Source organism: Streptomyces sp. NPDC051921 (assembly GCF_040680975.1).
Lineage (GTDB): Bacteria > Actinomycetota > Actinomycetes > Streptomycetales > Streptomycetaceae > Streptomyces.
Genome location: NZ_JBFAXU010000004.1, coordinates 248,017 through 363,359, shown reverse-complemented (window position 1 = coordinate 363,359; position 115,343 = coordinate 248,017). Strand labels below are relative to the sequence as shown.

The 115,343-nt window shown below is 72.4% G+C and carries 88 protein-coding genes and 2 tRNA genes (1 of these 90 running past the window's edge); 42 read left to right on the top strand and 48 right to left on the bottom strand.

Features of this window, described 5'->3' with window-relative positions:
- Nucleotides 1-67 carry the 5' end (the start) of a glucose-1-phosphate thymidylyltransferase RfbA gene (rfbA, locus tag AB0M16_RS08235; RefSeq protein WP_365340104.1) on the bottom strand. Its footprint begins 812 nt before the window's first position, so the window shows 67 of its 879 coding nt (coding positions 1-67); the start codon lies at nt 65-67; its stop codon lies off the left edge, out of view.
- A gap of 126 nt (nt 68-193) precedes the next feature.
- Here rfbA and rfbB point away from each other — a divergent pair, with 126 nt between their 5' ends.
- The 9 genes from rfbB (at nt 194) to AB0M16_RS08190 (ending at nt 13,093) form a co-directional block, all read left to right on the top strand.
- Nucleotides 194-1,180 carry a dTDP-glucose 4,6-dehydratase gene (rfbB, locus tag AB0M16_RS08230; protein ID WP_365340102.1) on the top strand — a complete coding sequence of 329 codons (987 nt, stop codon included), beginning with the start codon at nt 194-196 and terminating at the stop codon, nt 1,178-1,180.
- Nucleotides 1,180-2,076: a dTDP-4-dehydrorhamnose reductase gene (rfbD, locus tag AB0M16_RS08225; protein ID WP_365340100.1), complete on the top strand. Its 897-nt coding sequence runs from the start codon at nt 1,180-1,182 to the stop codon at nt 2,074-2,076. Before rfbB ends, rfbD begins: the two co-directional genes overlap by 1 nt.
- Entirely contained in the window at nt 2,073-3,341 is a 1,269-nt protein-coding gene (locus AB0M16_RS08220) for a hypothetical protein (RefSeq protein WP_365340098.1), read from the top strand. The genes rfbD and AB0M16_RS08220 overlap by 4 nt, the downstream gene beginning before the upstream one ends.
- 146 nt (nt 3,342-3,487) lie before the next feature.
- A complete protein-coding gene (locus AB0M16_RS08215; RefSeq protein ID WP_365340096.1) occupies nt 3,488-3,862 on the top strand; it encodes a DUF2304 domain-containing protein in 375 nt (124 codons plus the stop codon).
- Complete coding sequence (locus AB0M16_RS08210; protein ID WP_365340094.1) at nt 3,859-4,593, top strand: glycosyltransferase family 2 protein; 735 nt, start codon at nt 3,859-3,861, stop codon at nt 4,591-4,593. Before AB0M16_RS08215 ends, AB0M16_RS08210 begins: the two co-directional genes overlap by 4 nt.
- Entirely contained in the window at nt 4,590-5,513 is a 924-nt protein-coding gene (locus AB0M16_RS08205) for a glycosyltransferase (protein ID WP_365340092.1), read from the top strand. Before AB0M16_RS08210 ends, AB0M16_RS08205 begins: the two co-directional genes overlap by 4 nt.
- A 123-nt stretch (nt 5,514-5,636) precedes the next feature.
- On the top strand, nt 5,637-7,889 hold the full coding sequence (locus tag AB0M16_RS08200) for a bifunctional glycosyltransferase family 2 protein/CDP-glycerol:glycerophosphate glycerophosphotransferase (protein ID WP_365340090.1): 2,253 nt from the start codon (nt 5,637-5,639) through the stop codon (nt 7,887-7,889).
- Between the two features lie 69 nt (nt 7,890-7,958).
- Entirely contained in the window at nt 7,959-11,534 is a 3,576-nt protein-coding gene (locus AB0M16_RS08195; RefSeq protein ID WP_365340088.1) for a CDP-glycerol glycerophosphotransferase family protein, read from the top strand.
- On the top strand, nt 11,531-13,093 hold the full coding sequence (locus AB0M16_RS08190; RefSeq protein WP_365340086.1) for a DUF6020 family protein: 1,563 nt from the start codon (nt 11,531-11,533) through the stop codon (nt 13,091-13,093). The genes AB0M16_RS08195 and AB0M16_RS08190 overlap by 4 nt, the downstream gene beginning before the upstream one ends.
- A 219-nt stretch (nt 13,094-13,312) precedes the next feature.
- On the opposite strand, the gene obgE is transcribed toward AB0M16_RS08190, so the two are convergent.
- The 19 genes from obgE to AB0M16_RS08095 all read right to left on the bottom strand — a co-directional run bounded on the left by obgE (nt 13,313) and on the right by AB0M16_RS08095 (nt 39,577).
- Entirely contained in the window at nt 13,313-14,752 is a 1,440-nt protein-coding gene (gene obgE / locus AB0M16_RS08185; protein WP_365340084.1) for a GTPase ObgE, read from the bottom strand.
- A 114-nt stretch (nt 14,753-14,866) separates the two neighbouring features.
- Nucleotides 14,867-15,121 carry a 50S ribosomal protein L27 gene (gene rpmA / locus AB0M16_RS08180; RefSeq protein ID WP_030494090.1) on the bottom strand — a complete coding sequence of 85 codons (255 nt, stop codon included), beginning with the start codon at nt 15,119-15,121 and terminating at the stop codon, nt 14,867-14,869.
- Between the two features lie 14 nt (nt 15,122-15,135).
- Nucleotides 15,136-15,456 carry a 50S ribosomal protein L21 gene (gene rplU / locus AB0M16_RS08175; RefSeq protein WP_365340082.1) on the bottom strand — a complete coding sequence of 107 codons (321 nt, stop codon included), beginning with the start codon at nt 15,454-15,456 and terminating at the stop codon, nt 15,136-15,138.
- A gap of 188 nt (nt 15,457-15,644) precedes the next feature.
- Nucleotides 15,645-16,556 (bottom strand): UTP--glucose-1-phosphate uridylyltransferase GalU, encoded by a 912-nt coding sequence (gene galU / locus AB0M16_RS08170; RefSeq protein WP_365340080.1) that lies wholly within the window; start codon nt 16,554-16,556, stop codon nt 15,645-15,647.
- A 92-nt stretch (nt 16,557-16,648) separates the two neighbouring features.
- Complete coding sequence (locus AB0M16_RS08165) at nt 16,649-20,410, bottom strand: Rne/Rng family ribonuclease (RefSeq protein ID WP_365340078.1); 3,762 nt, start codon at nt 20,408-20,410, stop codon at nt 16,649-16,651.
- A gap of 229 nt (nt 20,411-20,639) precedes the next feature.
- On the bottom strand, nt 20,640-21,431 hold the full coding sequence (locus tag AB0M16_RS08160; protein ID WP_365340076.1) for a TIGR03936 family radical SAM-associated protein: 792 nt from the start codon (nt 21,429-21,431) through the stop codon (nt 20,640-20,642).
- A 125-nt stretch (nt 21,432-21,556) separates the two neighbouring features.
- Nucleotides 21,557-22,816 (bottom strand): hypothetical protein, encoded by a 1,260-nt coding sequence (locus AB0M16_RS08155; protein WP_365340074.1) that lies wholly within the window; start codon nt 22,814-22,816, stop codon nt 21,557-21,559.
- Nucleotides 22,817-22,886: 70 nt separating this feature from the next.
- Complete coding sequence (locus tag AB0M16_RS08150; RefSeq protein ID WP_365340072.1) at nt 22,887-24,815, bottom strand: TIGR03960 family B12-binding radical SAM protein; 1,929 nt, start codon at nt 24,813-24,815, stop codon at nt 22,887-22,889.
- A gap of 52 nt (nt 24,816-24,867) precedes the next feature.
- On the bottom strand, nt 24,868-26,385 hold the full coding sequence (locus AB0M16_RS08145) for a CYTH and CHAD domain-containing protein (protein ID WP_365340070.1): 1,518 nt from the start codon (nt 26,383-26,385) through the stop codon (nt 24,868-24,870).
- Nucleotides 26,386-26,426: 41 nt separating this feature from the next.
- The gene (gene rodA, locus AB0M16_RS08140) at nt 26,427-27,626 is read right to left on the bottom strand and encodes a rod shape-determining protein RodA (protein WP_365340068.1); all 1,200 of its coding nucleotides are present in this window, start codon (nt 27,624-27,626) and stop codon (nt 26,427-26,429) included.
- Nucleotides 27,627-27,629: 3 nt separating this feature from the next.
- Nucleotides 27,630-29,879, bottom strand: coding sequence for a penicillin-binding protein 2 (gene mrdA, locus AB0M16_RS08135; RefSeq protein ID WP_365340066.1), 2,250 nt, complete (start codon nt 29,877-29,879; stop codon nt 27,630-27,632).
- Nucleotides 29,880-29,898: 19 nt separating this feature from the next.
- The gene (mreD, locus tag AB0M16_RS08130; RefSeq protein WP_365340064.1) at nt 29,899-30,564 is read right to left on the bottom strand and encodes a rod shape-determining protein MreD; all 666 of its coding nucleotides are present in this window, start codon (nt 30,562-30,564) and stop codon (nt 29,899-29,901) included.
- On the bottom strand, nt 30,561-31,586 hold the full coding sequence (gene mreC / locus AB0M16_RS08125) for a rod shape-determining protein MreC (RefSeq protein ID WP_365340062.1): 1,026 nt from the start codon (nt 31,584-31,586) through the stop codon (nt 30,561-30,563). The genes mreD and mreC overlap by 4 nt, the downstream gene beginning before the upstream one ends.
- Before the next feature lie 124 nt (nt 31,587-31,710).
- Nucleotides 31,711-32,730 carry a rod shape-determining protein gene (locus AB0M16_RS08120; protein ID WP_046905593.1) on the bottom strand — a complete coding sequence of 340 codons (1,020 nt, stop codon included), beginning with the start codon at nt 32,728-32,730 and terminating at the stop codon, nt 31,711-31,713.
- A gap of 290 nt (nt 32,731-33,020) precedes the next feature.
- Nucleotides 33,021-33,434: a nucleoside-diphosphate kinase gene (gene ndk / locus AB0M16_RS08115; RefSeq protein ID WP_365340059.1), complete on the bottom strand. Its 414-nt coding sequence runs from the start codon at nt 33,432-33,434 to the stop codon at nt 33,021-33,023.
- A 65-nt stretch (nt 33,435-33,499) separates the two neighbouring features.
- Nucleotides 33,500-33,856, bottom strand: a complete 357-nt coding sequence (locus AB0M16_RS08110) for a DUF4233 domain-containing protein (protein ID WP_365340057.1) — start codon at nt 33,854-33,856, stop codon at nt 33,500-33,502.
- Between the two features lie 4 nt (nt 33,857-33,860).
- Nucleotides 33,861-35,426: a folylpolyglutamate synthase/dihydrofolate synthase family protein gene (locus tag AB0M16_RS08105; RefSeq protein ID WP_365340055.1), complete on the bottom strand. Its 1,566-nt coding sequence runs from the start codon at nt 35,424-35,426 to the stop codon at nt 33,861-33,863.
- A 215-nt stretch (nt 35,427-35,641) separates the two neighbouring features.
- Nucleotides 35,642-36,784 (bottom strand): ATP-binding protein, encoded by a 1,143-nt coding sequence (locus AB0M16_RS08100; RefSeq protein ID WP_365340053.1) that lies wholly within the window; start codon nt 36,782-36,784, stop codon nt 35,642-35,644.
- Nucleotides 36,785-36,955: 171 nt separating this feature from the next.
- Nucleotides 36,956-39,577, bottom strand: a complete 2,622-nt coding sequence (locus AB0M16_RS08095; RefSeq protein ID WP_365340051.1) for a valine--tRNA ligase — start codon at nt 39,575-39,577, stop codon at nt 36,956-36,958.
- A 138-nt stretch (nt 39,578-39,715) separates the two neighbouring features.
- Between AB0M16_RS08095 and AB0M16_RS08090 the strand changes: the two genes are divergently transcribed.
- Nucleotides 39,716-40,678 (top strand): DUF3824 domain-containing protein, encoded by a 963-nt coding sequence (locus tag AB0M16_RS08090; RefSeq protein ID WP_365340049.1) that lies wholly within the window; start codon nt 39,716-39,718, stop codon nt 40,676-40,678.
- Between the two features lie 75 nt (nt 40,679-40,753).
- Here the strand turns inward: AB0M16_RS08090 and clpX are convergent, their stop codons facing one another.
- The 5 genes from clpX to AB0M16_RS08065 form a co-directional block, all read right to left on the bottom strand.
- Nucleotides 40,754-42,037: an ATP-dependent Clp protease ATP-binding subunit ClpX gene (gene clpX / locus AB0M16_RS08085; protein WP_128980430.1), complete on the bottom strand. Its 1,284-nt coding sequence runs from the start codon at nt 42,035-42,037 to the stop codon at nt 40,754-40,756.
- 156 nt (nt 42,038-42,193) lie between these two features.
- Nucleotides 42,194-42,871 carry an ATP-dependent Clp protease proteolytic subunit gene (locus tag AB0M16_RS08080; RefSeq protein WP_365340047.1) on the bottom strand — a complete coding sequence of 226 codons (678 nt, stop codon included), beginning with the start codon at nt 42,869-42,871 and terminating at the stop codon, nt 42,194-42,196.
- A 48-nt stretch (nt 42,872-42,919) separates the two neighbouring features.
- Nucleotides 42,920-43,537, bottom strand: a complete 618-nt coding sequence (locus AB0M16_RS08075; RefSeq protein ID WP_365340045.1) for an ATP-dependent Clp protease proteolytic subunit — start codon at nt 43,535-43,537, stop codon at nt 42,920-42,922.
- A 274-nt stretch (nt 43,538-43,811) separates the two neighbouring features.
- Complete coding sequence (gene tig / locus AB0M16_RS08070; protein WP_365340043.1) at nt 43,812-45,191, bottom strand: trigger factor; 1,380 nt, start codon at nt 45,189-45,191, stop codon at nt 43,812-43,814.
- Between the two features lie 146 nt (nt 45,192-45,337).
- Nucleotides 45,338-45,414, bottom strand: a tRNA-Pro gene (locus AB0M16_RS08065).
- A gap of 133 nt (nt 45,415-45,547) precedes the next feature.
- Here AB0M16_RS08065 and AB0M16_RS08060 point away from each other — a divergent pair.
- Nucleotides 45,548-45,621, top strand: a tRNA-Gly gene (locus AB0M16_RS08060).
- Nucleotides 45,622-45,670: 49 nt separating this feature from the next.
- Here AB0M16_RS08060 and AB0M16_RS08055 read toward each other — a convergent pair.
- The 4 genes from AB0M16_RS08055 to AB0M16_RS08040 all read right to left on the bottom strand — a co-directional run bounded on the left by AB0M16_RS08055 (nt 45,671) and on the right by AB0M16_RS08040 (nt 48,110).
- Nucleotides 45,671-45,865, bottom strand: a complete 195-nt coding sequence (locus AB0M16_RS08055) for a hypothetical protein (protein WP_365340041.1) — start codon at nt 45,863-45,865, stop codon at nt 45,671-45,673.
- A gap of 160 nt (nt 45,866-46,025) precedes the next feature.
- Nucleotides 46,026-46,499, bottom strand: a complete 474-nt coding sequence (locus AB0M16_RS08050) for an HD domain-containing protein (RefSeq protein ID WP_365340039.1) — start codon at nt 46,497-46,499, stop codon at nt 46,026-46,028.
- A 40-nt stretch (nt 46,500-46,539) separates the two neighbouring features.
- On the bottom strand, nt 46,540-46,959 hold the full coding sequence (locus tag AB0M16_RS08045) for a DUF6086 family protein (protein ID WP_365340037.1): 420 nt from the start codon (nt 46,957-46,959) through the stop codon (nt 46,540-46,542).
- A 5-nt stretch (nt 46,960-46,964) separates the two neighbouring features.
- Entirely contained in the window at nt 46,965-48,110 is a 1,146-nt protein-coding gene (locus AB0M16_RS08040; protein WP_365340035.1) for a PP2C family protein-serine/threonine phosphatase, read from the bottom strand.
- A 107-nt stretch (nt 48,111-48,217) separates the two neighbouring features.
- Here AB0M16_RS08040 and AB0M16_RS08035 point away from each other — a divergent pair, with 107 nt between their 5' ends.
- A complete protein-coding gene (locus AB0M16_RS08035) occupies nt 48,218-49,447 on the top strand; it encodes a GNAT family N-acetyltransferase (protein ID WP_365340033.1) in 1,230 nt (409 codons plus the stop codon).
- A gap of 77 nt (nt 49,448-49,524) precedes the next feature.
- Here AB0M16_RS08035 and AB0M16_RS08030 read toward each other — a convergent pair whose 3' ends face one another.
- Nucleotides 49,525-50,334 (bottom strand): DNA-formamidopyrimidine glycosylase family protein, encoded by an 810-nt coding sequence (locus AB0M16_RS08030; protein WP_365340031.1) that lies wholly within the window; start codon nt 50,332-50,334, stop codon nt 49,525-49,527.
- Nucleotides 50,334-50,828: a ribose-5-phosphate isomerase gene (locus AB0M16_RS08025; protein WP_365340029.1), complete on the bottom strand. Its 495-nt coding sequence runs from the start codon at nt 50,826-50,828 to the stop codon at nt 50,334-50,336. The genes AB0M16_RS08030 and AB0M16_RS08025 overlap by 1 nt, the downstream gene beginning before the upstream one ends.
- Nucleotides 50,829-51,023: 195 nt before the next feature.
- Here AB0M16_RS08025 and AB0M16_RS08020 point away from each other — a divergent pair, with 195 nt between their 5' ends.
- Entirely contained in the window at nt 51,024-52,496 is a 1,473-nt protein-coding gene (locus AB0M16_RS08020) for an amino acid permease (RefSeq protein ID WP_365340027.1), read from the top strand.
- A gap of 174 nt (nt 52,497-52,670) precedes the next feature.
- On the opposite strand, the gene AB0M16_RS08015 is transcribed toward AB0M16_RS08020, so the two are convergent.
- Nucleotides 52,671-53,264, bottom strand: coding sequence for a biotin transporter BioY (locus tag AB0M16_RS08015; RefSeq protein WP_365340025.1), 594 nt, complete (start codon nt 53,262-53,264; stop codon nt 52,671-52,673).
- A gap of 264 nt (nt 53,265-53,528) precedes the next feature.
- Between AB0M16_RS08015 and AB0M16_RS08010 the strand changes: the two genes are divergently transcribed.
- The 3 genes from AB0M16_RS08010 (at nt 53,529) to AB0M16_RS08000 (ending at nt 57,478) form a co-directional block, all read left to right on the top strand.
- Nucleotides 53,529-55,046 (top strand): amino acid permease, encoded by a 1,518-nt coding sequence (locus AB0M16_RS08010; protein WP_365340024.1) that lies wholly within the window; start codon nt 53,529-53,531, stop codon nt 55,044-55,046.
- Nucleotides 55,047-55,163: 117 nt separating this feature from the next.
- Nucleotides 55,164-56,609, top strand: coding sequence for an amino acid permease (locus AB0M16_RS08005; RefSeq protein WP_365340022.1), 1,446 nt, complete (start codon nt 55,164-55,166; stop codon nt 56,607-56,609).
- 224 nt (nt 56,610-56,833) lie between these two features.
- Nucleotides 56,834-57,478 carry a superoxide dismutase gene (locus tag AB0M16_RS08000; protein WP_365340020.1) on the top strand — a complete coding sequence of 215 codons (645 nt, stop codon included), beginning with the start codon at nt 56,834-56,836 and terminating at the stop codon, nt 57,476-57,478.
- Nucleotides 57,479-57,599: 121 nt separating this feature from the next.
- Here the strand turns inward: AB0M16_RS08000 and AB0M16_RS07995 are convergent, their stop codons facing one another.
- Nucleotides 57,600-58,235: a DsbA family protein gene (locus AB0M16_RS07995; RefSeq protein WP_365340018.1), complete on the bottom strand. Its 636-nt coding sequence runs from the start codon at nt 58,233-58,235 to the stop codon at nt 57,600-57,602.
- A 134-nt stretch (nt 58,236-58,369) separates the two neighbouring features.
- Here AB0M16_RS07995 and pepN (AB0M16_RS07990) point away from each other — a divergent pair, with 134 nt between their 5' ends.
- Nucleotides 58,370-60,916 carry an aminopeptidase N gene (gene pepN / locus AB0M16_RS07990; RefSeq protein ID WP_365340016.1) on the top strand — a complete coding sequence of 849 codons (2,547 nt, stop codon included), beginning with the start codon at nt 58,370-58,372 and terminating at the stop codon, nt 60,914-60,916.
- 172 nt (nt 60,917-61,088) lie between these two features.
- Nucleotides 61,089-61,919 (top strand): hypothetical protein, encoded by an 831-nt coding sequence (locus tag AB0M16_RS07985; protein WP_365340014.1) that lies wholly within the window; start codon nt 61,089-61,091, stop codon nt 61,917-61,919.
- Nucleotides 61,920-61,922: 3 nt separating this feature from the next.
- Here the strand turns inward: AB0M16_RS07985 and AB0M16_RS07980 are convergent, their stop codons facing one another.
- From AB0M16_RS07980 to AB0M16_RS07960, 5 genes are all read right to left on the bottom strand, one after another.
- On the bottom strand, nt 61,923-63,071 hold the full coding sequence (locus AB0M16_RS07980; protein WP_365340012.1) for a serine hydrolase domain-containing protein: 1,149 nt from the start codon (nt 63,069-63,071) through the stop codon (nt 61,923-61,925).
- A 91-nt stretch (nt 63,072-63,162) separates the two neighbouring features.
- Nucleotides 63,163-63,630, bottom strand: coding sequence for an NUDIX hydrolase (locus AB0M16_RS07975; protein ID WP_365340010.1), 468 nt, complete (start codon nt 63,628-63,630; stop codon nt 63,163-63,165).
- Nucleotides 63,631-63,639: 9 nt separating this feature from the next.
- On the bottom strand, nt 63,640-64,158 hold the full coding sequence (locus tag AB0M16_RS07970; protein WP_365340008.1) for an HPP family protein: 519 nt from the start codon (nt 64,156-64,158) through the stop codon (nt 63,640-63,642).
- Nucleotides 64,155-65,060, bottom strand: a complete 906-nt coding sequence (locus tag AB0M16_RS07965; RefSeq protein WP_365340005.1) for a pyridoxamine 5'-phosphate oxidase family protein — start codon at nt 65,058-65,060, stop codon at nt 64,155-64,157. Before AB0M16_RS07965 ends, AB0M16_RS07970 begins: the two co-directional genes overlap by 4 nt.
- A gap of 128 nt (nt 65,061-65,188) precedes the next feature.
- Complete coding sequence (locus AB0M16_RS07960) at nt 65,189-65,644, bottom strand: VOC family protein (RefSeq protein ID WP_365340003.1); 456 nt, start codon at nt 65,642-65,644, stop codon at nt 65,189-65,191.
- Between the two features lie 146 nt (nt 65,645-65,790).
- Between AB0M16_RS07960 and AB0M16_RS07955 the strand changes: the two genes are divergently transcribed.
- From AB0M16_RS07955 to pepN (AB0M16_RS07940), 4 genes are all read left to right on the top strand, one after another.
- A complete protein-coding gene (locus tag AB0M16_RS07955; RefSeq protein ID WP_365340001.1) occupies nt 65,791-66,333 on the top strand; it encodes a CGNR zinc finger domain-containing protein in 543 nt (180 codons plus the stop codon).
- 187 nt (nt 66,334-66,520) lie between these two features.
- A complete protein-coding gene (locus AB0M16_RS07950; RefSeq protein ID WP_365339999.1) occupies nt 66,521-69,838 on the top strand; it encodes a S8 family serine peptidase in 3,318 nt (1,105 codons plus the stop codon).
- Nucleotides 69,839-70,032: 194 nt separating this feature from the next.
- Complete coding sequence (locus AB0M16_RS07945; RefSeq protein ID WP_365339997.1) at nt 70,033-71,049, top strand: aspartate-semialdehyde dehydrogenase; 1,017 nt, start codon at nt 70,033-70,035, stop codon at nt 71,047-71,049.
- Nucleotides 71,050-71,190: 141 nt separating this feature from the next.
- A complete protein-coding gene (gene pepN, locus AB0M16_RS07940; RefSeq protein WP_365339995.1) occupies nt 71,191-73,764 on the top strand; it encodes an aminopeptidase N in 2,574 nt (857 codons plus the stop codon).
- Between the two features lie 74 nt (nt 73,765-73,838).
- On the opposite strand, the gene AB0M16_RS07935 is transcribed toward pepN (AB0M16_RS07940), so the two are convergent.
- The 5 genes from AB0M16_RS07935 to AB0M16_RS07915 all read right to left on the bottom strand — a co-directional run bounded on the left by AB0M16_RS07935 (nt 73,839) and on the right by AB0M16_RS07915 (nt 79,783).
- Entirely contained in the window at nt 73,839-75,578 is a 1,740-nt protein-coding gene (locus AB0M16_RS07935; protein WP_365339993.1) for an FG-GAP-like repeat-containing protein, read from the bottom strand.
- 57 nt (nt 75,579-75,635) lie between these two features.
- Nucleotides 75,636-76,769: an allantoicase gene (alc, locus tag AB0M16_RS07930; RefSeq protein ID WP_365339991.1), complete on the bottom strand. Its 1,134-nt coding sequence runs from the start codon at nt 76,767-76,769 to the stop codon at nt 75,636-75,638.
- 65 nt (nt 76,770-76,834) lie between these two features.
- Nucleotides 76,835-77,770, bottom strand: a complete 936-nt coding sequence (locus AB0M16_RS07925; RefSeq protein ID WP_365339989.1) for a LysR family transcriptional regulator — start codon at nt 77,768-77,770, stop codon at nt 76,835-76,837.
- Nucleotides 77,771-77,780: 10 nt separating this feature from the next.
- Nucleotides 77,781-78,797, bottom strand: a complete 1,017-nt coding sequence (locus tag AB0M16_RS07920) for an EamA family transporter (RefSeq protein ID WP_365339987.1) — start codon at nt 78,795-78,797, stop codon at nt 77,781-77,783.
- 5 nt (nt 78,798-78,802) lie between these two features.
- Complete coding sequence (locus AB0M16_RS07915; protein ID WP_365339985.1) at nt 78,803-79,783, bottom strand: EamA family transporter; 981 nt, start codon at nt 79,781-79,783, stop codon at nt 78,803-78,805.
- A gap of 131 nt (nt 79,784-79,914) precedes the next feature.
- On the opposite strand from AB0M16_RS07915, the gene AB0M16_RS07910 reads away from it, so the two are divergent.
- Complete coding sequence (locus AB0M16_RS07910) at nt 79,915-80,412, top strand: MarR family transcriptional regulator (RefSeq protein ID WP_365339983.1); 498 nt, start codon at nt 79,915-79,917, stop codon at nt 80,410-80,412.
- 97 nt (nt 80,413-80,509) lie between these two features.
- Here AB0M16_RS07910 and AB0M16_RS07905 read toward each other — a convergent pair whose 3' ends face one another.
- Genes AB0M16_RS07905 through AB0M16_RS07895 form a run of 3 tightly spaced genes read right to left on the bottom strand, consistent with a single transcriptional unit; the run spans nt 80,510 to nt 83,077 of the window.
- On the bottom strand, nt 80,510-80,749 hold the full coding sequence (locus tag AB0M16_RS07905) for a hypothetical protein (protein ID WP_365339981.1): 240 nt from the start codon (nt 80,747-80,749) through the stop codon (nt 80,510-80,512).
- Between the two features lie 20 nt (nt 80,750-80,769).
- Nucleotides 80,770-82,887, bottom strand: coding sequence for a 4-alpha-glucanotransferase (gene malQ / locus AB0M16_RS07900; RefSeq protein ID WP_365339978.1), 2,118 nt, complete (start codon nt 82,885-82,887; stop codon nt 80,770-80,772).
- A 1-nt stretch (nt 82,888) separates the two neighbouring features.
- A complete protein-coding gene (locus tag AB0M16_RS07895) occupies nt 82,889-83,077 on the bottom strand; it encodes a hypothetical protein (protein WP_365339976.1) in 189 nt (62 codons plus the stop codon).
- 220 nt (nt 83,078-83,297) lie between these two features.
- Here AB0M16_RS07895 and AB0M16_RS07890 point away from each other — a divergent pair, with 220 nt between their 5' ends.
- Nucleotides 83,298-86,327: a beta-N-acetylglucosaminidase domain-containing protein gene (locus AB0M16_RS07890; protein WP_365339974.1), complete on the top strand. Its 3,030-nt coding sequence runs from the start codon at nt 83,298-83,300 to the stop codon at nt 86,325-86,327.
- A 43-nt stretch (nt 86,328-86,370) separates the two neighbouring features.
- On the opposite strand, the gene AB0M16_RS07885 is transcribed toward AB0M16_RS07890, so the two are convergent.
- A complete protein-coding gene (locus tag AB0M16_RS07885; protein ID WP_365339972.1) occupies nt 86,371-86,940 on the bottom strand; it encodes an HNH endonuclease in 570 nt (189 codons plus the stop codon).
- Nucleotides 86,941-87,283: 343 nt separating this feature from the next.
- Here AB0M16_RS07885 and AB0M16_RS07880 point away from each other — a divergent pair, with 343 nt between their 5' ends.
- The 14 genes from AB0M16_RS07880 to AB0M16_RS07815 all read left to right on the top strand — a co-directional run bounded on the left by AB0M16_RS07880 (nt 87,284) and on the right by AB0M16_RS07815 (nt 106,426).
- Nucleotides 87,284-88,351, top strand: a complete 1,068-nt coding sequence (locus AB0M16_RS07880) for a mechanosensitive ion channel family protein (protein WP_365340247.1) — start codon at nt 87,284-87,286, stop codon at nt 88,349-88,351.
- A gap of 187 nt (nt 88,352-88,538) precedes the next feature.
- The gene (locus AB0M16_RS07875) at nt 88,539-89,753 is read left to right on the top strand and encodes an ROK family transcriptional regulator (RefSeq protein WP_365339970.1); all 1,215 of its coding nucleotides are present in this window, start codon (nt 88,539-88,541) and stop codon (nt 89,751-89,753) included.
- 48 nt (nt 89,754-89,801) lie between these two features.
- Nucleotides 89,802-91,145: an ABC transporter substrate-binding protein gene (locus AB0M16_RS07870; RefSeq protein WP_365339968.1), complete on the top strand. Its 1,344-nt coding sequence runs from the start codon at nt 89,802-89,804 to the stop codon at nt 91,143-91,145.
- A 4-nt stretch (nt 91,146-91,149) separates the two neighbouring features.
- Nucleotides 91,150-92,091, top strand: coding sequence for a sugar ABC transporter permease (locus tag AB0M16_RS07865; RefSeq protein WP_365339966.1), 942 nt, complete (start codon nt 91,150-91,152; stop codon nt 92,089-92,091).
- A 22-nt stretch (nt 92,092-92,113) separates the two neighbouring features.
- A complete protein-coding gene (locus tag AB0M16_RS07860) occupies nt 92,114-93,010 on the top strand; it encodes a carbohydrate ABC transporter permease (protein ID WP_365340245.1) in 897 nt (298 codons plus the stop codon).
- Between the two features lie 6 nt (nt 93,011-93,016).
- Complete coding sequence (locus tag AB0M16_RS07855) at nt 93,017-94,282, top strand: 6-phospho-beta-glucosidase (protein ID WP_365339964.1); 1,266 nt, start codon at nt 93,017-93,019, stop codon at nt 94,280-94,282.
- On the top strand, nt 94,273-95,322 hold the full coding sequence (locus tag AB0M16_RS07850; RefSeq protein ID WP_365339962.1) for a BadF/BadG/BcrA/BcrD ATPase family protein: 1,050 nt from the start codon (nt 94,273-94,275) through the stop codon (nt 95,320-95,322). The genes AB0M16_RS07855 and AB0M16_RS07850 overlap by 10 nt, the downstream gene beginning before the upstream one ends.
- 419 nt (nt 95,323-95,741) lie before the next feature.
- A complete protein-coding gene (locus AB0M16_RS07845) occupies nt 95,742-97,064 on the top strand; it encodes a hypothetical protein (RefSeq protein WP_365340243.1) in 1,323 nt (440 codons plus the stop codon).
- Nucleotides 97,065-97,075: 11 nt separating this feature from the next.
- The gene (locus AB0M16_RS07840) at nt 97,076-98,239 is read left to right on the top strand and encodes a glutamate ABC transporter substrate-binding protein (protein WP_365339960.1); all 1,164 of its coding nucleotides are present in this window, start codon (nt 97,076-97,078) and stop codon (nt 98,237-98,239) included.
- A gap of 15 nt (nt 98,240-98,254) precedes the next feature.
- Nucleotides 98,255-99,532, top strand: a complete 1,278-nt coding sequence (locus tag AB0M16_RS07835) for a hypothetical protein (protein ID WP_365339958.1) — start codon at nt 98,255-98,257, stop codon at nt 99,530-99,532.
- 59 nt (nt 99,533-99,591) lie between these two features.
- The gene (locus AB0M16_RS07830) at nt 99,592-102,024 is read left to right on the top strand and encodes a tetratricopeptide repeat protein (protein WP_365340241.1); all 2,433 of its coding nucleotides are present in this window, start codon (nt 99,592-99,594) and stop codon (nt 102,022-102,024) included.
- Between the two features lie 2 nt (nt 102,025-102,026).
- Nucleotides 102,027-103,670: a PP2C family protein-serine/threonine phosphatase gene (locus AB0M16_RS07825; RefSeq protein WP_365339956.1), complete on the top strand. Its 1,644-nt coding sequence runs from the start codon at nt 102,027-102,029 to the stop codon at nt 103,668-103,670.
- A 97-nt stretch (nt 103,671-103,767) separates the two neighbouring features.
- The gene (locus AB0M16_RS07820) at nt 103,768-105,102 is read left to right on the top strand and encodes a VWA domain-containing protein (protein ID WP_365339954.1); all 1,335 of its coding nucleotides are present in this window, start codon (nt 103,768-103,770) and stop codon (nt 105,100-105,102) included.
- A gap of 46 nt (nt 105,103-105,148) precedes the next feature.
- A complete protein-coding gene (locus AB0M16_RS07815; RefSeq protein WP_365339952.1) occupies nt 105,149-106,426 on the top strand; it encodes an FHA domain-containing protein in 1,278 nt (425 codons plus the stop codon).
- A 42-nt stretch (nt 106,427-106,468) separates the two neighbouring features.
- Here AB0M16_RS07815 and AB0M16_RS07810 read toward each other — a convergent pair whose 3' ends face one another.
- Nucleotides 106,469-107,434: a methyltransferase domain-containing protein gene (locus tag AB0M16_RS07810; protein ID WP_365339950.1), complete on the bottom strand. Its 966-nt coding sequence runs from the start codon at nt 107,432-107,434 to the stop codon at nt 106,469-106,471.
- 165 nt (nt 107,435-107,599) lie between these two features.
- Here AB0M16_RS07810 and AB0M16_RS07805 point away from each other — a divergent pair, with 165 nt between their 5' ends.
- From AB0M16_RS07805 to AB0M16_RS07790, 4 genes are all read left to right on the top strand, one after another.
- Complete coding sequence (locus AB0M16_RS07805) at nt 107,600-108,004, top strand: globin (protein ID WP_365339948.1); 405 nt, start codon at nt 107,600-107,602, stop codon at nt 108,002-108,004.
- 162 nt (nt 108,005-108,166) lie between these two features.
- The gene (locus tag AB0M16_RS07800; RefSeq protein ID WP_365339946.1) at nt 108,167-111,469 is read left to right on the top strand and encodes an ABC transporter permease; all 3,303 of its coding nucleotides are present in this window, start codon (nt 108,167-108,169) and stop codon (nt 111,467-111,469) included.
- Nucleotides 111,470-111,531: 62 nt separating this feature from the next.
- Nucleotides 111,532-114,315, top strand: a complete 2,784-nt coding sequence (locus tag AB0M16_RS07795; protein ID WP_365340239.1) for an FtsX-like permease family protein — start codon at nt 111,532-111,534, stop codon at nt 114,313-114,315.
- The gene (locus tag AB0M16_RS07790) at nt 114,312-115,304 is read left to right on the top strand and encodes an ABC transporter ATP-binding protein (RefSeq protein WP_365339944.1); all 993 of its coding nucleotides are present in this window, start codon (nt 114,312-114,314) and stop codon (nt 115,302-115,304) included. Before AB0M16_RS07795 ends, AB0M16_RS07790 begins: the two co-directional genes overlap by 4 nt.
- Nucleotides 115,305-115,343: the final 39 nt, after the last annotated feature.

Here is a 115,343-nt window from a genome sequence, read left to right as displayed (position 1 = left end):
TCGACACGGCTCGGGTGATCGGCCACAGTCGGGAGCCGGTACCACCGGCGAGCAAAATTCCACGCATGGGCACGCAGCCTACGGCAGCGCCGCGGGGCCGCTCACCATCACGCGTGGGGGGCGACCGTGAGAACGGCCACGGAACGGCCGGCGAACTGGTGGCGGAAGCCGAGCCCATAGAATGGTGGCCCTTATGAGGATTCTCGTCACCGGCGGCGCCGGGTTCATCGGTTCACAGTTCGTACGGGCACTGCTCTCCGGAGAGCTGCCCTCCGGCGAGGGCGCCCAGGTCACCGTCCTGGACAACCTCACCTATTCGGGCAACGAGGCCAATCTCGCCCCGGTGGCGGACAAGCCCGGCTACACGTTCGTCCACGGCGACATCCGCGACTACGCGACGGTCGACGACGCGATGCGCGGCCAGGACGCGGTCGTGCACTTCGCCGCCGAGTCCCACGTGGACCGGTCGATCCTGGACTCCTCGCCGTTCGTCACCACGAACGTGCTGGGCACCCAGGTCCTGCTCGACGCCGCCAAGCGGCACGGCGTCGGCCGCTTCGTGCACGTCTCCACGGACGAGGTCTACGGCTCGATCTCCGAGGGCTCGTGGACCGAGGACTGGCCGCTCGCGCCGAACTCCCCGTACTCGGCCTCCAAGGCCGGCTCGGACCTGCTGGCCCTGTCGTACCACCGCACGCACGGCATGGACGTCGTCGTGACCCGCTGCTCCAACAACTACGGGCAGTACCACTTCCCCGAGAAGATGATCCCGCTGTTCACCACGAACCTGCTGGACGGGAAGAAGGTGCCGCTGTACGGCGAGGGCCTGAACATCCGCGACTGGCTGCACGTCTCGGACCACTGCCGGGGCATCGAGATGGTGCTGCGCGGCGGCCGCGCCGGTGAGGTCTACCACATCGGCGGCGGCACCGAGGTCACCAACAAGGAGCTCACCGGCATGCTCCTCGACGCCTGCGGCGCCGGCTGGGACATGGTCGAGCACGTCGAGGACCGCAAGGGCCACGACCTGCGTTACTCCCTGTCGATCGCCAAGATCCAGGACGAGCTCGGCTACACGCCGCAGGTCACCTTCGAGCAGGGCCTCGCCTCCACCGTCCAGTGGTACCGCGACAACCGCTCCTGGTGGGAGCCGCTGAAGGCGAAGGCGGCACTGGCCTGATGAGCGCCGACGCCCCCACCCGCTGGCTGATCACCGGTGCCGCCGGGATGCTCGGCCGTGACCTCGCCGAGGTCCTGGCCGAGGCCGGCGCGCACGTCACCGCGCTGACCCGCGCCGATCTGGACATCACCGACGCCGCGGCCGTGCGCGCCGCCGTGGCGGACCATGACGTGGTCGTCAACGCGGCCGCCTGGACCGACGTCGACGGCGCCGAGACCGAGGAGGCCGCGGCCACCCGGATCAACGGCGAGGGACCGCGGGTCCTCGCCGCGGCCTGCGCGGACAGCGGCGCCGTGCTGCTGCAGGTCTCCACGGACTACGTCTTCCCGGGCGACGCCACCGAGCCGTACCGGCACGACGCCCCGACCTCTCCGGTGAACGCCTACGGCCGCAGCAAGCTGGCCGGCGAGCGGGCGGTGGCCGAGCTGCTGCCCGAGCGCGGCTACGTCGTGCGCACGGCCTGGCTGTACGGCGCGCACGGCCGGAACTTCGTGTCGACGATGCTGGGCCTGGCCGAGCAGCGCGAGACCGTCGACGTGGTCGACGACCAGCGCGGCCAGCCGACCTGGACCCGCGCCCTGGCCCGCCAGCTGCGGGACCTGGGCGAGGCGGCCGTCGCGGGCAAGGCCCCGGCGGGTGTCTACCACGGCACCGCGTCGGAGACGGCGACCTGGTTCGACCTGGCGCGGGCGGCCTTCGAGCTGACCGGCCTGGACCCGGAGCGGGTGCGGCCGACCACGTCGGAGAAGTTCGTGCGCCCCGCGCGCCGGCCCTCCTACAGCGTGCTCGCGCACGAGCGCTGGGCGGAGGCGGGCGTGGCCCCGCAGCCGCACTGGCGCGACCAGCTCACCGAGGCGCTGCGGGCCATGACTCCGGGCGGACGGTCCGGCGCGTGACCCTGCTCGACCGCATCACCACGGCCCTGCCGCGCGGCACCGCCTTCGTCGGCATCGGCACCGCGCTGCTCGGCGGGGCCAACTACGTGCATCTCGCGGCGGCCGGCCATTCGCTGTCCGTCGACGACATGGCGAGCTTCTCCGTCCTGTGGACGGTCGTCGCCTCCATCGGGCTCGGCCTGTTCTTCCCTGTCGAGCAGGAGGTCACCCGTGTGGTGGCCGCCCGCGTGGTGGCCGGGGACGGCGCCCTGCCCGTGCTGCGGCGCGGGGCGGCGCTCTCCTTCGGACTGCTCACGGCGGTGCTGCTGCCGCTCGCGGTGTTCGCGGGGCCGATCGCCGACCTCTTCTTCCACGGCGACCGCAGCCTGGTCCTGGCGCTCGGCGGCGCCTTCGCGGCGCTGGCCTGCGCACACGTCACCCGCGGCATACTGGCCGGGCTCGGCCGCTTCGAGGCGTACGGGCTGCAGCTGGGCCTCGACGGCCTGCTGCGGATCGTGCTCTCGGTGGCCCTGGCGCTCGCCGGGGTGACGTCCGCGTTCGTGTTCGCGGCGATCATGACCGTGGCGCCGCTGATCTCGGTGCTCGTCACGCTTCCGCCGGTGCTGCGCGGGGCGCGGCCGGGTTCGACGGCGCAGTGGCGGGAGCTCATCGAGCACCTGGGCCTGCTCGTCGGTTCGACGCTGCTCGCGCAGGTGCTGGTGAACATCGCGGTGATCAGCACCAAGCTGATCGCGACGGACGACAGTGCCCTGGTGGCCGCGCTGCTCTCGGCGCTGGTCCTGGCCCGGGTGCCGCTGTTCGCGTTCGGCGCCTTCCAGGCCTCGCTGCTCGCGGGGCTGTCGACGGCGCAGGCCGAGGGCGACGGCCGTGGCTACCGACGGTTGCTGCTGCGGGCCAGTGGGATCACCGCGGGTCTGGGCGCGGCGTTCGGCGTCGGCGCGGTCGCGCTGGGTCCCCTGCTGCTGCCGGTGCTGTTCGGTTCGCCGGACGTGCTGGGGCCGGTGGACTTCATGTGGCTGGCGCTCGGCACGACCCTGTACATGCTGGCCATGGTGCTCGGCCAGGCACTTCTCACGAGTGGCGCCGCGCGGCAGCAGCTGCTGGCCTGGATCGTGGGAACGGGCGTTCTCCTGGCGGTCACGCTGAGTCCGCTGGAGCTGCGCACCAGGGTCGAGGTCGCCTATGCCGTGGGGTCGCTGGCGGTCGTCGTCGTGATGACTCTCGTTCTTCGCTCTCGTGTAGGCTACCGTTCGGTCCACTCATAGGAATGATCACCATTCCCTCACTCTCCGTGACCCCCCAGACGGACAGTGGGCTGCAGCCTTACGGCGCCTTTTCACCCCCACTTCGGAAGTAGACAGGCCCTTTCCATGAGTCGCCCGATAGACCGGAGCCGCGCGTGAAGTTGTGGATGCTGACTTCGGTCACCGGAGTCTTTCTCGTCGCGTGCATCATCGAGCTGCTGCGTCGCCGCAAGCTCAAGGAGAAGTACGCCTTCCTGTGGGTGCTCACCGGACTGGTGATCATCCCGCTCGGCTTCTTCCCCACCGGTCTCGACTCGGTCGCCCGCGCGGTGGGCGTGGCCTCGGGCGTCAGCCTGATCCTCTTCCTCAGCGTGGCGTTCCTCTTCATCGTCTGCCTCCAGCTCAGCTGGGAGGTGGGTCACCTGGAAGAGGAGGGGCGCACCCTTTCGGAGGAAGTGGCACTGCTCCGCATCGACGTACAGGAACTCCGCGGGCAGCTCGCGGAACAGAACGACGGGGCCGCGCAGGGGGGCCGCAAGTGATCGACGGCAAGCGCGTACTCATCATCATGCCCGCGTGGAACGAGGCCGAGGGCGTCGCCGACGTCATCAAGGAGGTCCACACCACGCTGCCGGGCGTCGACGTCCTCGTCGTGGACGACGGCTCGGCCGACGACACCAGCGCCGTGGCGCGCGGTGCGGGCGCGACCGTGATGACCCTCCCGTACAACCTCGGCGTGGGCGGCGCCATGCGCGCCGGCTACCGCTACGCGCACGACCGCGGCTACGACGTCGCCATCCAGGTCGACGCCGACGGCCAGCACGACCCGCGCAACGTGCCCGAGCTCCTGGAGCACCTCAACACCGGTGCCGACCTCGTCATGGGCGCGCGCTTCGCGGGCACCGGCGACTACGAGACCCGCGGCCCCCGCAAGTGGGCCATGAAGGTGCTCGCGTTCTGGCTGTCGCGGATGGCCAAGACCAAGCTGACCGACGTCACCTCCGGTTTCCGCGCCTCCAACCGCGACCTGATCGACGTGTTCGCGCACTGGTACCCGGTGGAGTACCTGGGCGACACCGTGGAATCCACGATCGCCGTCGTACGGGCCGGCTACCGCGTCGAGCAGGTGCCCGTCGCGATGCGCCCGCGTGCCACCGGCACGCCCAGCCAGTCCCCCTGGAAGGCCACGCTCTACCTGGGCCGGATCGGCATGATCCTGCTGCTCGCGCTCAGCCGCCGCTCCGCCCTCGGCCCCAAGGGGAAGGGCAAGTGACGGCGGTGCACGGCACGGAGGGCCTCGGCACGCTCGACATCATGCTGCCGCACTACGGCGACACCGCCCTGATGCAGGCCGCGGTGCGCAGTGTGCTCGACCAGACCGACAAGGACTGGCGCCTGACCGTCGTCGACGACGGCAGGGAGCCGGAGGTCCCCGGGTGGTTCGCCTCGCTGGGCGACGACCGGGTCCGGTACCAGCGCAACGAGCAGAACCTGGGCATCACCCGGAACTTCCGCAAGTGCGTCGACCTGGTGGAGTCCACCCACTTCACCATGCTCGGCAGCGACGACCTGCTGCTGCCGACCTACGTCGAGACGATGCGCGCCGCCGTCGCGGCCGTGCCCGACGCGGCGATCTACCAGCCGGGCGTCGAGGTCATCGACGAGCACGGCAACACCTCCACGACGCTGGGCGACGAGGTCAAGAAGCGCCTGTACGCCCCGAAGAACACCGGCCGACGGCTGGTGCTCTCGGGCGAGCCGCTCGCCGCGAACCTGCTCGGCGGCAACTGGCTCTACTTCCCGTCGATCGTGTGGCGCGCCGACGCCGTCAAGGCGGTCAGCTTCCGGGAGGACCTGTCGGTCATCCAGGACCTGGCGCTGATCATCGAGCTGATCCGGCGCGGCGAGAAGCTCGTGGTCGAGCCCGCCACCGCCTTCCGCTACCGGCGCCACTCGGGCAGCCTGTCCTCCTCCGAGGCCGTGTCCGGCGCCCGCTTCGGCGAGGCCGTCCGCTTCTTCAACGAGGTGGCCGACGAGCTCGACGGGCACGGCTGGCCGAAGGCCGCCCGCGCCGCCCGCCGTCATCTGTCGATGCGGCTGCACGCGCTGACGATGGTCCCGGGGGCCTTGCGCCATCGCCAGTCGGCCGCCGTGCGCAGTCTGCTGGGGTACGCCCTGACCAACGCGCGATGACCGTCCCCGCGGGGCGGCGGGAGCACTCCCGCCGCCCCGCGGAACTCTGTCCGAACGCCGCCCGCGGGACACCCCGTCCCGCCGCACCTCGTCCGCCCCTCGTCCGTCCGGAAGCCACGCCTCATGACTCCCACTCAAGCAGCAGAACGGCCGTCCGACGACGCGGCCGCTCCCCGGTTCAGCATCATCGTTCCGGCCTACGGCGTCGAGGCGTACCTGCGGGACTGCCTCGACTCCGTCCTGAGCCAGTCCTTCCGGGACTTCGAGGTCATCGCGGTCAACGACGCCTCGCCGGACGCCTGCGGCGTCATCATGGACGAGTACGCGGCGGCGGACCCGCGGGTCGTGGCGGTGCAGCTCGCCGAGAACGTCGGCCTGGGCCGCGCCCGGAACGTCGGCATGGCCCGGGCCAAGGGCACCTACCTGCTGTTCCTCGACAGTGACGACACCCTGCTGCCCGGCTCGCTGGCGGCCGTCGCGCAGCGGCTCGCCGAGACCGGCGACCCCGAGCTGCTGGTCTTCGACTACGCGCGGACCCACTGGGACGGCCGGATCGCCCCCAACGCCAAGGCGAAGGTGCTCGCCGACAGCCCGCGCGGCGCCGTCGGCCTCGCGGACAACCCGCAGCTGCTCGACCTGCTCCAGGTCGCCTGGAACAAGGCGTACCGCCGCGACTTCCTCGACCGCTGGGGCTTCGAGTACCCGGTCGGCTACTACGAGGACACCCCCTGGACCTACCCGGTGCTGGTCGCCGCCGAGTCGATCGCGGTGCTGCCCCGGATCTGCGTGCACTACCGCCAGCGCCGCCAGGGCAGCATCCTGCACAGCACCAGCCGCAAGCACTTCGACGTGTTCGACCAGTACGACAAGGTCTTCGCGTTCCTCGACGCGCACCCCGAGTTCGACCGCTGGCGCGCCCCGCTCTTCGACCGCATGATCACCCACTTCCGGGTGGTCGAGAACTCCCCCGGCCGCCTCCCCGACGAGGCCCGTGCGGAGTTCCACGCCACGTACCTCCGGTACGAGGCGCGGCTCCGTCCCGCCGGGCACACCAGCCCGCGGGCCGCCGGCGGCGCCTCCTCCCGCAAGGCCGTCAACAAGCTGCCCGCCCCGCTGCGCGGCGCCGCCCGGCGCGCCTACCGTGCGGCCCGGCGCGCCAAGGCGGCCCCGCGCAAGCTGCGCAAGCCGCTGCGCACCGCGGTCCTGGCCGGCTACTACCGGGCCCAGCGGATGCTGCCGGTGCAGAACGACACGGCGGTCTTCGCCGCGTACTGGAACACCGACTACGCCTGCAACCCGGCCGCGGTCCACCAGAAGCTGCTCGAACTGGCGCCGAAGGTGAAGACCACCTGGGTCCTCAAGCCCGGCTCGCGCAACACCCCGCCGCCCGGCACGAACGTCGTGCACCCCGGCTCCTTCGGGTTCTGGCGCGCGATGGCCCGCGGGAAGTACTTCGTCAACAACGTGAACTTCCCCACCCGGGTGGTCAAGCGCCCCGGCCAGATCCACGTGCAGACCCACCACGGCACCCCGCTGAAGCGGATGGGCGTCGACCTGACCGAGTTCCCCATCGCCCAGGGCGAGCTCGACATGAAGTCGCTGATGGAGCGCGTGGACCGCTGGGACTACAGCGTCTCCTCCAACAGCTTCACCACCGCCGTCTGGGACCGCGCCTACCCGGCCGAGTACCGCTCGCTCGACTACGGTTACCCGCGCAACGACGTGCTGGTGAAGGCGACCGAGGAGGACCGGCGCGCGGCCCGCGAGAAGCTGGGCCTGGCCGCCGACAGCACGGTCGTCCTGTACGCACCCACCCACCGCGACTACCAGAGCGTGCCGCAGCCGCTGCTCGACCTGGAGCACCTGGCGGCCGAGCTCGGCGAGGGCTTCACCGTCCTGTCCCGGGCCCACTACTTCCACCTGGAGAACCCGGGTGGCACCGGCCCGAAGGCGGGCTCCGGCATCGTCGACGTGAGCCGGCACCCCTCGGTCGAGGAGCTGTTCCTGGCGGCCGACTGCCTGCTCACCGACTACTCGTCGCTGATGTTCGACTACGCCCTGCTCGACCGGCCGGTGGTGATCTTCGCCAACGACTGGGAGGTCTACCGCGCGACCCGCGGCACCTACTTCGACATCCACGTCGAGTCCCCGGGCCACGTCGTGGAAACCGAGCCCGCGCTGCTGGACGTCTTCCTCTCCGGACGCTGGTCCGACGCCGACTCCGCGAAGCTGCGGACCGAGTTCCGGAGGCGTTTCTGTGAGTTCGACGACGGTTTCGCCGCCGAGCGCGTGGTACGACGGGTCTTCCTGAACGAGGAGAATGTACCGCCGGTGGCACTCCCCCCGGAGCGCCCGACCCCTCGCACCCGCGGCTAGAGCTACCGTGTCCGGCGAGCCGTACGTCGCCGTCACGAACGAACACCTTGAGGAAAGGCGCAGTACCCAATGCCTCCCCGCCTGTCAGTAGTCGTTCCCGTTTACAACGTGGAGCTCTTTCTCGACGAGTGCCTGCAGTCCATCGCCGACCAGACGTTCACCGACTGGGAGGCGGTCGTCGTCGACGACGGCTCCACGGACGGCAGCCTCGCGATCGCTCACGCGTGGGCCGAGAAGGACAAGCGGTTCCGCGTCGTCGCGCAGGAGAACCAGGGGCTGGGTCCCGCCCGTAACACCGGTGTCGCGCACCTCGCGGACGGCACCGAGTACCTCGCGTTCGTCGACAGCGACGACATCGTGCTGCCCGAGACGTACGAGCGGTTCGTCGCCAAGCTCGACGCGACCGGCTCCGACTTCGCCAGCGGCAACGTGAACCTGCTCAAGGCGGGCGAGATCCTGCCCTCGCCGCTGCACCAGAAGCGCCTCGGCAAGGACCGCGACAAGACCCACATCACCCGCGACAAGCAGCTCGTCTACGACCGCACCGCGTGGAACAAGGTCTTCCGGCGCTCCTTCTGGGACAAGCACGCCTTCGAGTTCCCCGGCATCCTCTACGAGGACGCCCCGGTGACCCTCCCGGCCCACTTCCAGGCCAAGAGCGTGGACGTGCTCGCCGAGCCCGTCTACCTGTGGCGGCAGCGGACCGGCGGCGCCCCCTCGATCACCCAGCGCCGGACCGAGCCGGTCAACGTCCGCGACCGCATAAGGTCGTGCGACTCCGTGAGCCGGTTCCTCGCCTCCCAGCCGGGCGAGGCGTACGCGGAGCACAAGCGCTGGTACGACCAGATCTTCATCAGCGACGAGCTGCCGCTCTTCATGGGCGTGCTCGACGAGGCCGGTGACGAATTCCGCCAACTGTTCCTGCAGGGTGCCGCCGACTTCCTCGGCCGGGTCGACCCCAAGGTCCTCGCCCGCGTCGACGTGTCGCTGCGGCTCAAGTGCCACCTGATCACCCAGGGCCGGCTCGACGAGCTCCTGGAGCTCATCGCGTACGAGCGCGAGACCGGCCGGGCGATCCCGGTCACCCGCCAGGGCCTGCGGCACTTCGCCGACTACCCGGTGCTCGACAAGGACAAGGGCGTGCCCCGTGACGTGCTGCGGGTCGGCTCCGAGTTCTCCGCCCGCGCCCGCGTCGAGGAGGTCGTCTGGCGCGGCGGCCGACTGCACCTCGACGGCCACGCCTACATCCGCAACCTGGCCGCCCCCAAGCCGAAGCCCTCGCTGCGCGTGCTCATGCTGCGGGAGAACGGCAGCCGGCGCACCGTCCTGGTCCGGCCCAGCCGCACCAAGGCGCCGAAGGCCACCCAGACCTCCGGCCAGTCCCTGCACAACTACGACTGGTCCGGTTTCTCGCTCGACCTCAACCCGGCCAAGCTGAAGGGCCGGGGCGGCTGGCGCGACGCCGTCTGGCGGCTGACCGTCGCCACCGTGCAGGAGGGCGTGGTGCGTCGCACCCGGCTGAAGGCCGGAGAGAGCGGCAGCGCCGAGAGCCCGGCCCAGCACTGGGTCGAGAAGGACGTGCGGGTCGTCCCGTTCGTCGCCGACGCCCACCTGTACGTGCGGGTCGACCGGGTCCGCGCCAAGCTGACCGGCCACCAGCTGGTCGACGGCGCCCTGGAGCTGTCCGGTGTCCTCGGTCACGAGGCCGCGGCGGCGGACGCCAAGCCGGTGATCCGCCTCACCCACGGCACCTCCGGCGCCAAGATGGACCTCCCCGTCACCCGACAGGGCGAGACGTTCACCGTCCGGGTGCCGCTCGCCGACCTGGACGTCGACGGCCGCGACTCGGAGGACCCGGAGGTCACCGACAAGTGGGCCGCCGAGCTGCTGCTCGGCAAGAAGAAGCACGCCGTGGCCGTGGACGACCGCGAGGGCGACCTGGGCCGCCAGTACCCGCTCGCCGGCGGGGACACCGCCGCGTGGGGCACCCGTACCGTCGCCGTCACCAACGACGGCGTGGGCCGGCTCGTGCTGCGCACCCAGCCGGTGCAGCCCATGGTCGCGGACGCCACCGTCAGCGCCGAGGGCCGGATCGTCCTCACCGGCGCCGTTCCGGTGACCTCCGACGAGGCCGCCGAGCCGCTGGAGCTCGTCCTGCGCCACAGCCGGCACGCCGAGGAGCACACCCACCCGGTCACCGTCGAGGACGGCGCCTTCCGCGCCGACTTCCTGCCGGTGCCCGGCGGCCTCACCAAGGTGCCGCTGCGCCAGGGCCGCTGGTACCTGTTCGTGCGGACCGTCGACAGCCGCGTCGAGGTGCCCGTCCGGGCCGTCCCCTCGGCCCTCGGCACCCTGCCGGTCGAGTTCACGGTGCGCGGCCGCGAGTACGCGCTGACCCACCGCTTCTACGACCGGCTGCTCGTCGACGCCGCGCCCGACCTGGACACCGAGGACGTCGGCTGGTTCCGCCAGCGCGAGATGCGCACCACCGTGTACCAGAAGGCCCGGACCTCGCCGCTGAAGGACACCGTCCTGTACGCGTCGTTCTCCGGCCGCCAGTACTCGGACTCGCCACGCGCCGTCTACGAGGAGCTGGTGCGGCAGGGCTCCGACCTGGAGCACGTCTGGGTCGTGGAGGACCGCCGCGCCGAGATCCCCGAGGGCGTCCGGGTCATCCGCCGCTGGAGCCGCGAGTGGTACGAGGCGCTGGGCAACAGCCGCTTCATCGTGAGCAACACGCACCTGCCGTTCTGGATCCGGCGCCGTGAGGGCCAGGTCATCGTGCAGACCTGGCACGGCACCCCGCTCAAGCGGATCGGCCACGACATCGACAGCGTGCAGTTCGCGGACCGCAAGTACCTGCAGAAGGTGGCCGAGGAGACCCCCAGCTGGAGCTTCCTCGTCTCCCCGAACCGCTTCTCGACCCCGATCATGAAGCGCGCGTTCCAGTACGACGGGGAGATCCTGGAGTCCGGCTACCCGCGCAACGACGTACTGCTGTCCGCCAAGACGGAGGACCTGGCGCGCACGGTCCGGGAGCGGATCGGGCTGCCCGAGGGCAAGAAGGTCGTGCTGTACGCGCCGACCTGGCGGGACGACCAGTTCTACCAGGCGGGCAACTACAAGTTCGATCTCCGCCTGGACATCCAGAAGGCGGCCGAGCGGCTCGGCGAGGACCACGTCCTCCTCGTCCGCAAGCACTCCAACATCGTGGACGCCGTGCCCGGCGCCGGTGACGGCTTCGTCTTCGACGTGTCCAGCTACCCGGACATCGCGGAGCTGTTCCTCATCACCGACGTGCTGGTCACCGACTACTCGTCGCTGATGTTCGACTTCGCGAACACCGGCCGCCCGATGCTCTTCTTCACGTACGACCTCGAGTACTACCGCGACCAGCTCCGCGGCTTCTACTTCGACTTCGAGAAGCGGGCCCCCGGTCCGCTGCTGCAGACGTCGGACGAACTCATCGAGGCGCTGAGCGACATCGACCGGATCAGCGCCGGATACACCGACGCGTACCGCGAGTTCCGCGACGTGTTCTGCGACCTCGACGACGGCCACGCCTCCGAGCGGGTGATCCGCCGGATGCTGGAGCTCGCCCACCCCGAACGCCCGTCCACCGAGCAGCCCGCGGAGCAGCGTTGACCACGTCTTCCATCCCCTTCGTGAACCGGATGAACCGGATAATGGAGCGGATCCCCGTCCGGCGGCGCCTGCCGCTGGCCGTGTACGCCGCGACACAGCTGATCTACCTGGTCTGGTGGGCGGCGTTCTACCCGGGCGGGATGAGCTACGACTCGATCTCGTACGTGTGGCACGTCACCACCGGCCACTGGATGTCGAACCACTCGGTGGCCTACGACGCCCTGGTCTGGCTGTCCATCCAGATCACCGGGGACCTGGCGGTGCTGACGTTCCTGCAGTCCGTGGCGATGGCGGCGGCGCTCGCGTACGTGGCCGTGACGCTGCGGATGTTCGGGATCAAGGGCAAGTGGCTGTTCGCCGCGGCCGTGGCGTGCGCGCTGCTGCCGTCGATCGGCACGTTCGTGATCTTCGTGTGGAAGGACGTGCCGTTCGCGATCGGCGCGGTCGTCGCCTTCGGCGCGGCGGGCCGGCTGGCCGCGCGCCGGCTGCGGGGCGAGTCCCAGGTCCGGGACAAGGCCTTCCGCAACGAGATCGCGATGCTGTTCCTCGGCTTCCTGTGCATGGGCATCTTCCGCAACAACGGCCTGCTGGTCGCGGTCATCGCCGTCCCGGTGCTGCTGCTCACGCTGCCGAAGATGCGTCGCTGGCTGCTGTTCGCGACGGTCGTGCCGGTGCTGATCGCGGCGGTCCTGAACACGGTGGTCTACCCGGGCCTCGGCGTGAAGACGCCGACCAAGGACCAGGTGTACGCGATGAACTACGCGGACATCGCGGTGGTGTACGGGCAGGCGCCGCAGACCTTCACCAAGAAGGACAAGGCGCTGATGGCGAAGATCGCGCCGCTGGACCACTGGAGCGGGCGGGCAGCCAACTGCTACAACGCCGACTGGGCGATGCAGAAGCCGATGAACCGCAAGAAGGCGGCCAAGTACAACGACCAGCTGCTCGACCTGTGGTTCCGGGTCCTGGACCGCACGCCGGACAAGATGATCGGGGCGCGGCTGTGCCGCTCCCACATCGCGTGGTCGCCGTTCCCGGGTCCGGTGGACCAGATGGGCCACACGCTCATCAGCCCGCCGGCCGTGCCGCACAACCTGTTCGGCTGGGCGGAGTGGAACGAGGAGGTCCGGGACAGCCCGTACCGCCCGATCATGAAGATCCGCCCGCTGTCCTACAAGCTGAACCACGCGGCGTACTTCGTGTGGCAGGCCAGCAAGACCCCGCAGCTGCAGTGGATCCTCTTCCGCGGCGCGATCTGGTGCTACGCGGCGTACGCGATCGTCCTGGCGTTCTCCCGGAAGCACCGCACGTGGGCGCCGGTGGCCCTGCTGTCGATCCCGCTGGCCCTCCAGCTGACGGTCGTCGCCGCGAACCCGGCCCCGCTGGCCCGGTACATGTTCGCCCCGATGTTCATCGGCATCATGTGTCTCCCGCTGATCGGCGCGAAGCCCCGCTTCACCAAGCGCCCCGAGCCGGCGGAGCCGAAGCCCGAGCCGAAGCAGTCCACGAAGCCCACGTCGGACCCGGATCCGGAACCCGAACCGGAACCGGTCGGCTGACCTTCTGACGCGCCACGAAAGGGGCCCGCCTCCTCGAACGAGGAGGCGGGCCCCTTTCCTGTTCCCGCTCGCCACCCGAACCGGTGGGCTGAAGCCCCCACCGCCACCCTCGCACCGCTCGGCCCACGGGGCCTCACAGGCTTCGGGCGCCGGAAAACCGAGCGGCCCCCGCCGGACTAACATCCGACAGGGGCCCCACGCTCAGGCGACGAACCGGGCCTAGAAGGCCTCGAACTCGTCGAACTCACGCTGCGCGTCGTCACGCTCCGCCTGACGGTCACGACGACGCTGCGTGGCCGGACGCGGCGCGTCGAACCGGTGGTCCTCGCCGCGGCGGCCGAGCATCTCGGCGCCGGACATCATCGAGGGCTCCCAGTCGAAGACGACGGAGTTCTCGTCCGAGCCGATGGCCACGCCGTCGCCGGCGCGGGCGCCGGCCTTCATCAGTTCGTCCTCGACGCCGAGGCGGTTGAGGCGGTCGGCCAGGTAGCCGACGGCCTCGTCGTTGTTGAAGTCGGTCTGGCGGACCCAGCGTTCGGGCTTCTCGCCGCGGACGCGGTACACGTCCTCGTGCTCGTCGTAGGTGACGGTGAAGCCGGCGTCGTCGACCGCCTTCGGGCGGATGACGATGCGGGTCGCCTCCTCCTTGGGCTTGGCGGCACGCGCCTTCGCGACGATGTCGGCGAGGGCGAAGGACAGCTCCTTCAGACCCGTGCGGGCGACCGCGGAGGCCTCGAAGACGCGGTAGCCGCGCTCCTCCAGGTCCGGGCGGATCATGTCCGCGAGGTCCTGGCCGTCCGGGATGTCGATCTTGTTGAGGACGACGATGCGCGGGCGGTCGTCGAGGCCGCCGTACTGCTTCAGCTCCTCCTCGATGACGTCGAGGTCGCTGACCGGGTCGCGGTCGGATTCCAGCGTCGCGGTGTCGAGGACGTGCACCAGGACCGAGCAGCGCTCGACGTGGCGCAGGAACTCCAGGCCCAGGCCGCGGCCCTGGCTGGCGCCGGGGATCAGGCCGGGGACGTCGGCGATGGTGTAGACGGTCGAGCCGGCCGTGACCACGCCGAGGTTCGGGACGAGCGTCGTGAAGGGGTAGTCCGCGATCTTCGGCTTGGCCGCCGAGAGGACGGAGATCAGCGAGGACTTGCCGGCGCTCGGGTAGCCGACGAGCGCCACGTCGGCGACGGTCTTGAGCTCCAGGACGATGTCCTGGAGGTCGCCGGGCTCACCGAGCAGCGCGAAGCCGGGCGCCTTGCGGCGGGCGGAGGACAGCGCCGCGTTGCCGAGGCCGCCGCGACCGCCCTCGGCGGCGACGTACGTCGTGCCGTGGCCGACGAGGTCCGCGAGGACGTTGCCCTGCTTGTCCAGGACGACGGTGCCGTCGGGCACGCTCAGGACCAGGTCCTGGCCGTCCTTGCCGGCGCGGTTCCCGCCCTCGCCGGGCTTGCCGTTGGTGGCCTTGCGGTGCGGGGAGTGGTGGTACTCGAGGAGGGTGGTGACCGACTGGTCGACGACCAGGATCACGTCACCGCCACGGCCGCCGTTGCCGCCGTCGGGGCCGCCCAGCGGCTTGAACTTCTCCCGGTGAACGGAGGCGCAGCCGTGGCCTCCGTTACCCGCGGCGACGTGCAGCTCGACGCGGTCCACGAAGGTGGTCATGGTTCTGTGCCTCCAGCAGTCAGCTTCGTACGGAATGTCTATCTAGTAACACGCGAAAGGCGGACCCGCTTCCCTGATCGGGAAGTGAGGTCCGCCTCCGCCAAGCTGTTCCGATCAGGCGACCGGAACGATGTTCACGACCTTGCGGCCACGGAAGGTGCCGAACTGCACCGAACCGGCCTGCAGGGCGAACAGCGTGTCGTCGCCACCGCGACCGACACCCGAGCCCGGGTGGAAGTGGGTGCCGCGCTGGCGGACCAGGATCTCACCCGCGTTGACGACCTGACCGCCGAAGCGCTTCACGCCGAGCCGCTGGGCGTTGGAGTCGCGACCGTTCCGGGTGGACGATGCGCCCTTCTTGTGTGCCATTGCTCAGTCCCTCTTTACTTCGCGGCCGTCGGGATGGACGTGACCTTGATCGCCGTGTACTGCTGACGGTGACCCTGGCGACGGCGGTAGCCGGTCTTGTTCTTGTAGCGCAGGATGTCGATCTTCGCGCCCTTGGTGTGGTCCACGACCTCGGCCAGCACCTTGATGCCCGCCAGGACCCACGGGTCGCTGGTCACGGCGTCGCCGTCGACGACGAGCAGGGTCGAGAGCTCGACCGTGTCGCCAGCCTTGGCGGTGGAAATCTTGTCAACCTCAACGATGTCGCCGACAGCAACCTTGTGCTGGCGACCACCGCTGCGCACGATGGCGTACACGCGGATCTCTCTCTCACTCGGTAATGGGGACCTCTGACGCCAGCCGCCCACACGCGGGCCCAGGGGGCCTGCGGCGATCCGGATCGGACGAGCGGCCTCTCCCGGCGGACCGGGAGGGAGGTGCTCAGAGGTGCGGCATGTCAGTCGACACGCCGACGGTCTAGGTTACGGGCGGCGCCCGTAAGGGGTCAAATCTCGGCGGTCTCGGCGACGAAGCCCTTGAGCCAGGCGCGGAAGTCCGGTCCGAGGTCCTCGCGCTCGCAGGCGAGGCGCACGATGGCCCGCAGGTAGTCGCCGCGGTCGCCCGTGTCGTAGCGGCGGCCCTTGAAGACGACACCGTGCACGGGGCCGCCGAGCCGGTCGTCCGCCGCCATCTTCTGGAGGGCGTCGGTGAGCTGGATCTCGCCGCCGCGACCCGGCTCGGTCTCGTTCAGGACGCCGAAGACGGCCGGGTCCAGGACGTAGCGGCCGATGATCGCGTAGTTGCTGGGCGCCTCGGACGGCTCCGGCTTCTCGACCAGGCCGGTGATCCGCACGACGTCGGCGTCGTCGGCCGGCTCGACGGCCGCGCAGCCGTACAGGTGGATCTGCGCGGGGTCGACCTCCATCAGCGCCACGACGCTGCCGCCGTGCTCGCCGAGGACCTCCAGCATGCGGGCGAGCAGCGGGTCGCGCGGGTCGATCAGGTCGTCGCCGAGCAGCACCGCGAAGGGCTCGTCGCCGACGTGCGGCTGCGCGCACAGCACGGCGTGGCCGAGGCCGCGCGGGTCGCCCTGGCGCACGTAGTGCATGGTCGCCAGCTCGCTGGACTCCTGCACCCGGGCGAGGCGCTCGTCGTCGCCCTTGCGGGTGAGCGCCTCCTCCAGCTCGTAGTTCCGGTCGAAGTGGTCCTCGAGCGGACGCTTGTTCCGGCCCGTGATCATCAGGACGTCCTCGAGCCCTGCCGAAACCGCCTCCTCCACGACGTACTGGATCGCCGGCTTGTCGACGACGGGCAGCATCTCCTTCGGCGTCGCCTTCGTGGCGGGAAGGAAGCGCGTGCCGAGACCGGCGGCGGGGATGACGGCCTTGCGCACGCGGGGAGCGGGGGTGTTGTTCATCGGGCTGGTTCCTGGTTCCGATCCGGGGTGAATGCCGTGTGGACCGTCCTCGGCGGAAGGACGGTCCACACGGGTCGCGTCAGGGGACTGGGTCAGTCCTGCGCGGGAGCGGCGGTCTTCTTGGCGGCCTTCTTCGCCGTCGTGGTCTTCTTCGCCGCGGTCTTCTTGACCGCCGCCGTCTTCTTGGTGGCGGCCTTCTTCGCCGTGGCCTTCTTGGCGGTCTTGCGAGCCGTCTTCTTGGCCGGGGCGGGGGCCTCGGCGGCCTCCTCCGCGGACTCCGCCGGCTCCGCGGACGCCACCGGCTCGGCCGGGGCGGCGGACGCCACCACGACCACGGCGGCCTCCTCGGCACCGGTCGGCGAACCGGCCGGGGCGGTGGCCTTGCGGACCACCCGGCGGCGGGCCTTCGGCGGGGCGGCCACGGGGGCCTCCTCGACGACGGGCTCGGCAGCCGGCTCGGCGACCGGGGACTCCACGACGGCGACCGACTCGACGACCGTCTCGGCGACGGCCTCGGCGGCCGGCTCCGAGGTGGCGGTCACCGGGGCCGTGGCCTTGCGGGTGGCACGGCGACGGGTACGCGGCGCGGGGGCGGCCTCCTCGGCCACCGGCGCCGGTGCCGGCTCCGCGACCGGCTCGGCCACGGGCTCCGCGACCGGGGCCGGCTCGGCCTTGGGCTTCGGCTCCGGGACGACGACCTCGAAGGTCTCCGTCTCGGTCACGACCGGCGAGGCGGCGGGCGCCGACACCCGGCGGGTGGCCCGGCGGCGGCCACGGCCACCGCGCGAGGCGGCGGCCTCGGCCTCGGCGACGCTGCCGTACAGCTCCTCGTCCGCGCCGATCGGCTCCGGCAGGGCCACGGGGGCGGCGAGCTCCGCCGCGACCTCGGCGGCGGTCTCGACCTCGGCCTCGGCCGGGGCCTCCGCCTCGGCCAGGGTCTCGACGGCCTCGTGCTCGTGCTCGTGGACGTGCTCGGCGCCGCCGCGGCCGCGCTTCTTCGAGCGCTTGCCGCCGCCACCGCCACCGTGGGTGGCGGGCTGCTCCATGTGGACGATGACGCCGCGGCCGTTGCAGTGGACGCAGGTCTCCGAGAAGGACTCCAGGAGGCCCTGGCCGACCCGCTTGCGGGTCATCTGGACCAGGCCGAGCGAGGTGACCTCGGCCACCTGGTGCTTGGTGCGGTCGCGGCCCAGGCACTCCAGGAGGCGGCGCAGCACCAGGTCGCGGTTGGACTCCAGGACCATGTCGATGAAGTCGATGACGACGATGCCGCCCAGGTCGCGCAGGCGCAGCTGCCGGACGATCTCCTCGGCCGCCTCCAGGTTGTTCCTGGTGACGGTCTCCTCCAGGTTGCCGCCCTGGCCGGTGAACTTGCCGGTGTTGACGTCGACGACGACCATCGCCTCGGTCTTGTCGATCACCAGCGAGCCGCCGGACGGCAGCCACACCTTGCGGTCCAGCGCCTTCATCAGCTGCTCGTCGATGCGGTACGTGGCGAAGACGTCGACCTCGCTGGTCCACTTCGACAGGCGGTCGGCCAGGTCGGGCGCCACGTGCGAGACGTAGCCGTGGATGGTCTCCCACGCGTCGTCGCCGCTGACGATGACCTTGGAGAAGTCCTCGTTGAAGATGTCGCGGACGACCCGGACGGTCATGTCCGGCTCACCGTAGAGGAGGGTCGGAGCGTTGCCGTTCTTCGCCTTCTTCTGGATCTCCTCCCACTGCGCCTGCAGTCGCTCGACGTCACGGCGCAGCTCGTCCTCGCTCGCGCCCTCGGCGGCGGTGCGCACGATGACGCCCGCGTCCTCGGGGACGATCTTCTTGAGGATGGTCTTCAGACGCGCACGCTCGGTGTCGGGGAGCTTGCGGCTGATGCCGGTCATCGAGCCCTCGGGCACGTACACGAGGTAGCGGCCCGGCAGGGAGACCTGGCTGGTGAGACGGGCGCCCTTGTGGCCGATCGGGTCCTTGGTGACCTGCACCAGGACCGACTGGCCGGACTTGAGGGCGGCCTCGATGCGGCGCGGGCCGTTGCCCATGCCGAGCGCCTCGAAGTTGACCTCGCCGGCGTACAGGACGGCGTTGCGGCCCTTGCCGATGTCGACGAAGGCGGCCTCCATGGACGGCAGCACGTTCTGGACCTTGCCCAGGTAGACGTTGCCGACGTAGGAGGTGGCCTGCTCCTTGTTGACGTAGTGCTCGACGAGCACGTTGTCTTCCAGGACGCCGATCTGGGTGCGCTCGCCGTTCTGGCGGACGACCATCACGCGCTCGACGGCCTCGCGGCGCGCGAGGAACTCGGCCTCGGTGATGATCGGGACGCGGCGGCGACCCTGCTCGCGGCCCTCGCGGCGGCGCTGCTTCTTGGCCTCCAGACGGGTCGAGCCCTTGATGGACTGCACCTCGTCGCTCGGCTCGGCCTTCTCGCGGGCCGGGCGGGGCTCGCGGACCTTGACGACCGTGCGGACGCCGTCCTCGTCGGTGCCCTCGGCCTCGGCGGCGCCCTCACCGCTGCGGCGGCGACGGCGACGGCGACGGCGGGAGCTGCTGGAGCCGCCGAAGCCCTCGGCCTCCTCGGACTCCTCCTCCTCGGACTCCTCGCCCTCCTCGGCGTGGAGCTCCTCGGCCTCGTCGGCCTCCTCACCCTCGGCCTCGGCGAGCTCTCCGCGGCGACGGCGACGGCCACCGCGGCGGCGGCGCCGGGACGGACGCTCCTCGTACTCCTCGGTCTCGTCGGTCTCGCCCTCGTCCTCGACCTCGGCCTCCGCCTCGGGGGTGGACTCGACCTCGGGCTCGTCGGCGACGGTGGCCGGGACGGGCTCGACGGCGACGGGCTCGCCGCGGCGGCGGCGGCGACGGCGGGCGCCGCTCTCGACGCGCTCGGCGACCTCGGCGACCTCGGCGACCTCGGCGGTCTCCTCCTCCTGCTCCTCCTCGACGGCCTCCGCGGCGGCGATGGCCGCGGCGGTCTCCGGGGTCTGGAACATGGGCTCGGTGAAGACCGGGGCCTGGAAGACGGCGACGGCCGGACGCGCGGCGCGGCGGGCGCGCGGGGCCTCCTCGGCCTCGGCGGCCGGCTCGGCGGTGAACTGCGGCGAGGCGGCACGGCGGCGGCCACGGCCGCGGGTGGCGGCCTGCTCGGCGGCGGCGACGTCCGCGGCGTGCGAGGCGATCGCCTCGACGGTGTCCTCGGGCAGCGACTCGCCGGAGGTCTCCGCGGCGATCTCGGCGGCGGCGTCCGCGGTCACCTCGGGCGCGCTGGCCCTACGGGTGGCACGGCGGCGGGTACGCGGGGCCGGGGCGGCCTCCTCCTCGGCCGGGGCCTCCACGGCCGGGGCCTCGGCCGCCGGGGCCTCGACGGGCTCCGGGGAGGTCACGGCGCGGGTGGCGCGGCGGCGGGTGCGGGGAGCGGGCGCCGCCTCCTCGGCGGCCTCGGCCACCGGGGCGGGCTCCGCGACGGGGGCGGCCTCGGCGGCCGGGGCCTCGGCCTCGGGGGCCGCGGCGGCGCGGGTCGCGCGGCGGCGGGTACGACGGGCCGGGGCGGCCTCCTCGGCGGCGGGCGCCTCCTCGGCGACCGGAGCGGCCTCGGGAGTCTCCACGGCCTCGGCGGGCGCGGCGGCGGGGGCGGTGGCCTTGCGGGTGGCACGGCGGCGCGGACGCGCGGGCGCCGGCTCCTCGGCGGGCGCGGCCTCGGCGGCGGGGGCCGCGACGGCCTCCACGACCTCGGCGGTGTCGGCACCTACCTCGGCGGTCACCGGCGGACCGGCGGGCCGGGAGGCGGCACGGCGACGACGACGCGGCGGCAGCTTGTCACCGGGCGCGTTGTTCTCGTTCTCTTCGTGCTGTTCGAGCATGCGGGCGGTTCTCCCGTCACGCTCCCGGGCGCCGCGTCCGGTCCGGCGGCACGGACGCGCGGGAAGCGCGGTGCCGCCGTCCGGGGCGCGGGCGCCACACGGGAGCTCTATGTCTGGCTCGCCGGTTCCGTACGCCCTGTGCGTACGGCCTGGCGAAAGTCTCCTGGTGGGTGCGCTGCCCGACCCAGGTGGCTCCCGAGTACCAGGGCGGCGCTACAACGACCGCTCCCTACGCGGTACCCGCACCCGGCGCCGTCGCTGAGGCGGTCGCGGCGGCCGTGGGTGGAGCGGCCTTGACTGCCTCGCGGTCGGGCGCGAGCGGGTCGGTCACCGTGCCGGACTCCTCGTCGAAGAGCCCCTGCGCCAGCCTGGTCACCGCAGCGGGGACCGGCGGCGCCAGGTCGGCCACAGCTCGGAGACCGGACAGGACGTCGTCGGGTCGCACGGCAGGTGTCACGTGCCGAACAACCAGCCGCAGTATCGCACAGGCGCTGTCGAGCGGCCTATCACCCTGGGGATCGCCCTGGGCGGGGGCCGCGGTCAGCTCCACTACGGCACCGCGGGTGTCGAAGGTGCGCAGACCGTTCTTGGTCTTGCGCTGTACTTCCACGGTCTCGGCCGCGAGAAACGCGTCGACGGCCTTCTGCGCCTCCTCGATGTCCACACCGTCGAGCCGCAGCTCCCACACGGAGGCGGTGAGCCGGTCGGCGAGGCCGGAGGTCCGGACCTCGACGGCGTCGACGATGTCGAGACCGCTCGGCATGGACTCGTCGAGCAGGCCCCGCAGGGTCTCGGGATCGCGGGTCTCGGTGAGGGCGATCTCCAGGTATTCGGCCTCGGAGCCCGTACCCGTCGGGGCGGCGTTGGCGTACGACACCTTGGGGTGCGGGGTGAACCCGGCCGAGTACGCCATGGGCACCTCGGCACGGCGCAGCGCGCGCTCGAAAGCGCGCTGGAAGTCACGGTGGCTGGTGAACCGGAGGCGGCCGCGCTTGGTGTAGCGCAGTCGGATGCGCTGCACCGCCGGTGCGGGCGGCGGGCCTTCGGGCTGTCGCTTGCCCAGTGGTTCTTCTCCTCGGTGCGGAGCGGGCGCGGGGGGCGCGCCGCCCTCGAAATGCGGTGGGTGTCCCGGGGGTCCCGCCCGGCTCACCCCCGCTGCTGCGGGGAGATCTCGGGTGCGGGCGCCGCGCCGGGGACGTTCGTTGTACTACCCAGAGTACGCGCCCGGGCCACCTGTGGTTCCCCGGGCCGTCCGCCGACCAGGGCCCGCCAGGCGTCCCGGCGGGCCTGCGTGACGGTGGCACGGGCGGAGGCGAGCGCGGCCCGCGCCGCCCTGCGGGCCTCGGCGGCGGACCGGCGCGCCGGGGCCCAGACGGAGTCGCGCATCCAGTGCCCGGCCGGGGTGCACACCTCGCGGTACACCCAGGCGGCGGGGCGCGCGACCAGGTTGCGCGCCAGCCAGGCGAAGGGGCGCGCGACGAGGTGGCGCGCCGCCCAGACCAGCGGGCGCGCCACGAGGTTCCGGGCCAGCAGGGCGAGACCGCGGCCGACGGCCACGGACACGAAGCCGGCGGCCCGCCAGCAGATCGCGAGGGCGTCGCGAATCTCACGTCCGAGGGGCGTGAGGATCCGCCGCCACAGCCAGGCCGCGGGCAGGGCGATCCCGTACGTGACCAGCGGCACGATCACGTACCGCCATGGCCACACCAGGAGCACGGTGCCGAGTCCCGTCACTCCGGCCGCGATCCCCCGCCCGAGTCCGGTGAGCACCCAGGCCAGGGCGCGCGCCGAACGGGTGAGCAGCCACACCGTGCCCCGGCCCGCCGGGGCGAGCACCCAGCGGTGGAGCCACCGGGCGGGGGCGACCGCCCCGTACCGCCACAGCACCGCGCCGAGCGGTGCGAGCACCCGCCCCAGCAGCCAGTCGGCCGGGACGGCGATCCCGTAGCGGGCGACGGGCACGACCACGTACCGCCAGAGCGCGACGAGCGGCCAGGCCACCCCCTTCGCGATCCACCCGACGAGCAGCGCGACCCCCCGGCCGAGCCACGCGACCCCGACGCCCACGCCCCGCAGGCCCCGTCCGAGCCCGCGCCACAGGACGCCGGACACCCGGGTGACGCCGCGCCACACCGTCGCGCCCGCCCAGGCGATCCCCCGGCCCGTCGGGGCCAGGACACGGCGCCACAGCCAGTGGGCGGGGCGGCGCACCGCGTGGTGGAGGAGCAGGACCAGGCCGCGGCCCGCGGGGCGGATGAGGGCGCGCTCGAGGAAGCGACCGGTGACCTTGAGGGCGTCCCAGGCCATGCGCACCGGGAGGATCAGGACCAGCACGACGATGCGCACGGGGATGCGGATCAGCGCGTGCGGGGGCGGCGGGACCGGGGCCGGCGTTTCCGTGCTCATGACCACAGGGACGCGGACGGCCCGGCGGAGGGTTCACCCTCCGCCGGGCCGTCGCCAGAGCGTTATGCGGCTACTTCTTGACCGTGAGCGGGAGCAGCTTCTTGCCGGTGGGGCCGATTTGAATGGCCGTGTCCATCTGCGGACACACGCCGCAGTCGAAGCACGGCGTCCAGCGGCAGTCCTCGACCTCGGTCTCGTCGAGCGCGTCCTGCCAGTCCTCCCAGAGCCAGTCCTTGTCGAGACCGGAGTCCAGGTGGTCCCAGGGCAGGACCTCCTCGTAGGTGCGCTCGCGGGTCGTGTACCAGGCCACGTCCACGCCGAACTCGGGGAGGGTCTTCTCCGCGCACGCCATCCAGCGGTCGTACGAGAAGTGCTCGCGCCAGCCGTCGAAGCGGCCGCCGTCCTCGTACACCGCGCGGATGACGGCGCCGATGCGGCGGTCGCCGCGGGAGAGCAGGCCCTCGACGATGCCGGGCTTGCCGTCGTGGTAGCGGAAGCCGATCGAGCGGCCGTACTTCTTGTCGCCGCGGATCTTGTCCCGGAGCTTCTCCAGGCGCGCGTCCGTCTCCTCGGCGGAGAGCTGCGGGGCCCACTGGAAGGGGGTGTGCGGCTTCGGGACGAAACCGCCGATGGAGACGGTGCAGCGGATGTCGTTCTGGCCGGAGACCTTGCGGCCCTCGGCGATCACGTTCATCGCCATGTCGGCGATCTGCAGGACGTCCTCGTCCGTCTCCGTCGGCAGGCCGCACATGAAGTACAGCTTCACCTGGCGCCAGCCGTTGCCGTACGCGGTGGAGACGGTCCGGATGAGGTCCTCTTCCGAGACCATCTTGTTGATGACCTTGCGCATGCGCTCGGAGCCGCCCTCGGGGGCGAAGGTGAGACCGGAGCGGCGCCCGTTGCGGGTCAGCTCGTTGGCGAGGTCGACGTTGAACGCGTCGACGCGGGTGGACGGGAGGGACAGGCCGATCTTGTCCTCCTCGTACCGGTCGGCCAGGCCCTTCGCGATGTCGCCGATCTCGGAGTGGTCCGCGGAGGAGAGCGAGAGGAGGCCGACCTCCTCGAAGCCCGTGGCCTTCAGACCGCGCTCCACCATCTCGCCGATGCCGGTGATGCTTCGCTCCCGCACGGGGCGCGTGATCATGCCGGCCTGGCAGAAGCGGCAGCCGCGGGTGCAGCCGCGGAAGATCTCGACGGACATGCGCTCGTGGACCGTCTCCGCGAGCGGGACGAGCGGCTGCTTGGGGTACGGCCACTCGTCGAGGTCCATGACGGTGTGCTTGGAGACGCGCCACGGCACACCGGACTTGTTGGGGACGACACGGCCGATGCGGCCGTCCGGCAGGTACTCGACGTCGTAGAACGCCGGGATGTACACGGAGCCGGTCTTGGCCAGGCGGAAGAGGACCTCCTCGCGGCCGCCCGGGCGCCCCTCGGCCTTCCACTGGCGGATGATCTCGGTCATGTCGAGCACGGCCTGCTCGCCGTCGCCGATGATCGCCGCGTCGATGAAGTCCGCGATCGGCTCGGGGTTGAAGGCGGCGTGGCCGCCGGCGAGCACGATCGGGTGGTCGACCGTCCGGTCCTTCGACTCCAGCGGGATGCCGGCGAGGTCGAGGGCCGTGAGCATGTTCGTGTAGCCGAGCTCGGTGGAGAAGCTCAGGCCGAAGACGTCGAACGCGCCGACGGGGCGGTGGCTGTCCACGGTGAACTGGGGCACGTCGTGCTCGCGCATCAGCTCTTCGAGGTCCGGCCACACGCTGTAGGTGCGCTCGGCGAGGACGCCCTCGCGCTCGTTCAGTACCTCGTAGAGGATCATGACGCCCTGGTTGGGCAGGCCGACCTCGTACGCGTCCGGGTACATCAGAGCCCAGCGGACGTCGGCGGACTCCCACGGCTTGACCGTGGAGTTCAGCTCTCCACCGACGTACTGAATCGGCTTCTGCACGTGCGGGAGCAGAGCTTCGAGCTGCGGGAAGACAGACTCGGCAGCAGACATCTCGAACCTTCGTGAGCTGGCAGGGGGGCGACTCTCAAGCGTACCCCGGTGCTCAGTGGCTCAGCGCCGCCCGGATTCTCGGGGCCGAGGCCCGCTTCCAGGCCGCGGGGAGCTCCCGCTCGCCGGCCAGGGCGGCGGCTTCCTCGCGTCCGTACAGAAGGCCCCAGGTGAAGGCGGTCTCACCGGCCTCGTGGGCCTGGACGGCGATCTCCCGCAGCGCGGTGCGGGCGACCACGCTGTCCTGGTGCTCGCCGAGGAGCGACTGGACGGCCTTCACGCGCTTGGCGAACCGCTTCGCGGGCTTGCCGAGCGTGGGGCGGGCGGCATCGGCGGCGTAGCGGGTGCGTTTGGCGGCCTTGCGGGCGGCGTGCAGGGCGAGGTCGCGTTCCTGGCCGGGGTCGAGCGCGAGGGCGTGCTCGACCCGTCGGGCGAGCCGGTCGAAGTCCTTGAGGACGGCGCGGGCGAGCACGTCGGGGGCGTCGCGTCCGGCCGCTTTGCGCAGCGGCGGATCGGCCAGGAGGGCGTCGAGGGTGTCGAGGAGCGTGAGGTGGCGAGGGGAGTCCAGCGCGGCGAGCGCGGTGCGCCGGGCGTCGTCGGCGCGGCGCGTGCTGCGGATGCGCAGCCGGGCGCGGACGGGGCCGAGGCGAAGGGTGTTCGGCAGTTCGTCGAGCCGGGCGTCGAGGCGCGCGGTGAGCACCTCCTCGTCGCGGGCGGCGCCGAGCTCGCCGGCGAGCCACTTCAGCTCGTCGCCGACGCGGTCGGTGACGCCGCGGTCGAGCACCTTGCGGTACGACTTGAAGGCGCTGCGCAGCCTGCGGCAGGCGACGCGCATCTGGTGCACCGCGTCGGGCAGGTCGCGTCGGACGGCGGGGTCGAGCGCGACGATGGCGTCGATCTGCTCCCGTACGTAGGCGAGGACGGCGTGTCCGGCGGTGCCGGGCTCCGTGGGCCCGTCCGGCCGCGGGGGTGTGCCCGCGCCCGTCTCCTCCAGGGCTCTGGCCAGCTTCGACGGTGATGCCGACGGGCGGATGCCGGCCTTCTTCAGCTGCTTCTCGACGGTGTCGAGGAGTGCCTCGTCGGCGCCGTCGGCGAGTTCGACCTCGATCTCGGTCCAGGTGGCTTCGCCCGTTCCGGTGAGGCGGTCGGCGTGGACGGTGTCGACGGACAGTTCGGCGAGGGGGCGGCCTTGGTCGTCGAGCAGTCGGCGGACGTCGCGGGAGGAGCGGAGGCGGACGACGGGGACGACGGGGGCGTGCCGGACGCGGGAGCGCAGGAGCCCCGCCAGGGAGGCCGGGAGGGTCTCCGAGAGCGGGGCCCTGATCTCGTCGCGGATGCCGGAGGCGACGGGGAACTTGAGGTGCCAGCCCTCGTCCGCGCCGCCGGTGCGGCGGCGGAGGGTGAGGGCGTCGGCGGCGAGCCGCAGGTCCCGCGTGTCGTAGTAGACGGCGTCGAGTTCCGTGACGCCCTCGTCCCACACGGCGGCCACGCCCCCGGTGCCGACGAGGTCCGGGACCGCCGTCTTCGCCGTGGCCTCGTACTTACGCTCGATCTCGCGTTTCGTCTCCGCCATGAGACGAATCTAGACGCGAACGGGACGGAACGGCAGTGCACCTAGGCCGTTATCGGTCGCTGCACCCTGATCGACTGGAGCAGTCCGATCGCCACCCAGACGGCGAACATCGACGAGCCGCCGTACGAGACGAAGGGCAGCGGCAGGCCGGCGACCGGCATGATGCCGAGCGTCATGCCGATGTTCTCGAAGGACTGGAAGGCGAACCAGGCGATGATGCCGGCCGCGACGACCGTGCCGTACAGCTCGGTGGTCTCGCGGGCGATGCGGCAGGCGCGCCAGAGGATGACGCCGAGCAGGACCAGGATGAGGCCCGCACCGACGAAGCCGAGCTCCTCCCCCGCGACGGTGAAGACGAAGTCGGTCTGCTGCTCGGGCACGAACTGGCCGGTGGTCTGCGAGCCCTTGAAGAGGCCCGAGCCGAGGAGCCCGCCGGAGCCGATGGCGATCCGGGCCTGGTTGGTGTTGTAGCCGACGCCGGCCGGGTCGAGGTCGGGGTTGGCGAAGGCGGCGAAGCGGTTGATCTGGTACTCGTCGAGCATGCCGAGCGTGGTGACGAGGACCGCGCCGAGGACGCCCGCGCCGATGAGGCCGAGGACCCAGCGGTTGGAGGCGCCGGAGGCGAGCAGCACGCCGAGCACGATGACGGCCATGACCATGACCGAGCCGAGGTCGGGCATCAGCATGACGATGCCCATGGGCAGGGCGGCGAGCCCGAGCGCCTTGGCGACGGTGCGGTGGTCGGGGTGCACCTGGTCGCCCGCGTCGACCTTCGCGGCCAGCAGCATCGCCATGATCAGGATGATCGTGATCTTGACGAACTCGCTGGGCTGGAGCGAGAAGCCGCCGCCGATGACGATCCAGGCGTGCGCGCCGTTGATGGTCGCGCCGAGCGGGGTGAGCACGGCGAGGATCAGCAGGATCGAGAGGCCGTAGAGGAACGGCACGGCCCCGCGCAGGGTGCGGTGGCCGAGCCAGATCGTGCCGATCATCAGGGCGAGGCCGATGCCGGTGTTGAGGACGTGCCGGAACAGGAAGTAGTACGGGTCGCCCTGGTTGAGCTCGGTGCGGCCGCGGGTGGCGGACCACACGAGGAGCGAGCCGAGGAACGACAGGGCGAGCGCGGACAGCAGGATCGGCCAGTCGAGCCGGCGCAGCACCGAGTCGCGGGCGGTGAGCTTGGCGAAGGTGCCGCGTTCGGGTGCGTAGCGGGAGACGGAGAAGCCGTGGGGTGCGGTCATCGGTCAGAGCCTCCCTCGGTGGGTGGCGGGCGGGCCCGCGAGTTCCTGTGGGTCGTCGTCCGGCTTCTTCGCCGGCTGCGTGGGGTCCTGCGTCGGCTTGGTGGCGTCGGCCTTCAGCGGGTCGTTCGGGTCGACCTTCTGCGCCTCGGGGTCGTACGGCGTGATCCGGGGCGCGTCGATGGAGCCGTCGGCCTCGATCTTCGGCAGGGTCTTCTGCGGCTGCGGCAGCAGGGCCCGCTTCAGGTCCTGGTTGCCGGCGTCGTCGAGTCCGTAGAGCGCGTCGTAGATGTTGCGCACGGCGGGGCCGGAGGCGCCGGAGCCCGTACCACCCTGGGCGATCGTCATGACGATCGCGTAGTCCTTGGTGTAGGTGGCGAACCAGGAGGTCGTCTGCTTGCCGTAGACCTCCGCGGTACCCGTCTTGGCGTGCATCGGGATCTTGTCCTGCGGCCAGCCGCCGAACCGCCAGGCGGCCGTACCGCGGGTGGCGACTCCCGCGAGGGCTTCGTCTATCAAGTCGCGGGTCTCCGGGTTGAACGGCAGCTTGCCGTGCGACCGGGGCGCGATCTCGGTGACCTTCTTGCCGTCGGCGCTGACGACGGCCTTGCCGACGGTGGGGTTCCACAGGGTGCCGCCGTTGGAGATGGCGGCGTAGATGGTGGCCATCTGGATGGGGGTGACGAGGGTGTCGCCCTGTCCGATGGAGTAGTTGACCGAGTCGCCGGCGCGCATCAGGTTGCCTTCGAGGCAGTTCTCGTACGACAGCTGCTGGACGTACGTGCCGCCCTTCTTGCCGTACTTGCACCACCAGTCCTTGTTGGCCTCCCAGAACTTCTGCTTCCACTGGCGGTCCGGGACGCGGCCGGTGACCTCGTTGGGGAGGTCGATGCCGGTCTCGGCGCCGAGGCCGAACTGATGGGCCGTCTTGTAGAACCAGTCGCCGGGGTTCTTCTTCGGCTTCATCCCGCCGTCCCTGATCCACTGCTGGTGGGCGAGGGCGTAGAAGACGGTGTCGCAGGAGACTTCGAGGGCGCGGCCGAGGCTGATGGGGCCGTGGTTCTGCGACTCGAAGTTCTTGAAGACCTGGCTGCCGATGGAGTACGAGCTCGTGCACGGGTAGCGCCCGTCGAAGTCGTAGCCCGCGTTGACGGCTGCGGTGGTCGAGATGACCTTGAAGATGGAGCCGGGGGCGGCCTGGCCCTGGATGGCCCGGTTCAGCAGCGGGAAGTTGGAGTCCTTGCCGGTGAGGGCGGCGTAGTCCTTGGCGGAGATGCCGCCTACCCAGGCGTTGGGGTCGTAGTCGGGCTGTGAGGCCATGGCGACGATCCGGCCGGTCTTCGTCTCCATGACGACGACGGCGCCGGCGTCGGCCTTGTAGTTCTCGTTGGTGTTCTTGTCGAAGGTCTTCCGGGCCTCGACCATCGCGTTGTGCAGCTCCCATTCGGCGACCGCCTGGACGCGGGCGTCGATGGAGGTGACGACGTTGGCGCCGGGCTCGGCGGGGTCGCTCTTGGCCTGGCCGATGACCCGGCCGAGGTTGTCGACCTCGTAGCGGGTGACGCCGGCCTTGCCGCGCAGCTGCTTGTCGTAGGTGCGCTCCAGGCCGGAGCGGCCGACCTGGTCGGAGCGCAGGTACGGCGAGTCGCTGTCCTTGGCCTTCTCGATCTCGTCGTCGGTGACGGGCGACAGGTAGCCGAGGACCTGCGAGGTGCGGGACTTGCCGGGGGCCGGGTAGCGGCGCACGGCGGCCGGTTCGGCGGTGATGCCGGGGAAGTCCTCGGCGCGCTCGCGGATCTGCAGGGCCTGCTGGGTGGTGGCCTCGTCGGTGACGGGGATCGGCTGGTAGGGCGAGCCGTTCCAGCAGGGCTTGGGGGTCTTGGAGTCGCAGAGCCGGATCTTGTTGATGACGTCGATCGGCTTCATGCCGAGCACGGCGGCGAGCCGGGTGAGGACGGCCTTGCCGTCGTCCTTCATCTTCATGAGCTCGGTGCGCGAGGCGGAGACGACGAGCCGGGTCTCGTTGTCGGCGAGCGGGACGCCGCGGGCGTCGAGGATGGAGCCGCGCACGGCGGGCTGGACGACCTGCTGGACGTGGTTGCTCTTCGCCTCGTCGGTGTACTCCTTGCCGTTGCGGATCTGGAGGTACCAGAGGCGTCCGCCGAGGGTGAAGAGCAGGGAGAAGACGAGGACCTGGATGACGACGAGCCGGATCTGGACCCGGGGGGTCCGTCCGGTCTCGGGGATGTTGCTCATGCTGCCGTTGCCCCCTCGGTCACAGTCGCTTGACTCCCTTGATGCGTCCGGCGCGTGAGGCGCGGGTCCGGGCGGCCTTGACGCGCAGGCCGCTGCGCTGGGTGCCGATCCTCAGGCCGGTGCCGGAGGAGAGCCAGCCGGAGGCGACGTCGGCTCCGTTCGTCCCGGCCTCGGCGAGCGGGTCGTTCTCCGCGCGCCGGGCGAGCGCCATGATCAGCGGCACGGTGAAGGGCGCGAGGAGCAGGTCGTAGAGGGCCGCGGTGAAGAGCAGGAAGCCGAGGCCGACATGGCGGGCGGCGGTGTCGCCGACGAGGGCGCCCACGCCCGCGTAGAGCAGGGTGGAGCCGAGCGCGGCGACGACGACCACGGCCATCGGACCGGAGGCGGACTTCAGCCGGCCGTTCTCGGGGCGGGCCAGTCCGCAGAGGTAGCCGACGACGCAGAGCACGAGGGCGTAGCGCCCGGCGGCGTGGTCGGCGGGCGGGGCGAGGTCGGCGAGGAGGCCGGCGGTGAAGCCGACGAGGGCGCCGGTGACGTGTCCGTACGCGAGGGCGAGGCCGACGACGGTGAGCAGGACGAGGTCGGGGACGGCGCCGGGGAGCTGGAGGCGGGCGAGGACGGAGACCTGGACGACGAGGGCGACGACGACCAGGACGGCCGAGAGGAGGATGCGGTTGAACTTCACGGTGTCTCCCCCTGGTCCTGCGGCTGCTGGGTCTCCTCGGGCTTCAGCGCGGGCTGGTCGCCCGACGGCTGGGCCTGGTCGGGCTTCTGGCCGTCGCTCTGGGCCTGCTGTCCGTCCGGGGGCGGCGGGGTGACCGTGACGGTGACGGTCGGCGCGGGCTTGGGCTTCTGCGGCAGGACCATGTCGCGCGGGTCGGTGCGCGGGGCCTGGACGACGACGCCGACGATGTCGAGCTTGGTGAAGCCCACGTACGGGCGGACGTAGATGTTGCGGGTCAGTCCGCCGCCCGAGGGGTCGACGCGGACGACCTCGCCGACGGGCACGCCGGGCACGAAGGGCTTGTCGGCCTGCGAGCCGAAGGTGACGAGCCGGTCGCCGGGCTTCACCTTCGCCTTGCCGTTGAGGAGCTGGACGAGCAGCGGGCCGTCGCCCTGCCCGGTGGCGAAACCGAGTTCGTCGGTCTTCTCCATGCGGGTGCCGACGGTGAAGTCGGGGTCGTTGGCGAGCAGCACGGTGGAGGTGGAAGGGCCGACGGTGGTGACGCGGCCGACCAGTCCGGCGCCGTTGAGCACGGTCATGTCGCGGCGGATGCCGTCGCGGGCGCCGACGTCGATGGTGACGGTCCATGAGAAGCCCTGGGCGGCTCCTATGGCGATGACCTCGGCGCCCTTGATGCCGTACTGGCCGGCGCCGGCGGTCTTCAGCATGGCGTCGAGCTCGCGCAGCCGGTTGCGGTTGCGGTCGTCGCTGCCGAGCTTGGCCTTGAGGGCGGCGTTCTCCTGTTCCAGTGCGGCGATGCGGTTGTGCCGCTCCCCGGAGTCGCGAACCGCCCCTATGGCGTTGCCGATCGGGTCGACCGCCGAGGCGACTCCGTTCTCGACGGGACCGAAGACCGCGGCCGCGGCCTGTCGGGCACCGTCGACCGGCGACTCCTGGCCTCCTCGGATGTCCACCGTGATCAGTGCGAACGCGATGGCGATCAGCAGCACCAGGAGCAGCCGGCTCTCTCGTGTGTCCCTCACGTGCGGCGGCCGTGCCCTTCCTCGAATCGACAGGGGGGTGACAGGGCCCCGGGCCGGGGGCCCGGGGGTGGATGGAGTTGTCCGTGCGGTGGTGCGGTCGTGCGGTGGTACGGGGCTCCGCCGGTCAGCGGCGCGGCTGGGCGTCGAGCACCTGCTGCAGCGCCTCGAACTCCTCGACGCACTTGCCGGAGCCGAGGGCCACGGAGTCCAGCGGGTCCTCGGCGATGTGGATCGGCATGCCGGTCTCACGGCGCAGGCGTTCGTCGAGGCCGCGCAGCAGGGCGCCGCCACCGGTGAGAACGATGCCGCGGTCCATGACGTCACCGGAGAGCTCGGGCGGGCACTTGTCGAGGGTGGTCTTCACCGCGTCGACGATGGCGTTGACCGGCTCCTCGATGGCCTTGCGGACCTCGGCGGCGGAGATGACGACCGTCTTGGGCAGGCCGGAGACCAGGTCGCGGCCGCGGATCTCGGTGTGTTCGTCCTGGTCGAGGTCGTAGGCGGAGCCGATGGTGATCTTGATCTGCTCGGCGGTGCGCTCACCGAGGAGGAGCGAGTACTCCTTCTTGATGTGCTGGATGATCGCGTTGTCGAGCTCGTCGCCGGCCACCCGGATGGACTGTGCCGTGACGATTCCGCCGAGGCTGATGACGGCCACCTCGGTGGTGCCGCCGCCGATGTCGACGACCATGTTGCCGGTGGCCTCGTGGACCGGGAGGCCCGAGCCGATCGCCGCGGCCATCGGCTCCTCGATGATGTGCACCTGACGGGCGCCGGCCTGGGTGGAGGCCTCGATGACGGCACGGCGCTCGACCCCGGTGATGCCCGAGGGCACGCAGACCACGACGCGCGGGCGGGCCAGGTAGCGGCGCTTGTGGATCTTGAGGATGAAGTAGCGGAGCATCCGCTCCGTGATCTCGAAGTCGGCGATCACGCCGTCCTTGAGCGGGCGGACGGCCACGATGTTCCCGGGCGTCCGGCCGATCATCTTCTTCGCCTCGGCACCGACCGCCAGGATGCCGCCGGTGTTGGTGTTGATGGCGACGACGGACGGCTCGTTCAGAACGATGCCTCGACCCCTGACGTACACCAGCGTGTTGGCGGTCCCGAGGTCGACAGCCATGTCACGGCCGATGAACGACATTGAGTTCCCCTTGTTTCCCATGAGGATGCGTCGGGCCTTCCCTATCGGAGCGTTGACGGCTTCTCAGGTCGGCGAGGTGACTGAAGGTGGTGCGGCGTGGAGTTTTCCATCGTAGTGCCGCCCGCACGGATACCGCGCGGCGGACCGCCCCAGTCCACCTCTGTATAGGTGACGGAATGACGCGGCGATCCGTTCCCGGGATCGGCGTTCATATGCCTGGGGGCGACCGAATTCCTTCGGTCGCCCCCAGGTCATGGCGCTGATCGGCTGACGCCCGGTCAGAGCAGGTGTCAGGAGAGACCCGGGAAGAAGATCTTCAGCTCACGTGTGGCGGACTCCTCGGAGTCCGAGGCGTGGATCAGGTTCTCGCGGACGATGGTGCCGAAGTCGCCGCGGATGGACCCCGGGGCGGCGGCGATCGGGTCGGTCGGGCCCGCGAGCGTGCGCAGACCCTCGATGACCCGCTCGCCCTCGACGACGAGCGCGACGACCGGACCGGACTGCATGAAGCCCATCAGCGGCTCGTAGAAGGGCTTGCCCTTGTGCTCGCCGTAGTGCTGCTCCAGCGTCTCCTGGTCCAGCTCGCGCATCTCCAGGGCCGTGATGGTCCAGCCCGCCTTGCGCTCGATACGGCCGATGATCTCGCCGATCAGACCACGGCGGACGGCGTCGGGCTTGAGCAGGACGAGCGATCGCTGGCTCACGGTGGAACTCCTTCAGACAACGGTGTGCGGGACTGACGAATCTACAGGGCCCGGACCGGCCCCGATCACGCAGCGTCAGGCCCTGCGGAGCCCTGGCGGGCGGCCCAGTCCGCCTTGATGGTGTCGATCCTGCGCCCGTAGTGCACGGAGGCCCACCACAGGGCGGCGAAGACCGCCCCGAGGAAGAACATGATCGGCACCACGAAGCCGCTGGCGATCAGCGCGATCTGCAGCGCCCAGCCCATCTGGACGCCGCCCGGACGGGTGGTCATCCCGCACAGCAGCACCGACAGGACCATGGCGATCCCGCAGACCCACCACACCGTCGACATCGCCAGCGTGTCGTCCTTCATGGCGACCAGGCCGGCGAAACCGATCACGAAGAACTCGCCGATCAGGGTCGAGGAACACAGCACCCGCATCGGCTCAGCCTCGCTTCAGGAGCAGCCGGGCATCGCCGACCGTGAAGATCGAACCGGTGACGAGGACGCCCGCGCCGGCGTACTCGTCCTCCTCCTCGGCGAGCGTGATCGCGGCCTCGATGGCGTCGTCGAGCCGCGGCTCGACGACCACGCGGTCCTCGCCGAAGACCTCGACCGCGATCGCGGCGAGCGCGTCGACGTCGGTGGCCCGCGGGCTGGAGTTCGCCGTGATCACGACCTCCGCGAAGATCGGCTCGAAGGCCTCCAGGAAGCCGCGGGCGTCCTTGTCGGCGCTGGTGGACACCACACCGATGAGCCGGGAGAAGCCGAAGGACTCGGTGATGCCGTCGGCGGTCGCGCGGGCGCCGTGCGGGTTGTGCGCGGCGTCCAGGATGACCGTGGGAGAGGAGCGCACGACCTCCAGACGGCCCGGCGAGGCCACCTGGGCGAAGGCCCGGCGGACCGTGTCGAGGTCGAGCGTCCGGGCGTGCTGCGAGCCGATGCCGAAGAAGGCCTCGACGGCGGCGAGCGCCACCGCCGCGTTGTGCGCCTGGTGCGCGCCGTACAGCGGCAGGAACACGTTGTCGTACTCGCCGCCGAGGCCGCGCAGGGTGAGGAGCTGGCCGCCGACGGCGACCTCGCGGGAGACGACGCCGAACTCCATGCCCTCACGGGCCACGGTGGCGTCGACGTCGACGGCCTTCTTCAGGAGCACCTGGGCCGCGTCCACCGGCTGCTGGGCGAGGATCACCGTCGCGCCCTGCTTGATGATCCCGGACTTCTCGCCGGCGATCGCGGCGGGCGTGTCGCCGAGGCGGTCGGTGTGGTCGAGGTCGATCGGGGTGACGACGGCGACGGAGGCGTCGATGACGTTGGTGGCGTCCCACGTGCCGCCCATGCCGACCTCGACCACCGCCGCGTCGACCGGGGCGTCGGCGAAGGCCGCGTACGCCATCCCGGTGAGGACCTCGAAGAACGAGAGCCGGTACTCCTCGCGGGCGTCGACCAGCTCCACGTAGGGCTTGATGTCCTGGTACGTCTCGATGAAGCGCTCGGCGTCGATCGGGGCGCCGTCCAGACTGATCCGCTCGGTGATGGTCTGCACGTGCGGCGAGGTGTAGCGCCCGGTGCGCAGGTCGAAGGCGCCGAGCAGGAGCTCGATCATGCGGGCCGTGGAGGTCTTGCCGTTCGTGCCCGTGATGTGGATCGACGGATACGCGCGCTGCGGCTCGCCGAGGACGTCCATCAGGGCCGCGATGCGGGTGACCGAGGGCTCCAGCTTGGTCTCGCCCCAGCGGGTCGACAGCTCGGTCTCGACCTCGCGCAGCGCCTTGTCGACCTCGGGGTCGGCGGGACGCGAGGGCACGGGGTCGCCCTGCGGCGGACCGGCCATGGTGCGCAGGGTGCGGCTGCCGGCCTCGATCACCGCCAGGTCGGGGGTGGGGGTGCCCCCTTCTCGAGCGGAGTCGAGAGATGGGGGGAGGTCGGTCTCGTCGTCGACGATGTCGTCGAACAGGTCGCCCTGGTCGCTGTCGTCGAACTGGTCGCGCGGGTCGCTCGGCTCACTCACGCCCCCAGTCTACGGAGCGGCACCGACAGGACATCGGACCCACCCCTTTCGGGACTTTCGACCCACCGGCCGCCGGAGCCCGCCCGGCGCGGGTACGGCCGGCGGGATACGGCCCGCGGCGTACGGGCCCGCGGGGCGGCCCGGGGCGGCGGGGCGGCAGGCCGGCAGGGGTCGGCCGGCGGGCGGGCAGCAGGCGCGATCCCGCCCGGCGGGCCCTAGCGGTCGGCCAGGCCCGACGGGAGGGTCGCCGTGACCACGTACGCGCCGTGCTCGCGGCGGGCGTCGAGCGTGCCGCCCATGCTGGTGACGCGCTCCTCCATGGAGAACAGGCCGGTGCCGGTCGACACCGGTGCACGGTCCGGCGGGGTCTGGGCCAGCGGATTGCGGACCTCGACGCGCAGCGCGGGACCCTCGACCGTGATCGACACGCTCACCGGCAGGCCCGGCGCGTGCTTGGCCGCGTTCGTCAGGCACTCCCGCACGACCCGGTGGACGGCCGCCTGCCGCAGCGGCGACAGCGCCTTCGCCTCCTCGGCCACCTGGACGTCGACGGGGCTGCCCAGGCGCTCGCTCTCCTCGGCGAGGGCCGCGAGCCCTTCGAGGCCCGGGGTGGCGGCGCCGCCGTCGGCACGCCGTACGAGGGTCTCGTTGAGCATGTGATGGGCGCGCCGGGCGGTGTCGGCAAGCTCCTCGAAGGCCTTCTGGTGCGCCTCTCCCCTGGCCCGTACGGCGAGCACCTCGGCCCGCACCGCGAGTACGGTCAGCTCCCGGCCCACCAGGTCGTGGACGTCCCGGCCGACCGAGATCCGCTCCTCCTGGACGGCCTGCCGGGCGGCGGCCTCGCGGCGCTGGACCTCCAGGGCCCGTACGAGGTCGTGGCGGTAGGCGGCGATGCCGACGCCGGCGGCGAGGACGCCGATGGGGACGACGAGGCTCAGGAAGTCGCTGAGGGTCGCGCCGTGCCGGGCTGGCCAGCCGGGGGTGTTGAAGTAGGCGTAGGCGGCGCCGACGTACAGCAGGGTGGCCAGGACGGCGGTCCGCCGCCCGCGGAAGCGGCCCAGCGAGTACAGCGCGAACTGGATCATCGTGAGCTCGTGCAGCCAGCCCATCAGGACGATCGCCACCACGAACGGCACCCACGGCGCCCGCCGGCGCAGCACGAGGGTGGCCGCGCCGGCCGCGAGGACCAGGGTGGCGGTGATCCCGGTGAGCGAGTTGTCCTCGCGGGCGAGCCCCGGCACGTCCAGGACCATGAGGCCGAAGGCGCTGAGCGCGGCGACGACGTCCATGGCGCGGGGCGACACGGCCCACCGGTCCACGCAGCGGCGCAGCGCGGACGGGGCGGGAAGGGGAAGCATGCGTTCCATCATCCCGGGTCCTTGGTCCCGTCACCGAGGACCTGAAGTCCCGTCTGATGTGAGATGGGGCACGAGGGCCAACTTTGTCCGAAATGCGAGACGGCGCCGCCGCAGGGAAACGCCGAAGGCCCCCGGAACCAGGTGCGGTTCCGGGGGCCTTCGGCGTACGGCTCACGCCTGCGGCAGACGCTCCAGCTGGGACTGGATGCGGGCGATGTCCTCCTCCGCCTTGGCCAGGCGGGTGCGGATCTTGTCGACCACGTTGTCCGGCGCCTTGGCCAGGAAGGCCTCGTTGCCGAGCTTGCCCTCGGCCTGCGCCTTCTCCTTCTCCGCGGCGGCGAGGTCCTTCGCGAGGCGCTTGCGCTCGGCGGCGACGTCGATCGTGCCCGAGAGGTCGAGCGCGACGGTGGCACCGGCGACCGGCAGGGAGGCGGTGGCGGAGAAGCCCTCGCCCTCCGGCTGGAGACGCAGCAGCTGGCGGATGGCCGCCTCGTGCGCGGCGAGCGGGGTGCCGTCCAGCTCCAGGCGGGCCGGGACCTTCTGGCCGGGCTGGAGGCCCTGGTCGGCGCGGAAGCGGCGCACCTCGGTGACGACCTGCTGCAGGTTCTCGATCTCGGCCTCGGCGGCCTCGTCACGGAAGCCGCTGTCCGTCGGCCACTCGGCGATGACCAGGGACTCGCGCCCGGTGAGGGTGGTCCACAGGGCGTCGGTGACGAACGGGACGATCGGGTGCAGCAGGCGCAGCATGACGTCCAGGACCTCGCCGAGGACCCGGCCGGAGACCTTGGCCTGCTCCCCGCCGGCGAAGAAGGTCGTCTTCGACAGCTCGACGTACCAGTCGAAGACCTCGTCCCACGCGAAGTGGTAGAGCGCGTCGCTGAGCTTCGCGAACTGGTAGTCCTCGTAGTAGGCGTCGACCTGGGCGACCGTCTTGTTGAGACGGGACAGGATCCAGCGGTCGGTCGCGGACAGCTGCTCGACCGGGGGCAGTTCGCCCTCGATCGTCGCGCCGTTCATGAGCGCGAAGCGGGTGGCGTTCCAGATCTTGTTGGCGAAGTTCCGGGAGGCCTTGACCCAGTCCTCGCCGATCGGGACGTCGACGCCCGGGTTGGCGCCGTTGGCCAGGGTGAAGCGGACGGCGTCGGAGCCGTACTGGTCCATCCAGTCCAGCGGGTTGACCACGTTGCCGAAGGACTTCGACATCTTCTTGCCGTTCTGGTCACGGACCATGCCGTGCAGCGCGATGGTGTGGAACGGCGGGACGCCGTCCATCGCGTAGAGGCCGAACATCATCATCCGGGCGACCCAGAAGAAGAGGATGTCGTAGCCGGTGACGAGGACGGAGTTCGGGTAGAACTTCGCGAGGCTCTCGGTCCGCTCGGGCCAGCCGAGCGTGGAGAACGGCCACAGGCCGGAGGAGAACCAGGTGTCGAGGACGTCGGTGTCCTGGTGCCAGCCCTCGCCCGCCGGCGGCTCCTCGTCAGGGCCGACGCAGACGACCTCGCCGTTGGGGCCGTACCAGACCGGGATGCGGTGCCCCCACCACAGCTGGCGCGAGATGCACCAGTCGTGCAGGTTGTCGACCCAGTCGAAGTACCGCTTCTCCATCTCCTGCGGGTGGATCTTGACCTTGCCGTCGCGGACCGCGTCACCGGCGGCCTTCGCGAGCGGGCCGACCTTGACCCACCACTGCATCGAGAGGCGCGGCTCGATGGTGGTCTTGCAGCGCGAGCAGTGCCCGACGGAGTGGGTGTACGGACGCTTCTCCGCGACGATCCGGCCCTCGGCGCGCAGTGCGGCGACGATGGCGGAACGGGCCTCCAGGCGGTCCAGGCCCAGGAAGGGGCCGTGGACGGTGATGACCGCGTGCTCGTCCATGACGGCGATCGACGGCAGGTTGTGGCGCTGGCCGATCTCGAAGTCGTTCGGGTCGTGAGCCGGCGTCACCTTGACGGCGCCGGTGCCGAACTCGGGGTCGACGTGCGTGTCGGCGACGACCGGGATGCGGCGGCCGGTGAGCGGCAGCTCGATCTCGGTGCCGACCAGGTGCTTGTAGCGCTCGTCGTCCGGGTGGACGGCGACGGCCGTGTCACCGAGCATCGTCTCGGCGCGGGTGGTGGCGACGACGATCTCCGTGTCGCCCTCGCCGTACCGGATGGAGACGAGCTCGCCGTCGTCGTCCTGGTACTCGACCTCGATGTCGGAGATCGCGGTGAGGCAGCGCGGGCACCAGTTGATGATGCGCTCGGCGCGGTAGATCAGCTCGTCGTCGTAGAGCTTCTTGAAGATGGTCTGGACGGCCTGCGAGAGGCCCTCGTCCATGGTGAAGCGCTCGCGCGACCAGGCGACGCCGTCGCCGAGGCGGCGCATCTGACCGGAGATCTGGCCACCGGACTCGGCCTTCCACTGCCAGACGCGCTCGACGAACGCCTCACGGCCCAGGTCGTGACGGGACTTGCCCTCCTTGGCGAGCTCACGCTCGACGACGTTCTGGGTGGCGATACCGGCGTGGTCCATGCCCGGCTGCCACAGCGTCTCGTAGCCCTGCATGCGCTTGCGGCGGGTGAGGGCGTCGATCAGCGTGTGCTCGAAGGCGTGGCCCAGGTGGAGCGAGCCGGTGACGTTCGGCGGCGGGATGACGATGGTGTACGGCGGCTTGTCGCTCTTCTCGTCCGCCTCGAAGTACCCGCGCTCTACCCAGCGCTCGTACAGCGGCCCCTCTACCTCGGCCGGCGTGTACTGGGTCGGCAATTCGGTGGTGGCTGCTGTCTGCTGCTGAGTGTTCTCGGTCACGGGGCCAGTTTAGGGGTGTCCGACGGTCCTCCTGAAACTCGATTGTTCGGTAACGGTGTGACCCCCACCGCCCCGGCGCGGCACGGCTTCCGACAGGATGTTCGCTACGCATAAACATCCTGTGAGGGGAACCTGTCCATGAGCTACAACCAGCCGGGCCCGTACGGCGGCCAGCCGCAGCAGCCCGGGCCGTACGGCCAGCCGGGCCCTTACGGCCAGCAGCCGCAGCAGCCCGGTCCGTACGGCGGCCAGCCGCAGCCCGGTTACGGCTACCCGCAGCAGGCCCCGCAGGGCGTCCCGCCGCAGCAGCCGTACGGCTACCCGCAGCAGCCGCAGCAGCCCGGGCCGTACGGCCAGCCGCCCCAGCAGCCCCCGTACGGCGCCCCGCAGGGCCCGGGCGGCTACATGCCCCCGCCGCCGGCCGCCAAGAAGAGCCCGGCCGGCTGGATCATCGGTGGCATCGCCGTGGTGGCGGCACTGGGCGTGGGCGCGTACTTCGTGCTCGGTGGCGGGGGCGGCTCCAACGTCGCGGACGACGGCCCGCACAAGCTGATCACCCCGGCGACGGTGCTCGTCGAGTACAAGAAGTCCCAGGAGGGGAAGAGCTCCGAGGAGGACAAGAAGTCGCTCAAGGAGGCCGAGAAGAACGGCGTCAAGAACGCCAAGGAGGTCGGCGCCTCCTACGAGGTGAAGAACGAGGCCAACCCGCTGGGCGCCAAGATGATCTCGTTCAACGGTCTCTACGGCGAGATCGACGACCCGGAGCAGGTCGTCGACACCATCTTCGCCACCATCAAGACGGAGGCCGAGAAGGACAAGGGCAAGGCCGACGAGCCGCAGCTCGAGGGCAGCCCGCAGGAGTACAAGCCGGCCGATCTGGACGGCGCGGTCCTGAAGTGCCAGCAGGCCAAGACCAAGGCCGACGCCACGGCCGGCACCCCGGCGATGACCATGACCTTCTGCGTGTGGGCCGACCACAGCACGGTCGGCATCGTCGTCCCGGTCGACATGGCCTCGCTGCTGTCCGGCAAGGGCGGCTCCGCCGAGGACGCCGCCGCCACGACGGCCAAGCTCCGCAAGGAAGTTCGCGTCAAGGCCTGATCGGGCCCATGACGAAAGGGGCGCCCCGCCGGTCTCACCGGCGGGGCGCCCCTTCTCGCTGTGTGCGTGGTGCCGCTACGCGCTCTTCTCGTGCCGGCCGTCGTTCTTCACGATCCGCGGGACCAGCGTCGGGTTGACGTTGTCGCGGACCACGTCGGCCGTGATGACCACGCGGGCCACGTCCTTGCGGGACGGGACCTCGTACATCACCGACTGGAGGACCTCCTCCATGATGGCGCGCAGGCCACGGGCGCCGGTGCCGCGGAGGATGGCCTGGTCGGCGATGGCCTCCAGGGCCGGGCGGTCGAAGTCCAGCTCCACGCCGTCGAGTTCGAAGAGGCGCTGGTACTGCTTCACCAGCGCGTTGCGGGGCTCGACCAGGATCTTCAGCAGGGCTTCGCGGTCCAGGTTGTGGACGGAGGTGATGACGGGAAGACGGCCGATGAACTCGGGGATCATCCCGAACTTCACGAGGTCCTCGGGCATGACCTCCTGGAACTGGTCGCTCGCCTCGATCTCGCGCTTGGAGCGGATGGTCGCCCCGAAGCCGATGCCCTTGGCGCCCGCCCGCGACTCGATGATCTTCTCCAGGCCGGCGAAGGCGCCGCCCACGATGAAGAGCACGTTCGTCGTGTCGATCTGGATGAACTCCTGGTGCGGGTGCTTCCGGCCGCCCTGCGGCGGGACGGAGGCCGTGGTGCCCTCCAGGATCTTGAGGAGTGCCTGCTGCACGCCCTCGCCGCTCACGTCGCGCGTGATCGACGGGTTTTCGCTCTTACGGGCGACCTTGTCGATCTCGTCGATGTAGATGATCCCGGTCTCGGCCTTCTTGACGTCGTAGTCGGCCGCCTGGATCAGCTTGAGCAGGATGTTCTCGACGTCCTCGCCGACATAGCCCGCCTCCGTCAGCGCCGTCGCGTCGGCGATGGCGAACGGCACGTTGAGCATGCGGGCGAGCGTCTGGGCCAGCAGCGTCTTGCCGGAGCCCGTGGGGCCCAGCAGCAGGATGTTGGACTTCGCCAGCTCGATGGCGTCGTCCCGGCCCTGCGCGCCGCCGTTCTCGCCGGCCTGGACGCGCTTGTAGTGGTTGTACACCGCGACCGAGAGGGCCTTCTTCGCGGGCTCCTGCCCGACGACGTACCCCTCGAGGAACTCGTAGATCTCGCGGGGCTTGGGGAGCTCCTCCCACCGCACCTCGCTCGTCTCGGCGAGTTCTTCCTCGATGATCTCGTTGCAGAGGTCGATGCACTCGTCGCAGATGTACACACCGGGGCCTGCGATGAGCTTCTTCACCTGCTTCTGGCTCTTTCCGCAGAACGAGCACTTGAGCAGGTCGCCGCCATCACCGATGCGTGCCACGAGGTGCTTCCCCTTCGCCTGGGAGTGCTTGGTTCAGCGACTCCTGGTGCCTCATATTCGACGGTACCTTGCCGGGCCCCCCGTTCGGGCCCCCCTTGGCACGGTTGGCATGGACGGGATTCGGCCACACCAACCGCGGCAAGGGAAGGTCGAGCGTCAGGCTGCCGCGGCGGCCGTGCTCTTGCGGGTCGAGACGATCTGGTCGATCAGGCCGTACGCCAGGGCGTCCTCGGCCGTCAGGATCTTGTCACGCTCGATGTCGTCGCGGATCTTCTCGATCGGCGTCGAGGAGTGCTTGGCCAGCATCTCCTCCAGCTGGCTGCGCATGCGCAGGATCTCGTTGGCCGCGATCTCCAGGTCGGAGAGCTGCTCACGGCCGGTGCCGCCGGACGGCTGGTGGATCAGCACGCGCGCGTTCGGCAGGGCCATCCGCTTGCCGGGGGTGCCGGCGGCGAGCAGCACGGCCGCGGCGGAGGCCGCCTGGCCCATGCAGACCGTCTGGATGTCCGGCTTCACGAACTGCATCGTGTCGTAGATGGCCGTGAGGGCGGTGAAGGAGCCGCCCGGGCTGTTGATGTAGATCGAGATGTCGCGGTCCGGGTCCATCGACTCCAGGCACAGCAGCTGCGCCATGACGTCGTTGGCGGAGGCGTCGTCGATCTGCACGCCGAGGAAGATCACGCGCTCCTCGAAGAGCTTCGCGTACGGGTCGTACTCGCGGATGCCCTGCGAGGTGCGCTCGACGAAGCGCGGGACGACGTAGCGGTTGTCCACCTGCGGGCCGCTGTAGAGGCCGCTCGCGGAGAAGTTCGGGGTCATGGGGCTGTTCACCATCCTGAGGGCGATCGGTGGGCTGGGGCTGTCGGAGCGGGCTGCCTGGGCTCAGGCGCCCGTGCCGCCGCCGCCCGGAACACCCGCGGCGTGCGTGATGATGTCGTCGATGAGGCCGTACTCCTTGGCCTCCTCCGAGGTGAACCAGCGGTCGCGGTCGCCGTCGCGGATGATCGCCTCGACGGTCTGACCGGAGTGGTGCGCGGTGATCTCGGCCATGCGCTTCTTCGTGCGGAGGAGGTACTCGGCCTGGATCTTGATGTCCGAGGCCGTGCCGCCGATGCCGGCGGAGCCCTGGTGCATCAGGATGTCGGTGTTCGGCAGCGCGAAGCGCTTGCCGGGGGTGCCGGCGGTGAGCAGGAACTGGCCCATCGAGGCCGCCATGCCCATACCGATGGTGACGACGTCGTTCGGGATGAACTGCATGGTGTCGTAGACCGCCATGCCGGCCGTCACCGAGCCGCCGGGGCTGTTGATGTACAGGTAAATGTCCTTCTCCGGCTCCGCGGCCAGGAGGAGCATCTGCGCGGTGATCTTGTTGGCGATCTCGTCGTCGACCTGCTGGCCGAGGAAGATGATCCGCTCGCCGAGCAGCCGGTTGTAGACATGGTCGCCGAGGCCGCCACCGATGGACGGCTCACCCGCGGCGTAAGGCTTCAGATTCGTCACGTATCCACCTGCTCGTCTCCGACGGCCCCGGGCCGTCTCGCGTCTCGTTCTGAGGGCAGTGCCCTCGTATTCATGGACCCTAACGCGCAGGTAGGACAACGCCATCCCGGTTCCCGAACTGTTCGCTGGGAGCGCAAGGTAGTTGGGCGCGCATAAACGGGTCACGAGGGGGTTCCCGGAGGGTTCCCGCTACGTCCACGGGCCCGGGCGCACAACTGTGCGTCCGGGCCCGTGGCGCGGGGTTCAGCGCGAGGCGCGGGCCTCCCGGTGAGCCTTACTTGTCCTCGGAGACCTCGGCCTCGCCGGTGACGGCCTCGACCGTCTCGGTGGCCTGCTCCTCGTCCTCGTCGGACAGGTCGACCACGTCGCCGTTGGTGTCGACGACCTTGGCGGCCTCGACGACGACCGCGAGGGCCTTGCCGCGGGCGACCTCGCCGACGAGCATCGGCACCTGGCCGCCCTGGACGACGGCCTGGGCGAACTGGTCGGGGGACATGCCGGAGGAGGCGGCGCGGCGCATGAGGTGCTCGGTGAGCTCCTCCTGGTCCACGTTCAGCTGCTCCTTGGAGACCAGCTCGTCGAGCAGGAACTGGGTCTTGATGCCCTTGACCGCCTGCTCCTTGGTCTCGGCGTCGAACTCCTCGACCGTCTTGCCCTGGAACTCCAGGTACTTCTCGAGGGTCAGGCCCATCTGACCGAGCTGGTGGTGCTCCAGGTTGTGCTTGCGGGTGTTGATCTCGTCCTCGAGCAGCTTCTCGGGAACGGGGATCTCCGCGAGCTCCAGGAACTTCTCCAGGACGCGCTCCTGGGCCTGGGTGGCCTGGTCGAACTGCTTCATGTTCTCGAGGCGCTTGCGGCTGTCGGCCTTGAGCTCGTCGAGGGTGTCGAACTCCGACGCCATCTGGGCGAACTCGTCGTCCAGCTCGGGGAGCTCGCGGGCGGCGACGGCGGTGACCTTGACGGTGACCTCGGCGTCCTTGCCCTCGGCGGAGCCGCCCTTCAGCTGCGAGGTGAAGGTGGCCTCGCCGCCGGCCTCCAGGCCGGTGACGGCCTCGTCGATGCCGTCGAGCAGCTCGCCGGAACCGATGGTGTACGAGACGCCGGAGGCGACACCGTCGGGCAGGACCTCGCCGTCGACCTTGGCCTCGAGGTCGATGGTGACGACGTCACCCTCGGTGGCGGCGCGCTCGACCGGGTTGGTGGAGGCGAAGCGCTCGCGCAGCTGCTCCACCGACTTCTCGATGTCCTCGTCGGTGACCTCGACGGCGTCGACCTCGACCTCGATGCCGGAGTAGTCCGGGATCTCGATGGCCGGGCGGATGTCGACCTCGGCGGTGAAGGCCAGCTTCTCGCCGTCCTTCAGCTCCGTGATGTCGACCTCGGGCTGGCCCAGCGGGTTGACCTCGGCCTCGTTGACCGCCTCGGTGTAGAGCTTCGGGAGCGCGTCGTTGACGGCCTCCTCCAGCACCGCACCACGGCCGAACCGCTGGTCGATCACGCGAGCCGGGATCTTGCCCTTGCGGAAGCCCTTGACCGTGACCTGCTGGTTGATCTTCTTGTACGCCGCGTCGAGGCTGTCCTTGAGCTCCTCGAAGGGCACCTCGACAGTGAGCCGAACCCGGGTCGGGTTCAGGGTCTCCACGGCGCTCTTCACGGTTCGGTCTCCTTGGTGGCTGATTCCTGGTTTCCGGCGGCGCCGCCCGTGGCGGCTCCGGCCGATCGGCCCGGTCAGAGAGACACACGGGCACGCAGCTTGCATAGTAACCGCAAGCGCCTCGCGCCCCACAACGTGATCTTTGCTGGTCGGGGTGGCGGGATTTGAACCCACGGCCTTCCGCTCCCAAAGCGGACGCGCTACCAAGCTGCGCCACACCCCGTCGGTGCGACACGTAGGGTACATGGACGGAGACGGTGCGACGCCCCCACTTTCCGAGGGGTGTGCGCGGACCTGCCCGGACCCGCTACGATGGCGTCCGTGCCGCCGCGGTGATCACTCACGGCGCGCTGCTCGCGGGCGTAGCTCAATGGTAGAGCCCTAGTCTTCCAAACTAGCTACGCGGGTTCGATTCCCGTCGCCCGCTCCATCGACGAAGGCCCGCCGGACACCGTCCGGCGGGCCTTCGTCGTCGGCGCTCAGAACTTGATGGACCCGACGGTCTGCGTTATCGAGTCGAGGAAGCGCTGGATGTCGTCGGCCATGCCCGTGGAGGCGAGGAAGAAGCCGAACAGCACCGCGACGACGGCCGGTCCGGCCTTCAGGTTCCCGCCACGGATCAGCACCACCATGATGATCGCCAACAGCAGCACCACGGACAGTGAAATGGCCACAACTGATCACACCCTCGGTCGGTTCCCGCCTTGCCGCCCGGGAGCGCACGTCACAGAACACCCCCGCCACATCTATCGTGCCACCAACTTCCTGCCCACTGCGGCCGGGTGACGAATCGTCGACGCAAGAATCAGGCCAAGGTGACCCATTCCTTTCGGGTCACCGCGTCGCGGCGGGCGGCTCCGCAAGTCCCAGCAGGGCCCGCACCTCGGCGTACTTGGCGGTGAGCCGGTCCCTGGTCGGGGCGTCGAGGACGGCGAGCCGGGCCGGGTCGGCGTTGTGCGCGAGATCGGACTCCTTGACCAGGAGGGCGCCGGGGGTGGCCAGAATCCGACGGGTGTAGCCCTCGATCCCCTCCCCCGGCCGCTTCGTGAGCGCGCGGACCATCGCCTTGGTCTCCGCCGGCAGGGCGGCCTGCGCCAGCCACGCCTCGGACAGGGCGTCGTCCTCGACGGAGTCGTGCAGCCAGGCCGCCGCGACCTGCGCGTCGCTGCCGCCCCGTGCCCGCACGCCGTCGGCGACGGCCCGCAGGTGCTCCGCGTAGGGGCGGCCCGCCTTGTCGGTCTGCCCCGCGTGGGCGGTGACGGCGAGGGCCTCGATCTCGGCGAGGCTGAGGTAGGGGGTGCCGGTCATGGGCGTCAGCGTAGTGCGGTGCCTCCGCCGTGCGGCGGGCTCAGCGGGGCATGGACCGGGCCATGCGCTCGCGCAGGGCCACCAGGCGGGCGTCCCCGGGCGGCGGGACGATGCCGGCGGAGGTGATCTGGACGGCCTCCCGCGCCTCCGGACGCTCTTCGGTGGCCGGCGGCAGGGGGATGCCGGCGCGGTCGGCGAGGGCCAGGACCGTCCCGGCGAAGCCCTCGGACAGGGCGAGGACCACCCCGTGGCCGGTGGCCCGCTGATGGGCGACGAGGGCGGCCACGAAGGCCGTGAACGGCTCACGCGCGACGTCGATCTCGTCGTTGGCCATCTCGCCGATGCCGGAGGGCAGGCCGAGCTCCTCCTCCCAGAGCCGCACGTGCCGCAGGAAGAGGTTCCCGGCCTTGTTCGCCGGGTTCCAGAGCGTTTCGCCGTCCATGTCGACGTACTGGGACATGCGTCCTACCCCTTGCGGTTGATCAGGAGGAGCGCGCGGTCGTCGTTGACGTCCTTCGCGCAGGCCTCGATGAGGTGCCAGGCCGCACCCTCGAAGCCGGCGGAGACGTAGCGGTCGGCCTCGCCGGTGAGGCGGTCGATGCCCTCGGCGATGTCGCGGTCGGCGCTCTCGACGAGGCCGTCGGTGAAGAGCATGAGGACGTCCCCGGGCCGCAGGGAGCCCTTGACCGGGTGGAACTCGGCGCCGTCGTAGACCCCGAGCAGCGGGCCCTCGGCGGCCTTCTCCTCCCAGCGGCCGCTGCCCGCGTGCAGCTGGAGCGCGGGCAGGTGGCCGGCGGAGAGGAGCTCGTAGTCGCCGGACTCCAGGTCGAGGACGAGGTGGATGGAGGTGGCGAAGCCCTCGTCCCAGTCCTGGCGGAGCAGGTAGCCGTTGGCGGCGGGCAGGAAGCCGTGCGGGGGCAGCGAGCCGAGGAGCCCGCCGAAGGCCCCGGAGAGCAGCAGGGCGCGGGAGCCCGCGTCCATGCCCTTGCCGGAGACGTCGGTGAGCAGGACCTCCAGGGTGCGCCCGCCGTGGGTGCGGGCCGCGACGACGAAGTCGCCGGAGAAGGACTGGCCGCCGGCCGGGCGCAGCGCCATCTCGCGGTGCCAGCCGGCCGGGAGGTGGGGCAGCGCGCTCTGGACGCGAATGCGTTCGCGCAGGTCGAAGAGCATGGTGCCGCCGCGCCGCCAGGGGACGCCGACGCGGGCCCGGAACTGCGCGATGAGCAGCCCGAACAGCCCGCAGGCCGCGACCACCAGGACCGTGCCGGGGGTGACCCGGGCGGGGCCCTGGGTGTACGGGCCGAGGACGACGGACTCGACGATGAGCGCGCCCGCGGCCGCCGCGTACAGCCCGAGGAGGCTGGCCGGGCGCAGGATCAGCCCGCCGGCGACGATCGGCAGCACGAGTGCCACGGGTGAGCACCACACGGGGTTCACGAGGGTGCCGCAGGCGATGGCCGGGACGGTGAGGAGGAGTCCGGCCAGGGCGACCCAGTCGGAGCCGTCGCCGCGGAAGTAGTCGACCCCGGACCGACGCAGCGCGACGCGGGCCCGGTGGGCGCTCCTGCGCATCCGGGCCGCGTACGAGTCCACTCCGCCGCGACGTCCCATTGGCCTGGACCCTATCCACCCGATCGGAGCTCGTGCAGGGGGACCCAGGTGACATTGCATTCGAAATCGGGTCGCGTCGGTCGACGGGGCGCTGATATCGATGGCATATGACGACTGAACTGCGGGTGCTCGACCCTGCCGAATGGGACAAGTGGTACGCCGTCCTGGAACTCGCGTTCGGCGGCGTCGCCGAGGCCGACGAGGAGCGCAAGCTCTGGCAGGAGCTGACCGAGCACGACCGTTTCCTCGGCGCGTGGGACGGGGCCCGCTGCGTCGGCACGGCGGGCGCGTTCACCTTCCGGCTGTCCGTGCCGGGCGGCGCCGTGGTGCCGGCGGCGGGCGTCACGATGGTCAGCGTGGCCGGGACGCACCGGCGGCGCGGCATCCTCACCTCGATGATGCGGCGCCAGCTGGAGGACGTCCGGTCCTGGGGCGAGCCGCTCGCCGTGCTCACGGCCTCGGAACCGGAGATCTACGGGCGCTTCGGGTACGGCGTGGGCGCGTACGCGGTGCGGGCGACGATCGACACGCACCGGGTGCGGCTCGCCGTGCCGGAGGGCACGGACGGGGTGTCGCTGCGGGTGACGTCGCCGACGGAGGCGCTCGACGCGACCGAGGCGGTGTACGCGCGGCTGGTCGGGGCCCGGCCCGGGATGCTGGAGCGGCGGCCCGGCTGGGAGCGGCTCGCGCTGCTCGACCCGCCGGCCGATCGCGAGGGCGCCTCGCCGCGGCAGTGCGTGCTCGCGGAGCGGGACGGCGAGGTCGTGGGGTACGCGCACTACGCCGTCAAGCCGGAGTGGTCCTTCGCGGGTGCCAACGGTTCGGTGTCGGTGCACCAGCTGGCGGGGCTCGACCCGGCGGCGGAGGCGGCGCTGTGGCGCTTCCTGTGCTCGGTGGACCTGACCTCGCAGGTACGGATCCACAGCCGGCCCGTGGACGACGCCTGGCAGCACCTGGTCACGGACGTCCGGCGCTGCGAGCCGACCGTCCGGGACGCGCTGCACGTGCGGCTCGTGGACGTGGGCGCGGCGCTCGCGGCGCGGACGTACCAGACGCCGGTGGACGTGGTGTTCGAGGTCGCGGACGCGTTCTGTCCGTGGAACGAGGGGCGGTGGCGGTTGACGGGGGGCGCGGAGGGGGCGGTGTGCGTGCGTACGGACGCGCCCGCCGATCTCGCGCTGTCCGTGCGGGAGTTGGGGGCGGCGTACCTGGGGGGCGTGTCGTTGGTGTCGCTTGCCGCGGCGGGGCGCGTGCGCGAGCTGCGGCAGGGGTCCCTGGTCGGGGCGTCGGTCGCCTTCGGGTCAGCCGTCGCGCCGTGGTTGCCGCACGGGTTCTAGGAGCCGGCGGAGGGAAACGGGCGGCGTCCACCCGGGACGCCGCGGGCCCGGCAGGGCCCGGGAGACCCGCCCTGGCGCTAGCCGGTCTGACAGCCCGGGCACCAGAAGAGGTTGCGGGCGGCCAGGTCCGCGGTGCGGATCTCCGTGTGGCAGACGTGGCAGGGCAGGTGGGCGCGGCGGTAGACGTAGACCTCGCCGCCGTGGTCGTCGACTCGGGGCGGGCGGCCCATCGCCTCGGGGGTGTGCTCGGCGCGGACCGTGTCGATGCGGTTCAGGCGGACGCCCTCCCGCATCAGCGCGACGAGGTCGTCCCAGATCGCCCGCCACTCCCGCTCGGTCAGGTCCTTGCCCGCGCGGTACGGGTCGATGCCGTGCCGGAAGAGGACCTCGGCGCGGTAGACGTTGCCGACGCCCGCGACGACCTTCTGGTCCATGAGCAGGGCGGCGATCGTCGTGCGGGACTTCGAGATCCGGTGCCAGGCCTTCTCGGGGCCGTCCGCGGCGCGCAGCGGGTCGGGGCCGAGCCGGTCGTGTATCGCCCGCTTCTCGGCGTCGGTGATCAGGGCGCAGGTCGTCGGGCCGCGCAGGTCGACGTACGCGTCGGGGTTCGCGAGGCGCAGCCGCACGGTGTCGGTGGGCGGCGGCGCGGGGGCGTCGCCGAAGGTCACCTTGCCGAAGAGGCCCAGGTGGATGTGGACCCACTCGTCTCCGGGGAAGCCGAGGAAGAGGTGCTTGCCGTGGGCCTCGGTGCCGTCGAGGACGGTGCCGTCGAGGAGGGCGGCGGAGTCGGCGAACTTGCCCTGGGGGCTGGAGACGCGCACAGGCCGGCCGCCGAACCGTTCCCGGTAGTCGGCGGCCAGCCGGTGGATGGTGTGCCCTTCGGGCATCAGGCGGTGGGCTCCTGCGGGTGGTGGGCCGGGATCGGCGGGAGCTCGCCGGTGGTCTCGTACGCCGCGAGCATGTCGATGCGGCGCGTGTGGCGCTCGTCACCCGAGTAGGGGGTCTTGAGGAAGACCTCGACGAAGGTGGTGGCCTCGTCCTGGGAGTGCATGCGGGCGCCCACGGCGACGACGTTGGCGTTGTTGTGCTCGCGGCCGAGGGCGGCGGTCTGCACGCTCCAGGCGAGGGCGGCGCGCACCCCCTTGACCTTGTTGGCGGCGATCTGCTCGCCGTTGCCGGAGCCGCCGATCACGATGCCGAGGCTGTCCGGGTCGGCGGCCGTCCTCTCCGCGGCGCGCAGGCAGAACGGCGGGTAGTCGTCCTGGGCGTCGTAGATGTGGGGGCCGCAGTCGACGGGCTCGTGGCCATGGGCCTTCAGCCACTCGACGAGGTGGTTCTTGAGTTCGTATCCGGCGTGGTCGGAGCCGAGGTAGACGCGCATGGTCACGAGTGTGGCACGCCAGGGGCGGGGTAGCGGTCAGCGGGGTCGGGACCTTGGTCCGGGACTTCCGTCCCATTGGTCCGGACCTCATGTCCTGAATCACGATCCGGAATCAGCTCTTCCGTACTCGCGGGTCTCCGGGTTACATGTCTCCGGCTCGCGACCCGAGCTGCCCCCCACCCGAAGGAAGCGTTCATGAACCCGCAGCCGACCCTGGCGAAGGAAGGCGGGAGCGCCGGAAACACCGGTGATTCCCAGTCTTCCCCCGGAACCAACGGCTCCGACGGCCTCAAGGCCGGACTCAAGAACCGCCACCTCTCGATGATCGCCATCGGCGGCGTCATCGGTGCCGGCCTCTTCGTCGGCTCCGGCTCCGGCATCGCCGCGGCCGGACCCGCCATCCTGCTGTCCTACGCGCTCGTCGGCGCCATGGTCGTCTTCGTGATGCGGATGCTCGGCGAGATGGCCGCCGCCCGCCCGTCCTCCGGCTCCTTCTCGGCCTACGCCGACCGGGCGCTCGGCCGCTGGGCCGGCTTCACCATCGGCTGGCTGTACTGGTTCTTCTGGGTCGTCGTGCTCGCCGTCGAGGCGACCGCCGGCGCCAAGATCCTCGAAGGCTGGATCCCGGCCGTGCCGCAGTGGGCCTGGGCGCTCATCGTGATGGTCGTGCTCACCGCGACCAACCTGGGCTCCGTCGCCTCGTACGGCGAGTTCGAGTTCTGGTTCGCCGGCATCAAGGTCGTCGCCATCGCCGCCTTCGTCGTCATCGGCTTCCTCGCGGTCTTCGGCGTGCTGCCGGGCTCGGACAACCCGGGCGCGGGCCTCGCGCACCTCACCGACGCCGGGGGCTTCTTCCCGATGGGCGCGGGCGCGATCCTCACCGGTGTCCTGATGGTCGTCTTCTCCTTCATGGGCAGCGAGATCGTCACCCTGGCCGCCGGCGAGTCCGAGGACCCGCAGCGAGCCGTCACCAAGGCCACCAACAGCGTCATCTGGCGGATCGGCGTCTTCTACCTGGGCTCGATCTTCGTCGTCCTCACCCTGCTGCCGTGGAACGACAAGTCGATCGTCGACAAGGGCTCGTACGTCGCCGCCCTCGACTCCATCGGCATCCCGGCCGCCGGCCAGATCATGAACGTGATCGTCCTGACCGCGGTGCTGTCCTGCCTGAACTCGGGCCTCTACACCGCCTCCCGCATGGCCTTCTCGCTCGGCCGGCGCGGTGACGCGCCCAAGGCCTTCGCCCGCGCCAACGAGCGCGGTGTGCCGGTGACCGCGATCCTCGCCTCGGTCGTCTTCGGCTTCGTCGCGGTCTTCTTCAACTACAAGTGGCCCGACACCGTCTTCGCCTTCCTGCTGAACTCCTCCGGCGCCGTCGCCCTCTTCGTGTGGCTGGTCATCTGCATCACCCAGCTGAAGATGCGCGGGATCATCCAGCGCGAGTCGCCCGAGAAGCTGGTCGTGAAGATGTGGCTCTTCCCGTACCTCACCTGGGCCACCGCCGCGATGATCGTCTTCGTCCTGGGCTACATGGTCTACGACGGCGGCAGCAACCGCGAGCAGGTCGTGCTCTCGCTGCTCGTGGCGGCGCTCGTGCTCGCCATCGGTCTCGTCAAGGACCGCCTCGTGAAGGCCAAGGGCCAGGCGGAACCCGCCGACACGATCTGAATCCGTACCTGACGGGGACCGTCAGGTATCGGCGAAAGGCTCTCCGTACACCGACCGCTCGGGAACGGGGAGCCTTTCCCTGTCCGACCCCACGACTCCGCAACGGCGAAGAGGTTCGCCGGGGTCGAGTCGGAACTCGACCCCGGCGAACCTCTTCGGGGGGGGAAGGGGGCGTCAGCCCTTGCGGCCGACGAGCTTCCAGGCGGCCGGCAGGGCGCCCATGGCGAGGGCGGCCTTGAGCGCGTCGCCGATCAGGAACGGGGTGAGGCCCGCGGCGACCGCCTGACCGAAGGTCATGCCGGTGGCCAGGGCCAGGTAGGGCACGCCCACCGCGTAGATGATCGCGGAGCCGAGCGCCATGGTGCCGGCGGTGCGCAGGACCGAGCGGTCGGCGCCGCGGCGGGCGAGGCCGCCGACGACCGTGGCGGCGAGCAGCATGCCGAGGATGTAGCCGAAGGACGGCATGGCCCAGCCGGAGGAGGCCTGGGCGAACCACGGCACACCCGCCATGCCGGCGACGGCGTACAGGCCGAGGGAGAGGAAGCCGCGGCGGGCGCCGAGCGCGGTGCCGACGAGCAGGGCGGCGAAGGTCTGGCCGGAGACCGGGACCGGGGAGCCCGGGACCGGGACGGAGATCTGGGCGGCGAGGCCGGTCAGCGCGGCGCCGCCGACGACGAGCGCGAGGTCGCGGACCCTGCTCGCCGGGATCAGGTCGGCCAGGACCGTGCCGGAACGGAGGGAGGAGACGGGGGCGGCGGCGGTGCTCATCGGTACTCCGCGGGGTGACGGGGACGGGGGAAAGGGCGGGACACGCTCGACCGTATGCCAGCAGTGACCGGCCGATCACCATCAGCCGCCCACAAAGCGGGGGTTGAGCCCTTCGTGGAGATCAAACAAAGGCCGGTTCCCCTACCGAATGCAGAGTGACCCTTGTCACTGGGAACTCCTGCGCAAGGGTCCCTTTTGCGCCATGGGCCTGTCACCGGAGAGACTGTGGGGTCTCCATAAACCGTCCGAGAGCGCGGATCCCTCATGCACGACCCTGTGGCCCCCGAACCGGAGCCTCTCTCCCCTGGACTGAAGCAGCGTCATCTGACGATGCTGGGCCTCGGCGGGGTGATCGGCGCGGGGCTCTTCGTGGGCTCGGGCGCGGGCATCGCCGTCGCCGGTCCCGGGATCGTCGTGTCGTACCTGCTCGCGGGCGCGCTCGCGATGCTGGTCATGCGCATGCTGGGCGAGATGTCGGCGGCGATGCCGGCCTCCGGCGCCTTCTCGGTGCACGCGGAGCGGGCGCTCGGGCGCTGGGCCGGCTTCTCGGTGGGCTGGTTGTACTGGTTCCTGCTCGTGGTGGTGCTCGCCGTCGAGGCGACGGGCGCGGCCCGGATCGCGCACGGCTGGGTGCCGGGGGTCCCGCAGTGGGCCTGGGTGCTGCTCTTCATGGTGGTGTTCACGGCCACGAACCTGGCGGCGGTGAAGAACTTCGGCGAGTTCGAGTTCTGGTTCGCCGCGCTCAAGGTCGGCGCGATCGTGCTGTTCCTCGTGCTCGGCGTGCTGGCGGTCGTGGGCTGGCTGCCCGACACCGACCCGGTCGGCCTGGCGAACCTCACCGGGCAGGGCGGCTTCCTGCCGCAGGGCTGGGCGGGCGTGGTGTCCGGTGTGCTCGCCGTCGTGTTCGCCTTCGGCGGTCTGGAGGTCGTGACGATCGCGGCTGCCGAGTCGGACGACCCGGCGCGCAACGTGGCCCGGGCGGTGCGCAGCGCGGTGTGGCGCATCCTCCTCTTCTACGTGGGCTCGATGCTGGTGATCGTGACCCTGCTTCCGTGGACCGCGATGGAGCCGGGCGAGTCGCCGTACGTGGCCGTCCTGGACGCGATCGGGGTGCCCGCGGCCGGGCAGATCATGAACGTGGTGGTCTTCGTGGCGCTGCTGTCGGCGCTCAACGCCAACCTGTACGGCTCCTCGCGGATGGTGTTCTCGCTCGCCGAGCGCGGAGAGGCACCGGAGGGACTGCTCCGGATCTCCGGCGGAGGGGTGCCGCGGCGGGCGGTGCTCGCGTCCGTGGCCTTCGGCTTCGTCTCCGTCCTGCTCAATCTGAAGTGGCCGGATTCGGTCTTCCTCTACATGCTCAACGCGGTCGGCGCGGTCCTGCTGTTCGTGTGGGCACTGATCGCCGTCTCCCAGCTGCGGCTGCGGCGCCGGATCGAGCGCGAGGCGCCGGAGACGCCTGCCCTGCGCATGTGGGGGTTCCCCTGGCTGACCTGGGCGGCGCTCGCCGCGATGGCGGCGGTGCTCGTGCTGATGCTGCTCGACGACGGGGCCAGGCCGCAGGTGCTGTGGTCGGCCGGGGCGACGGCGGCGGTGCTGGTGGTGGCGTGGGGACGCGAGCTGCGCGGCCGGCGCGCCCCGGCCGCGACCGCCGTCTCCGCCTCCGCCGCGGCCTCCGCCCCTCCCGGATCCCCCGGCTCCGGCACGTCCTCGGGCTCCCCTTCGCACTCTCCCTCGGCCTCCCCGTCGGGCTCCCCGCCGACCTCCCCCACGAAGCGAAACTGAATCTTCACCTTGTGTGAAGGTCGTGACCGTATAGCGGACATCCGTTCCCTGTGAGCGGTGCGGCCCCACAGACTGTGGCCCACCCTCCCCGTCTCAGCTACTGAACAGGGTTCGCCCATGTCTCGGACCACCGCGCCCGCGCCGGCCGACCGCAAGGACGGCGCGACCGCCCCCACCGGCCTGACGCACGGCCTCAAGCAGCGTCATCTGTCGATGATCGCCCTCGGCGGCGTCATCGGCGCCGGTCTCTTCGTCGGCTCCGGCGCCGGCATCGCGGCGGCCGGCCCGTCGATCGTCCTCGCGTACGCGATCTCCGGTGTGCTCGTCATGCTGGTCATGCGGATGCTGGGCGAGATGTCCGCGGCCAATCCGGCCTCCGGCTCCTTCTCCGTCCACGCCGAGCGCGCCTTCGGGCCGTGGGCCGGCTTCACCGCGGGCTGGGCCTTCTGGTTCCTGCTCTGCGTGGCCGTCGGCCTTGAGGGCATCGGCGCCGCGAACATCATGACCGGCTGGTTCCCCGGCACCCCGGCGTGGGCCTGGGTGGCCCTCTTCATGCTGGTGTTCTGCGCCACGAACCTGGCGGCGGTGAAGAACTTCGGCGAGTTCGAGTTCTGGTTCGCCGCGCTCAAGGTCGGCGCGATCGTCCTGTTCCTCGGCATCGGCGTGCTCGCCATCCTCGGCGTGCTGCCCGGCACCGACGCCCCCGGCACCGCCAATCTCACCGGCGACGGCGGCTTCTTCCCGCACGGCTCCGAGGGCCTGATCGTCGGCCTGCTCGCCTCGGTGTTCGCGTACGGCGGTCTGGAGACCGTCACCATCGCGGCGGCCGAGTCCGAGCACCCCGTGCAGGGCGTCGCCAAGGCCGTCCGTACGGCGATGTGGCGCATCGCGCTCTTCTACATCGGCTCCATGGCGGTCATCGTCACCCTCGTCCCGTGGGGCGACAAGGCGGTCGTCGAGAAGGGCCCGTACGTCGCCGCCCTCGACCACCTGGGCATCCCGGCCGCCGGCCAGATCATGAACGTGGTCGTCCTGGTCGCCCTGCTCTCCGCCATGAACGCCAACATCTACGGCGCCTCCCGCATGGCCTGCTCGCTGGTCGCCCGCGACCAGGGCCCGAAGGCGCTCGGCCGCACCTTCGGCGGCGTGCCGCGCCCGGCCGTCCTGGTCTCCTGCGTCGTCGGCTTCGGCTGTGTGCTGCTGAGCTACTGGTCGCCGGACAAGGCCTTCATCTGGCTGCTCAACACCATCGGCGCGATCATCCTCGTGGTCTGGTTCTTCATCGCGGCCTCGCAGCTGATGCTGCGCCGCCGCACGGAGCGCGAGGCGCCCGAGAAGCTGGTCGTGAAGATGTGGGGCTTCCCGGTGCTCACCTGGGTCGCACTGCTCGGCATGGCGGCGGTCTTCGTCCTGATGGCCCGCGAGGAGGGCACCCGCATCCAGCTCTACTCGACCGGTGCCCTGACGCTGGCGCTCGCGGTGATCGGCTTCGCGCTGCAGAAGGCGCGCGGGACCGCGTCGGAGCCGGCGACGCCGGCCGAGACGGTGGCCGACGAGACCTGACCGGCCCTCTTCCGCACGCGACCGCGCCCCGCCGGGCTTCCGGCGGGGCGCGGTCGTGCTTCCGGCCGCCGGGCGGGGCCCCCGACGCCGCACGCACCACAGCGGTGTTCGCGCCGTCTGGACCTAGGACCGAAGACTGATCAACTTGTGCCGCACCTACTGCTAGCCTGCACTTGCATATAAGTTGCAATAAGCAGTCGGTCGAAGGGCTAAGGGTTCGGCGCATGGCGATCTACACACTTCCGGAGCTGCCGTACGACTACGCGGCGCTGGAGCCGGTGATCAATCCGCAGATCATCGAGCTGCACCACGACAAGCACCACGCCGCCTACGTCAAGGGTGCGAACGACACGCTGGAGCAGCTGGAGGAGGCCCGCGACAAGGATCAGTGGGGATCGATCACCGGCCTGGAGAAGAACCTGGCCTTCCACCTGTCGGGCCACATCCTGCACTCCATCTACTGGAACAACATGAACAGCCCGAAGGACGGCGGCGGCGGCGAGCCCCTGGCCGTCGACGGGGTCGGCGAGCTGGCCGACGCGATCACCGAGTCCTTCGGCTCCTTCGCCAGGTTCAAGGCCCAGCTGACCAAGGCCGCCGCGACCACGCAGGGCTCCGGCTGGGGCGTCCTCGCGTACGAGCCGATCAGCGGCCGCCTGATCGTCGAGCAGGTCTACGACCACCAGGGCAACGTCGGCCAGGGCTCGGTGCCGGTCCTCGTCTTCGACGCCTGGGAGCACGCCTTCTACCTGCAGTACAAGAACCAGAAGGTCGACTTCATCGAGGCCATGTGGCAGGTCGTCAACTGGCAGGACGTGCAGAAGCGCTACACCGCCGCGAAGGCCAGCATCCCGCTGATCTCCTTCTGAGCCCCCGGGCTCTCCGGACTCCTGCTCGTGATCGTCTTCTCAACCTTCACCGGGCAGGTGGATGAAAAGGACGGCCCCCGCGGTGACGTGAACCGCGGGGGCCGTCTGCGCACGGGGGCGCCTACTCGAAGCTCGGCGACGCCGTCCGCGTGCGCTTGATCTCGAAGAAGCCCGGCGTCGACGCCACGAGCAGCGTGCCGTCCCACAGCCGTGCCGCCGCCTCGCCGCGCGGGGTCGGGGTGACGACCGGGCCGAAGAACGCGACCTCCTCGCCGTCCGCGCCGGGAACGGCGATGACCGGGGTGCCGACGTCCTGGCCCACCTTCTCGATGCCCTCCTTGTGGGAGGCTCGGAGCTCGGCGTCGTACGTGTCCTTGTCGGCGTAGGCGGCGAGGTCGGCCGGCAGGCCGACGTCGGCGAGCGCGGCCTCGATCGCCGCGCGGGTGGGGCCCTCGCCCTGGTTGTGGAAGCGGGTGCCGAGCGCCGTGTAGAGCTCGCCGACGACCTCGTCGCCGTGCAGCTGCTGGGCGGCGATCACCACGCGGACCGGGCCCCAGGCCTGGGTCTCCATCATCTCGCGGTAGTCGGCCGGCAGGTCGTCGAGGCGGTCCTCGTTCAGGACGGCGAGGCTCATCACCTTCCAGCGCACGTCGACGGGGCGCACCTTCTCCACCTCCAGCATCCAGCGAGAGGTCATCCAGGCCCACGGGCACAGCGGGTCGAAGTAGAACTCGGCGGTGGTCCTGGTCTCGGACATGACTCTCCTCTGAGGTGCTCTGAATGCGCCGAACGGGCAACGCGGGCGATCCGCTCCGGCATTCCCGTGGTGCCCTGCGACAGTGGCACATGGGAGGATCGGTGCTGTTTCGAACGAGCCACGAAGGAGTGACCGTGCCCGGTGAGAACCTGTCCCGCGACGAGGCCCACGAGCGGGCGGAGCTGTTGTCCGTCGACGGGTACGAGGTGTACCTCGACCTGCGCTCGGCCGTCGGCGAGTCCGGGGAGGGCGTGCGCACCTTCCGCTCGGTGACCACGCTCCGCTTCCGCCGCACGGGCGCGGGAGACAGCACCTTCGTCGACCTGATCGCCCCCTCGGTGAACGCGGTCACCCTCAACGGGCGCACGCTCGACCCGGCGGTCGTCTTCGACGGCGCCCGCATCGCCCTCGACGGCCTGGCCGACGAGAACGAGCTGGTCGTCGACGCCCAGTGCGCCTACAGCCGCACCGGCGAGGGCATGCACCGCTTCGTCGACCCGGAGGACGGCGAGGTCTACCTCTACACCCAGTACGAGCCGGCCGACGCCCGCCGGGTCTTCGCCAACTTCGAGCAGCCCGACCTCAAGGCCCCGTACCGCTTCGAGGTGGACGCGCCCGAGGGCTGGACGGTCTGGTCGAACGGCGTGGGCGAGCAGGACGCCGAGGGCAGGTGGCGGTTCGCCGAGACGGCGCCGATCTCCACGTACATCACCTGCGTGGTGGCGGGTCCGTACCACTACGTCACCGACACCTACCGGCGCGGCGACCTGGAGATCCCGCTCGGCGCGATGTGCCGCAAGGGCCTCGCGAAGCACTTCGACGCGGACGACGTCTTCCTGATCACCAAGCAGGGCTTCGACTTCTTCCACGACAACTTCGACTACCCGTACCCCTTCGGGAAGTACGACCAGGCCTTCGTCCCCGAGTACAACCTCGGCGCGATGGAGAACCCGGGCATGGTGACCTTCCGCGAGGAGTACATCTACCGCGGCAAGGTGACCCAGGCGGCGTACGAGCGCCGGGCCAACGTGATCCTGCACGAGATGGCCCACATGTGGTTCGGCGACCTGGTCACCATGGTGTGGTGGGACGACCTGTGGCTGAAGGAGTCCTTCGCCGACTTCATGGGCTCGTTCTCGCTGGCCGAGGCGACCCGCTTCACCAACAGCTGGGTGACCTTCGCCAACAACCGCAAGGCCTGGGCGTACCGCGCCGACCAGCTGCCCTCCACGCACCCGATCACGGCCGACATCCGTGACCTGGAGGACGCCAAGCTGAACTTCGACGGCATCACCTACGCCAAGGGTGCCTCCGTCCTGAAGCAGCTGGTGGCGTACGCGGGCCGGGACGCGTTCCTGGAGGGCGCGCGCCGCTACTTCAAGCGGCACGCCTACGGCAACACGCGCCTCGCGGACCTGCTGACCGTCCTGGAGGAGACCTCCGGCCGGGACATGAAGACGTGGGCGAAGTCCTGGCTGCAGACCTCCGGCGTCAACACCCTCACCCCCGTCGTCACCTACGACGCCGAGGGCCGGATCACCGAACTCGCCGTCCTGCAGGAGGGCGACGAGCTTCGCCCGCACCGCGCCGCCGTCGGCCTCTACCGGCTCTCCGGCGGGGACCTCGTGCGGTACGCGCGCGTGGAGGCCGACATCACCGGCGCCCGTACGGTGGTGGCCGAGCTCGCGGGCGCAGAGAAGCCGGACCTGGTCCTCGTCAACGACGACGACCTCACCTACTGCAAGGTCCGTTTCGACGAGGCCTCCCTGGACACCCTGCGCGGTCACCTCGGCGACATCACCGACCCGCTGGCCCGCGCCCTGTGCTGGTCGGCGCTGTGGAACCTGACCCGCGACGGCCTCATGCCCGCCCGCGACTTCGTGCGCGTGGTGCTCGACTTCGCCGGCCGCGAGACCGACATCGGCGTGCTGCAGATGGTGCACGCCTGGGCGCAGTCGGCCGTCACCCACTACGCGGCGCCGGACTGGCGGCCCGAGGGCGGGCGGCTGCTCGCCGAGGGCGGGCTGCGCGAGCTCCGTATCGCCGAGCCCGGCAGCGAGCACCAGCTGACCTGGGCGCGCTTCTTCGCCGCCGTGACCTCCTCGGACGCCGACCTCCAGCTCCTGGAGGGTCTGCTCGACGGCTCGGCCGCGATCGACGGGCTCGACGTCGACCAGGAACTGCGCTGGGCGTTCCTGGAGCCGCTGGCCACGCACGGCCGCGCCGACGAGGTCCGGATCGGCGAGGAACTGGCCCGCGACGACACGGCGACGGGCAAGCGGCACCAGGTGCGCTGCCTGGCCGCGCGGCCATCGGCGGCGGTCAAGGCGCAGGCCTGGGCGCAGGTCGTCGAGTCGGACGCGCTGTCCAACGCCCTGGTGGAGGCGACGATCGCGGGCTTCGTGCGGCCCTCGCAGCGCGAGCTGATCGCGCCGTACGCGGAGAAGTACTTCGCGGCGATCGAGCGGATCTGGGCGGAGCGCTCCATCCAGATCGGCATGGACGTGGTGCGCGGCCTGTTCCCGGGGCTGCAGGACCGCCCGGAGACGCTGGCGGCGACCGACGCGTGGCTCACGGACCACGCCTCCGCCGCCCCGGCGCTGCGCCGGCTCGTCCTGGAGGCGCGCGACGACCTGGCGCGGGCGCTGCGGGCGCAGGAGTGCGACGGGCACGCGAAGTAGTCGCGTAGTCGCACAAGCGGACAGTGGGGACGGCCCCCGGCGGTGAGCGCACCGCCGGGGGCCTCCGTACCTCGGCACTCGAACGCGCGTACTTTAGTGCGGAGTTGTCCGTATTGAGCGACGGCCTTGTAACAGCGGTTAATTGCGGTGCGGACGACGGAAGACCGTCGACATGAACCACAACACCCCCGACGCCCCCCTCTCCCCCCTCCCCCACACCGGCGTGGACCGGTTCCGGGAGGCCGTCCGGTACGCCCGCTCCGAGTCGATGCTCACCGGGCTCGCCGCCCTCTCCCTGCACCGCTTCGCCGCCGCTCCACCGCCCGGGATGATCGACCGGGTCGACGTCCTGGTGCCGCGCACCCGACGTCTGCGGTCCACCGGTCACGTCCGGGTGGTGCGCTGCACCGAGTGGCCGCAGCCCGTGGAGGTCGACGGGCTGCCGGTCGCCCCGGTCCCCCGGGCGCTCGCCGACGCCGTCGCGTCCCTCTCGGACGAGGGGGTCGTCCGCCGGCTGCTCACCGAGGCGGTCAGCGGCGGGCACTGCGAACCGGGCTCGGTGGTCCGGGAGTTGAACCGGGCCCGGCTGCTCACCCGGCCGCACGTGGTGGACGCGGTGGACTCGCTGCTCGCCGAGGGCCGGTCGATCGCCGAGGAGCGGCTGTACGAGATGGTGCGCGCGTTCGGGCTGCCGGACCCGCTGTGGAACGTGGACCTGCGGCTGCCGGGCGGCCCGCACCTGGGCGGCCTGGACGCCTACTGGCCGGACCAGGCGGTCGCCGTGGAGCTGGACACCCGGGCGCCGCGGCAGGACGACGACGCGCTGTGGTCGGAGTACACGCGCAAGCGGGAACACCTGGAGCGGCTGGGCATCACCGTCGTCCACATCACCCCGCGCAAGCTGCGCGAGGCGATGGACCAGCAGGCGACCGTGGTCCGCACGGCCCTGATGGCCGCGTCGGACCGGCAGCCGGCCGCCTACGTGGTCGTCCTGCCCCGCTGAGCGCTACGGCTTCTTCGGGGCCGTGCCGCAGAACTCCGCCTCGATCACCTTCTCGGTGTCCCCGGCCCAGTCGGCGTTGAAGTTCGCGGCGAGGGAGTGCTCGCCGTCCCGGGTGACCTGGGCCGCGGAAGTGGACCCGTGGATGCCGCCACCGTGCCCCCAGACCTCCTTGCCGCAGCTCAGCTTCTGCCGCATGAGACCGAGCCCGTAGCCGACGCCGGGCAGGTCGGGAGAGATCTGGACCGTGTCGGTCATCTCCTTCATCTCGGCCGCGGGAAGCAGCCGCCCCTTGAGCAGCGCACGGTAGAAGGTCTGCAGGTCGTTCGCGTCGGAGACCATCTCGCCCGCGGCGCCGGCGATGCTCGGGTTGAGCTCGGTCACGTCGTAGGTCGGCCCGCCGACCTCGCGGGAGAGCTTGGACCAGGCCCGCGAGTTCGGCTTGGGCATGCGGGAGTCGGTACCGGGAACGGAGGTGGCGCGCAGCTTGAGCGGCTTGATGATCCGGTTCTCGACGGCCTTGCCGTACGGACGCCCGGTCACGCTCTCGACGACCATCCCGGCCAGCACGAAGTTGGTGTTGGAGTAGTTCCATCCCTTCCCGGGGGCGAAGTCCGGCTCGTGCGCCATGGCGACGGCGACGAGTTGCTGCGGGGTCCAGGTGTCGTAGCGGTGCTGCAGGAAGCCGGTGCCGAAGACCCTCTCCTGGAAGGCCGGGTCCTCGGTGTAGCTGTAGATGCCGCTGGTGTGGTTGAGCAGCTGGCGGACGGTGATCTTCCGTCCGTCGTGCCCGTTGCCGCTCACCACGCCCGGGAGCCACTTCTCGACCGGGTCGTCGAGGTCGAGCCGGCCTTCGGCCTGGAGCTGGAGCAGGACGGTGGAGGTGAAGGTCTTGGTGATGGAACCGACCCGGAAACGATCGTTCCCCTTCCGCTCCCCCGCGGTGCCGACCCAGCGGGCCTTGCCGTCACGGGCCTGGGCCACGGCCCCGGGCACGCCCTCGGCGACGGCCGCGTCCAGGGCCTGCTGCGTGGCGGCGTGGGACGGCTCGGCCGGCGGCGCGGCGGCGACCGCGGGCGCGGCGAGCGCGGTGGCGGTGATCCCGGCGACGAGTCCGGCGGCGAGGAGGGTACGGACGGTACGTGCGGCAGACATGCGGGCTCCCGTGATCGTGAACTGCGGTCACGGGAGGGGACCGCGGGAGGCGTGCGGCGGGTTGAGGCCGGTCGTGACGGTTGAGCCGTTTTCAGCCGTTCGCCGGATCGGTGAGGTGGGAGCGGCCCGACGGGGGCCGGTCTCGCCAGAGTTGCAGCCCGATGTCGACGAGTTCGACGCGGTCGAGGGAGGGCACGGAGTCGAGCGGGTGCCAGGCGGCGAGGTCGGTGGACCCGCCGGTCTCGTTCCGCAGCGCCCCGCCCGCGATCCGGGCCTCGTACAGGATCCGCAGCCCCTGCCAGTCCCCGGGACCGCCGAGCCGGCGCAGCCAGTTGCGCCGGATGGAGTCGATCCCGAGCAGCACGGTGGGCTCGGCCAGGTACCCGGTCTCCTCCTCGACCTCACGTACCACGGTCGCGACCGGCTCCTCCCCGTGGTCCATGCCCCCACCGGGCAGGGTCCACCGCTTGCGCCCCTCGCGGTCGACCCACCGGGCGAGCAGTATCTCCCCGTCCCTGACACACACGGCGTAGGCCGCCACCCTCAACTCCGTCTTCATACAGGGAGGTTAGAACCAGTACGCGGGATAGCGGCGGCCGCCGAGGCGGGCGCCCGCCAGGCCGGTGGCGACGAGGAGGAGGGTGGCGAGGGCGAGGAGCGCGAGGAAGGGCCAGAACGGCGGGTTCTGGAGGGTCACGATCACGGCGGTGGCCGCGGCCGGGGAGTGCGGGGCCCGGGCGGCACCCATCACACCGAGGGCCAGGCCGCCGGCGAGGGCGGCGCCCCACAGGCCGGGGCCGGTGAGGGCAAGGACGGCGAACCCGGTGAGGGCGGAGAGGAGTTGGCCGCCGACGACCGAGCGGGGCTGCGCCAGCGGCAGGTCGGGCGCCCCCGCGACGAGCGCCATGCTCGCGGCGAGGGGCGGGATGAGCAGCGGCTCGTGGAGGACGGTGCCGACGGCGACCAGGAGCAGGAGCGCGGTGACGCTGACCGCGGTGGCGGCGAGCAGCACCCTGGGGCGCGGGCGGGCGGGGGCGGTGGGCCGGGCCGTGGTCGCCGCAGCGGGCGCGGGCGGCGCTGTCGTCATGGGCGGGGCTCCGCAACGGGGGGATTGGCCGGTGAGTACTCGGGTTCCGACCAGCGCAGGGGGCTCGCCGCCGGCGTCTCGACGACGTGGGCGATGCGGAAGCGGACGGTGCGGGTGCCGTCGGGGGCGTACGCCGTGCGGGCGGTTCCGGAGAGCTGGAGGGTGGTGCCGGTGCGCCAGTCCAGGAAGAGCAGGCCGGCGCGCCCGTCGGCCTCCAGGTTGCCGAGGGTGAGGAACATGGCGTTGCCGGCGTAGTCGGGCCAGCTCAGCTCCGTCGGTGAGAGCGGGGTGACGAAGCCGGGGTTGCCGCCGCGGTGGCTGGCGTCGACCCCGTCGGCGGCGGCGCTGGCGACGAAGAAGGTGTCGGCGGCGCGGACGAAGCGCTCCTGGTCGGGGGTGAGCCCGGTGCCGCGCCGCACGGCACCGTCCCGGGGGCCGGGGGCGGTGTCGGCGAAGCCGTGCAGCTCCCGCTTCTGCAGGTACTTGGGGCAGTTGGAGAAGACCTGCTCCGCGTCGACGGTCAGGCCTCGCGCGCTGGGGCGCGCGATGCCGTTGAGGCGCATGCGCCGGCGGGTCCGGGGATCGAGGGCAAGGGTGCCGACGGGGGTGCCGGCGGCGGTGACGGCCGTGGACAGCGGGTCGTGGGCCGGGACGCCGCCCGCGATCGAGATGCCGTGCGGGCCGGTGGCCCGGGCGAACCCGGGCTCACCGGTCAGCAGGCTCGCCCACACCCTGCCGTCCGCGTCCGCCGCGCCGAGGACCAGCATGGGCTGCGCCTCCAGGAAGGCGGCGGCGACGGGGCGGATGCCGTCCCCGATGGAGCGGCCCACGTGCTCGGCGAGTTGCCGGACGCCGACCTTCTCCTGGACGGCGAGGGAGCCGGGGTGGTACGCGGTGGTCACGTGGGCCTCCTGGGTCGAGTGCGGGTCGGTGGGGTCGGGGCGCGGCCCCTGACGCGGGCGCGGCCCCTGACGCGGGCGCGCCCTCCGGTCGCGCGGGCGCGCCGTTCCGGTGCCGTGCGCCCGTTCGGCTAGAAGAAGCCGCAGGTCGGGGCCTGGCCCGACGGGGCTTCGGCTTCCTCGGCACCCTTCGGGACCGAGATCTCCAGGCGGGTGCCGTCCGGGTCGTGGAAGAAGATGCCGCCGGAGGCCGCGCCCTCGGCGTGGGCGACGACGCCCTCGTACGCGAAGGTGGCGCCACGCTCCTTCAGCGCGGCCTCCGCGGCGCGCACGTGGTCGATGGACTCGGCCTGGAAGGCGAGGTGGTGCAGGCCCGCGCGCCCGGAGTCGTAGGCGCCCTCGGCCTGCTGCCAGAGGGTGAGGACGAGCGTGCCGCCCTGGCCGAGGAAGGCGTAGCGGCGCCCCTCCTCCTTGCCCTCGCCGAGGACCTCGAAGCCGAGCACGTCCCCGTAGAAGCCGAGCGACCGCTCCAGGTCGGTGACGTTCAGACCGACGTGGCCGAAGGCGAGCGTTCCGGTGAACGACATGGTGGATCCCCTCTCGATGACGGTCCCCCCGGACGTCCGGGGCTAACCCTTCAATTTGACTTTAGAGGTTAGAAGGGCCAAGCGCAACCGGTCACGTACTCTTGAGGGGTTAGCCCAGGTCCCGTCGCCGAGGAGGGCGCCCCGCCATGACCGTCACCGACCCTCGGCCGCTCACCGGCGAGCCCGTCTCCCTGGACCTGCTCAACACCCGGTGGATGGCGGACGGGATCCGGCAGGACCTGCTCGCCGACACGGACGGACTCGGCGTCTGGCTCGCGGCCAACGGGCTCGACGGGCGGTTCACCGCCGACGCGCCCACCCTCCGGCGCACCCTCGCCGCCCGGGACGCCCTCGCCGCCCTCGTCGACCGGCCCGGCGACCCTGCGGCCACCTCCGGGGTCGACGCGGTACTGGGGCACGGACGGATCCGGGCCACCCTGACCACCGAGGGGCCCGGCGAGGAGGCGGAGTTCGCCGATCCCGCCTGGGGGCCGGGCTGGACGGCCGCGCGGGACTACCTCGAACTGCTCCGCGCCCAACCGGAACGCATCCGCAAGTGCGCCCACGACGCGTGCATCCTGCACTTCTTCGACACCTCGCGGAACGGCACCCGCCGCTGGTGCTCCATGGCCGCCTGCGGCAACCGCGCCAAGGCCTCGCGCCACTACGCCCGCACGAAGGACGGCTGATCCCCTGCGCATCGCCCCCGTTGGGGGCGGTTCGTCCTACGTGGCGCATGTTCCGCAGTGGCGGATGTGCGCCACGTACGCATTCCGCCGCCCGGTAACTCTCCCCAAACCCCTGTTCCTTGCGAAAGGCTGAGCGGTCATCCGGTACCGAAATCCGGACCCTCTTCTTTCACAAACAGGGATGTAAATGACCACCCCCGAAACACAGAGCTCCATACCCGGGCGCTCGACCACCGGGACCAGACGCGCGGCCCGTATCGCCGCCGCCGCCGGACTTGTGACCGCGCTCGTCGCGGCCGGCGCCGCCCCGGTTCTGGCCGCCGACGATCCGGCCGCCACCTCCCCGGTCAAGACCGCCGACGCCGCCGACAAGCTGGGTGCCACCGACGCCCAGCGCCTGTCCGACGCCGAGGCCGCCGGCACGCCGAACGTCACCGTCCTCGTCGCCACCGCCCCCGGCGCCACGGAGCAGGTCGCGGGCCAGCTCGACGCCGTCCCCGGCGCCTCCGTCGGCAAGCAGGACGACAAGCTCGGCTACGTCCGTGCCACCCTGCCGACCGCGAAGGCCGACGCCGCCATCAAGGCGGCCACCAAGCTCTCCTCGGTCCAGTCGGTCGACCTCCAGGCGGAGATCGAGCTCGACGACCCGACCCCGGACGCGGGCACCACGGGCGCCGTCGACGGCACCACCGTCACGCAGACCTACCCGGCCCCGGGCAAGGACACCCCGGCGAAGAACCCCTACAACCCGTCCTTCGAGACCGGTGCGGTGGACTTCGTCAAGGAGCACCCCAAGGCCGACGGCCGCGGCGTGACCATCGGCGTCCTCGACTCCGGTGTCGACCTCGGCCACCCGGCCCTGCAGAAGACCACCACCGGCGAGCGCAAGATCGTCGACTGGGTCACCGCCACCGACCCGCTCACCGAGAGCGACGGCACCTGGCGCGCCCAGATCACCCCGGTCACCGGCCCCGTCTTCACCGCCGGCAGCCAGAGCTGGAAGGCCCCCGAGGGCTCGTACCAGTGGAGCCGCTTCAGCGAGTCGGTCACCGCGGGCGGCGACCCCAAGGGCGACATCAACCGGGACGGCGACACCACCGACCGCTTCGGCCTGCTGTACGACGCCGCCGCCGGCACGGTCCGCGTGGACACCGACCAGGACGGCGACTTCACGAACAACGAGCCGATGAAGCCGTACAAGGACGGCTTCCAGATCGGCTACTTCGGCACCGACAACCCGGCCACCGAGGTCGTCGAGCGCACCCCGTTCGTCGTGCAGATCCGCAAGGACGTGCCGATGGACCCGCTGGGCGGCACGTGGGTCGGCAAGAAGGCCGACTTCGTCAACGTCGGTCTGGTCGAGTCCTCGCACGGCACCCACGTCGCCGGCATCACCGCCGCCCACGGCCTCTTCGGCGGCCGGATGAACGGCGCCGCCCCCGGCGCGAAGATCGTCTCCGCCCGTGCCTGCACCTGGACCGGCGGCTGCACCAACACCGCCCTCACCGAGGGCATGATCGACCTCGTCGCCAACCGCGGCGTCGACATCGTCAACATGTCGATCGGCGGCCTCCCGCTGCAGAACGACGGCGACAACGTGCGCGCCCGCCTCTACACCCGTCTCATCGACGAGTACGGCGTGCAGCTGGTCATCTCGGCCGGCAACGAGGGCCCCGGCATCAACACGATCGGCGACCCCGGCCTGGCCGACAAGGTCCTCTCGGTCGGCGCCGGCGTCTCCCGCGCGACCTGGGCCGCCAACTACGGCTCGGCCGTGACCAAGTCGTACAACATGTTCCCCTTCTCCTCGCGCGGCCCGCGTGAGGACGGCGGCTTCACGCCGACCATCACCGCCCCCGGCTCGGCCGTGAACACCATCCCGACCTGGCAGCCCGGCGCGGGCGTCGCCGAGGCGGGCTACGCGCTCCCCGCCGGCTACGGCATGCTCAACGGCACCTCGATGTCCTCGCCGCAGGCGGCGGGCGCGAGCGCGCTGCTGATCTCCGCCGCGAAGCAGAAGCGGCTCAAGCTCTCCCCGCTCACCCTGCGCACCGCGCTCGTCTCGACCGCCCACCGCATCCCGGGCGTCGCGGCCCACGAGCAGGGCGCCGGTCTCATCGACATCGTGGACGCCTGGGAGTCGATCAAGGACGGGGCCACCGCCCACGACTACAAGGTCGAGGCCCCGGTCGACACCGTGATCTTCCCGGCCCCGCACACCGGCACCGGTGTGTACGACCGCGAGGGCGGCCTCAAGGTCGGCCAGAAGAAGGTCTACGACGTCACCATCACGCGCACGAGCGGCCCGGACCGGCCGATCGAGCACGAGCTGGACCTGAAGTACAACGACGGCACCTTCCGCATCCTCGGCGACGACGAGGTCGACCTGCCGCTGAACAAGCCGGTCACCGTCAAGCTCCAGGCCCGCCCGACCACCGCGGGTGTGCACAGCGTCATCCTGGAGGCCGACGACGAGCGCACCGAGGGCGTCGACAAGCAGATCCTCGCCACCTCGGTCGTCTCGAACGCCCTGGCCGCCCCGGGCTTCGGCTTCTCGGCCACCGGCTCGACGGAGCGCAACAGCCACAAGTCGTACTTCGTGACCGTGCCGAAGGGCGCCAAGACCCTGGAGGTCTCGCTCGGCGGGCTGAAGGAGAAGAGCCAGACCCGGTTCATCACCCAGCACCCGTACGGCGTGGCCCTGGAGGACAACGCGACCAACCAGTGCTACCCGCACTACAACCCGGCGAACACCTGCCGTCCGGACCTGCGCTCCTACGCGAACCCGGTCCCGGGCGTCTGGGAGATCATCGTCGAGTCCCGCCGCACCTCGCCGGACCTGGACAACCCGTACGCGCTGAACGTGTCCGTGCTCGGCGCCGACTTCGACCCGGCCGTCCAGACGGTCGCCGAGGCGAAGATCGGCACCCCGGCCGCCGTGCAGTGGAACGTCACCAACGGGTTCGCCGCGCTCGACGGGCACCTGAAGGGCGGCTCGCTCGGCTCGCAGAAGACCGAGAAGACGCTCATCAAGCACCACGAGCAGCAGATCAAGACCGTCACCATCGGTGAGGGCGTGGAGCGCCTGGACATCGCCATCGGCAACAGCTCCGACCTGGCCGCCGACCTCGACCTCACGGTCAAGCTCGGCGACACGCAGGTCGGCCAGTCCGCCGACGGCGACTCCGAGGAGTCCGTCACCCTGATCAAGCCCGCCGCGGGCACCTACACCGTCGTCATCGACGGCTACTCGGTGCCGTCGGCCGAGGGCACCAGCTACGACTACAAGGACGTGTACTTCTCGTCCGCGCTGGGCTCGGTGAAGGTCGACGAGTCGAAGCAGATCCAGCTGGCGAACGGCGCGTCCGCGCAGGTCGCCGCCGAGGTCGTGGTGAACGCCGCCGCGCCCGAGGGCCGGAGCTTCTTCGGCGAGGTCCAGCTGCTGAACGCGCGCGGCACCGCCGCGGGCACCGGCAGCGTCGTGATCGAGAAGGTCACGCCGTAACGGGGACCATGACGAGGGTCACACTCCGACATGCGGAGTAGTGGGGGCGGGCACCGGAACGGTGTCCGCCCCCTTTGGCGTCTTAGCGGCTGCCGGGTCCGTCCCGTCCTTCGGACAATGGATTGGACAAGGCGCCCCGGGCCGTACGCATGATGGTCGCGGCACCACCCTGCACACATATTCGGAGGAATCCCGTGAAGGTCGGAATCGTCGGAGCCACCGGTCAGGTCGGCACAGTCATGCGCAAGATTCTGGCCGAGCGGAACTTCCCGGTGGACGAGCTGCGCCTCTTCGCCTCCGCCCGGTCCGCCGGCACCGTCCTGGACGGGGTCACCGTCGAGGACGCCTCCACCGCGGACTACACGGGCCTGGACATCGTCCTCTTCTCGGCCGGTGGCACCACCTCCAAGGCCCTCGCCGAGAAGGTCGCCTCCCAGGGCGCCGTCGTCATCGACAACTCCTCCGCCTGGCGCCGCGACCCCGAGGTCCCGCTGGTGGTGTCCGAGGTCAACCCGCACGCGATCAAGGACCGCCCCAAGGGCATCATCGCCAACCCGAACTGCACCACGATGGCCGCCATGCCGGTCCTCAAGCCGCTCCACGAGGAGGCTGGCCTGACCGCGCTGGTCGCCACCACGTACCAGGCCGTCTCCGGCTCGGGCCTGGCCGGTGTCGCCGAGCTGGACGGCCAGGTCAAGGCCGTCGCCGAGCGCGCGGCCGAGCTCACCCACGACGGCGAGGCCGTCGCCTACCCGGAGCCCGGCGTCTACAAGCGCCCGATCGCCTTCAACGTGCTCCCCCTCGCCGGCTCGATCGTCGACGACGGCACCTTCGAGACCGACGAGGAGCAGAAGCTCCGCAACGAGTCCCGCAAGATCCTGGAGATCCCCGAGCTCAAGGTGTCCGGCACCTGCGTGCGCGTCCCGGTCTTCTCCGGCCACTCGCTGCAGGTCAACGCCCGCTTCGACCGTCCGATCAGCGTCGAGCGCGCCTACGAGCTGCTCAAGGACGCCGAGGGCGTCGAGCTCTCCGAGATCCCCACCCCGCTGCAGGCGGCCGGCAAGGACGCCTCCTACGTGGGCCGCATCCGGGTCGACGAGACCGTCGAGCACGGCCTGGCGCTGTTCCTCTCCAACGACAACCTGCGCAAGGGTGCGGCGCTGAACGCCGTGCAGATCGCGGAGCTCGTCGCGGCGGAGCTCAAGGGCTGACACCCGTTCGTACGCATGGAGGGCGGCCACCCGCGTGGGTGGCCGCCCTCTCCCGTGTTCGCCCTGGGAAATGCACCGTGCGCGGCCCGCACACCCCGTGGAAGGATGGGCCAAACGTCACGAAACCGAGGAGTTGACCGGGTGCCTGGCACAAACCTGACCCGTGAAGAGGCGCAGCAGCGGGCGAAGCTGCTGTCCGTGGACGCGTACGAGGTCGACCTCGACCTCACCGGTGCGCAGGAGGGCGGCACCTACCGGTCCGTCACCACCGTCCGCTTCGATTCCGCCGAGGCCGGTGCCGAGACCTTCATCGATCTCGTCGCCCCCGCCGTGCACGAGGTCGTGCTCAACGGGCACGCCCTCGACGTCGCCGCCGTCTTCCGGGACTCCCGGATCGCGCTGCCGCACCTCAAGGAGGGGCGCAACGAGCTGAAGGTGGTCGCGGACTGCGCGTACACCAACACCGGTGAGGGCCTGCACCGCTTCGTCGACCCGGTCGACGGCCAGGCCTACCTGTACACCCAGTTCGAGGTGCCGGACGCCCGCCGCGTCTTCGCGTCCTTCGAGCAGCCCGACCTCAAGGCGACCTTCCAGTTCACCGTGAAGGCCCCGAGCGGCTGGTCGGTCATCTCCAACTCGCCCACGCCGGAGCCCAAGGACGACGTCTGGGTCTTCGAGCCGACCCCGCGGATCTCCACGTACATCACCGCGCTGATCGTCGGCCCGTACCACTCGGTGCACTCGACGTACGAGAAGGACGGCCAGGTCGTCCCGCTCGGCATCTACTGCCGTCCCTCGCTGGCCGAGTTCCTCGACGCCGACCACATCTTCGACGTCACGCGCCAGGGCTTCGACTGGTTCCAGGAGAAGTTCGCGTACGACTACCCGTTCGCCAAGTACGACCAGCTCTTCGTGCCGGAGTTCAACGCGGGCGCGATGGAGAACGCGGGCGCGGTCACCATCCGCGACCAGTACGTGTTCCGGTCGAAGGTGACGGACGCGGCGTACGAGCGCCGCGCCGAGACCATCCTGCACGAGCTCGCCCACATGTGGTTCGGCGACCTCGTCACCATGGAGTGGTGGAACGACCTGTGGCTGAACGAGTCGTTCGCCACCTTCACCTCGGTCGCCTGCCAGGCCTCCGTCGAGGGCACCCGCTGGCCGCACGCCTGGACCACCTTCGCCAACGCGGAGAAGACCTGGGCCTACCGCCAGGACCAGCTGCCGTCGACGCACCCGATCATGGCGGAGATCAACGACCTGGAGGACGTGCTCGTCAACTTCGACGGCATCACCTACGCCAAGGGCGCCTCCGTCCTCAAGCAGCTGGTGGCGTACGTCGGCCAGGACGAGTTCTTCAAGGGCGTGCAGGCGTACTTCAAGCGCCACGCCTTCGGCAACACCCGCCTCCCCGACCTGCTCGGCGCCCTGGAGGAGACCTCCGGCCGTGACCTGAAGGCCTGGTCGAAGGCGTGGCTGGAGACCGCGGGCATCAACATCCTGCGCCCCGCGATCGAGACCGACGAGAACGGCGCCATCACCTCCTTCGGCGTCCGCCAGGAGGCCCCGGCGCTGCCGGCCGGCGCCAAGGGCGAGGCCGTGCTCCGCCCGCACCGGATCGCGATCGGCTTCTACGACCTGGACGCGGCCGGCAAGCTGGTCCGCACCGAGCGGGTCGAGCTCGACATCGACGCGGCCGAGCTGACGCCGGTCCCGCAGCTCGCGGGCAGGCAGCGCCCGGCGGTCGTGCTGCTCAACGACGACGACCTGTCGTACGCCAAGGTCCGCCTCGACGAGGTGTCCCTGAAGAACGTCACCGCGCACCTGGGCGACTTCGCCGAGTCGCTGCCGCGGGCGCTGTGCTGGGCCTCCGCCTGGGACATGACGCGGGACGGCGAGATGCCCACGCGCGCGTACCTGGACCTGGTGCTCTCCGGCATCGTCAAGGAGACCGACATCGGCGTGGTCCAGTCGCTGCAGGGCCAGGTCAAGGCGGCCCTCGACCTGTACGCGGCGCCGGAGTGGCGCGCCGAGGGCCTGGCGCGCTGGGGTGCGGCGGCCCAGGAGCAGCTGCGGGCCGCGGCCCCGGGCAGCGACCACCAGCTGGCGTGGGCACGGGCCTTCGCGGCGACCGCCCGCGAGGCGGCCGAGCTCGACCTGCTCGCCGCGCTGCTCGACGGCAGCGAGGTCGTCGACGGGCTGGCCGTGGACACCGAGCTGCGCTGGGCGTTCGTGCAGCGCCTCGCGGCGACCGGCCGTTTCGACGAGCCGGAGATCGCGGCGGAGCTGGAGCGCGACCGTACGGCGGCGGGCGAGCGGCACGCCGCCACGGCCCGCGCGGCCCGTCCGACCGAGGCCGCCAAGGCCGAGGCGTGGGCGTCGGTCGTCGAGTCCGACAAGCTGGCGAACGCGGTGCAGGAGGCGGTGATCGGCGGCTTCGTGCAGTCCGACCAGCGCGAGCTGCTCGCCCCGTACACGGCGAAGTACTTCGCGTCCATCAAGGGCGTCTCGGAGACCCGCAGCCACGAGATGGTCCAGCAGATCGTGGTCGGCCTCTACCCGACGCTCCAGGTCTCGCAGGAGACCCTGGACGCCACGGACGCGTGGATCGCGAAGCACGACCCGGTTCCGGCGCTCCGGCGTCTGGTGACGGAGTGCCGCGCGGGCGTCGAGCGCGCGCTGAGGGCGCGCGCGGCGGACGCGGCTGCCGCCTGACGGCTCGCCTGACATGAGTGGGGCCCCGGACCGGTTTCGGTCCGGGGCCCCACTCCGTTCATCGGGTCACCGGGTCAGCCGAGGGCCGTGACCCACTGCCAGCCGCCGGTGCCGATGGTCGTCGGGGTGCCGAGGCCGCCGACAGCGATGCCACCGGCCGTACCCGGGAGGAACTCCAGGTTCTCGGCAGTGTCCGCGGTGCGCGTGGTCCACAGGTCCGGGAGGCCGTCGCCGGTCACGTCGCCGGCGGAGACGGCGAGGCGGCGGTCGGCGGCGGTCCAGGGGCCGCCGGTGAGGTCGCGGGCTGTGCCCAGGTGCTGGGCACCCTGGCTCGCGTACTGCCGGATCTGCCCGGTGGCGCGGTCGCGGCCCCACACGTCGGCCTTGCCGTCGCCGGTCACGTCGCCGGGCAGGATCACGTCGTAGCCGGCCCACTCGGCGTCGCCGATCTGCAGGGCGGCCTTGGCGGCGAAGGTGGGCCTGCCGTCGACGGCAGGGCCGCCGCGGTGCAGCCAGAGGCCGGTGGTGCTGCGGGCGAGGACGTCGGGCAGGCCGTCGCCGTCCACGTCGCCGGCGGCCAGCGGGGTGGCGGCGGCGTTCGACCAGCCGGTGGGGCGGCCGCCCATGGCGATCCGGGCGCCGAGCTCGCCGCTGCCCTTGTTCGGGTAGACCCACAGCTCGTCGCCGATGCGGGCGAGGACGTCCTCGCGGCCGTCGCCGGTCCAGTCGCCGCGGTGGCTGACGGCGGCGCCGGTCCAGCCGCCGGTGCCTGTCTGGCGCGGGCCGGCGAGGGCGCCGCCGCCGGTGCCGGAGTACAGGCGCAGGTTGCCGTCGTCCTTGACCGCGAGGAAGTCGGCCCGGCCGTCGCCGGTCAGGTCGCCGCCGACGGAGGTGCCGGGCCGGGGCTCGGGGTAGGCGGCGGCGCGCAGCAGCTTGTGGTCGGAGAGCGGCTTCGCGTCGGCCGGCATCTCGGGTTCGAGGGCGTCGGCGCGGACGGTGTGGAAGTCGCGGGCGCTCAGGAAGACGTGGTCGAACTTCTTGCCGGAGGCCACGGTGGGCTCGCCCGAGTGGCACTCGGTGGCCGTGGCGTCGCAGCCGGCCTGTTCGAACCACTCGTGGTCGTTCTCGTCGGCCTCGGCGAACGGGCCGGTGCCGGGCAGGCCCCGGCGGACCGGGTCGAGCATCGGGTCGTAGCCCGGCTCCGTACCGGCGTTGAAGTCGCCGCCGAGGATCACGGGGAGCCCCGCGGCCCAGCCGTCGACGTACCGGAGCGCCTCGGCCGAGCCGTTGTCGGGCGTGATTTTCTGGTCGAGGTGGACGTTGCAGACGAGCGTCGTGCGCCCGTCGACCGGTCCCCGGGCGCACAGCACCGGGCGGGGCTCGGTGCCGGGGGTGGTCAGGTTGGCCGTGTAGCGGTCGACCGCTGAGGCCCTGACGAAGATGCCGAGGCCGAAGCCGTTGTCGGTGCCGCCCCAGTGCTCGCAGTTGGAGGTCTTCCTCGCGAAGCCCCAGACGGCGGTGTAGCCGGCGTCGACCAGCGCGGTGCGCACCGACGTCCACTGGGTGAAGCAGAGCTCCTGGAGCATCAGGACGTCGGCGTCCCAGGCCAGGGTCTGCTCCTTGACCTTGGCGGTCCAGGTGGGCAGGTCCAGGGTGCTCTGGCAGGTGGACGCGCCGCAGACGTTGTACGTGATGGTCCGCACCGTCGGCGCGGTGGCGGGATCGACGACGTCGGCGGCGGCCGGCGCCGCGGTCGAAAGGACCGCGGCGGCCAGCAGCGCGAGCACGGCGGCCGCTCTGTGGAGGAATCTCATGCCCGGGAGCCTAATGATCTTTTCGTACATGTGTCGGAGCGGCCGACCGGCGGGACGTCAGGCGGTCAACCGCGCGTACCGGGCGCGCAGTTCGGAAGCCCCCTGGTCGGTGAGGCTGCCGTGGAGGCGCATCCGGGCGACGCCGCCGTCGGGGAAGGCGTCGAGACGGACGTGGGTGACGACGGCCTGGGCGGGCAGGTGGAAGCGGTGCAGGGCGTCGGGCTGGAGCCGGGTCCGCGGGATGATCTCGAACCATTCGCCGTGCTCGCCGTTGCGGCCCTGGAGCGCGATCCACCCCGCGCTGTTGCCCTTGAGGTACGCGGTGTCGATCTCGACCGCGCGGACGGCGCCCTGGGCGGCGAGCCGGAAGCGGACCCAGTCGTTGGTGCCGCGCACGCGGCGGCGGCGGTTCTCCCAGCCGTCGTCCATCTTGCGGGAGGTGCCGGGCAGGATGATCTGCGTCGGCGAGGAGTAGAAGCGGTCCGAGGCGTCCTCGTACGTACCGCCGTTGAGGACGGCGATCAGGTCGAGGGTGCCCAGGACGTCCAGCCACTCGGGGTCGGGGACGACTTCGCCGTGCACACGGAGCCGGGCGATGCCGCCGTCGGGGTGCTGGCGGAGGCGTACGTGCGTGTAGCGGCGTTCGGCGTCGACGGTGAAGCCGTTGGCGGCGTGGCCGCGGACGGGGGTGGGCGGGACGAGCTCCTCCCACTTCGCGTCGAGGAGTTCCCCGGGGCTCGGGGTGCCCTCGACGGCGGCGGCCTGGACGCTCACGCGCTGCGGGTAGTTGCCGCGGAAGTGGGCGGTGTCGACGACGATGCCGCGGATGACGCCGGGGGCGCCGAGACGGACGATCGCCCAGTCGTGGTCCTCGGGGGCGGGGAACGGGTGGTCGGCGTCGGCGCCACGGCGCCGGCGGGTCTCCCAGCCGTCCATGACCTTGCCCTTGTGCCCGAAGCGCTCGGGGTCGAAGACGGCGCGCTCGCGGACGAGGAGGTTCTCGCGCTCGGCGAAGAACTCGTCGTCGGCAGCGACGACCCCGGCGCCGAGACGGCGGTCGGCGAGGTCGACGAGCTCGGTGAACGCGAAGTCTGCGGTGCGGTAGTCGGCGTACGGGTCGCCGCCGGTGTAGGGGGCGGCGTCGTTGGCGTGCGGGTCCGTGGTCTCGGCGTGGGCGTCGTGGAGGCTCATGTCCCGACTGTGCCGCCCCGACACCTCACAGGTCCATCGAATGTTTTCGACAGGTCTTTTCAGTCCTACTGAACATTCTGAAGGGTCTCGCGCTGGACGGCGGCCCGGCGCAGTGCCGCGAGGACCCGTGCCACGGCCGGCCCCTCCTCCGCTCCGCGCCGTACCGCCGCGACGACGTGACGGCGCGGCTGGTCGGCGGAGAGCACCCGCATGACGACGCCGGAGCCGGCGCCCGTACGGCGTTCGGCGGCGGCCATCCGGGGCACCAGGGCCACACCCATCCCGGCCTCGACCATGGCGAGGATCGCGGTCCAGCCGGCCGCGCTGTGGGCCTGCTCGGGCACGAAGCCGGCGGCCTCGCAGGCGGCCGTGGTGATCTCCGACCAGGGCCCGGAGCCCCCGAAGATCCACGGCTCGGCGGAGAGGTCGGCGAGCCGGAGGCCGGGCGCGTCGGCGAGCGGGTGCCCGGCGGGAAGGGCGACGTCGAGCGGGTCGGCGAGCAGCGGCACCCGGCTGAACTTGGGGTCGCGGGCGGTCGGCGCGTGGGCGGCCAGCGAGAGCGCCAGCTCGACCTCGCCGGAGCCGAGGAGTTCGTACGCCTCGGCCGCCTCGGCCTCCCTGACCCGGACGTCGAGCCCCGGATGGGCGGGGCGCAGCGCCTGTACGGCGGGGACGACGAGCGCGGGCACGGCGGTGGAGAACGCGGCGACCCGCACCCGCCCGGCCTCGCCCCGCAGATGGGCGTCGAGGTCGGCCTCGGCCCGCTCCAGCTGGGCGAACACCGCCTCGGCGTGCCGCAGCACGAGATGCGCGGCATCGGTGAGCCGGACCCGCCGGCCGTGCGCCTCCAGGAGCTGGACGCCCAGCTGCCTGGCCAGGTTGCTGAGCTGCTGGGAGACGGCCGAGGGGGTCATGAGCAGCGCCTCCGCGGTCGCGGTGACGGTGCCGCGGTCCCGGAGGGTGCGGAGGATCTGGAGCTTCTTGATGTCCCACTCGGTCATGGGGCGCAACCTACCGGGGCGCGCGCCCCGCGCCGGCACGCGCGCTCGTCGCACCGGCGAGCGCGACCCCGGCGAGGATCAGCGCCATGCACGACACGCCCAGGACTCCGAGGCGCTCGCCGAGGAGGGCGTAGGAGAGGAGGGCGACACAGACCGGCTGGAGGTAGTAGACGACTCCGGCGCGGGCGGCGCCGATGAGGCCGATGGCCCTGTTCCAGGCGAAGAAGGCGACGGCCGAGGACATCACGCCGACGTAGAGCAGCGGGCCGACGGTGCCGGGTGCGACCGGGAAGCCGCCCTGCACGGTGAGGGAGACCGCGTAGAGGGGGGCGAGCATCAGCGCTCCGAGGGCGAACGTCGTGAAGAGGAAGGCGAGTCCGTCGATCCCGGCGGGCTTGCGCTTGAGCATCGCGCTGTACGTGGCGAAGGACAGGGCCGCGGCGAACATCCACAGGTCGCCGGGCGCGAAGTCGACGGCGAGGGATCCCTTGCCGACGAGCAGGAGCACGCCGAGGCCGGCGGTCAGCATCCCGAGGAGGCGGCGGGCGCCGAGCCGTTCGCCGCCGAGCCGGGCGTAGCCGGCCATGAGCACCGGGGACGCGGCCATGAACATGCCCATGTTGGACGCGGAGGTGGTCAGGCCCGCCTGGTGGACCAGGGTGTTGTAGGCGGCGACGCCGAAGAGCGAGGCGAGCGCGACGAATCCGAGGTGACGGCGGATCACCGTGCGCCGCCTCCAGAACGGGCGGGCGGCGAACGGGGCGACGGCGACGAGGGCGATGATCCAGCGCCAGAAGACGGCCTGCACGGGCGGGACCGAGTCGGCCATGTCGCGGGTGGCGACGAAGCTGCCGGACCAGACGACGGTGGCGAGCAGCGCGAGGAGCACGCCGAGGCCGGCGCCCCGGGTCTTCCTCGTGGGCGCCGGCCTCTCGGTGGCGGTGGCGCTGTTGGCCGTGGCGCTGGTGGCGGTGTCGGGGGTGGCGGTGTCGGGGGTGGTCGGGTGGCGTGCGGCGATCAGCGTCATGCCGTCTACCGTCGCATCGCCGAACCCTCCAGGTCCATCGAAACTTCCTGACCGTTCTTTTCAGTTGAGCTGAACGATTCGCCCTCGGCGGCCCCGGAGACCCCGGCACCCTCGGCGACCGCCGTGGACTTCGGCGCAGGGTTCAGCTGGCCCACCAGCGTGGCACCGAAGGCGATCACCATGCCGGCCAGCTGGACCGGACCGAGCGCCTGACCGAGCGCGGCCCAGCCGATGACGGCGGCGGTGATCGGCGAGAGCGGGCCGAGGAGGGTGACCGAGGAGGCGCTCAGGCGCTCGATGCCGCGGAACCAGAGGAAGTAGGAGATCGCGGTGTTGCCGAAGGCGAGGTAGGCGTAGCCGGCCAGGTTGGTGCCGGTGAGGGCCGGCGGGGCGCCCTCGACCAGCAGGGCGACGGGGAGCAGGATCACGCCGCCCGAGGTGAGCTGCCAGCCGGTGAGGGCGAGGGCGCCGACACCCTCGGGGCGGCCCCAGCGCTTGGTCAGGACGGTGCCCGCGGACATCGAGAGGGAGGAGAGCAGTCCGGCCATCACGCCGACCGTGTCGAACGCGGCCCCCGCCTTGAGGACGACCAGGCTGACGCCGAAGGCGGCGGCGACGGCGGTCAGCATGGACCTGACCGTCGGCTTGTCACCGAGCAGGAGGGCGGCGAGCCCCACGACGAAGAGCGGGCCGACCGAGCCGACGACGGCGGCGACACCGCCGGGCAGGCGGTAGGCGGCGAGGAAGAGGAGCGGGAAGAACGCTCCGATGTTGAGGGCGCCGAGGACCGCCGACTTCCACCACCAGGCACCCTGCGGCAGCTTCCGGGTGACGGCCAGGAGCAGCAGACCGGCCGGCAGGGCCCGCATCAGCCCGGTGAAGAGCGGCCGGTCGGGAGGCAGGAACTCCGTGGTGACGAAGTAGGTCGAGCCCCAGGAGATCGGTGCGAGGGCGGTGAGAGCGATGGTGGCGGTCTTGCGGGACATGACGGTTCCCCCTGCGCTGGACGGGCCGGGCGGCGACCCGGACTGGCTTGGCGGTAATTAACTTACCACTAAGCTACTTACTTGCAAGTGGCTTTCTTGCAACTGAGTCAGTGAAGAGGGAAACTGGGGCCATGGAGAATCACGACGCCGTCGACGCCATCACCGACCAGTGGGCGCGGGTCCGCCCCGACCTGGACACCCTGCCGATGGCCGTGTTCGGCCGGATCTACCGGCTCGCCAACGCCATGCGCGCCAAGGTGGACAAGGCCTACGCGCCGTACGGGGGGATGTCGCTCGGCGAGTTCGACGTGCTCGCGACGCTGCGGCGCTCGGGCGAGCCGTACACCCTGTCGCCGCGGGAGCTGACCGCCACGCTGATGATCACGACCGGCGGGATGACGGGCCGGCTCGACAAGCTGGAGCGGGCCGGGCTCATCACCCGCAGCCCCGACCCCAACGACCGTCGCGGCCTGCGGGTCACGCTCACCGAGGAGGGCCGGGAGCTCGTCGACCAGGCGGTCGGCGCCGGCCTCGGGCAGCAGCGCGCCGCCCTGGAGGCGGCGCTCACCCCCGAGGAGGCGGAACAGCTCGCGGGCCTGCTGCGCAGGCTCCTCGCCACCTCGGCGTGACACCGGGACGCACCCGGAGGCGCGCGGAAGACACACGAAAGCGCCGCGCGGTACCTGTCGTACCGTGCGGCGCCCTCGGGAAACGCCGGAGTGGGACTCAGCCCTTCTTGACGCGGTACTTGGACCGGTCGAGCACCATCACCAGGCCGGTGATCACCAGGAACAGCGCGATCGGGAGGGCCACGAACAGACCGATGGTCTGGATGACCTCCAGCTTGGGGGCCGGGTCGTCACCGTCGTCGCGGGTCAGCGCGAGCGCGGGGGACGACATGAGCAGCATCATCAGCGTCGTACCGGCCGCGACGGCGCCGGCGCGCAGGGCGTTCTTCTTGTCCACGGTGCAAAAGTAGCGAACACCTAAACGGACCGCGCGCCCGGGGGTGCCGTACGGGCTCCCACCCGCTCCGCGAGGGTCCGGAGCAGGTCGTGCGCGCGGGGCGCGGCGGCCAGTTCCTCCAGGGCGAGCGGCTGTCCGTCCGGGCCCGCGACCGGCAGCCGCCAGTTCGGGTACTGGTCCCACGTCCCCGGCAGGTTCTGCGGCCGGCGGTCCCCCACCGCGTCCGGCAGCCACACCCCCACCAGGCGGGCCGGGGTGGCCGCCAGGAAGCGGTGGACGGCGCGGACCTCGGCGGCCTCGTCGCCGGGCCCTTCCGGCAGCAGGCCGAGCCGCTGGAGCGCGCCCAGCCACTCGGTGGTCTCGGCGCTGTCCCGGCTGCGCTCCCGCTCCAGGTCGCCGGTCAGCAGCCCCAGCCGGTGGCGCAGCGTCACATGGTCCCCGGAGAGCCGGGCCGCGGTGGACGGCAGGTCGTGGGTGGTGGCGGTGGCCACGCAGTCGGCCCGCCAGTCCTCCGGGGGCAGCGGGCGGCCCGTGCCGGCCCAGTCCCGTTCGAACCAGAGCACCGAGGTGCCGAGCACCCCGCGCCGGGCGAGCGCCTCCCGGACCCCCGGCTCGACCGTCCCCAGGTCCTCGCCCACGACGGCCGCCCCGGCCCGGTGGGCCTCCAGGACGAGGAGGGCGAGCATCGCCTCGGAGTCGTAGCGGACGTACGTGCCCCGGGTGGGCTCGTCGCCCTCGGGCACCCACCAGAGCCGGAACAGGCCCATCACATGGTCGATGCGCAACGCGCCCGCGTGCCGCAGGAGTTCGCGCAGCAGACCGCGGTACGGGGCGTAGCCCTCGGCGGCCAGCGCGTCCGGACGCCAGGGCGGCAGACCCCAGTCCTGGCCACGGGCGTTGAAGGCGTCGGGCGGGGCGCCCACCGACATCCCGGCGGCGAACACGTGCTGCTGCGCCCAGGCGTCGGAGCCGTCCGGGTGCACGCCCACGGCCAGGTCGTGGACGATCCCGACCGCCATCCCGGCCTCCCGCGCGGTGCGCGCGGCGGCGGCCAGCTGCCGGTCCGTCAGCCAGGCGAGCCGGCAGTGGAAGTCGACGCGGCCGGCGAGCTCGGCGTCGGCCCGCACGGCCGCCTCGGCCGCGCGCGGGTCGCGCAGCGCCTCCGGCCAGCGGCGCCACTGGTGGCCGTGCCGTTCGGCGAGGGCCTGGTACGTGGCGTGGTCCTCCAGGGCCCGGCCGCGCTCGGCCAGGAAGTCCCGGTAGGCGGCGCGCCGGCCAGGGCCGAGCTCCACGGTGTGCACGAGCTCCAGGGCGCGCCGTTTGGCCTCCCAGACCGCGTCCCGGTCGATCAGGGCGCCCTTGCCGAGCACCCGTTCGCGCAGCTCGGCCGCCTCGGCGAGGATCCGGTCCAGTTCCTCGCGGCGGGCCGGGTCGACGTGGGCGTACTCGGGGACGTCCTCGATCCGCAGGTGCACGGGGTCGGGGAAGCGGCGCGAGGAGGGGCGGTACGGGGAGGGGTCGGTGGGGGCCCCGGGCACGGCCGCGTGCAGTGGGTTGACCTGCACGAACCCCGCGCCGTGCGTGCGACCCGCCCAGTCGGCGAGCTCCCGCAGGTCACCGAGGTCGCCCATGCCCCAGGAGCGGGCGGAGAGGAGCGAGTAGAGCTGGACGAGGAGGCCGAACGCGCGCCCCTCGGGCACCGGTACCCGCGCGGGTGCCACGATCAGGGTGGCGGCGCAACGGCGCCCGTCGGGGGCGTGCGCGGCGAGCCGGTGCACACCGAGCGGCAGGCCACGCCAGTCGGGGCCGGCGACGGTCCGGCCGTCCTCGGTGGTGACCGTGAGCCGGGTGCCGGCCGGCAGGCCGCGGGGCGGCCGCGGGCCCGGGACGCCGGCGGCCCCCTCCCGCTCCCCCGGCTCCTCGCGCCACAGCACGACGGTGGGCGGCAGCAGCCGCTCCCGGCCGGCCCGTTCCGCCGCGTCGAGTGCCGCGGCGACGGCCTCCGGCGTGGACGCGTCGACGTCCAGGGCGCGCAGGACGGCCACGACGGTGGCGTCGGGCACGGTGACCGTGACGCCCTCGGAGGGGGCGTACTCGGTGGCGACGCCGTGCAGGGCGGCGAGACGGGCCAGGGTCACGTCACACTCCGGGGGACTCCGAACCGCCCGCTGTGGTGCGGGCGGTGGGTTCGCTGGTCAAGGGGGCGGCCTCGGCGAGGGGCGGTTCGCTGATGAGCGGCGTGGCATCGGCGAGGGGCGGTTCGCTGGTGAGCGGCACGCCCTGCCTCGGAATCCATATCCGTTTGCAGGCGTGGTCGGTCGCGGTCACGGGATCTCCCGGTTTCGTCTCGACAGGTAAGACATCAGGACAGTTGGTGGAGCCCTACCCATCGTTCCCCGTTTTACCGGCCGAATTTGGCGAAACGGTGCCACCTCGCCGAAAGGTCACCGGGCAAAGCAGACAGTTCGACCAGGCGCATTGACACTCCGTCGGGCCGGATGGTGGGCTCGTAACCCACTTGTGACCCACGGGACCGAAGGGAGCCCCTGTGCACCCCGGACACAGGAAGCGGACCGCGACGGCCGTGGCGGTCGCGGTCATCGGCGGGCTCCTCGGCGGCGCCGCCCCGGGCGGCGCGTACGCGGCGCCGGGCGCCCCCTCCCCCGTGACCGCCCCCGACGCGGCGGCGGCCCCGGCGGCCCCCACGGTGGGCACGACGTCCGGCGTGTGGCCCCGGCCCCAGTCCCTGACCAGTGCCGGACCGGCCCTACCGCTGGGCTCCGAGGTGACGCTGCTCGCCGCTCCCGACGCCGATCCGTACGCCGTGACGGCCCTGCGCGAGCTGCTCCGCGCGGCCGGGGTGCGGACCGTGCACACGACGGCGCCCGGGCGCGGCCCCCTGGTCCGCGTCGGCGAATCCCTCGAAACGGAGGCCGCGCTGCGCGCCCTGCGGGCGTCCGAGCGGGGCGACCTTCCGGACGGCGGCTACCGGCTCGCGACCGGCCGGATCCAGGGCCGGGACACCGTCGTGCTCGACGGCGCCGGCCCCGACGGCCTCTTCCACGCCGTCCAGACACTCCGTCAACTCCTGCGCCCCGACGGGACGCTTCCCGGCGTCGTCGTCCGCGACTGGCCCGCCACCGCCGTCCGCGGACTGACCGAGGGCTTCTACGGGCGCCCCTGGTCGCGGGCCGACCGGCTCGCCCAGCTCGACTTCATGGGCCGCACCAAGCAGAACCGCTACCTGTACGCGCCCGGGGACGACCCCTACCGCCGGGCGCTGTGGCGCGAGCCCTACCCGGCCGCCGAGCGGGCCGCGTTCCGCGAGCTCGCCGCCCGGGCCGCCGCCAACCACGTGACGCTCGCCTGGGCCGTGGCCCCCGCCCAGGCCATGTGCCTGTCCTCCGACGCCGACCTCGCGGCGCTCACGAGGAAGCTCGACTCCATGTGGGCGCTCGGGGTGCGCGCCTTCCAGCTGCAGTTCCAGGACGTCAGCTACAGCGAGTGGGCGTGCTCCGACGACCCCGACACCTTCGGGCGCGGTCCCGAGGCCGCCGCCCGCGCGCACGCGCGCGTGGCGAACGCCGTCTCCCGGCACCTCGCCACCCGGTACCCGGGCGCGGCGGCGCTGTCGCTGATGCCGACGGAGTACTACCAGGACGGCGCCACCGCCTACCGCACCGCGCTCGCCGGCGCCCTCGACGCGCGCGTGGAGGTGGCCTGGACGGGCGTCGGGGTGGTGCCGCGCACCATCACCGGCGGCGAACTGGCCGACGCGCGCGAGGCGCTGCGCCACCCGCTCGTCACCATGGACAACTACCCGGTCAACGACTACGCCCACGACCGGCTCTTCCTCGGCCCGGCGACCGGCCGCGCGCCGGCCGTCGCGTCCGGATCCGCCGGCTTCCTCGCCACCGGCATGGAACAGGCCGCGGCTTCCCGCGTGGCCCTGTTCACCACCGCCGACTACGCCTGGAACCCCAAGGGCTACCGCCCCGACGAGTCGTGGCGGGCCGCCGTCGACGAGCTGGCCGGACCGGAGCCCAGGGCCCGCGAGGCGCTGCGGGCGCTCGCCGGGAACGGCGCCTCCTCGATCCTCGACCCGGACGGCGAGTCCGCCTATCTGAGGCCGCTCACCGCCGCCTTCTGGGCGAGCCGCGCCGGCCGCGACCCGGTGGCCCGGGAGAAGGCGGCGCGCGAGCTGCGGGCCGCGTTCACCGTCATGCGCGAGGCGCCCGCCCGCCTGCGGGACACGGCCGGCGGGGCGCTCGGCACGGAGACCGCCCCCTGGCTGGAGCGGCTCGCACGCTACGGCGCGGCGGGTGAGACGGCGGTCGACATGCTGCTCGCCCAGGGCCGCGGCGACGGCGCCGGCGCCTGGCGGGCCCAGCTGGACCTGGAACGGCGGCGCGCCGGGCTGCGGACGGGCGACGTGACGGTCGGCAAGGGCGTCCTGGACGGCTTCCTCGCCCGGGCGGCGGAGGAGTCGGCCGCCTGGACGGGCGCCGACCGCGACCGGGCGCCCGGGGTGCGGGCGGACGCGGCGCAGGACGCGTACACGGTCCGGCTGGAGCGGTCCCGGCCGGTGGAGACCCTGACGGTGATGACCGAGCCGGGCAGCGCGGGCGGCTTCCTGGAGGCGTACGTGCCCGGTGAGGGCTGGCGCCGGCTCGGGCCGCTCGCCGCCTCCGGGTGGACCCAGGCGGACCTGAAGGGACTGCGGGCGGACGCCCTGAGGATCGTGTGGAGCGGCGGCGCGCCCGGCCGGGTGCGGTCCCTGGTGCCGTGGTTCGCCGACGAGCCGCGCGCGGGTCTCGAACTGGCCCGCACGGAGACGGACGCCGAGATCGGCGGCCCGGCGCAGCAGGTGGACGTCGTCCTGGAGGGCCGGCGCGCCGCGGAGGTGCGCGGGGCACTGACCGCCCGCGCGCCGAAGGGAATCACCGTCCGGCTGCCGAAGGAGGCCGCGGTGCCGCGCGGTACCCGGGCGACCGTCCCCCTGGAGGTGTCGGTGGCGGCGGACGTGCCGGCCGGCTCGTACGCCGTCCCGGTGTCGTTCGCGGGCGAGGAGCGGGTCCTGACGGTGCGGGCCTTCCCCCGTACGGGCGGCCAGGACCTGGCCCGTACGGCCACGGCCTCGTCCTCCGGCGACGAGACGCCCGACTTCCCGGCCGCGTACGCCCTCGACGGCGACCCGGCGACCCGCTGGTCCTCGCCGCTGGAGGACGGCGCCTGGTGGCAGATGGAGCTGTCCGAACCGGCCCGGATAGGCCGGGTGGTGCTCCACTGGCAGGACGCCTACGCCTCCCGCTACCGCGTCCAGGTCTCCGCCGACGGGCGCACCTGGCGTACGGCGGCGACGGTCCGGGACGGACGGGGCGGGGTGGAGTCGGTCCGCATGGACGCCGCCGACACACGCTTCCTGCGGGTGCAGGGGGACGCACGGGCGACGGAGTACGGCTACTCGCTGTGGGCGGTGGAGACGTACGCGGTGGAGGAGCTGCGGGACGTGCCGGAGGGCCCGGCGGGCGTGACGGAGCAGAAGCCGGGCGACGCGACGACGCCCGGCTCCCCGTAGGAGCCGCCGGTACGCACGGGGCCGGATGTGCGAATGGCCCGGCTCAACCGGTCGTCACGGCCCCCTGAGGCTGGGGGGCGGTGCCGACGGAGTCGATCCGGGCCAGGGCGTCGTCCGCGCCGTACGGCTGGAGGTAGGGCAGCCACCGCGGGTCGCGGTGGCCGGTTCCGATGATCCGCCAGGCCAGTCCGGTCGGCGGGGCGGGTTGGTGCCGCAGCCGCCAGCCCAGCTCGCGCAGGTGCCGGTCGGCCTTGACGTGGTTGCAGCGGCGGCAGGCCGCCACGACGTTCTCCCAGGCGTGCGTCCCCCCGCGGCTGCGCGGAATGACGTGGTCGACGCTGGTTGCGACGCCACCGCAGTACATGCAGCGCCCGCCGTCGCGGGCGAACAGCGCTCTGCGGGTCAAGGGAACGGGCCCCCGGTAGGGGACCCGCACGAACCGCTTCAGGCGCACCACACTGGGCGCGGCGATGACACGGCTCTCGCTGTGCAGGAAGGCGCCGGACTCCTCGAGGCAGAGTGCCTTGTTCTCCAGGACGAGGACGAGCGCGCGGCGGAGCGGTACGACGCCGAGCGGCTCGTACGACGCGTTGAGGACCAGGACGTGCGGCACGGATGCCTCCTAAGACGCCGGCGGCGCGTGGCTCGCGCCGGGACGAACTGCTCTCAGTCTCTCCTCATGCCGGGCCGGTGCGCCACCACGTGGGGGTAACGGCTCTGGGGTGTGTAAAACCGTTCGGGACGTCAGCAGTGGGCAGGAATGGGTACAGGACCCGCTCCTGCTCACTGACGAGGAACGGTGTTCTCGACCACATCCGCCGCTCCACGGGAGTCATCCCCGCCCGTGGGCCGTCTTTCCGAGTGAACCTGTGTGCACACGTCAACAGGGGCACCCCCTCGCCCCCGTTAGTGTGGACGGATTGCGAACGCCTGCCTGGAGGTCCCCCGTGCCCCCCGTGTCCTGGTCCGCCGCCCTGCGCGCCGCCGACGACCCGACGCAAGTTCCGGTGACGCTGGACGAGGCGGCCGAGAAGGCGACGAACGCCGCGGGCTGGGTGGAGCAGAACTGGTCCACCTGGCTGAACACGGGCCTGAAGATCCTGCTGATCCTGATCGTGGCGTTCACCCTGCGGATGCTGGTCCGCAAGGCGCTGACCAAGCTGATAGACCGGATGAACCGGTCGGCGCAGGCGGTGGAGGGCACGGCCCTGGGCGGCCTCCTGGTCAACGCCGAGCGGCGCCGGCAGCGCTCGGAGGCGATCGGCTCGGTGCTGCGCTCGGTGGCCTCGTTCCTGATCCTGGGGACCGCCGGCCTGATGGTCCTCGGTGCCTTCAAGATCGACCTGGCGCCGCTGCTGGCCTCGGCGGGTGTGGCCGGTGTGGCGATCGGCTTCGGCGCGCGGAACCTGGTGACGGACTTCCTCTCCGGCGTCTTCATGATCCTGGAGGACCAGTACGGCGTGGGCGACTCGGTCGACGCGGGCGTGGCGTCCGGCGAGGTCGTCGAGGTCGGGCTGCGCGTGACGAAGCTGCGCGGGGTGGACGGGGAGATCTGGTACGTCCGCAACGGCGAGATCAAGCGCATCGGCAACCTCAGTCAGGGCTGGGCGACGGCCGCGGTGGACGTGACGGTCCGCCCGACGGAGGACCTGGACCGGGTGCGCGAGGTGATCACCGACGCGGCCGAGGCGATGTCCAAGGAAGAGCCCTGGAACGAGCGCCTGTGGGGTCCGGTCGAGGTCCTGGGCCTGACCGAGGTCCTCCTCGACTCGATGACGGTCCGCGTCTCCGCCAAGACCATGCCGGGCAAGAGGCTGGGCGTCGAACGCGAACTCCGCTGGCGCATCAAGCGCGCCCTGGACCGGGCGGGCATCCGCATCGTCGGCGGCATCCCGCCCCAGGCGGAGGAGTCGGCGAAGTCCGACCCGACCGCCGGCATGTCCGCGCCCTCGGCCTTCTCCTCCCCATCCTCCCCGCAGTCGGCGGCGGCGACCCCGCTCCCGAGGACGGACATCACGAAGTAGCCGCAGGCACGCAGGGGCGCCCCCGCCGGAACGGCGGGGGCGCCCCTCTTTCGTGCGACGCCCCCGTGCGGTCGGTGCGAAGCGAGCCCACCCGGGGTATTGACGCTCCGCTGACCTCCGCCTTACCTTCCTCCCAACCCAATAGGAAACTTTCCTAACAGTGCCCCAGGCAGGTGGAGTGAGCCCCATGGCCGGTACGACCCCGGGAACGCCCGGCACCCCGCGCGTGCTGCGCGCCATGAACGACCGGGCCGCGCTCGATCTGCTGCTCGCGCACGGGCCGCTGTCGCGGACGCGGATCGGGAAGCTGACCGGGCTCTCCAAGCCGACGGCCTCGCAGCTGCTCGCCCGCCTCGAAGCCGCCGGGCTCGTGGTCGCCACCGGGACCACCGAGGGGCGGCCGGGGCCGAACGCCCAGCTCTACGCGGTCAACCCGCGTGCCGCGTACGCCGCCGGGCTCGACGTCAGCCCCGAGCGCATCCACGCCGCCGTCGCCGACATCACCGGCGAGGTCGTCGGCGAGTTCCGGGTCGCCACGCCCGGGCGCGGCGCCGAGGACGTGGTGCGGCAGGTCGTCGACGCCGTCGACGGGGCCGTCAAGGACGCCGGGCTCGCCCTCGGGGACGTACACCGTCTCGTCATCGGCACCCCCGGCGCCTTCGACCCGGCCACCGGCCGCCTGCGGTACGCCTCCCACCTGCCCGGCTGGCACTCGCCCACCCTGCTCGACGAGCTGGCCGTCGCCCTCCCCATGCCGTTCGAGTACGAGAACGACGTCAACCTCGTCGCCATCGCCGAACAGCGCCTCGGCTCCGCCCGGGGCCACGAGAACTTCGTGCTGCTGTGGAACGAGACCGGACTCGGTGCCGCCCTCGTCCTCGGCGGGCGCCTGCACCGGGGCTTCACCGGCGGCGCCGGCGAGGTCGGCTTCCTGCCCGTACCCGGCACCCCGCTCGTCCGGCAGGTCGCCAAGGCCAACTCCGGCGGCTTCCAGGAGCTCGCCGGCGTGCAGTCCGTACCCCGGATCGCCAAGGCCCTCGGGATCCGCACGCCCGAGCAGCCGTACGTCGAGGTGGCCGCCCGGCTCCTCCGCGAGGCCGCCGAACGGCACGCCGACGACGAGCGGTACGCCGGTCTGCTCGACTCCTACGCCGAGCGCCTCGCCACCGGCCTCGCCGCCCTCGTCGCCGTACTCGACCCCGAGCTGATCGTCCTGTCCGGCGCCGCGCTCGGCCCCGGCGGCGAACCCCTGCGCGCCCGCGTCCAGGCCCAGCTCGCCGACCTCGCCGCCTCCCGGCCACGGCTCGTCCTCGCCGCCGTCGACCGGCACCCCGTGCTCCGCGGAGCGCTCGAATCCGCCCTCGCCACCACCCGCGACGAGGTCTTCGACACCTCCCGCTAGCCCGCCCGAACCGCCCGCCACCGCCACCCCCTCCAGGGAGTACTCGCCATGCCCGCACGTCCCCGCAGGCTCGTCGCCGCCCTCGCCGTCACCGCTTCCATAGCCCTCTTCGCCTCCGCGTGCACCGGCTCCGCGAACAACGGCGCGACCGACGACCCGAACGCGAAGACCACGATCACCTTCTGGCACGGCTGGTCCGCCCCCTCCGAGGTGCAGGCCATCAACGACAACATCAAGCGCTTCGAGGCGGCGCACCCGAACATCAAGGTCGAGGTCGTCGGCAACATCAACGACGACAAGCTCAACCAGGCCCTGCGCACCGGCGGTTCGAAGGGCCCTGACGTCGTCTCGTCCTTCACCACGTCCAACGTGGGCAAGTTCTGCTCCTCGGGCGCCTTCGCCGACCTGAAGCCCTTCGTCGAGAAGTCCAAGCTCGACCTGGAGAAGGTCATTCCGAAGACGCTGCTCGACTACACCCAGTTCGAGGGCAAGCGGTGCGCCATGCCGCTGCTCACCGACGCCTACGGCCTCTACTACAACAAGACCGCGTTCACGAAGGCCGGCCTCGACCCGGCGAAGCCGCCGCGGACCTACTCCGAGCTGCTCGCCTACGCGAAGCGGCTCACCAAGGCCAAGGGCGACGGCTACGAGCAGCTCGGCTTCATGCCGAACTACCACGGCTACGAGACCACCACCGAGCACTACCTCGGCAGCTGGGGGCCGGCGTACTTCGACGGCAGCGGCAGGTCGACCGTCGCCACCGACCCCGGTGTCGCCGAGATGATGACCACGCAGAAGAAGATGGTCGACGAGCTCGGCGGCTACGCCAAGCTGGAGAAGTACCGCACCACCTTCGGCGACGAGTGGGGCGCCAAGCACCCCTTCCACACCGGCCAGGTCGCCATGCAGCTCGACGGCGAGTGGCGGCTCGGCATGGCCACCGACGCCAAGGTGCCGTTCGAGATCGGCGTCGCCCCGATGCCCGTCCCGGACAGCCGGGCCGGCGACTACGGCAAGGGCTTCCTGTCCGGCACGATCATGGGCATCGCCCCGCAGAGCAAGAAGCAGAACGCCGCCTGGGAACTGGTCAAGTTCATGACCACGGACACCGATGCCGTCGTCGCCTTCGCCAACGGCATCCGCAACGTGCCCTCCACCTTCGACGCCCTCAAGTCCCCCGACCTGAAGTTCGACCCGCGCTTCAGGACCTTCCTGGACATCGCCCAGCACCCGAAGTCCAACACCCCGGCGGGCGCGGTCAACGGCGCGACCTACCTCAACACCCTCCAGGACTTCGCCCTCCAGTACGAGAAGGGCGCGGTGACCGACCTGAAGGGCGGCCTGGAGAAGACCGCGCAGCAGATCGACACCGACATCGCCAAGGCGAAGTAGCCCGATGAGCACGCACACCCTCCGCTCGAAGCGCCGCCGCGCGGCGCTTCGCACGGCGGCGTTCCTGTCGCCCTGGCTGATCGGCTTCAGCGTCTTCTTCGCCTACCCGCTGCTCTCGACCGTCTACTTCTCCTTCATGGACTACGACGGCTTCGCCGCCCCGTCCTTCAACGGCCTGGCCAACTGGACGTACGTCTTCCGGGACTACCCGCTGTTCTGGCCGGCGCTGCGCAACACCCTGTGGCTGGTGGTCGTGATGACGGCCTGCCGGGTCGTCTTCGGGCTCGGCGTCGGCATGCTCATCACGAGGATCAAGACGGGCGCCGGAGTCTTCCGCACCCTGTTCTACCTGCCGTACCTGGCCCCGCCGGTCGCGGCGACCCTCGCCTTCGTCTTCCTGCTCAACCCCGGCACCGGCCCGGTGAACTCGGTCCTCGAAGGGCTCGGCGTCCCGGCCCCCGCCTGGTTCAACGACGCCGCCTGGTCCAAGCCCGCGCTGACCATGCTCGCCGTGTGGGGGGTCGGCGACCTCATGGTCATCTTCATGGCGGCGCTGCTCGACGTGCCGAAGGAGCAGTACGAGGCCGCCGAGCTCGACGGGGCGTCCGCCGTCCAGCGGTTCCGCTACGTGACGCTGCCGAACATCTCGCCCATCGTGATGTTCGCCGTGGTCACCGGGGTCATCCAGGCCATGCAGTACTACACGCAGCCGCTGGTCGCCGGGAAGGTCGCCTCCGGCGTCATCGGCGGCTCCGGCCAGCAGTTCGAGCCCGGCTACCCGGACAAGTCCACCCTGACGCTGCCGCAGCTCGTCTACAACCTCGGCTTCCAGCGCTTCGACTACGGAGCCGCCTGCGCCACCGCCCTCGTCCTCTTCGCCCTGGCCATGGCCTTCACGGCGCTGCTCATGCGCCGCCGCGGCGGCCTCGTCCAGGCAGGTGAGTGAACCCATGAGCCGACTCATCGACATGCCCGCCGCGACCGGAACAGCCCCGGGAGCGCGGACGTCCGGCGACACCCCGGCCGGCCGCGCCGCCCGCCGCAAGGCGCTCCTGCACTGGATCGCGGTGCACTCGCTCGGCGTCGCCGCCGCGCTGTTCTTCGTGCTGCCCTTCGTCTTCGTCCTGCTCACCTCGCTGATGAGCGACCAGCAGGCGCTCACCCGCGACCTCACCCCGGACACCTGGGAGTGGGACAACTACGTCCGCGTCTTCGAGACGCCCGGCTTCCTCACCTGGTGGCGCAACACCCTCCTGTACGCGGGCCTCGGCACCGTCCTGACGGTGGTGTCCTCGGTCCCGGTGGCGTACGCGCTCGCCAAGTTCCGCTTCCGCGGCAGCCGGCTGGCGCTGATGCTGGTCATCTCGATGATGATGCTGCCGCCGCAGGTCGTGGTCATCCCGATGTACCTGTTCTGGGCCAAGCAGCTGGACCTGTCCGGCACGCTCTGGCCGCTGATCATCCCGATGGCCTTCGGCGACGCGTTCTCCATCTTCCTGATGCGCCAGTTCCTGCTGACCATCCCGAACGAGTACCTGGACGCGGCCAGGGTCGACGGCTGCGGCGAACTGCGCACCCTCGTGCGGGTCGTCCTGCCGATGGCGAAGCCGGGCATCGCGGCGATCGCGCTCTTCCAGTTCTTCGCCGCGTGGAACGACTACTTCGGACCGCAGATCTACGCCTCCGAGAACCCGGGCGCGTGGACCCTGAGCTACGGCCTGGAGTCCTTCAAGGGCGCGCACCACACCGACTGGAATCTGACCATGGCCGCGACCGTCCTGGTCATGGCCCCCGTGATCCTCGTCTTCTTCTTCGCCCAGAAGGCATTCGTCGAGGGCGTCACACTGACCGGAGTGAAGGGCTAGCCGACTATGAAGCTCGCTGTCGTGGGGGGCGGCTCCACCTACACCCCCGAACTGATCGACGGATTCGCGCGCTTGCGCGAGACCCTGCCCATCACCGAACTCGTCCTCGTCGACCCCGCCGCCGAGCGGCTCGACCTGGTCGGCGGGCTCGCCCGGCGGATCTTCGCCAGGCAGGGCCACGACGGGACGATCGTCACCACCTCCGACCTCGACGCCGGCGTCGACGGCGCCGACGCCGTCCTGCTGCAGCTGCGGGTCGGCGGGCAGGCCGCCCGCGAGCAGGACGAGACCTGGCCACTGGAGTGCGGCTGCGTCGGCCAGGAGACCACCGGCGCCGGCGGTCTCGCGAAGGCGTTGCGTACGGTCCCGGTGGTGCTGGACATCGCCGAGCGGGTCCGCCGCACCAACCCGAACGCCTGGATCATCGACTTCACCAACCCGGTGGGCATCGTGACCCGGGCGCTGCTCCAGGCCGGACACAAGGCGGTCGGCCTGTGCAACGTGGCGATCGGCTTCCAGCGGAAGTTCGCCGCGCTGCTGGGGGTCACCCCCGCCGAGGTGCACCTCGACCACGTGGGCCTCAACCACCTGACCTGGGAGACCGGGGTACGGCTCGGGGGCCCCGAGGGCGAGGACGTGCTGCCCCGGCTGATCGCCGAGCACGGCGACGCGATCGCCGACGACCTGCGCCTTCCGCGCTCCGTCGTGGACCGGCTCGGCGTCGTCCCCTCGTACTACCTGCGCTACTTCTACGCGCACGACGCCGTCGTCGAGGAGCTGCGCACCAAGCCCTCGCGGGCGGCGGAGGTCGCGGCGATGGAGCGGCAGCTCCTGGAGATGTACGGGGACCCGGCGCTCGACGAGAAGCCCGAGCTGCTCGCCAGGCGCGGCGGCGCCTTCTACTCGGAGGCGGCCGTGGACCTGGCCGCCTCGCTGCTGGGAAACGGGGGTTCGCCGTACCAGGTGGTGAACACCTTCAACAAGGGCACGCTGCCGTTCCTGCCGGACGACGCCGTGATCGAGGTGCAGGCGGCGGTGGGGCCGAAGGGCGCCGTGCCGCTGCCGGTGGCCCCGCTCGACCCGCTGTACGCGGGCCTGGTCGCGCACGTCACCGCCTACGAGGACCTGGCCCTGGAGGCCGCTCTGCGCGGTGGGCGCGACCGGGTGTTCAAGGCGCTCATCGCACACCCGCTGGTGGGGCAGTTCGACCACGCCGACGGGCTGACCGACCGGCTGATCGCGCACAACCGGGAGCACCTGGCGTGGGCCTGAACGGGACGCTGCTGGCCATCGACGCCGGCAACAGCAAGACCGACGTCGCGGTGCTGGCCCCGGACGGCTCCGTCCTCGGCGCGGCGCGCGGCGGCGGGTTCCAGCCGCCGGTGGTGGGGGTGGACGCGGCCTTCGACACGGTCGCGGAGATCGTGGAGCGGGCGTGGGCCGCGGCCGGTGCCGGGCCCGGGGCCGAGGCCGGTGCCCATGCAGGGGCGGGTGCAGGTGCAGGTGCCGGTACCGGTACCGCAGGGCTTCCGCCCGCCTTCGTCCACGTCGCGGCCTGCCTCGCCAACGCCGATCTGCCGGTGGAGGAGGTGGCGTTGAAGGCTGCCCTGGAGGCGCGCGGCTGGAGCCGCTCGGTCCAGGTGCACAACGACACCTTCGCCATCCTGCGCGCCGGGATCGACGAGCCGCGGGGCGTGGCCGTGGTGTGCGGGGCGGGCATCAACTGCGTCGGCATGCTGCCGGACGGGCGCACCGCCCGGTTCCCCGCGATCGGGAAGATCTCGGGTGACTGGGGCGGCGGCGGGGGCATGGCCGACGAGGCGCTGTGGTTCGCCGCGCGCGCCGAGGACGGCCGGGGCGAGCCGACCGCCCTCGCCCGCACGCTGCCCGGGCACTTCGGGCTGCCGACGATGTACGCGCTGATCGAGGCGCTGCACCTGGGCCGCATCCCGCACGAGCGCCGGCACGAGCTGACGCCGGTGCTGTTCCGGACGAGCGCGGAGGGCGATGCGGTGGCCCAGGCGCTGGTGGACCGGCTGGCCGACGAGGTCGTGGCGCTGGCCTCGGTCGCCCTCGGGCGGCTCGGGCTGCTCGACGAGGCGGCGCCGGTGATGCTGGGCGGCAGCGTGCTGGCCGCGCGGCACCCGCGGCTCGACGCGCGGATCGCCGAACGGCTCGCCGTGAAGGCGCCGAAGGCGGTGCTCGGCGTGGTGACCGCCCCGCCGGTGCTCGGCGCGGGACTGCTCGCCCTGGACGCGGTGGGGGCGTCCGGGGCGGCGGCGGCACGGCTGCGGGACCACTACGCGTCCTGAGCCGGGCCGGGTGGGTGGCGGGGCGTCCCTCCGGGGGCGCCCCGCACGCGTGTTCACTCGTTCGAGGACGTTCGGGGTGGAACCGATTTCGGCCGCGCGACGTATTCAGAGTGAAGGACGTGCGAAGGGGGGATCGCCTGCGGAAGCGGCGGACGCATGGGGCACGATAGGAACAAGATCAGGTCAATCCCGGTGTGCGGGACGGGCGCTGCGGCCATACTGCTGGCCGGGTAGTCGTCCGCCGCCCACCGGCAGGACGGGTCGACGTCTCAGACCGAGGGGGAGGTCACGTGACATACCCGCCGAACGCTGCCGCCGCCTCGGCGGCGCCCGGCGCCACCGCCGCGCCTGCGCGGCCGGGCTCCGGCGTGCCGGCGCAGCCGGGCCGGCCGGGGTCGTCCGGACCCGTGTCCGGCTCCGTGCCGCCGCCCGCCGCACCCGGCGCCTGGGCGCAGGGGCGCGAGGTGCTGCGCCGTGCCGCCACGACCGAGCCGGGCCGGCTGCGCGTCCTCGGCGCCGTCCTGGCCCTCCTGGTCGTCGCGTTCGGGGCCGTCACGTCCTTCGAGGTCGCGGACCGGGCCTCGTACGCGGACGACGTGGTGGGCCGCAGCCAGCCGCTGAGCGCCGACGCCGCCGACATCTACCGCTCGCTCGCCGACGCGGACGCCACCGCGGCGAGCGGCTTCCTTGCCGGCCCGCAGGAGTCCGCGCAGATCCGCGAGCGGTACGCGGACGACGTCACGACCGCCTCCCGGCTGCTCGTCAGGGCCGCCGCCAGCACGGACGCCGACGGCGACGCGGCCCGCGAGATCGCCACGCTCAACGAGCACCTGCCGCGCTACACGGGCCTGATAGAGCGCGCCCGGGCCGCCAACCGGCAGGGGCTGCCGCTCGGCGGCGCCTATCTGCGGTACGCGAACCAGACGATGAGCCGCGAGCTGCTGCCCGCCGCCGAGCGGCTGTACGCGCTGGAGACCGAGCGGCTCGGGCAGGACGACGACGAGGCCCGCGCCTGGCCGTTCCTGTCGCTGGCCCTCGGGGTGCTCGCCCTGGCCTTCCTGGCCTGGGCCCAGCGTCGCAACTACGCGATGACGAACCGGGTGTTCAACCGCGGGCTGCTCGCCGCGAGCGCCTCCTGCGTGGTCGCCCTGGTGTGGCTGCTCGCCGGACAGGGCCTGGCCCGGGCCGGCCTGAACGACGCCCGGGCGCACGGCCAGGAGTCCCTGCAGGTGCTCAACGAGGCCCGGATCAGCTCCCTCAAGGCCCGCGCGAACGAGAACCTGGCCGTGGTCGCGCGCGGCGCCGTGCTCACCGAGGACGGCAAGCGCGACAAGTACGAGGCCGACTACACCAGCAGCGTCGCCGCGCTGAGCTCCGCGCTGGACGCGGCGCGGCGGCTCGCCGACGACGAGGCCGGGAGCAGGCCGCTCACCGAGGCCGCCGCCCGCACCGGCGAGTGGCGCAAGCGCCACGAGCAGGCCCGGGTCCTCGACGACGCGGGCGACTTCACCGGCGCGATGAACCGCATCATCGGCACCACGGAGTCGACCGGTCAGTCCTTCGACCAGGTCGACGCGGCCCTCGGCCGGGCCCTCGCGCACGAGCAGGACGAGTTCACCCGGGCCGCCGAGGGCGGCCGGGACGCGCTGACCGGCCTGCCGTTCGGCGCGGCCGCTCTCGGCGTGCTCGCCGCGGTGTGCGCCGTGGCGGGCGTCAACCGCAGACTGTCGGAGTACCGGTGAGAGGGGGCGGGATGCCGGACGGCGTCGAGCAGACGAGCGGGACGGGCGCGGTGCCGGACGGCGTCGGGCGCGCGGACGGCCGGGGCACCCGGCCCCACGGTTCCGCGTACGCCTCCCGGCCGGCTCCCCGGGGCCTCACACGGCTGCGCGGCTGGGGCGGGGTCGCGGCCATGGCGGTGGCCTGCGGGCTGACGGCCTCGCTCGCCCTGTTCGCGCTGCCGCGGACCGGCGCCGGTGACCCGGCCGGACCGGTCGCGTCCGGGCCGGGCGTGGGGCAGGGGGTGCACGTCAGCGCGGAGAGCGCGGAGAACTGCCGCAACCCCGAGGCCTCGCTGACGCCTTCGGCCGCCGACGGTCCGTCGGTCGCCAGGATCAAGGAGCGCGGCAGGCTCGTCGTGGGCGTCGACCAGTCCAGCTACAAGTGGGGCTTCCGCACACCGCCCACGGTCAGCCGGCTCGCCGACGGCTCGGTGAAGGAGACCCCAGGCGAGCTGCAGGGCTTCGACATCGACCTGGCGAAGGCCATCGCGAAGGGGATACTCGGCGACGAGAACGCGGTCATCTTCCGCACCATCCCGACCAACCAGCGCATCGCCGCCCTGGAGAGCGGCAAGGTCGACCTCGTGGTGCGCACGATGACGATCAACTGCAAGCGGATCCAGCAGGTCGCCTTCTCCACCGCCTACTTCCAGGTCGGCCAGCAGATCCTCGCCCCCAAGTCCTCCACCGTGACCGGCTACGACAGCTCCCTGAGCGGCAAGCGGGTCTGCACCGCGGAGGGTTCCACGGCCTACGAGGCCCTGGAGGAGAAGTCGTTCGGCGCGGTCTACAAGGACGTGGGCGACGGCACCAAGGACGACCCGGACCTGCTGACCGTGCCCAACCAGCTGGACTGTCTGGCCCGGCTCCAGATGGGCGAGGTCGACGCGGTGCTCACGGACAACGCGCTGGCCGCCGGCCAGGCCGCCCAGGACCCGGCGGTCGAGCTCAAGGGAAGGCCCTTCACCACGGAGTACTACGGAGTGGCCGCCAAGCTGGGCAACGACGACCTGGTCCGGCGGGTCAACCAGGTGCTCGTGCAGTACCGGTCGGGCCCCTGGCAGGCGGCGTACGCGAAGTGGCTGCAGGCGGACCTGCCCGGGATATCCGGGCCGCCGACCCCCAAGTACAAGTAGAACGAGAGGTGATCGATGGGCGTCGCGGGACCCCCCGGGCCGGTAATGGACCGGGACGAGGTGGACCGTGCGCTGGCGCGGCTCGGCGCGGAGCACAAGGCGGTCGAGGACTCGCTCCTCGCGCTCCAGGACCACGCCGGCCGCAGGCTGCTCGAGGGCGCCGCGCTGACCGGGACGACCCGGGACCGCTGGCAGACCACCGAGCGGACGATCACCCTGCTGTGGGCGTACTTCGACGCCTACACGGCAGCCCTGCACGACGCCCATGAGGTGCGCTCCCGGCGCCGCTGGCCCGGGCGGGACGAGCTCACCGAGCTGACCGACCGGCTGCGCGGCGAGAGCGTGCACGTGGCGGGGGCGGCGCGGGAGGGGGAGCACCTGTCCGAGCGCTTCACCCTGGACGGTCTCGTCCGGCGCATGAACGAGCTGTACGCCTCCTCGCTCGACGTGGTGGTGACGGCCGACGCCGTCTGGTCGGCGCTGCCCGCCCGGATAGACCTGCTCGCCGCCGAGCTCGGCAGGACGCGGTCCCTCGCGCACTCGGTCGGAGTGCGGCCCGGGGAGCACCCGGCCGGCGACGAGCTGGAGGAGATCACGGCCGAGCTGTCGGCGCTGCGCAGTCAGGTCGTCTCCGACCCGCTGGCCTTCTGGGTGCCCGCGCCGGGCAGTTCGGCCCCCGGCGGCGGCCGCCCCGACACCGGGCGCTACGACACGGCGGCCCGTGCCCTGGAGGACATCCGGCGGGAGATCGAGGCGGTGCTCCAGGTCAGGCAGGACTCGGAGGACCGGCTGCTGAGGCTGCGGGACGTGCTGTCCCGCGCGGACCGCACCCTCGCCGAGGCCCGGGCGGCCCGCGGCGAGGTGCTCGCGAAGATCGCCGCCTCGGAGGTGCCGGCCGTCAGCGGTCCGCCGACGGCGCTGCAGGAGCGGCTCGCCACCGCCGCCGAGTACCGCCGGCACGCCCGGTGGCACCGCCTGTCGCCGCTCCTGGACTCCCTGGAGCGCGAGGCCGAGGACGAGCTGCTGCGGGCCCGCGAGTCGCTGACCGCGGTGACCGCGCCGCTGGCGGTGCGCGCCGAGCTGCGCGGCCGGCTCGACGCGTACAAGGCGAAGGTCGCCCGGCTCGGTGCGGCGGAGGATCCGCTGCTGATCGAGCGGTACGACACGGCCCGCCGGATGCTGTGGAGCGCCCCGTGCGACCTGCGGGCCGCCGAGCAGGCGGTGCTGCGCTACCAGCAGGCGGCGGCGGAGACGCTGTCGGGGCCGAGGGACGGCAGGGGGAGTCAGTGGTGAGCGGGGAGCCCGGAGTGAGCAGCTGTCAGCGTCCTTCGTGCGAGGGCTCGTACGAGGACATGGGAGGCGGCGAGCTGTACTGCGACACCTGCGGGCTGGCCCCGGTCGTCGCCCCGGGCGGCATGCTGCAGTCGACGCCGACCGGGTTGGCGGCGGGCGGCTCGGGTGCGGAGTCGGCGCGTTCGGGCTCGGCGGCCTCGTCGCGCGCGTCCGCGCGGTCGTCCCGCTCGTCGCGGTCGTCGGCGTCCCGGCGTTCGGTGTCCGGGCGGCTCTCGCGTGCGCTGTCGGGGCGGAGCACGGCCCGTTCGGTGTCGGTGCGCAGCTCGGGTTCGGCGGGCGGCCAGTCGGGGCGGGGCCGGCTGGGCGCGGGTCTGGTGACGGTGCCGGAGGTGCCGCGCCCCGATCCCCGGGCGGCGGTGATGGCGAACCCGGAGGTTCCGGAGAGGAAGCGATTCTGCTCGCGTTCCGACTGCGGCGCCCCGGTGGGCCGTTCGCGGGGTGACCGGCCCGGCCGCACGGAGGGCTTCTGCACCAAGTGCGGCCACCCGTACTCCTTCGTGCCGAAGCTGCGCGCCGGTGACGTGGTGCACGGGCAGTACGAGGTCGCGGGCTGTCTCGCCCACGGCGGGCTCGGCTGGATCTACCTGGCCGTGGACAAGGCGGTCTCGGACCGCTGGGTGGTCCTCAAGGGCCTGCTCGACACCGGCGACCAGGACGCCATGGCCGCGGCGATCTCCGAGCGGCGCTTCCTCGCGGAGATCGAGCACTCCAACATCGTCCGCATCTACAACTTCGTCGAGCACCTGGACCAGCGCACCGGCTCCATGGACGGCTACATCGTCATGGAGTACGTGGGCGGCAAGTCCCTCAAGGAGATCGCCAACGACCGGCGTACGCCCGACGGGCGGCGCGACCCGCTGCCGGTCGAGCAGGCCTGCGCGTACGGCATCGAGGCCCTGGAGGCGCTCGGCCATCTGCACAGCCGCAAGCTGCTGTACTGCGACTTCAAGGTCGACAACGCGATCCAGACCGAGGACCAGCTCAAGCTCATCGACATGGGCGCGGTCCGGCGGATGGACGACGACGAGTCGGCGATCTACGGCACGGTCGGCTACCAGGCCCCCGAGGTCGCCGAGGTCGGGCCGTCGGTGGCCAGCGACCTGTACACGGTGGCGCGCACCCTGGCCGTCCTCACCTTCGACTTCCAGGGCTACACGAACGTGTTCGTGGACTCGCTGCCCGAGCCGGACGGCATCGAGGTCCTCCGTACGTACGAGTCGTTCTACCGCTTCCTGGTGCGGGCCACCGACCCGGACCCGGCCCGCCGGTTCGCCTCCGCGCAGGAGATGGCCGAGCAGCTGACGGGTGTGCTGCGCGAGGTCGTCGCCCTGCAGTCGGGCCGTCCGCGGCCCGCGCTGTCCACGCTGTTCGGCGCGGAGACGCGGGTCACGGACAGCGAACTGTTCGCCGAGCTCAGCGAGGACGTGTCCGTCCTCGGGGCGCGCGAGCCGCGGCGCGGGCGCCGGAAGGCCCTGCCGACCTCCGTCGCCGGGCGGGGCGGCAGCTTCCTGCGCCCGCTCGACGTGGCGGCGACCGCGCTGGCCCTGCCGGTGCCGCGGGTCGACCCGAGCGACCCCAACGCCGGTTTCCTGGCCGCACTGCTCGCCGCCGCCCCCGCCGAGCTGATCACCGCTCTGCAGGCGGCGCCGGTCCCCTCGCTCGAACTGCGGCTGCGCGAGCTGCGGGCGCGCCTGGAGATGGGCGACCTCACGGCCGCCGGTCAGGCGCTCGCCGCCCTGGAGCAGGGCCACGGTGACGACTGGCGGGTGGTCTGGTATCGGGGGGTGACGTCCCTGGCCGGCGACGACCGGGAGAACGCGGCACTCTCCTTCGACGCGATCTACGACGCCTTCCCCGGCGAGCCCGCGCCCAAGCTGGCGCTCGGGGTGTGCGCCGAGGTGCTCGGCCAGCTGGACAACGCGGCGGAGTACTACCGGCTCGTGTGGACGACCGACCCCAGCTACGTGAGCGCCGCCTTCGGCCTGGCCCGGGTGCAGCTCGCGGCCGGGGACCGGGCGGGCGCGGTGCGCACCCTGGAGTCCGTGCCGGAGTCGTCGATCCACTACACGGCCGCCCGGGTCGCCGCCGTACGCGCCAGGCTGCGTCGCCGCCCCACGAACGAGCCGCTGGGTGCCGATCTGACCGCCGCCGCCGCGCAGGTCTCCGCGCTGCAGGGCTTCGGCCTGGACGCGGTGCGCCGCGAGCGGCTGGCGACCGAGGTGCTCGGCACGGCGCTCGACTGGGTGCTGTCCGGGAGCCCGGGCGCGGGCCCGGCCGGCACCGTGCTGCTCGGCAGCGAACTGGACGAGCGCGGCCTGCGCTTCGGCCTCGAACGCTCCTACCGGGTGCTCGCCCGGCTCGCCCAGCAGGGCGATGAGAGGATCGAACTGGTGGAGCGGGCCAACCGCTTCCGCCCCAGGACGTGGGTGTGAGTATGTCCCTGAAACCCAAGCCACCGCATCCCCTGGGGACCTGCCCGGGCTGCTCGGAGCCGCTCGAGTCCGGCGACCGTTTCTGCGGGGCGTGCGGATTCGACCTGTCGGCCGCGAGCCCGCAGCCGGACCGGCCGACGGTCCCGATCGCCCTGCCCGTGGACTGGCCGGAGCCGCCGCCCCGCGACCCCCAGTCGCTCACCACGGCCACCCAGCACCCCGGCGACCTGCCGGGCACGGACTCGGGCGGTCGGGACCTCCCGACGATCCCGGTCCGCACGGACGAGGTCCCGCCGGCGCCGGGCGGCCCGGCGGGTCCGGCGGGTCCGGCCAGTCCGGCGAGTCAGGCGGCCGGCATTCCCGGAGGCCCGCCGGCACCGAGCACCCAGGGCGGCCCGGCCGACCCGGACGGCGCGGACGGTCCCGCCGCCCCGACCGGTCCGTCCGGCCCCGCGGCTCCGGCGGAGCCGGGCCCCTCGGCCGCGCCGGCCGGGCCCGCGGATCCGGCCGCCCGGCCTGCGCCCGGAGCACCGGCCGCACCCGCACCCGCACGGAGCAGCGGATCCGGGGCAGGAGCCGTGGCCGCGGCCGATCCCGGCTCGGGAGCCGGAGCCGCCTCCTCCGACGACGACTTCACCCTCGCCGCCCCCGACCCGCGCGCCGCGCTGCAGGCCGAGCCGGCCCAGGCCGCACCCGCCTCCCCGCCCGAGCCCGTCGCCGCGGCCCGCCCGGGCGACGACCGCAAGGTCTGCGTGGCCTGCCGGGCCGGGCGCGTGGACGGGGACGGGTACTGCGAGCACTGCGGTCACGCGCAGCCGCGCGAGCGGGACCACATGGAGCAGGAGCTGCCCGCCGTGGCCGCCGTCAGCGACCGCGGACTGCGGCACCACCGCAACGAGGACGCCTTCGCCGTCGCGCAGGCCGTGCTGCCCGACGGGTCCCCCGCCGCGCTCGCCGTGGTCTGCGACGGCGTGTCCTCGGCGACCCGTCCCGACGAGGCCTCCAGTGCGGCGGCCGCCGCCGCGCGCGACGTGCTCGTGGCGGCGCTGCCCCGCGGCACCCACCCGCAGCAGGCCATGCACGAGGCGATCGTGAGCGCCGCCGAGGCGGTCGACGCCCTCGCGGAGCGGAGCTCGGCGGACCGCGAGCACCAGAACGCCCCGGCCTGCACCATCGTCGGCTCGATCGTCGCCGGCGGGCTGCTGATCGTCGGCTGGGTCGGCGACAGCCGGGCCTACTGGGTGCCGGACGACCGCAGTTCGCCGCCGGCCCGGCTCACCGAGGACGACTCGTGGGCCGCGCAGATGGTCGCGGCGGGCCTGATGAGCGAGGCGCAGGCGTACGCGGACGAGCGGGCGCACGCCATCACCGGCTGGCTGGGCGCCGACTCCTACGAACTGGAGCCGCACACCGCCGCGTTCAAGCCGGACCGGCCGGGCGTGGTGGTGGTCTGCACCGACGGCCTCTGGAACTACGCGGAGGGCGCGGAGGACATGGCCCGGGTCATGCCGCCGGACGCGGGCGAGCGCCCGCTGCACGGCGCGCAGGTCCTGGTGGGGCATGCCCTCGACGGCGGCGGCCACGACAACATCACGGTCGCCCTGCTGCCGTTCGCCCTCCCGTCCCCCGGGGCAGGATCCGCCTAGCCCACGCGCGGGGCCGCCCCGTCCGGGACGCGGAGGGCCCGAGAGCCCGAGACCGATCTTCCCTTCCCCCCTCGTGAGCCGAGGAGCCGAATCACCCATGGCCAACTTCTCCAAGCCGACCGGGCCGCAGTTCTCGGTGGACGTGTACCAGAACGAGTACCTGCCGGAGGGCGGTCGGGACGTCAACGCGATCGTCACCGTCACCGCCACCGGTGGCGGCACCGGCGGCACCCGCGCCACGCCCCTGCCGGCCGCCGGCGGATCCGCCGCGGTCGTCCTCATGCTCGACTGCTCCGGCTCGATGGACTACCCGGGGACCAAGATGCGCGGCGCGCGCGAGGCCACCGCCGCAGCGATCGACACCCTGCGCGACGGCACCTCCTTCGCCGTCGTCGCCGGCACGCACGTGGCGAAGGAGGTGTACCCGGGCGACGGGCGGCTCGCGGTGGCCGACGGGCGCACCCGCGCCGAGGCCAAGGACGCGCTGCGCGGCCTGAGCGCGGGCGGCGGCACCGCCATCGGCACCTGGCTGCGGCTCGCCGACCGGCTGCTGTCCTCCGCCGACGCGGCGATCCGGCACGGCGTCCTGCTCACCGACGGGCGCAACGAGCACGAGGATCCCGAGGAGCTGAAGGCCGCCCTGGAGGCCTGCGCGGGCCGGTTCACCTGCGACGCCCGCGGGGTGGGCACCGACTGGGAGGTCGAGGAGGTCAAGGGCATCGCCCGGGCGCTGCTCGGCACGGCCGACATCGTCGCCGACCCGGCCGGTCTCGCGGCCGACTTCACGACGATGATGGAGCACGCGATGGGCAAGGAGGTCGCGGACGTCGCACTGCGCCTGTGGACCCCGGTCGGCGTGGAGATCGGCTTCGTGAAGCAGGTGGCCCCGACCGTCGAGGACCTGACCGGTCGTCGCACCGAGGCGGGCCCGCGCGCCGGGGACTACCCGACCGGCTCCTGGGGCGACGAGTCCCGTGACTACCACGTGTCCGTCCGCGTGCCGGAGGCCGCGATCGGACAGGAGATGCTGGCGGCCCGGGTGTCGCTGATCGTCCCCGACCCGGCGGGCGGCACGCCGACGACGCTGTCTCACGGGCTGGTACGGGCGGTGTGGACGGACGACATGGTGATGTCCACGTCCATCAACCCGCAGGTCGCGCACTACACGGGGCAGGCCGAGCTGGCCGACGTCATCCAGCAGGGTCTCGATGCCCGCAAATCGGGTGATTACGGCGGTGCGACGGCCAAGCTGGGACGCGCGGTGCAGCTCGCGGCGGTCTCCGGCAACGCCGATACCGCGAAACTCCTTTCGAAGGTGGTGGACGTGGTCGACGCCGCGACGGGTACTGTGCGGTTGAAGGCGAAGGTCGCGGAAGCGGACGAGATGACTCTCGAGACCCGTTCCACCAAGACCGTACGCGTGAAGAAGTAACGGACACACAGGGCCGTAAGGGACGACGAGAGGGGGAAGCACCGACATGCCGACCTGCCCGAACGGACACCAGTCGGTCTCCGACGACTGGTGCGAGGTCTGCGGCCACCGCATGGCGGCCGGGGCGGGTGCGCCGACGGGTGCCGTACCGCCGCCTCCCCCGCCGCCGCCTCCCGCGTACGGCTACCCGGGCCCGTCCGGGCCCGGTGGTCCCGGCGCCCCCGTGCCGCCGCCCGCACCCGGGGGCTACGACCCGAACGCGACCGCCCAGGCCGAGCTGTGCCCGCAGTGCCGCACTCCGCGTGAGCACGTGGCGCCGTTCTGCGAGGAGTGCCGCTGGAACTTCCTCACGAACACGGCCACCTCCTACACGCCGATCGCCCCGCAGCACGCGCAGCCCGGCCCGCCGCCGGCCGCGCCGCAGGGCCCGCCGCCCGGGCTGAACCTGCCGCCGGGCTTCCAGTCGCCGCCGCAGCCCCCGCATCCGCAGCACGCCGACCCGTACGAGTACCAGGGCTCGCGGCCCTCACAGGTGAACCGGCCGGCCGAGCCGCTGGGCGCCGACCCGACCCACCACCAGGCGCCGCCGCAGCGTCCGCCGATGGCCGGTCCGCCGCAGGCCCCGCAGGGGCCCCATGCCCAGGCACCCCATGCCCAGGCCCCCCAGGCGTTCCCGCAGGCTCCGCCGGCGCCGCCGCAGCCGCGCGCCGACGACGACTGGATGCTGTCGCCGCCCTCGGCCCCGCACCCTCCGGCGCCGCCCGCGCCGGGCCCCATGGCGCCGCCGCCCGCCCAGGGCGGCCCGTTCCCGGGCCAGGCCGGCCCGGGGCCGCAGGGTCCGGGTCCCCAGGGGCATGTCCCGCAGGGTCCGCCTCCGCAGTTCCGGCAGCCACAACCTCCGCAGCCCCCGCAGCCGCAGCCGGGCTGGAGCGCGATGATCGGCCCGGACCGCGACTACTTCATGGCGATGATGCAGCGCAGCGGCCCGGAGGCCTCGGGGCTCAACCTGCCCGCGTACTCGCCCGAGCAGCACCTCCCGCTCCAGGGCAACCAGGTCAGCATCGGCCGCCGCCGGCACTCCACCGGCGAGTCGCCCGACATCGACCTGTCGGTGCCGCCGGAGGACCCCGGCGTCTCGCACCAGCACGCGGTGCTCGTGCAGCAGCCGGACGGCTCGTGGGCGGTGGTGGACCAGAACTCCACCAACGGCACGACGATCAACGGCTCCGCCGACCCGATCCAGCCCTATGTGCCGGTGCAGCTCCAGGACGGCGACCGGGTGCACGTCGGCGCCTGGACGACGATCACCGTCCGCCGGGGCTAGCCCCGGCGGGGACCCGGAGCCCCAGGCGGGGGACCCGGAGTCCTAGAGGTCCGGCAGCGGCCAGGCGTACGGCCCCTCGGGGTCGTCCAGCCAGGCCCACTGCCGGCCGCCGCTCACCGTCACCCCGAAGCGCTCCCGCTCCGGCCGCCGTTCGCGCTGCCAGAGCGAGAGCGCTTCGCGCGTGTCCAGGGCCTCCCCGGCGAGACCGGCCAGGAACTGGAAGCGCTGGTCCTCGTACGCCCGGCGCGGCACCCCGGCCGTCGGTGTCCGCGGCGTGCGGGCGCTGCCGCCGCGCAGCGCGACGAAATAGGCGGAGGTGGCCAGGAAGCGCCCCTCGGCGTGGGCCGGGTCGCGCACGACGAGCAGGATCAGGCCGGTGGAGAGCGGGGCGAGGATCCGGGCGCCGGGCCGGCACTGGTCGAGCCAGGCGTACGGGATCGAGGGCACCTCGCAGGTCGCGACGATCCGGTCGTAGGGGGCGCGCTCGGGGCAGCCGCGGGCGCCGTCGCCGGTGATCACGGCGGGACGGTGGCCTGCGGCGGCCAGATGGGCGCGGGCGGTCTCGGTGATCTCCTCGTCCAGGTCGACGGTGGTGACGTGCGCGTCGCCGAGCCGGTGGCAGAGCAGGGCCGCGTGGTAGCCGGTACCCGCGCCGATCTCCAGGACGTCGTGGCCGTCCTGGAGGTCGAGGGCCTCCAGCATCCGAGCCATGAGCGAGGGCTGACTGGCGGAGGAGACCAGCTCGCCGTCCCTGACCCGGGTGGCCAGGGCGCCGTCCCGGTAGGCCCCGCGCAGCCAGCGGGTGCGGCGCGCCGGGTCGGGGTCGCCGGACCAGAGGCGCTCGTAGCCGCCCGTGCCGGGCACGTAGTAGTAGGGCACGAAGAGGTGGCGCGGGACCTGGGCGAAGGCCGCTCGCCAGGCCGGGTCGCGCAGGGCGCCGTACGTCTCGAGCTCACGCAGCAGCGCCCGGCGGGCCCGTGCGCCCTCCTCGGCGAACATGTCGCGCATGGGTCCAGGGTGCTGCGCGCGGCCCCGATCCGGCCAGCGCTGCCGTCGGGCGACGACCGGCGGCGGTCTCCGGCCGCGGTCTCCGGCAACGGTCCGCGGCGGTGCCTTCCGGCCAGGGGTCCTAGACCTCCGGTCCTCGGTCGGGGCATCTGAGACGATGGAACGGTGAACGAGATTCCGCGCGGCACGCTTCAGGAGCAGACCTTCTACGAGCAGGTGGGTGGCGAGGAGACCTTCCGGCGCCTGGTCCGCCGCTTCTACGAGGGAGTCGCGCAGGACCCGCTGCTGCGGCCGATGTACCCGGAGGAGGACCTGGGCCCGGCCGAGGAGCGCCTCGTGCTCTTCCTGATGCAGTACTGGGGCGGCCCCCGCACCTACAGCGACCACCGCGGCCACCCCCGGCTGCGGATGCGGCACGCCCCGTTCACGGTGGACCGGGCGGCGCACGACGCGTGGCTGCGGCACATGCGGGACGCGGTGGACGAGCTGGAGCTCGCGCCGGAGCACGAGCAGCAGCTGTGGCAGTACCTGACGTACGCGGCCGCCTCGATGATCAACACGGCGCACTGACCGCCCGCTCCCGGACGAACACATTCCGGTGAGGCGGCCCCGAATAACGGTCACGATCGCATCAAGGTGCGCGTGAAAGCGGTTTCCAGCCCCGGTGCCCTCTGAAAGCATCCGATGAACGTTCGATAGTGAACGATCACGTTGTTTTCAGGGGGGAAACGGGTGACGGGCTTCGTACTCCTACGGGTCAGGGCGCATCGCCTGCTCCTCGCGGCCGCCCTGCTCGCCGTCCTCCTGACGACCTCCGTCCTCGCCACGCTCGCCGCCTTCTCCGGCTCGATCGGCGACGCCGCCCTCCAGGGCACCCTGCGCGGCCGCTCGGCGCCCGGCGCCGCCCTCGTCGTCAGCGGACAGATCCCGGCCGGCAAGCGGGCGAGCGCCGACACCGCCGTCCGTGAAGGCGCCGCCCTGACCTTCGACGGGCTGCCCGCCACCCTGCGCACGCTGGAGCGCTCCGGGCCGTACGCCCTGCCCCGCGCGCTCCAGCCGCCCGCCGCCCGGGCCGGCGACCCCGACCTCACCCACTTCGCCGCGCTCGACCGCTCGCGGCTCACCCTGGTCGGCGGCTCCTGGCCGCAGGCGACCGGGGCGCGCGACGTGATCGAGACCGCCCTCCCCGAGGAGGCCGCGAAGCGGCTCAAGGTGGCCCCCGGCACCGTCCTCGACCTCACCGACCGGCTCGGCGGCAAACCGGTCAGGACGAAGATCACCGGTCTCTACCGTCCCACCGACACCTCCGACCTGTACTGGCAGCTCGACCAGGCCGGCGGCCGCGGCGTGAAGACCGTCGTCTTCACCACCTACGGCCCGCTGCTCACCGCCCCCGGCGTCCTCGGCTCCGGCCGGGTCACCGGGGGTGACACCGCCTGGCTGGCCACCGCCGACTACACCGGCGTGACCACCGACCGGATGGACGCCCTGCGCGCCGCCGCGGCCAAGGGTCCGAAGACGATCGCCTCGGACACCGCCCGCTTCGGCACCACCGTCACCGCGTACACCTCGCTGCCCACCGTCCTGGAGCAGACCGGCCGGGCCCTGCTCGTCTCCCGCTCCACCCTCTCCATCGTGGCCGTGCAGCTCGTGCTGCTCGCCGCCTACGCCCTGCTCCTCGTCGCCCGGCTGCTCAGCACCGAACGCTCCGGCGAGACCGAACTCCTGCGCGCCCGCGGCGCCTCGCGCCGCCGCATCACGGGACTCGCCCTGGCCGAGGCCCTGCTCCTCGCGCTGCCGGCCGCCGTCGCCGCCCCGCTGCTCGCCGGCCCGCTCACCCAGCTCTTCGCCGACCGCTCCGCGCTCGACGCGCTCGGCGAGCTCGACGCCACTCCCCCGCCGGCGGTCTGGCTGGTCGCCGCCGCCGTCGCCCTGTGCTGTGCCGCCGCCGTCGTCGCCCCCGCGCTCGCCGCGGGCGACGGGGCCGCCGTCTCACTGCGCAAGGGCCGCGCCGCCGCACTGCCCGCCCCCGTACGGGCCGGGGCCGACGTCGGGCTCCTGATCGTCGCCGGCGTCGCCTACTGGCAGCTCGACCGGCAGACCGGCGAGGGCGGCGGGGCACTGGCCGGCGACCGGTCCGGCGACCTCGGCGTCGACCCGCTCCTGGTGGCGGCGCCCGCCCTCGCCCTGCTCGCCGGCACCGTCCTGACGCTGCGTCTGCTGCCGCCCGCCGCCAAACTTGCCGAACGGCGCGCGGCCGGCGGCCGGGGCCTCCCTGCGGCTCTCGCCGGCTGGCAGTTCAGCCGCCGCCCGCTGCGCGGCGCGGGCCCCGTCCTGCTGCTCGTCCTCGCGGTCGCCCTCGGCATGCTGGCGGTCGGCCAGAGCGACTCCTGGAACCGCTCACAGCGCGACCAGGCCGACTTCCGCACCGGCACGAGCATCCGGGTCCTCGGCGCGGGCCCCGGCGAGGCGACGCAGACCGAACGCCTCGCGGCGGTGCCGGGTGTCAGCACGGCAGCGCCCGTGCACCGCTCCACCACCGACATCTCCGGCAAGAACGCGACCGTCCTCGCCGTCGACACCCGGCACGCCGCCGACGGCCTGCTCTTCCGCCCCGACCTCGCCGACGGCTCCCCTGCCGCCCGCCTCGCCGCCGTCACGCCGAAGGCCGGGCCGCACCCCGGGATCGCGCTGCCGGCCGGCACCCGCGCGCTGCGGGTCGAGCTGCGCGACACGGCCCCCGCCGGCACGCCCGCCACCCAGGTCACCGCCGTCCTGGAGGACGCCTACGGCGTCCCGTACCGGCGGCCCCTCGGCAGCCTGCCGGCCGACGGCCGGCTCCACCCGCTCACCGTGGACCTGCCCGAGCTCGGCGACGTCGGCGGCTTCGGCCTGACCGGTCTCGAAGTGCGCGGGCAGAACGAGGCCGAGCGGGCCGGTCAGCACCTGCTCACCGTCGAACGGCTCGTCGCGGTCCGCGGCGGCTCCGCCGAGCAGCCGCTCGACGCCCGCGCCGCCCTCCCCGCCTGGGCCGGCGAGTACACGGCGGAGAAGTCCGGCGGCGAGATCACGACCGCCCCGCTGCGCGGCACGCCCACCGCCGCGGCCCCGCTCGCCGTCAGCTTCTTCGTCGCCGCGGACGAGGGCGCGTTCGGCACCGACGGCTTCACCCTGACGCTGAACGCGCCCCGCCCCGCCCCGCCGAAGTCGGTCCCGGCACTCGTCACCGACGCCTTCCTCGCCGCCACCAAGGCGAAGCAGGGCGACCGGGTCGACGTCGGCTTCAGCGGCTACACCCTGAACGTCACCATCGCCGCCGTCGTCCGCGAGCTGCCCACCACCGGGCCGGGCGCCCGCGCCGTCTCCGCGACCGCGCCCGCCGCCACCCCCGACAGCGGCGGCGCCGTGCTCGTCGACCTGTCCACCGCCGGACGGGCCCTGTCCACCACCCCCCACGCGACCCTGGCGCCCACCGAGTGGTGGCTGACCACCGCGCCCGGCAAGGCGGCCGAGGTCGCCGCGACGCTGAGGGCCCGCCCGGACGCCGACCCCGGCCTGGTCCTCGTACGGGACGAAGCCGCCGCCGAACTGCTCGGCGACCCGCTCGGCGCCGGCCCCAACTCCGCCCTCATGGCGGTGGCCGCGGCCGCCGCCGCCCTCGCCGCGGTCGGCTTCGCGGTCGGCTCGGCCGGCTCCCTGCGGGAGCGGTCCCGGGAGTTCGGCGTGCTGCGGGCGCTCGGCGCGCCGCGCCGGCAGCTGGCCCGGCTGGTCGCCGCCGAGCAGGGCCTCCTCATCGGCATCGGACTGGCCGTCGGGGTGGCGCTCGGCACCGTCCTCACCCGGGCGGTCGTCCCGCTGATCGTGCTCACCGGCCAGGCGGAGCGGCCCGTGCCCGCCGTCCTGGTCGAACTGCCCGTCGGCCACGTGGCCCTGCTGCTCGTCGCGGTGGCCGCCCTGCCGCTCGTCGTCGTCGGCGCCATCGCGCTGCGCCGCACCGACCCGGCCGTCACCCTGCGCACCCAGGGGGAGCACTGATGCCGCCGGCCACCCGCGCACCGCAGCAGCCCGTCACCCCCGCCCGCGGAAAGGCGAACGCCATGCCCCGCAAGCCCGCCCGCGCCGTGGCCCCGTGGGTCCGCACCCGGCTGCGGACCGCCCCGGGAACGGCCCTCGCCTACGGCCTGCTCGTCCTGGTGACGGCCTTCCTCGCCGCCGCGCTGCCGCGCTCGGTCGACACGTACGAGACCGAGGGCCTGTGGCACGCGGTCGACTCGGCCGAACCACGGCGTACCGCGCTGAACCTGACCGCCTCCGTGAAGAGCAGCCTCAGACCGGAGCAGAAGGCGCAGAGCTTCGCACCGGAGGAGCTGCGCTCGATGCGGGACGAGCTGACGCCCCTGCTCCCCGCGCCGCTGAAGGTCGACCCGGCGAACTCGGTGTACGGGGTGCACACCACGAAGCGGATCCCGGGCCTCGACCCGTGGCTGCCGGCACCGGACGGCGAACCGGCCGAGTTCGTCCTCGACACCCCCTCCGACCTGGCCGCGCACTCCACCCTCACGGCCGGCCGGGCGGCCCGGGCCGGTCAGGGCGGCGCCATGGAGGCGGTCGTCACGGCGAAGACGGCCAAGGCCCTCCACCTGAAGGTCGGTTCGGTCGTCCACCTCCCGGGCGCCGACGCAGAGCCCAAGCCCGTCACCGTCACCGGCATCGTCGAGCCGCGTGACACCGGCAGCGGCTACTGGGCGGTCGACCCGGTCCTGCACACCCCCCTGTTCACCGCCCGGGGCACCGCCGAGATCAAGTGGTACTGGGTCGCCACCCTGATCGTGGCGCCCGAGAGCGCGCCCGGACTGGTCGACACCCTCGGCGAGCCCGAGCAGTACTGGCGCTACGCGCCCACCGTCGGCCACCTCACCGCACAGGACACCGACCGGATCACCGCCGCCCTCGACTCGGCGTCCGGCGGCCCCGACCTGGTGGCGCTGCGCGGGGTCCTCGGCACGACGGGCAACTTCAGCACCGACCTCGACGAGGTCGTCGCCGAACACGTCGGCATGCGCGGCGCCATCGCCGCCGTCGTCGCCGTCGCCACCTTCGGTGTCGGTGCCGTCGCCGCCGTCGTCCTCGCCATGACCGGCGGCCTGTTCACCGCCCGGAGGCACGCCGAGCTCGCCCTGCTGCGCTCCCGCGGCGCGTCCCTGACCGGCATCGGCGTGCGGCTGCTCGGCGAGACCACCGCGATCGCCGTCCCGGCCGCCGCGCTCGGCCTGCTGCTCGCGCTGGCACTCACCGACTCCGGCGGCGCCCGGTTCTGGCCCGCCTTCGCGGGAGCCGTGGCCGTCGCACTCCTCGCCACCCTCGTGCTGCCGCTGCGCGCGGTGTTCCTGCACCGTCGCCCCCAACTGCACGGCGGCCGCGAGGACCTGATCGCCGTCCGGCCCTCCCGACGCCGCACGGTCGTCGAACTCACCTTCCTCGTCCTCTCCGTGGGCGCGGTCGTCGCGCTGCGCCGCCGCGGCACCGGCGACTCCGGAGACCACCTGGTCAGCGCGGCTCCGGTGCTCGTCGCCCTGATCGCCGCGCTCGTGCTCGTACGCCTGTATCCGCTGCCGCTGCGCTGGGCGGCCCGGCCCGCGCGCCGGCTGCGGGGAGCGGTCGGCTTCCTGTCGCTCGCCCGCGCCGGGCGTGCCTCGGCGACCGGCGCGCTGCCGCTGCTCGCCCTGCTCCTCGCCCTGACCACGGCCGCCTTCGGCGGCTCCGTGCTCGCCGGGGTCGCCGACGCCCGCGACCGGGCGGCCTTCCTGGCGACCGGAGCGGACGCCCGGGTGAGCGACGACGTGGGATGGACACCGCTGCCCGCCGGGGTCGCCGACACGGTGGCGGCCTTCCCCGGGGTGCGGGAGGTGTCGCCCGTGCAGATCGAGTACGGCCTGGAGCTGCCCTCCCACGCGGGGGCCACCGACAACGGCATGGGCGCCCCGCTGATCGGCGTCGAGCCCGCCTCGTACGCGCGGCTCGCGGCCCGGACCGGCTTCGGACCGTTCCCCGCCGAGCTGCTGAAGTCCACCGGCACGGGCGGGCCCGCCCACGTCGGCGACACCTCCCGGGTCGTCCCCGCGATCGCCTCGCCCCGGGTGGCCGAGCGCCTCGGCAACCGGCCCATCGAGATCACGGCGGCCGCCGGCCGGTTCCACGTGAAGGTGATCGCCGTACGCGACGTCACGCCCGCGCTCCCCGACAAGGACTTCCTCCTCGTCAACGGCGCCGACCTCACGAACCGGGCGCCCACCGCCCTGCTGGTCACCGGCAAGGGCGACGGGGCGCTCGACGGCACGGCGCTGCGCGCCGCGGTCCGGGCGAAGGACAAGAAGGCCCAGGTCGAACTGACCGCCGAGAAGCGGGCCCGCTTCGTCGACTCCCCGATGCAGAACGGCGCCGAGCGCCTCTACCTCGCCGCCATCGCCGCGGGCGCCGGCTACGCCGTCCTCGCCGTGCTGATCTCCCTGCTCCAGGTCGCCCCCGAACGCACCACGCTGCTCGCCCGGCTGCGCACCATGGGCCTGACCCGCGGGCAGGCACGGCGACTGCTCGTGTGGGAGGCGCTGCCGCAGGCCCTGCTCGCGGCGCTGGGCGGCGCGCTGGTGGGCTGGGCGACGATCCTGCTCCTGGCACCCGGCGTGGACCTGGCGCGGCTCGCCCTGGCCGCCGCGCCGGAGGAGGCCGTGGCGCTGGGTTCGGCGCTGCGGGCCGACCGCTGGTCACTGGGCCTTCCGGCGGCCGGGGTGGTGCTGCTCGCGGGGGCGGCGGCCGTGACGCAGGCGTGGTGGGCATCCCGCAGGGGCTCGATCAAGGAACTCAGGGCAGGAGACGCACGATGACGACGACTTCGGTGAGCTCGGGAAACTCCGGCCCGACGACCCTGGAGGAGCTGGAGCGGCGGGCCACGGCCCGGCGCGACCGGCCCTCGTACGGGCATGACGCCCTGATCGCCTGCGACCGCCTCGTCCGCATCTTCACCACCGACGGGGTGGAGGTGCAGGCGCTGCAGGGCCTCGACCTCCTCGTGAAGGAGGGCGAGTTGATGGCCCTGGTCGGCGCGTCCGGTTCGGGGAAGTCGACCCTGATGAACATCCTCGCCGGGCTCGACGTGCCGACCGCCGGCGCGGCCAAGGTCGCGGGCTGCGACCTGCTCTCCATGGACGGCAAGGCCCGGCTGCGCTACCGCCGCGAGGTCGTCGGCTTCGTCTGGCAGCAGACCGCGCGCAACCTGCTGCCGTACCTGACGGCCGCCCAGAATGTGGCGCTGCCCATGCAGTTGAAGGGCCGCGCCAAGCACAAGGCGCAGCGTGCGGAGGAGCTGCTGTCGATGCTCGGCATGGCCGAGATGGCCGACCGGCGCCCGCACCAGCTCTCCGGCGGCCAGCAGCAGCGCGTGGCGATCGCCGTCGCGCTCGCCAACAACCCGAAGGTGCTGCTCGCCGACGAGCCCACCGGCGAGCTCGACTCGGCGACCGGCGAGCAGGTCTTCGGGGCCTTCCGCCGGGCCAACGAGGAGCTGGGCACCACCATCGTGATCGTCACCCACGACCAGGCGGTGGCCTCCGAGGTGCGCCGTACGGTCGCGATCCGCGACGGCCGCACGTCCTCCGAGGTGCTGCGCCGCACCGAGATCGACGCGGAGGGACAGGAGTCGCTGGTGGCCCGGGAGTACGCGATGCTCGACCGGGCGGGCCGGCTCCAGCTGCCCGCCGAGTACACCGAGGCGCTGGGCATGCGGCACCGGGTCGCCCTGGAGCTGGAGCAGGACCACATCGGGGTGTGGCCGGACGACGCGGACGCCGACGTGGACGCGGACGCCGAGCGCTGAACGCCGAACGCCGAACGCCGAACGCCGAACGCCGAACGC

What these genes read in the sequence shown, in the direction of transcription:
- AB0M16_RS07920 (WP_365339987.1), bottom strand. Translation starts at nt 78,797, where the DNA reads ATGACGCTGATCGCCGCACGCCACCCGACCACCCCCGACACCGCCACC.
- AB0M16_RS08200 (WP_365340090.1), top strand. Translation starts at nt 5,637, where the DNA reads ATGACTCCCACTCAAGCAGCAGAACGGCCGTCCGACGACGCGGCCGCT.
- AB0M16_RS07955 (WP_365340001.1), top strand. Translation starts at nt 65,791, where the DNA reads ATGACCGTCACCGACCCTCGGCCGCTCACCGGCGAGCCCGTCTCCCTG.
- AB0M16_RS07925 (WP_365339989.1), bottom strand. Translation starts at nt 77,770, where the DNA reads ATGACCGAGTGGGACATCAAGAAGCTCCAGATCCTCCGCACCCTCCGG.
- AB0M16_RS08195 (WP_365340088.1), top strand. Translation starts at nt 7,959, where the DNA reads ATGCCTCCCCGCCTGTCAGTAGTCGTTCCCGTTTACAACGTGGAGCTC.
- AB0M16_RS07870 (WP_365339968.1), top strand. Translation starts at nt 89,802, where the DNA reads ATGCCCGCACGTCCCCGCAGGCTCGTCGCCGCCCTCGCCGTCACCGCT.
- AB0M16_RS08110 (WP_365340057.1), bottom strand. Translation starts at nt 33,856, where the DNA reads ATGCGGGTGCTGTGTTCCTCGACCCTGATCGGCGAGTTCTTCGTGATC.
- AB0M16_RS07910 (WP_365339983.1), top strand. Translation starts at nt 79,915, where the DNA reads ATGGAGAATCACGACGCCGTCGACGCCATCACCGACCAGTGGGCGCGG.
- AB0M16_RS08120 (WP_046905593.1), bottom strand. Translation starts at nt 32,730, where the DNA reads ATGTCGTTCATCGGCCGTGACATGGCTGTCGACCTCGGGACCGCCAAC.
- AB0M16_RS08000 (WP_365340020.1), top strand. Translation starts at nt 56,834, where the DNA reads ATGGCGATCTACACACTTCCGGAGCTGCCGTACGACTACGCGGCGCTG.
- AB0M16_RS07825 (WP_365339956.1), top strand. Translation starts at nt 102,027, where the DNA reads ATGTCCCTGAAACCCAAGCCACCGCATCCCCTGGGGACCTGCCCGGGC.
- AB0M16_RS07950 (WP_365339999.1), top strand. Translation starts at nt 66,521, where the DNA reads ATGACCACCCCCGAAACACAGAGCTCCATACCCGGGCGCTCGACCACC.
- AB0M16_RS07810 (WP_365339950.1), bottom strand. Translation starts at nt 107,434, where the DNA reads ATGCGCGACATGTTCGCCGAGGAGGGCGCACGGGCCCGCCGGGCGCTG.
- AB0M16_RS07790 (WP_365339944.1), top strand. Translation starts at nt 114,312, where the DNA reads ATGACGACGACTTCGGTGAGCTCGGGAAACTCCGGCCCGACGACCCTG.
- AB0M16_RS07865 (WP_365339966.1), top strand. Translation starts at nt 91,150, where the DNA reads ATGAGCACGCACACCCTCCGCTCGAAGCGCCGCCGCGCGGCGCTTCGC.
- AB0M16_RS08040 (WP_365340035.1), bottom strand. Translation starts at nt 48,110, where the DNA reads ATGGGACGTCGCGGCGGAGTGGACTCGTACGCGGCCCGGATGCGCAGG.
- AB0M16_RS07840 (WP_365339960.1), top strand. Translation starts at nt 97,076, where the DNA reads ATGCCGGACGGCGTCGAGCAGACGAGCGGGACGGGCGCGGTGCCGGAC.
- AB0M16_RS07915 (WP_365339985.1), bottom strand. Translation starts at nt 79,783, where the DNA reads ATGTCCCGCAAGACCGCCACCATCGCTCTCACCGCCCTCGCACCGATC.
- AB0M16_RS08020 (WP_365340027.1), top strand. Translation starts at nt 51,024, where the DNA reads ATGAACCCGCAGCCGACCCTGGCGAAGGAAGGCGGGAGCGCCGGAAAC.
- AB0M16_RS08145 (WP_365340070.1), bottom strand. Translation starts at nt 26,385, where the DNA reads ATGGCGGAGACGAAACGCGAGATCGAGCGTAAGTACGAGGCCACGGCG.
- AB0M16_RS08045 (WP_365340037.1), bottom strand. Translation starts at nt 46,959, where the DNA reads ATGTCCCAGTACGTCGACATGGACGGCGAAACGCTCTGGAACCCGGCG.
- AB0M16_RS07980 (WP_365340012.1), bottom strand. Translation starts at nt 63,071, where the DNA reads ATGTCTGCCGCACGTACCGTCCGTACCCTCCTCGCCGCCGGACTCGTC.
- AB0M16_RS07820 (WP_365339954.1), top strand. Translation starts at nt 103,768, where the DNA reads ATGGCCAACTTCTCCAAGCCGACCGGGCCGCAGTTCTCGGTGGACGTG.
- alc (WP_365339991.1), bottom strand. Translation starts at nt 76,769, where the DNA reads ATGAGCCTCCACGACGCCCACGCCGAGACCACGGACCCGCACGCCAAC.
- AB0M16_RS07795 (WP_365340239.1), top strand. Translation starts at nt 111,532, where the DNA reads ATGCCCCGCAAGCCCGCCCGCGCCGTGGCCCCGTGGGTCCGCACCCGG.
- AB0M16_RS07815 (WP_365339952.1), top strand. Translation starts at nt 105,149, where the DNA reads ATGCCGACCTGCCCGAACGGACACCAGTCGGTCTCCGACGACTGGTGC.
- AB0M16_RS07985 (WP_365340014.1), top strand. Translation starts at nt 61,089, where the DNA reads ATGAACCACAACACCCCCGACGCCCCCCTCTCCCCCCTCCCCCACACC.
- AB0M16_RS07875 (WP_365339970.1), top strand. Translation starts at nt 88,539, where the DNA reads ATGGCCGGTACGACCCCGGGAACGCCCGGCACCCCGCGCGTGCTGCGC.
- AB0M16_RS07855 (WP_365339964.1), top strand. Translation starts at nt 93,017, where the DNA reads ATGAAGCTCGCTGTCGTGGGGGGCGGCTCCACCTACACCCCCGAACTG.
- rfbD (WP_365340100.1), top strand. Translation starts at nt 1,180, where the DNA reads ATGAGCGCCGACGCCCCCACCCGCTGGCTGATCACCGGTGCCGCCGGG.
- AB0M16_RS08080 (WP_365340047.1), bottom strand. Translation starts at nt 42,871, where the DNA reads ATGGTGAACAGCCCCATGACCCCGAACTTCTCCGCGAGCGGCCTCTAC.
- AB0M16_RS08010 (WP_365340024.1), top strand. Translation starts at nt 53,529, where the DNA reads ATGCACGACCCTGTGGCCCCCGAACCGGAGCCTCTCTCCCCTGGACTG.
- AB0M16_RS08215 (WP_365340096.1), top strand. Translation starts at nt 3,488, where the DNA reads ATGCTGACTTCGGTCACCGGAGTCTTTCTCGTCGCGTGCATCATCGAG.
- AB0M16_RS08030 (WP_365340031.1), bottom strand. Translation starts at nt 50,334, where the DNA reads ATGCCCGAAGGGCACACCATCCACCGGCTGGCCGCCGACTACCGGGAA.
- mrdA (WP_365340066.1), bottom strand. Translation starts at nt 29,879, where the DNA reads ATGAGCAACATCCCCGAGACCGGACGGACCCCCCGGGTCCAGATCCGG.
- AB0M16_RS08005 (WP_365340022.1), top strand. Translation starts at nt 55,164, where the DNA reads ATGTCTCGGACCACCGCGCCCGCGCCGGCCGACCGCAAGGACGGCGCG.
- AB0M16_RS08100 (WP_365340053.1), bottom strand. Translation starts at nt 36,784, where the DNA reads ATGCTTCCCCTTCCCGCCCCGTCCGCGCTGCGCCGCTGCGTGGACCGG.
- AB0M16_RS08050 (WP_365340039.1), bottom strand. Translation starts at nt 46,499, where the DNA reads ATGACCGGCACCCCCTACCTCAGCCTCGCCGAGATCGAGGCCCTCGCC.
- AB0M16_RS07830 (WP_365340241.1), top strand. Translation starts at nt 99,592, where the DNA reads ATGGGAGGCGGCGAGCTGTACTGCGACACCTGCGGGCTGGCCCCGGTC.
- rodA (WP_365340068.1), bottom strand. Translation starts at nt 27,626, where the DNA reads ATGACCGCACCCCACGGCTTCTCCGTCTCCCGCTACGCACCCGAACGC.
- AB0M16_RS07835 (WP_365339958.1), top strand. Translation starts at nt 98,255, where the DNA reads ATGGGCGTCGCGGGACCCCCCGGGCCGGTAATGGACCGGGACGAGGTG.
- AB0M16_RS07975 (WP_365340010.1), bottom strand. Translation starts at nt 63,630, where the DNA reads ATGAAGACGGAGTTGAGGGTGGCGGCCTACGCCGTGTGTGTCAGGGAC.
- AB0M16_RS07995 (WP_365340018.1), bottom strand. Translation starts at nt 58,235, where the DNA reads ATGTCCGAGACCAGGACCACCGCCGAGTTCTACTTCGACCCGCTGTGC.
- AB0M16_RS08035 (WP_365340033.1), top strand. Translation starts at nt 48,218, where the DNA reads ATGACGACTGAACTGCGGGTGCTCGACCCTGCCGAATGGGACAAGTGG.
- galU (WP_365340080.1), bottom strand. Translation starts at nt 16,556, where the DNA reads ATGAACAACACCCCCGCTCCCCGCGTGCGCAAGGCCGTCATCCCCGCC.
- AB0M16_RS07960 (WP_365340003.1), bottom strand. Translation starts at nt 65,644, where the DNA reads ATGTCGTTCACCGGAACGCTCGCCTTCGGCCACGTCGGTCTGAACGTC.
- AB0M16_RS07935 (WP_365339993.1), bottom strand. Translation starts at nt 75,578, where the DNA reads ATGAGATTCCTCCACAGAGCGGCCGCCGTGCTCGCGCTGCTGGCCGCC.
- AB0M16_RS08155 (WP_365340074.1), bottom strand. Translation starts at nt 22,816, where the DNA reads ATGAGCACGGAAACGCCGGCCCCGGTCCCGCCGCCCCCGCACGCGCTG.
- AB0M16_RS08150 (WP_365340072.1), bottom strand. Translation starts at nt 24,815, where the DNA reads ATGTCTGCTGCCGAGTCTGTCTTCCCGCAGCTCGAAGCTCTGCTCCCG.
- obgE (WP_365340084.1), bottom strand. Translation starts at nt 14,752, where the DNA reads ATGACCACCTTCGTGGACCGCGTCGAGCTGCACGTCGCCGCGGGTAAC.
- AB0M16_RS08025 (WP_365340029.1), bottom strand. Translation starts at nt 50,828, where the DNA reads ATGCGCGTCTACCTCGGCTCCGACCACGCCGGATACGAACTCAAGAAC.
- AB0M16_RS08090 (WP_365340049.1), top strand. Translation starts at nt 39,716, where the DNA reads ATGAGCTACAACCAGCCGGGCCCGTACGGCGGCCAGCCGCAGCAGCCC.
- AB0M16_RS07860 (WP_365340245.1), top strand. Translation starts at nt 92,114, where the DNA reads ATGCCCGCCGCGACCGGAACAGCCCCGGGAGCGCGGACGTCCGGCGAC.
- AB0M16_RS08015 (WP_365340025.1), bottom strand. Translation starts at nt 53,264, where the DNA reads ATGAGCACCGCCGCCGCCCCCGTCTCCTCCCTCCGTTCCGGCACGGTC.
- rfbB (WP_365340102.1), top strand. Translation starts at nt 194, where the DNA reads ATGAGGATTCTCGTCACCGGCGGCGCCGGGTTCATCGGTTCACAGTTC.
- AB0M16_RS07970 (WP_365340008.1), bottom strand. Translation starts at nt 64,158, where the DNA reads ATGACGACAGCGCCGCCCGCGCCCGCTGCGGCGACCACGGCCCGGCCC.
- AB0M16_RS08165 (WP_365340078.1), bottom strand. Translation starts at nt 20,410, where the DNA reads ATGCTCGAACAGCACGAAGAGAACGAGAACAACGCGCCCGGTGACAAG.
- rpmA (WP_030494090.1), bottom strand. Translation starts at nt 15,121, where the DNA reads ATGGCACACAAGAAGGGCGCATCGTCCACCCGGAACGGTCGCGACTCC.